The sequence below is a fragment of the Bdellovibrionales bacterium genome, assembly GCA_019750295.1.
In the GTDB taxonomy this organism is placed as follows: Bacteria; Bdellovibrionota; Bdellovibrionia; order Bdellovibrionales; family JAGQZY01; genus JAIEOS01.
In genome coordinates this window covers 56,225-151,509 of record JAIEOS010000002.1, presented here as the reverse complement: position 1 = coordinate 151,509, position 95,285 = coordinate 56,225, and the positions used below count along the sequence as shown (strand labels likewise).

The window sequence follows — 95,285 nt, the reverse complement described above, 5'->3', positions numbered from 1 at the left end:
GTGGACTGCGAAATCTTCACCGACGTTGATGGCGTATACACCGCCGATCCTCGCGTGGTTCCTACGGCTCAAAAAATTCAAAGTTTAACCTATGACGAAATGATGGAGATGGCCGCTCTCGGCTCAAAAGTTCTTCACTTTCGCTGCGTCGAAATCGGCGCTAAATACAAAGTTCCCATTCACGTGAGATCCACCTTTACGCAAACGGAAGGGACTTGGATCAAAGAGGAGAATACTACTATGGAAGCCCCCGTCGTATCCGCAATCACCCACGATGCTAAAATTGTTGTGCTCAGTGCTGAACCTGTTCCCGAAGGAGTGGCTTTCCTCGCCGACCTTTTTAAAAAGTTAGCGGATAAAGACATCGTCATCGATATTATTTCGCAATCAAAGGGCGCTGTCGGCCAACGTATTGCTTTCTCAGTCCCCGACGAAGATTTAACCAATGCCAAAGCGGTGCTCGAAGACGTGGCCACTCGCGAAGCCACTCTCAAAGTGGTGCAAGATGCGGCCAAAGTCTCTATCGTTGGTGTAGGGATGCTCTCTCACCCCGGCGTCGCCGCGCGCTTTTTTGATGTTTTTAAAAAGCACAACGTCGATATTCAAATGGTGACCACCTCGGACATTAAAATGAGTGCCGTGGTCGCAAGAACTCGCCTTGAGGACGCGGTAAAAGGTCTTCATACGGAGTTCGGTCTCGATAAATGATGACCTCCTCTTATTTTTATAAAGAAAATTCTCTCTGCGCGCGAAAAGCCGACGGAACTGCTGTTGAACTCCATTCTCTGACGGAGGGACGTGATCACGGCTTTTATATTTACTCTCTCGATTCCATCCAGAACAAAATCAATGCGCTCAAATCTAGCCTGGGTCCTCTCAAAAATAAAATTCATTATGCGCTCAAGGCCAATTCGCACCCGAAGATCCTTGATCTCTTCAAAAAAAATGGAATCGGAGCCGACGTGGTCTCCGGCGGGGAAATGAACTGGGCGTTGAAGCACGGCTTTGCGCCGTCCGATATTATTTTTTCGGGTGTAGGTAAGAGTAAAACCGAAATTCGCCAGGCCATCGAGCAGGACATTTATCAGATCAACGTTGAGAGCTTGTCGGAAGTTTCTCGCATTGGCGAAATCGCCACTGAGCTTCAAAAGAAAGTGCGCCTAGGCATCCGTTTGAATCCCAACATCAAAGTCGACACACACCCGTATATAACCACGGGCTTTCGCGAAAATAAATTCGGGATTCCTGAGGAGCAAATTAAAAAAGCTCTGCAGATCATTAAAAAAAATCAACCGTGGCTCGAGCTTCAAGGGATAAGTGCTCACATCGGGTCGCAAATTCGCGAAATCTCCCCGATGATGGATTCGGCAAAATCTTTACTGACCACTTACGAATCCCTGGTTCGCCAAGGGGTTCCCTTAAAAAATTTAGACATTGGCGGCGGCGTCGGTATCAATTATTTGAGTGAAGATGAAAGCGACGAATTGGCGTTTCTAAAAACTTATGGGGAAGGCCTTCAGAGTTTACTCAGTCAATTTCCGGGACAGCTTTTGACCGAACCCGGTCGAATTCTTGTGGGACGTTCAGGCATTCTCTGCACTCGCGTGGAATATATTAAAGATAATGGTTTTAAAAACTTTATCGTCGTTAATTCGGGAATGAATCACATCATGCGGCCGTCTCTTTATAAAGCTCACCATCGTATTCTTCCGTTGAAGCCTCAGCTGAAGGGGGCGATGAAAAACTTTGATGTGGTGGGACCGATCTGCGAATCTTCGGATGTCTTAGGAGCCGATCGAGCCATGGCCACTCCCAAAGAGGGCGATTGGCTCGCCTTGATGGACGCCGGGGCCTATGGCATGAGTATGGCGTCCACGTACAATCACCATGCACTCCCTGAAGAAGTTATCATTTAGCCTTATTTTGTAGCGGCATCCCGTCGAAATCCCTTATATTGCCAACCCGGGGGCCAAAAGGGGTTTTGTGGGTCGATCGCTATCATTTGTCTTTCTCGTTTTTTCTTTTAATTTCGCCATGGCATTACCGCCATCTCAAGTGATTTCGTTAACTTGTGACCAACGGATCACTCAATCGATAACCTACGATGGATTTTTAAAACTCCTTTTTGACGGCGATACGACACACGTCCCCGAGCACTTTGAATACTGGCTCGAACAAACGGTCGATGCTAATAAAGATAAATCCATCTCTCCCGACGAAGCCAATCACGTGGTTTGCGAAATGAGTCAGGCCACTCAAAAATATCTCAACGCAACTCCTAGCACTCAAGTGGTCGGAGACGATGGAGATTTGCAACTCACCGCCTACGAGGCTAACGACAAAGAAGTCTCTCTCACCGAATTTCAGATCTACTTTGGGGCCAAAAGCACTGAGTATGTGCTGGCTGCTCTCTCTCCCTATTTAAACTTTGATCTGTTGAAAAATCTCGAGGCCGTTTTAAATTCTGGAATCTTCACCGTGTCTCAAAAAAATAAAAACGAACACATCGACATACTTTCGGTGGATTCGGACAATGAAACACGCCTGCTTAAGCTCTTGGCCCTGGCCTACTCCGTTTCCGAACTCAGCGAAAAAACCACGGACAAAATTCGAAGCACGATCATTCCGAGTTTAGTCCAACTCTTCGTTGAACAAAAAAACTGGCCGTGGCTTGTCGCGATCGGTACCACGTCGGTCACTTTTGCGATCAATACGGCTCAGGGCTCATCCTTAGGACCCGAAGGTGCAAAAAACTATTACATTCTTGAAGGCACTACGATATCAATTTCGCTCGTCGGAAAGCCTATCTCGTGGGGTCAGCCTTCGAATCAGTCGCGACACATTTTAAGAGATCCATCACTCTATGCGCCGACTCCAGCGCCCTTCCTTAAAAAGTTAGAAGCTCTTCTTGAGCGTGTGGCTCAGGATTTAAAGCAGAGTCAGTATTTTGTTAAAAATAAAATTGATATGACATCCCCGGAGACTCTCAAGGCTTTGAGTCAGACACTCGTGAACACTGTCCTCGATTATAACCTCGCATCGACACCCATATCTGTACAGGTCGCAAGCGATATACAGTTGTCCGGAGTTACAGCTCACTTTAGTCCCAAAGATCGCGTCATTACTTTTGATTACAATGATTTTAAATCGGTAAAAGCGATCACTACCGACGCCGAGTTTCAACGTTATTTTATCGCCGTTCTCGCTCAGGAGATCATCCACGGTCTCCAGCACGACACCCCCGCCGCCTATGACGAAAATATTCGCTATTACAATAGCGGTCCTGTGGCTTACCAGCTGATGGGAAAAGTGGGTGGGCGTTGGTACAAAGATCAGCCCCTTGAAAAAGAGGCTCACCAGTTGGCGGCAAAATTCGTCGAAGCTTTAAATATTCGCTAATCTAAAAATCGCGCGCGCTCTTCAGCACTGGGCACGCGGCAGGTTTGTTTTTTACCAAACAGATGATATCGGTGACGAGCGATCCATTTGTAAATAAAATCCAGAATGAATTCCGGCAGAATATAAAATCCCAAAAATAGTTTCCATGGCCCACCGAGATGAACGAGCACTCTTCGAACAGCGGCAGAACGAACGTAGCAGCGTCCTTGATCGTAGAGAACAACACTTTCTAAATTGGACCGGTGAGCTTCCGGGAGATACTCCTGGGCCGTCTTTCCTTGCAATGAAGCGAACATCAGCTTCCCTTGAGAATCGTATCGAACCAAAACGTCGACAACACCGTTGCAGAGATTGCAAACACCGTCAAAAAATAAAATGGGCTTGTGTGAATTCATCCCTAGTAGGATAGACGAGTTGAGGGCCGAGGTCTAAAGGAATTTCGCCGGCTATGATCCACAGACGGAGTACTATAAAACGAGCTTTCGCCACTGGTACTTTGAGTGGAAGGCATATAATCCGAGGAATAGGAGCTTTCGTAGGTGTTCGCGGCCGGAGCCGGACTTCCCAGATGAAATCGAAGACCTAGAAAAAAGCCATGGCTGGTGTAGCTGGAGTCGGAGGCGAATCCGGTATCGGCTCGGGGAATCTCTGTGTCCGTTCGACGGTAATACAGCCGAAGCGCCGAGTGAGACAGCTCAAGCTCATAACCGAGCTCAACATGAGGAGAATAAAACGAATACCTTTCGGAATTATTGAGAACGCCGCTGATACGGATCTCTGGCCGATTATATGTGTACAGAACTCCCAGGAAAAACCGATGAATGCGCATCTCTACGCCTGCACCCACGGTGAAGAGACGAGTTTGCTCTTGGGCGAGCGAGTTGTTCGCGTCGTTCTTCATCTCGGAGTACTCACCCAAAGCGCGAATTCCAAAACGAAACTTTTCCCGCTGAACCAAAGAGTAATGTGCACCAAGTTGGCCAGAAAAACCGTTGGAGAACGCCTTAGAACCATCGAAATTTTCGATTTCGAGCATATTGTACCCCGCCGCAAGATCTAAATCCCAGGCTTGAGCCGGGAGTGCGGAAAGTAAAATCAGACTCAGGAAGATTAAAAATTTCACTGGGTCTCCTGCAGGAGAATCATGTCACTAATAGAGTTCGTGTAGAGATCAAAGATGAACGGAATTCCATTGACGTAAGTCCCATCCGTGAGGATACGAACGATATTATTAGTTCCCTCTGAAGCCACGAGAATACTTCCATCCGGCATCTCGAGGAGGGCTTGAGGATTATTGATCAGAGCGATGTTATTAAAGATGGTTACGGGTGCACCCACACCGTTTCCGTTAAAACGATAGATTCGATCATCTCCCGTTGTGGCCACGTAAAGGAACCCATCGGAATGCGCAAGAACTGCGACGGGATCCACGTTTCCAAAAGTCGTGTTCGCCACAACACAAGTTGTGGCCGCCGGATTTGTCACATTGAAGATCACTAAATCATCAGTGCCCGTATCGACCACGGCCAGGTTGCCTTGCTGAGTAAAGGCCATGCCCCGAGGAGTCGTGAGACCACAGCCGGGAACCGTTGCCGTGATTCGGGGCGCTCCAATTCTTCGTCCATCATCGGTAAAAGATTCGATGGTGGCTGTTTCGATGACGAAGTTTCCGTGAGTGGGATGTCGGCGCATCTGAAAAATGTTTCCATTAATATTGGAGTCGGCGATAGTTTGCACAGGCCCATCCACCACATTTACGCGCTGGATGATATCGCTCGTACCCCCATCAATAGCTACAAAGAGATTGAGCGGATCAATCGCCGCCATTCCTCTCGGTGTGAGCACACTGGAGGAATAGTCTTCAAGAACTCGCAAAAAGTTCCCCTGCAGATCGTACATGACCAGCGCAGTACTTCCCGCTTGATTGCTCGCGATCACAAGCTTAGGAGTTTGGACATCGAGAATCCCATAATAAAACTGGCTGTCGTCTTTGGAGCACGACAACGTCACTGCGACGATCGACAGCTGAACCAACAGCTGACCAAAACGTTTAAGAAATATGGAAAATCTAAGTAAATTCACAATATAATATCGGTTTGTTAAGCGAAATTAACGCTAGACCGATGACCAGATTTCCCTCTGATCCGATGAGGAATTCAGCTCTCATCGAGAATCTTCTCTGACGATGGGCGGGCCTAAACAGCCGAAGTTACCACCCCTGAGATTGCATCACGTATTCTAAGACCTTCAGAGTGATCAGAACAACCACACCCACACTCGCTGCCAATAGTCCGAGAATAAAGACTAAAGTCGCAAACACCATCCACTTGGAGGAACGATTCACACCGCGGGGATTGTTCATATACTTCTCAACCAGCGCAACGTTTCGTGTATTCGACTTCCAAAAAATATCAAAGAAGTTTCCAAAGATAGGAACGATATCAACGACGTTATCGATGAGAACATTGATCCCCATTCGCAGAATCACAGCGGGGGGAGCTCCGACCATCGCCGCGCGAGCCATAATGTAGGAGGAGAGAATGTTGCTGACAAGATCTCCTAAGCCAGGAATAAAGCCAATGATCCCGTCCCAACCGATTCGAAATCCTCCCGGCAGACGATATTTTGTATCAAGAAATTCAGAAAGTTTTTTGAGATCCGTTATACCCTGAGCCATAGTTGCATCCTCCGCGGTTGTCACATCTCTGAATATATGTTCAAAATAAAAATCCACAAGGAGGCCTTGGTGAAATTGTTGTTATTTATTCCGTTGACAGGTTTTTTTCTCGTCGCTTGCCAAAGTGCTGTGAACAAAGTCGCTCGCAATGCGAAATACTCGGCATGGGAAGTGGTCGGCGTGGAAAAAAGGGACTTGTTTAAACGCGAAGTCGCAAACGCTAAAGAAGATCAAGAAGAAACGGGCGAAGCGTTTAAGGACGCTCTCACCAAACTTAAAGAAGTCTATAGTTTCGACGGTGGCAATTTAGAAAAGAGCTACAACTCTCTCAACTCCTCTTATCGAAGCACCGAGGCTCGAGTGAACGACGTGAAAGGCAGCATCCAAAAGATGGAAACCGTGGCCGGTGATCTTTTTGAAGAATGGTCCAAAGAGATTTCACAGATCAGCACTGCCGATCTTCGCACGAAAAGTAAAGCCTCTCTCGATGAAACCAAAGCCAAGTATCAGGAACTCCATAAAAGTCTAAAGACGTCGGAGGCGAAAATGAAACCTGTCCTTACGAAGTTTAAGGACCAGGTGCTCTACCTCAAACACAACCTCAACGCGAAAGCCGTGGGCTCTCTCAAGAAAGAATCTGTTCGCATCGAAAAAGACATTCAAGCGCTAATGGTCGACATGAACAGATCCATCGCCAACGCCGACCAAGTGATTCGTGAGCTGTAATAATTAGAACCCCGACCCTAGGTCGGGCCCACTGTTATTCATCAGCCGTCTGCGAGCTCATTTTGAGTTGAGCATCTTCTCGATTTTGTCGAGACGAGCTTTGATCTCAGCGTTTTCACGCTTTTGTTTCGCTGCATCGGCCTCTGATTTGTCGGCGCGGGCTTTAAGCAGCGCGTTTTCAGCTTTAACCAAGGTAATCTCCCTTGAGTCCCTCTCAAAAACTTTGGAAAGCTCTGTAATACGTGTGTTTATCTCTTTAAAGGCTTGGATGACAGGAGCAACGAGAGCGGCGTAATCGACCTTCTTGTAGCCCGAGTTTGGATCATCAATGACGGCCGTCGGGAACACCTTCTCAACATCTTGAGCAACCACACCAATTGCATGATCACCTGGACTTTGAGATTTTTCATTCCAATCAAACTCAACTCCTCGTAGAGATAAGATTTTTTGTAATGGATTTTCAATCTCTTGTACGTTTGTTTTGAGACGAATATCAGAAGAACAGTTCGTTCCACCAGAACCATTTCCAAGCGTACAATCTATTGAACCTTGCACTCGAAGATTACCAACGACGTGGAGTTTCTGAGAGGGATCAGTAGTTCCGACACCAACATTGCCTGCAAAAAAGCTTGGGGCTGAACTATCCGTAGAATAAAGGGACCACTTGTTTGTGCCCATGACATTACCGATATGAACTCCGTATGCATCGACATTTCCAGCCCCAGACACGTAAAAAAAACGTCCTGCAGCGATATTTGTTGTGGTTCCTCCTGAGTGCTCTACAGCTCCAACAAGAGCTGATGTGATGGATGTAGTCCCGCTGCCACTTGCCTTTTTTGAATGAAAAACTCCACCCGCATTGAATGGGTCACCGCCGCTTTCTAACTGAAGTAAGCCGTATACTCCGGAAAAAATTTGCGGAGTGGCGCCTGTAGAAGTTGCAAAACCTCGAATCGCGAAAGCACCTCCGGCTGAAGGTCCGGAGTAATTCAGTGTACTTGAAATGAGAGGGAATTTGTCTGTTGTACTTCGCTCTAGTTCGAGAGAACCATTGGCCGCGTTCCATCTAAAGTCAGGTGAACTTCCAAAGGTGCTTGCGTTCTGGCGAAACTGAATTTCATTTGCTGAGCCCGCAGGGGCTCCACCAGAAACTGTCTGCCATGTGTTGTCTCCTCTCAGAAATGTCGTCGCACTTGGAGTTCCTGACTGGCCCAATCTCCCGACAGGTATTGTTCCGCTTGATAGATTTGAGGCGTTTAAATTGGTAAGACCCGCCCCGTTCCCAGAAAATGAAGTCGCATTGACGGCTCCGTTAACTTCCAGCGGCACAGATGGATTTGTTGTTCCGATCCCTATTTTTCCGTCAGATTTAATAATCATCTTCGGTACACCACCTGAGGTAAAACCAATCTCATCGCTCGCAGGGTTGTACAAACCTGTGTCTGTATCCGCACTAAACGTCATTGAAGGTGTCCCCATAGCACCGGCACCCACAGAAACGGTGGCCGTAGGCGAAGTCCAGGACAAAACTCCGGAGCCATTCGTTGTAAGAACCTGTCCACTGGAGCCATCCGCCGAGGGAAGGTCATAGACCTTATTTGATGTGATCGAAGACGGGGCTCGCAAAGCGACGAAATTACTGTTCGAAGTATTATAGAACTGAACTTCTTTGCCACTCTTCACGGCAAAGTGTCCGCTATTGTCCGCATGAATAAAATCCGCCAACTCTTTCCCCTGGAGCGTTTGCGCCACCGTGGCCATCGCCGCGGGCGACATTGAGAACAAAGGACTTAACGCCGTTCCATTCACGCTCACACGAATTTTGCGATCCTGATTTCCCGAGGCCGAAAACGGATTAAACCCCGAAGCACAACCCGTGGATCCCGCCGCGCGAATTTCTCCCACACTTTGAAATATTCTTTCCCACGGTAGATTCCCATCAACGCTCGTGTTTCTCACTCCGATAGAATCGTCAGGGCCTATTTTGATCGAAAAGCTTCCATCACTTCCCAAAACTAAATTGTCGTAATCGGATTCAAATAAAATACAATTCCCTGAAGGATCCACGATTTGAACTTTAACATCGGGGTTGGGGGTGATCGGGGCATTCGTGTTTGGGTCTAGCAAAACGCCATCGAAGTTGATATGCTGAGCGAATTTTTGCGTGGCTCCAGCCGCACTTACAAAAAACGAAACTAAAAAAAACAAAGAATATTTTCTCATAGAGTCTCCAATGACTATCGGACTGAACCTTTTAATAAATAATTTGCGCCATCAGTGGCTTCGATGGCCGGAAGGGGCTGGCCAACTCGCGCCTCCAGTTTATAACCGATCGCACTACTCGTCTGTTGGGACGTAGATACATAGAATCCGCTGGAGTTCGCTTCGGAGGGAGCAGTACCAAGTGCACAAGCAACGGGGAGATTATATTGCTTCACCACATGCTGAGTGATTCCAGGGAATTCGATTTCGATGGGAATCACTTCTGTAGCGTTGACTAAGTTCACCGAATTGACGACGCCGATGCGATAAATCGAATACAAAAGCGAGGAGGGCAAAGGAGCAGAAATTCTGGGACAAGGGCCCGAGTCTCTGACAGGCTTAAGGTAAACGAACAGTTCAATTTTGCGGTTGTTACCCACAGGAACTTCTAGCTCGATCGGATCCCCGTCTTTGACAAATCCTGCAATAATTCCAGAGGAGGGGCTACAGCTATTTGTAAACATTGGAATATCACTAGCGGTAACGCTCACCCCGTAACACACGTCCCGCCCCGAGGGCATTGCTTTCCCCAAAACAGTGGGAACTTGAATCACGAGTTTTGAAGACGTTTTCGAGGCGCGCTGACACCCCAAAAACAAGAAAGCAACACTGATGCAAAGAACAAACGGCTTAAAAATAAATCCATCCTAGAATTTAGTATTTGCCCCAGTGTAGCACGTGCGGATGGGATGTCTAAAGACATCTTAACCCTAAGGGCCAAGGTCATATCCGTTGGATTTCCGCTATCAATGAGCTATTGTCACAGCCCTAAAGTAGGGGGAATCTTGAAACTGATCATAGTACAAAGTCTTATATTTATTGCCACCATCATCGCTCAGGCCGAACCGGCTCAGCTCAAAGTCCCGAAGATGGACCTGGATTTTTGGAATGGAGATATCCAGTACGGAAATAATTGCTATAATTATGCGACCAATCGAGTGACCAACAGTTTCGCACAACCAGGTGAAGCCAGCGACGAAATGTACACCGATCTTCAGTGCGAAGATGTTTATGCGGCCGCAGAAAAAGACTTAGGCTTAATTCCTACAGAGTTTTTCGAATTCAATAAAAAAGAGGACGACACGCTCATTGCATTGGTCGTCTCTCCTAACTACGACTTTCATTGGTACCGTCGCGATGCCGACAATATGTGGTCTCATAAAAACGGTTCGACTCCCGCCACAAATTTAGATGAGAGTTACGAGCTGATTTCCGATCCAGAGACAGCGGATCGCGGCTCTTACACCGACTTCTGTGGTTACTTTCGCGTGAAAAACTACCCTACAAATAAAGACGAGCAAAATGCAGGACAAGTGAGAATCGGCGATATGAAAAAACTCCCAGCAATACCCGAGCAGTACGAGGTCATTATCTCCATGTACTCTGGACGAAGAAACCCGAGCTTTCCACTCGCAGACCTTTTGAAAGATCAAGAGCTCGCAAAAAGCCTTAAATCCCTGTCGAAGGTCGTATCATCGCGGATGAAATCGGGTCAGCGCAGTACGCGAGCCCCTCGCTTGGGTGAAATGAGTTTACAGATCGTCGACCGCGAAGGGCTCCTCTTTAAAAAGAACGCTCGAGTGAATGTGAACGAATGGTTGTCCGACAAAGACCAGCTCCTGCAAAAGGAGATCTTGCAGCAACTTCAGAAGCGCAATTCTGTTAAAAACTAAGTCTGACTGAAGACGGGCCCAACACATTCGATTGGGCCTCGTCGATTTATTTTGTGTCCGCAGTGACAGTTTTCGCGATCTCATAGGCCTTTATGACGCCAGGGCGACGGGCCATGGATTCAAACCAACGCTTGAGATGAGGCATTTGATTTAAGTCTTGTCCTTGCATCTGATGGGGAACAATCCAAGGATAAATAGCGATATCCGCAATCGAAAATTCACCCGCGGCCACCCACTTGCGATGCTCTAAGTGATGGTTCAGAACACTGTACAATCTATGAGTTTCCTTCACGTAGCGATCGATGGCGTAGGGAACCTTCTCCGGTGCATATTGAGTGAAATGATGATTCTGTCCGAGCATGGGGCCCAAGCCCGCCATTTGCCAAAATAGCCATTGCGACACTTCGGACTTTCCGCGCGCCGACTCCGGAATAAACTTTTTGTATTTTTCGGCGAGGTACCAAAGAATAGCACCCGATTCGAACACCGCAAGATTCCCTTGCTGATCCACGGGAGCGGTGTCGACGATCGCAGGAATTCGACCGTTGGGATTCACCCCCAGAAAATCCGATTTTTTTTGCTCGCCTTTTCCAATGTTGACGGGATGGAGTTTGTATTCCAGTCCTGCCTCTTCGAGAAATATGGTGATCTTATGCCCATTGGGCGTAGTCCAATAGTGAAGATGAATCATGTGACGTCCTTTCCAGGGAGTTCAGGCTTGGAATAAAATTTTGTTTTAAAGAGCCAGAGTTTAAAAGCTTGAAAGTGAATTCGGAGGACCACTAATGGAGTCATCCACCCGTAGTTCCACAGTAGAGTCGATAACGACACCTCAGCCAAAGGTTTAAGCGCACCTTCGACTCCCGTCGCCAGCCGCAACTCGTGATTGGGGGCATGATAGTTGATGACGACGGAAATGCGATCGTCCTGGACATCAAATTTAAATCTATAGTATCCCTCCACAGGAAAAAAGGGAGAGACATGAAACACCTTTTCGGTTTGTAACCAGTCCTCGGACGTGAAAGGCTCTTTGGGCTGAATCCAATAAAAGTGTCGTTCGTTAAACGTATTATGCACTTCCACGAGCACCGCTTCGATAACACCGCCGCGCCGACAAAACCAAAAGCTCACCGGATTAAACGCATAACCAAACATTTTAGGTAATGTGTGAAGCCAAACTTCTTCAGCAATATAATTACATTTTTCTTTAAGGAATTTTTTAATCTGCTGATCCAAAGATCCTTTCTCTCCCTCTAAATAATTCTCGGCCGACAGCGAAAGACAGCTCCAAAAACTCTGCTTGAGGATTTGAAGAAGACGCTCTTCATCCGCGCAATTCAAATAGACAAAAAAAGTGGGATAGCGAAAGCTGTTTTTATTGGAGACTTTGCGGCTATGGTAGACCTGTCCTTCGCCGATGTAAATCATGCCACTTTCCATGGCGTGGAAACCCCGAGAAGTTTTGCGACATTGACCGCGCTGAGCAAACCATCCTCGTGGAATCCATAGCGCTGCCACGCCCCCGCGAAATAAACTCCACCTTTGCCTTGCAAAAGTGGGAGATCGACTTGAGCTCTTAAGGCCGGGTGATCAAACTGCGGGTGCCAGTACTCATATTCTCCTAGAATCTTTTGCAGCGATTGCCGAGGATTTAAACTGACAAAGTAGTTTTTATCGGTCGCTAACGGTTGCAGTTTATTTAAATAATAGTTGAGTGAAACTTTATGAGAAAGATCGGGCGACCCTAAAACATTCCAAGAGGACCAGCACAGTTTACGCTGAGGCATGCAAGATTCATCGGCGTGCAGCAAAGCTTTGTTGGGCGTGTATTGAACACTGGATAACGTTTGATGTTCAAAATCGGAATCGGGCTTTAGAATTCTGGCGGTGATCGGTGCGTGGGTCGCCAAGATCACCTTATCAAATTCCAACGTTTCGCCCTGAGTTTTAACAAAGACTTTTCCGTCTCTGCGTTCGACTCCCACAATGGGAGTGTTAAGATGAATGTTTGGAATGGAGGACTTGGCCTTTTCGATATATTGAATACTGCCATTTTTAACAGTGCGCCAAACCGGACGGTTATTCACTTGGAGCAGCTTATGATTAATAAAAAATGTTAAAAATGTGGCCGCAGGAAAATCGAGCATCTTATTTTCGGGAGTGGACCAAATGGCCGCTCCCATGGGGAGTAGATAGTGGCGTGTAAAAAACTGCGCATACTTCCTGATCTTTAAAAGTTCGCCGAGAGTCCAGGAGTGCTTGCGGGCCTGCTTTAAATTCTCTTCGGCCTTACGTCCGAAACGAATCACATCGAAAAGCATGCGGTAAAAAGAAGGCTTCACTAAGTTAGAACGTTGAGCAAAGACCGTATTTAAATTTTCACCCGCCCATTCCATTTCGCCACCTCGAGCTTGAACAGAAAGCGACATGCTGGAGTCGACAGTTTCTACATTGAGGTGCTTAAAAAATGCTGTGAGATGCGGATAGGTGAGTTCGTTGTAAACTAAGAATCCCGTATCGACCGGAATCTTTTTTTGATCTTCGTTTATGGTGACGGTGTGGGCGTGGCCGCCCAAACGTTTTTCGGATTCGAAGAGATGAACTTCATATTTTTGTGAGAGGAGCCAAGCAGATCCGATTCCACTGATTCCAGCTCCAACAACTGCGACCTTCATAAACCTCCCAAAACCTGAATATTAAAACATGATTTCGAGAGAAGGGACAGACAGGATTTTATTTAGTAAGTTTTTATCTTGAGATCGCCGGAGCCCGCTTTCATGGAGACCGCAAAGGACGCCTCCGGTGTCTCTCCTAGAGAATTTGTGACCTGTCCGCTGCCCGCTTGAAAGTTGGTTTTTAATTTCGTGCCTTTTGGGAACATTAAATTTGCGCTTCCACTGCCTGTCTTAAGATCAAGGGCGCCGACCAATGGTTTTTTTGCGAATGTGAGATCGATTCCGCCACTGCCCGTTTTGAGCTCACCACCACCAGCGAGACCTTTAATATCGATACGACCGCTTCCTGATTTTCCATCGATTTCACGAAACAGCCCATCGGCCACAATGGATCCACTCCCGATTTTAAAATCCAACTCACCTTCAATCCCATGAATTATTAATTTTCCAGAGCCGATGGCGAGATCTAAATCCACCGCCTTGGGAACTTTCACTGCAATATCCACTTCGCAATCTTGAACTGAAAAGAAACTGGAAGTTTTTTTATCCACTTTGATCGAAAGCTGTTCTCCATGACGATCTATGGAGATGCTGCACTTGTCGGGATATTTATTGTTGGACGTTGTGACCTGAGCCTTTGCACTTTCGGTCGCAGTGACGGTGATTTTACCAGAGGTATTGGCCACAGAGACTTCTAATAATCCCTTAGAATCAAATTCCCTCACCGACTCATTGGATGTGGATTCGACGGCATAGGCAGAAAAAAAGACCCATGGAAGAACAAGAAGTAGTAGTGGCTTCATAGGAAGTCCCCCTTTGCTGAGGCTATTAACCTCAGCACCGAGAGTTCGATCAAGCAAATGCCACCATAATGCCCAGCAAAATTAGCGACTAAAAATATAGCCCACAGTAGAGCCTAAGCCACAGACAAATGTACCCCAGCCCCAGTCGGCAAATAGAAGCTGAATGGGATATTGTTTAAGAGTGGCGTAATTTGTGAAATCGTACACTCCGTAGGTTAAGCATCCTAAAAAGGCGCCATACGTCAGGGCGCCCTTCCAACTTGAAACCTGCGGCTCAACGAAAAGAGCTAAGCCCAAGCCAAGAAGAAGATAAACAACCACGGCCGCCCAGTAAACCACCTGAACTTTTCCATTCACGATATTTCCCACCTCAGAAAGATTCTGCGTGTAAATATCGGATGCCACTGACCCAAGCCAGATAAAGTCCGCCGCAACAATCACTGCAATACTAATAAAAAAATATTTAATATTCATAACGTTTCTCCTGTTTGTCCCCATCCGGCTCGACGAAGAGCTTAACATTTTTCAAATACGTTACAAGATTTTGTTTTCTCGGAGAGAATAACTTAGGAGATCATTATGAAAGCATTCTATACCATCCCAAATAAGAGATTCGCGACCTGGGCTCTTTTCGCAATTCTGACCTCGCCTCTCATTCTTTTTACAAACTGCTCTTCGGGGGACTCCACGTCAAATCGTGATCAGGCCGCCCTATCTGCCCAAGTGTTTTCGGACAACATTTCTTCATTTGAGATCAAGGTGGTTTATGAAAACGGTGCCACTCCGTATACAGGAACACTGGATCTCTCTTTCAATGACACCTGGGACATTGCCTTAGAAAGTTTTAAAGCCTTATTTCAAAATCATGCTGGACGCGTAATTGCTACTCCGACTCTCACATCCCAAATGAATCTCATTGCGGATCAAGGAAAAACAAATTGGACCACCGGCGAACTCGTAGCCCTGGGCGAAACCTACGCAGCTCCATTAGTTCAATCGGGAACAGCTACCATCACAGTCATTTTTCTCAACGGCTATCACAATGGAAGCACGACAGTGTTGGGCGTGCATCCAACGGGGTATCCTTTTGCATTTATATTTAAAGATGTTGTGACATCTGTGGGTGGAACAAATACCCAACAAAGATATGTTGAACAGGCCACCGTCGTCCACGAAGTGGGCCATGCCATCGGTTTAGTCAATAGTGGTTTACCTATGGTAGCGAACCACGAGGACACCTTACATCCGCATCACTCCACCAATAATCAATGCGTTATGTACTGGGCCGTAGAATCCTCATCGAGTGTCCTGAGTTCTCTTTCGTCTCTGATTGGCAGTTCCCAATTGAATCTCTTCGGCACGGAAGCCCTAACCGATGGAAGGGCCTACCACCCTTAATTAGAAATGGTGCACCCAAATTGACGACCTACGAACCGCGTGCATCGACTATGCAATTTAAACCAACGCCTTAAAATCGACTGTAATCGTCAATGTGACCACACCGTAGTTTTATGTGTATTACTGTAACAAACTGCGTACAACGGTTTTGTTACAGTTTATAACTGTTTTAAAGCGCACTACTAACAGTCAAACGTCATACCATGTATAAAATGATGCAATGTGGTATTGTTTTGCGAGTTTTGTTGCGAAGTCACTACTAGAAAATCATTTAGGTTTAGGACCAAAATGCTTTCTAAATATCTCGTTCATTTCATCTGCTGTTTTTGCACTTACAGCCTCTTGGATAAAACGTTCAATTTTTTCAATGTGTTCTTTTAGAATCGGCCCTGCCACAGGATCAAAAATACCGCCACTCACAAACTCTTTAATAAGTTTATCATGTATTTGCTGCATCTCTTGAAGAGTTTTTATTACTTTAGTTAGTTCGCTCACTGATCCTCCTTCTAATCACAGGCTCTTTTGCTATATGGCTTATTGAGTCGCTCCACAGAACAGAAAATCACCTAACAGAGATGGTAGACAATCACACAAGCAAATCAAGAATTTTTAATTTAAGCTCACGTGCTAACGACACTAATGTGGAAAGTTTAAGGTTGTAAGCTTTTGCCAACTCAATGTCAGAAAGTGTTGTGATAGCAATGCCTGATCTTTCAGCTAGTGCCTGCTGACTTAACTTACTTTGGATTCGCCCTTCTCGAACGTTTTGAGCAATTTTGCCCATCAATTTGCCCAAGTCTTTATCGTCGATTTTTTTTCGTCGAGTTCGCGTATTGTTTTCACTCATTACACGATTGTATAAAAATGAGTAAATTTCATCACTTAGTGTAAACACATATGTGTATTCACTAAAGTTTTAACTGTAATGACCGATTAGTGGTTAATTGAAACTCAATCATTGTATCAAAACAATACGGTCAATTGATACGAAATAGTTGGCATTTTGAAGGAGGCAACAATGAAATTTCCAAAACTAACACAGGCATTTGTGCTTTTAATGCTTACCGCAGGATGCTCAGGCGGAAGCAGCTCTTCCCTCTCAAATGTTCACTCAATTGTGCCTGGAATTACTGATCTGGACAACTCAACTCCGACCATTGATAAAGCCTCATTTTATGAAGTTATGTACAGCAGTAGCGCAACTAACAAAGTAACTGTTGGAGACAACAATTTGGGTTCTTACGTTAATCCCGCCGGACAAAGCTTTATTGTAGAAAGTAAAAGAAGAATTGAAATTAATGGCACTGATGGTGAGATCATTTTAAAGGGCGCTTATAATCTACAAGAAAACATGACGATAAATTTAGAGATGGTCTGGGACAGTACAAATCGTGTGCAGATTCGGCTGACCCGAGAAGCTACTGACTATGTTTTACGATATACCTTAACTCGTAATGGTGTGGATATAAGAGGGACCGATATTCTTGCTAACACGATTGACTCTGCCAACAATTTAAACGGACAAGAAATCGAGTTAAAATTTAAACGTGAAACTATAGCCACAGTACCATACCTCAATCTTTACTTCACAACAGCATTTGTCACAGACAGTTTGGGAATGGATTTGCTGGATGGAGGCAATGCTCCTCAGTTACAGCTGCTACAGCAAAATCCTTATTTAAAAATTTCGGTTTCAAACACCAGCACAACCAATAACAGTTTTATCATAAACAGCGTAACTTCCACTTTTGCGAATATTGCAAAATAGGAGATACAGATCATGAAAAAAATCAGTCCCTTAGTTTTATTAATATTTCTGACCGGATGTAGTGGCTCTAGTAGTGGAGGCGGCGTCTCGTCTACCGTCGAATTTAAAAGCGCGAATATCTTCTCCACGGACAAAGCATTATTGCACGCGCAGCAAGGCTTTAATAGCTCGGCTATTAGCTCACTTGAAAATATACAAGACAATTTAATGCGCATCAAAGCGGATGGATCACTTGAATCAGTAGAATTTACTTATGACGAAATTGCAGTGGGCGGTACAGCGACAGAAGTGACTGCAAAAATTAAAGTGTCTAAAACCAAACAATTGAATGAAAGATATTTAATTCTTGCATTCGATGACTCAAGACTCCTCAATAAGCTCGCAGTTTTAGACAGACAAACTGGAAACGTTTATGGAATTGAAAATTATGTTTTCGATGACATACAAATTCAGGACAATAATTTGTTCGCTCTCAAATCGACAGGAGAATTAGTTCGGGTTGATTTGACTGATCTAAGCGTTTATAATCTGACATCTTTAGTTGAAACTACCGTCAATACAAGCCGACCAGTGGTACTTAAATCACAACTTAGCCGAATCTTTTCGCCCCTCAGTTGGTTAAGTGGTGTGAATCAAGGCACCATGGAAGATCCTTACGGAAAACCAAGTTTTTTGCTGGGAAATGGCTATGTGCTCGCCATAATAGAAGTATTCGGAGGCGGTCAAAGGATTGTTCGTATTCAAGAGGGAGCTGGCACTTATGAATGCGGAAGTGAAGATTTATTTTATAATGTAGGTGGCGGTTACACAGCAGGACTTATACGCGGAACCAATGGCTCCCATTATCAACTACGAATCGTAAGCAGTGCGAACGCTGGCTTACCCGGTATTGATAACTACGAACAACTTATTTTGATGGACGCAGTAGCTGGCGGAGACTGTGTTGCGCCAAACTCACCATCGACTGTAGTTCAAGAACTTACCGATGGAACATTTCCCTCAGGCTCAAAGAAGAGTCACTTTCCTTATAACGACTATATTGTCGTAAACACGAACTACCAGTTGACGACTGTCGAGCGATATATCCTTGCACCAACAGGATTTATAAAGACAGAGGACAACGTTGGCGCAGTTAGAATGACATGGACAAGTTTAGACTTGAGCGATGTCCCCAAGGCTTCAGAAAGAACTTATACATATTTTAGTGAACTGGCAGGCACATCATTTATTGAAGGTAATAATCTGTATTACCTGAGAAACAACACAATTAAGCATCATGTTCTGGCCAATGGTACTAGCCCAACAATTTTTCATACTCTCCCTGAAAGTATAATCAATTTTACAGTTGTTGATGGCGTTGTTTATTACTCAACTGCGGACTCAACATACAAAGTGACAGGCCCTGGACAGCCACGAGAATACGTTGGACCTCACCTTAAAAACGCTGTTGTATTTTAAATTGATCGAAATTTACAAAAAATGCATCAGCAATTCCTATTGGTCCTGCATTGTCGCAAAATGATTCGTTTAAGCAAAAGCCCGCTAGAAATTGTTTATAAGCAAGCAAATTGATTAAGTTTACTAAAAATATGCCGATCCATTGCTAATGACGTCTTTTAAAAATACTCTTTTTATATTGCTCCAAATAGGGACTCTCATTTTTCTTATTTCGTGTAAAAAAGAAGAGGAAACTCAACCAGAACCAACCCCATCTTACAATCCAGTTGGGACTTGGGAGTTTAATCGAATCGTTTGTAATGGCTCTCAACTTACATTAAATAATTTTAGTGAAAAGTTTTTTATTTCACCGAGCAAATTTAAGTCTTTAAGCACTGGGTCTGGCTGCACAGTCGAGCAAAGAGATTCTAATTGGAGAGTGGATGCTAATAATTTGCGTGTAGGCGATGGATCGTACGCTTGCACTCGGTCTCCTTGCGAGTTCAATTACTCAGTTGCAACAACAGGTGGTCCAGTTGCTATTGATACCATATTTTGCCCTAGTGAACTCGGTTCACCGCCTACGCTAAGCTCAGATTTACGCTCGGCGACCCTTTTGTCAGATACAGAACTTAGCCAATCCATGGAAACAACTTCGGGAAGCGCTACCTGTACTGCCTATTATAGAAAAACCTCAAGTGCCTACGATGTCCCTTCGCCAACTAACGAAACAACATGGCTCAAATTTGAAGGTGGCGCCAATGAGTACATTACCATTGGTCGCGACAGGAACTACACCTCTTCGTCAGGAACTTATACATCAAATGTGGGAATGAATAACGATGTCACCATTAACTTTACACATATCACTTCGTCTGTGACATTTCAGTTGATCTTTAAAGCGCCCTCAAACGCAGTGCTATCGCCTGGCACATATTTAAATGCTACTCGTTATCCATTCCAAGCAATCAGTGAACCTGGAATGGCGATAACCAGTTTTGGCAGAAGTTGCAACACTGTAAATGGTCAGTTCGAGGTACTAGAGGTTACCTATAAAATGAATGGTCAAATAGAATCTCTAGCTGTTGACTTTCAGCAGTATTGTAGCACAAATCCGGCTTTGCTTTCTGGATCTATAAGAATTAATTCTTCAGTGCCCTAATTAAGAAAGCAAAAACTTAATTTTTTCAAAAAAACTCATTTTTCCTTTTGAGCTTAATGGTGATAGCAAAATAAACTTACCGTCCACAATAAAGTCAATTTTCATTTTCGTCTCTAACCCTTGTCTGTTCTTTAACGAGACCACATCTTTAACTTTTAATTTTTTAAAATTGTCATGTAAAGCTGAAATTATTACCGATGTCTTGGATTCAATTTTTGTTGACGGCAATCCAATCGTCACAGAGTCATCTGAGTTTATTTTTATCACTTCAAATTCAGTGAAAATTTCAGAATTTTGAATTGTCACCCTATCTCCCTCCCTCAGAATATTCTGAGAAAGCGGATCAGTCCACAACACATCTGTTTTGGCAAACATCTGTCCCCCCTTATGCTTTGGGTTCAATTATTTCTTTTTTAAATCATCTTCATAAGATTGAATAAAGTTATCTAAGGAAGTCGCAACCATATCTGTCACTGTGAAGCCATGCTTTTCTGCAATTTGCTCGAGTTTTTTAATAAGCTGTTCTGGCAAACGCAGTGAAATCATTTTTTTATCACCACTACAGTATTTTCTTTTGGGCATATTGTACGTTACTTTCATATCACCATGATAAGTGATTGATTTTACTATGTCAATACAACGTATTGACATAGTATGACACATTGTGTATAATATATAGTATATGAGTGATACTAGTAAAACCAAAGCCGTAGCCTATGTTCGCGTATCAACACTTTTAAATCAAAATCCTCAAAATCAACTCACCTCAATTCGTGAATTCACAAAACAGCGAGGTCTCAATTTAATTAATGAATACGTTGACCAAGGTATTTCTGGATTGAGGGAAAAGAGACCCGCCTTAGATCAGCTCATAAATGATGCTAAAATGGGAAAGTTTAAAATTTTGGTTGTTGTTGGAATCGACAGAATCGGACGCTCGACAAAGCACCTACTCAACTTAATAGACGAGCTGAACCATTATGGCGTTTCTATAATTTCAATCAGAGAACAACTGGACTTCTCTACACCTACAGGCCAAATGGCTCTCACAATGCTTTCGGCGGTGGCCACTCTTGAGCGACAACTGATTGCAGAAAGAATTAAATCAGCTCTTGCTGCTAAAAAAATTACCGCCTCAAATCTTGGCACCGACTGGCGATGTGGCAGACCTAAAAAGATCAATGATGAACTAATCAATATGGTAACTGATCTCCATACCAAAGGGTTATCAATAAGACGCATCGCTAAACAAATCGGTATTTCACACATGACCGTATATCGAATACTCAAACGGTAACTCAACCACACCGACACCGATTGTAACTCAACCATGACCAAATTTGAGCGTTATAACGGTTAAAATCACTCATGATTTGAACCTTTATAAATTGTAACAAAAACAAATGGTTTTGTTACAAGTGTTGCGAACTCAGATATAGGGATCAACCCTAACCGTTAACCAACTTTTTTCTTTTTTAGCTCCTGAAGCTGCTCTTTTCATGTCACGCAACCAGTACCGTAACCAATCGCTATATTTCTTAGCCAAGGCCTCTCCGAAAACTACTCTTCCGTGATCAAATCGAAGCTTTGATAAATATCTTCTATGATCTCTGTCAAAGTTTCGATTTTTATTTAGCAGCCTACGTGCATTATGAAAACCTCCCGTCAATATGTATTCCTGCAGTTCTTTGAATTTATGCACATGTTTACGATACTTTTTGTCAATCCATATTGGGTTGTAAAACTGTAGCCGCTTCAAATACCCACTTTTATAAATCCTATTGAGATCATAAATACTTTTTACTCCTGCCGACTTTAAGGACGCCTTTCTCACTTGAATCTCAAGCTTTAGGTATCCCTGCTTTGCAGCTTCACCAGTTGGCTTACCACTTTCTGCGTATGCACTCACGCGAACCGCACTTCCATCGGAACTGAATCCTGTCATATGGCCATCTTTAAAGTCTCTGCGACTGTTGTTATAAACCGAAGTACCGTTCTTCCACTTGAGGTGAGTGGTGTAATGCAGCAACTGGGGCGACACAACATCTTCCTTCAACAAGTAAGCAATATCTAATCTGGCCACACAGTGATTCGACTCGTCTACATGACCCATAACTGAGCGCAAAAAACTCTCAAATTCTACAAATGACGTCATCATTTTAGGATTGAATTGAATTTTAAAGGCCCATGGCGAATCATAATGACAATCCTTACCAATAATAAATCTAAGGCCTCCGGCGTCTTGATACAGACGAGCCTTTTTATATCCGTTACAAATCACTTTATTTTTCACAAGAATACAGTTGTTATCTAAAAAGGCCATATCTAGGGAGTTTGTATGTACGGAAAAATAGTCAAGAAAACACCCGCAATCCACGAACGAGCTTTTATAAAACTGCTCAAAGTTGGGTATTTGACGCAAAATCATTGATGATATAGTGGTTGAACACCTGTTTTTAGGTATGCGCATAATGTAAATCCTTTTGCTGCTTTTTTATGGTTTTTTTCGCTCTGATACGAAGTCTCGTTATGTGCATTGGTAATTCTTGAGATTTTTCAAGAGTGAAAGCCAACCTCTCTAAAGCCTCTTTTGTATATTTTTGGATCTCAAAATCGTTTTTTTTAAGTAATAAACTGCGCAATTCTATGCTTGTTTTCTCCAACGACGAAATGCATCTCATAACATCAGCACTAAGACTTTTCACTTTTGCGTTATAATTGAACTCTCGTGCATCAGGATCTTCAGATTCTCCAAGCATGTTTCTCACCTGTCGAAGCTTTTCCCTCAATGGCTTTGTGTTCTCGATCGACACCTCTTCAAATGAACGCTCACGGTTGATTCGCTTTATAAGCTTGTTTTTCTGACGATATTTAAACGAAGAGGAAAACTGCATAATTTTGATGTATGAATCTGCTGGCATGTCTGTTGTTAGTTTTGGACCCTTCCTTTTTGAAAACTCAAATAATTGGATGGACTCCTGAATCCACCGCTCCTTCTGTTCATAGGTCTCACTTGCTGACAACCAGTAACGTTTTACTGTTTTTTTAAATTCTGGCATCCCCAGTATCTCTTTTAGTTTTTTCGCAGCACGACCAAACTCAATTCGCGCACCAAGCTTTTGAATTAGTAACCATTTGTTACCTCGCTCTAGCCAATAAGCAGCATTTGCGGCAGCTGCATCATTTATTTTTAGCCCCAACTGTTGACCGAGGGCACCCGCGGATACAGTCGTAAAAGTATTTCCTGTCATTATTAAACCTCCTTTTGTAGCTGCACCTGTTGCAATTACACAGACACTTTACAAAAGTGGTTTTTGAATAAATTTATATGAATGAGGCCAAGCTATCTTAAAAAGGATTTTTCAAGCCTCAGTTTATATTTAAATCTCTGTATTGAGTCGATGCCAAATCGGAAAATTTCACTAAATTTAGCGTAAAAAAAAGCGCTTACTTTACACTTTTGAAATTTCGCATCTTTGTTAATTCGATTTTTATCGGCGAGTTTTTAAAAAGATTAATCTCCCTAATCTGTAAAAATCAGGATGGATAATAACAAACAAGGACCCTCAAAAGATATTTGCGCTCTTAAACCTGCGCCAGAAGCTAATGCAAAATTGCGAACCTATAAGCTCTCTGGTGGGCAAACTGTAACCATCGACATTAATCAGTTTAATGAACTAATCGACGTTTTTAAAACGCTCCGTAAGTGGCGTGACAACTGTAACAAAACATAAAAGTTCAATGTTTTTGATACTTTGACTGATTTTTAAACATTATTTAAAATGAATTAAAAGGGATTTATGACCAACCAAAACAATACCTACAGATCTTATACGAATGACAATGCAGTTTGCATCCCGCGCGTTAGCTCCAAAAAACAGCAAACAACCGAATCTCCGGCTTCGCAGAAAGAGGCGATGAAATCTTACTGTGATACTGAGGGACTCAAGATTTTGCGATTTTTTGAGATCACTGAGTCTGCTAAAGATGCCGACAATCGAAAGCAATACACAGAAGCCATTCAATGGGCCCTCAAAAACAAAGCCCACCATATTGTATTTTGCTTCCCAAATCGTGAAGGAAGAAATTTAACAGATATTGAGAATAATGAAAAATTGATCCGAAATGGAGATATCGTTATTCATTACGCCCAAAGTCGAAAGGTTATCCATCGAGATAGTCCTTCATCAGACTTCCTCATGCGAGACGTTGAAGCTGTGCTCGCAAAAAACTTTAGTCGTGAGCTTAGTGATAGAGTAAACTTTGGAATGCTGGCCAAGGCTGAACGCGGCTGGTTCCCATCGAACTCAGTGCCTCTAGGATATATAACCTGGCGCCCAAAAGATGTGTATGGGCGTGACACTCGATATCCAGCAGTCGTAATCAAAGACCCCGACGAAAAAAGCATCCTTCAAGTTAATAGAGAGTTCCAGCTACGCGCAGAGGGGTACAGCTTTGACGGAATTGTTGAAAAAATTATTGAAGAAGGCTTTATAGATCCAAAAAACATACGTGGCTACTCCAAGGGGGTTGTTGAGAATCGACTTAAAAATCCCTTCTATCGGGGTAAATTTAGATGGGATGGAAAGCTTTATGACGGCAAACACGAACTTATAATACCACGACCGCTGCTTCGATCTGTGGATGCAACCCTTGGCAAAAGAGGCAAACTATCGAAACGTGGTAAGGGTGTTTTTTCTGGAGGCTGGCTCCGCTGCGCACACGCAGAATGCGGCTGCCAAATCCTATATGACCCAAAAACCAAACCCTCTGGGCGAACTTACAATTATTATAGGTGTACAAACTCTCGGCGAGTTCATAAGTCGATGAACGGCATGACCATTACTGAGGAAAGCATTTGGCAACAATTTGAATCGGTTCCCGAAGCCATCAACCTCACTGATGAAATGGCAAAAGATATTGCTGCCGCACTCAACAGCGCACACAAGAACTCAAGAACTTCTATTCATGCTGAGATGGAAAAGTATCGTGCGGCCATTAAAAGTTTGGACACGAGAGAGGATCAAGTGAGTGACCTTCTTATTAAAAATATATTTGATGAGACCGCTTACAAAAAAGAACGTCAACGCATCCGAGACGAACGCGATCAGTACACGCACTTACTTGAAAAAGCACAACAATCAATCAACGACACATTTATGGAGACCGCACAAACCATACTCGAACTCGCTATTGATGCGAAACAACTATGGAAAATGCAAAATGAGTATGAACGACTCGACTTCTTAAAAAGAGTCTGCTCGAACCCTGTTTTGAATTTGACAACTATTCAATATGACTTGAAAAAACCGTACTCGATACTCTCTGAAATGCGTGAAAAAAAGGATTGGTGCACCCGTCAGGAGTCGAACCTGAAACCGTTGGAATCGAAATCCAATACTCTATCCAATTGAGCTACGGGTGCACGAAGTCTTTTTCTATATCAGGCGGTCACAAGCGACAAGGTTATGTTCTCTTTTTTGGTTTTTTATCGCTCATTGGCACAACGAAATCCTCGGTCAAAGGGAAGTAGAAATCGGCGGCCTCTTTGATTTCCGGGGATGTTGTTTCTGGCCATGACCAAATTTCGACGCGACATCCGCGGGATTTGAGATACCACACCAAAGGAAGGAAATCTTTGTCTCCCCCAAGGATGATCACCACGTCTAATTTTTCGGCCATGGTGACGGCATCGATAACAATAAAGGAATCGGCATTCTTAGCGGGACGTTTAATTTCCCCGCCCAAGGACGACCAAAAATTTTGGAAGTCGTTCGAAATTTCCTTATATTCGGGCTTATAATAAAGGATCCGCGTGATTTCACGATCCCCCACCTTTTCGATGATTTTACGGTAATCCGTGCGGCCCTCGTGATGCTTAAGGCCGGAGAGTTCTATATTTTCCGCATCAATAAAAATGCCCACTTTTTGGAAGAGGAGCTGTTTTAATCGATCTGCGGTGTGTTTTTCCTGTCGCATGATGCCATCCTTGTCTGCATGTAAAGTTGAAAATGACTTTCATTTTAATTGACTAACCAAAGCCATTTCAAGTAATTCTCTGGGCATGTCATTAAAACTTCCCGTCAATCGAGATCAGCAAATTTTCCCGCGCAACGAGGACTACAACGAGATTCCCAGTAAGAAGATCATTCGCGATATCGGACTTAAAGTCACTCTTCAACGTCTTGCGATCTTAGAGACCGTGCGTAATGGCCCTGCCCATTTTACAGCACAGGAAGTTTTCGAAGATGTCGTGACCCGATATCCCGACATCGGCTTCGCCACGGTTTATCGCTTTCTAAAAAAGCTCTCCGAGCATCAATATATTTCTGAATTTCGCATCGGTGGAATGCCGGCTCGTTACGAATGGCAAACAAAAAACCATCACGATCACATGTCGTGCACTCAATGCGGAAAAATCATCGAATTCGAAAATGATAAGATCGAAAGTCTTCAGGAAAGTATTGCGCTTCAGTACGGTTTTAAACTGACGAGCCATATCTTGGAACTCTACGGTATCTGCTCCGAATGCATAAAAAAGACTCAGTAAACTCCTTTTTGCCCAGTTGGATTTTGTCCATCGAGAGACGCAAAAAACTCTATCCTGAAAAATTCAATGGAGAACAATGCCTCCGCGTGATCCATGACGAGGGAACGCCATTGCGTGCGGATCTTCTAGGAGAGGTTTTGCAACTGGGCTGGTGGAGCGATTCCACAGACGGAATCCCCACCGAAAACGAAATTCAAACTTTGTTAGAATGCACCGGCGCCCGCCATTATGCTCTGACTTTTCACTCCAAAAATACCAGCGAGAAAAAGAAGTTTCCAAGCTCGCTCCCAGCAGAATCGTGGATCGCTCACGAGAATAATATTCGTTATTTGTTTTATCGGGACCAAGGGATATCTCCAGGACTATTTTTAGATCAACGCAGCCAAAGGCAGTGGATTCAAGAAAACGCGAAAGATAAAAAAGCTCTCAATCTGTTTTGCTACACGGCGGGCTTTAGTCTCAACGCTGCTCAAGGGGGAGCGAGCGAAGTGGTTTCTGTGGATCTCAGTCCTAAATACATTGAGTGGAGTAAAAAGAATTTTGAGCTCAATCATTTTGTTATTTCACGAGATCGTTTTCGGTTTTACGACATGGACAGTTTCGACTATTTAAGATGGGCCATTAAGAAAAACGAAGCTTATGACTTGATCGTTTGCGACCCTCCCTCGTTTAGTCGCAACAAAAATAAAATTTTTAAGATCGAGTCGGATTACGCAGAGCTGATTTCCCTGATGGCAAAATGTTTAAAACCCAACGGAGTTATTTTGTTTTCCACCAACTACGAGACTTGGACGTGGAAAAAGTGGCTCGAGAAAATTCAGGACGTTGCAAAACCGTTTTCTCTCACCGTAACGCCGAACTATAACACTCAGCTGGACTTCGAGAGCGACCCTCGACAATCCATCATGAAAGCTTTTCAAATCACTGACTCAACTGTAGACAATCGCGTCATTTCTCGTTAGAACGAGGTAAATTTTTCACGAGGAATAATTTGCAGATAATTCGTTTAGTTACAGCTCTCTTACTCTTTGCACTGTCCACCGGCTGTACAACTCCCATGGTCGCGAAAAAGCCCTCCTGCGCGGAAATCAACTGGTTCGAGCGCGGCCGCCAAGACGGCATGCAAGGCCAACCTTCTAACAATTGGACAATGACAGCTCGAGATTGTGCAAAGATGTCGGGCCTTGAAATTCAGCAATACACGGATGGATGGAATCACGGCTTATCTCTTTTTTGTACAGAAAATCACGGGTTTCTCGCCGCAAAAGCCGGTCAGCCTTACAGCAAAACTTGTCCCGAGAAGTACGAGGACGAATTTCTTAAAGGTTACCAGCGAGGCCTCCGCGTGTTTCTTGTAGAAAAAGAAACGACACAAATCACCTCTCGCATCGAAAACATTCAGCAAGAGCTCAAAAAAGAAAATATAACTGCGACGCAAAAGGTGGAGATCGAAAAAGAAATGAACGAGCTCGATCAGCGTCGTCAGGGCAATTTAAAAACTCTCGAACGCATCAACAACTCTTTTGCACGCTAATACCCTCTAAAGCACCCCAGCAGGCGGTTGTATTTCCTCGCACTTTGAGTCTAATATGACCCCATGAAGAGCGCTATAGTCACCATTGGAACAGAAATCACAGACGGTCAAATCGTTAACCGAAACTCCTCTTGGCTTTCAAAAAAGCTGGAAGCGCTCAATCTTAACTCCGTCCTCCATCTCTCTGTCCCCGACGAGCGAGAGCTGATGATCATGGCTCTCACCAAAGCCATGGAGCATGCCGATTTCATTTTCGTCAGCGGAGGATTAGGGCCCACCAGCGACGACTTCACCAGAGATATTATCGCAGAGGTTGCCGGTAAACCCTTGGTCCTCGACCAACCCGCGTGGGTGAATATAGAAACGAAAATTAAAAGTCGAGGCTTAGAAGTGAAAGAAGGCCACCGACGCCAGGCCATGATCCCAGAGGGCGCTCAAGTGTTAGAAAACAATTTTGGAGTGGCTCCAGCGTTCACACTCTCTATTGGGACGAAGCGCTTCTGGACACTCCCCGGTCCTCCTCGGGAGATTGAAGCCGTTTGGAATGATCACATCCACCCCGAACTCTTAAAGTTAGCCCCACAACGGACCAGACATCTTACGACGTGGTTGATGTTGTGCGCGGCAGAATCGGATATCGCACATATGACCGAGGAATTCTTTAAGGCCTATGCCTTTCACAAGGATTTTGGATACCGTTTATCTGCGCCCTATGTTGAAGTTAAATTGTGGACGTCCGAACTCACTGACGAAATCCGCAGCGCGTTTCTCAAATACGAAGAGCTCACGAGTAAATATTTTGTCGGCCATTCCCAAAAAGAAATATATCAGCGAACGTTTGAAAAATTCGATCAGTTTAAAAAAATAGAAATTTGGGACGCGGTCACCCAGGGCCTCGCCACACAAAAATTAATAGATTTATCTCAAGACCAAGCTCTCAAACTCGATAAATTTGTGATTCACACCCAGTTTAACGGTCAGCTCCAGATCCCAGAGAAAACATCCAGCGGAACGCTGATGATTTCTTTGGTGAGCAAAGATTCCTCAAATTACGAAATTATCTACACGACGGATAAGGGGAGCACCGTAAAATCCATTACGATTCCCCATCGCCGGACGACGTCCTATATCAAATCTTTTGTGCTCGAAAGAGGATTGCTCGACGCTAACTCAATCGCGTGAAGCACTGATTGAAAGTCGCTGAGAGTTTCTGCATTTCTGATGCCAATAATTATATCATGACCCTCATGAACTACAGTCACTTGATCATTGGCGCGCGCGAAGCTTTGAGTGTACTGGCTCGCATCCGGATACATTAGAATATAATAGTGGCGCACCGGAGAATTGATCTTCCCGGCAAAATGCTTTTGCACATGATAGTACAAATCCAAAGCCACGCTCTCAAAGGAATTGTTAAAATAAATCCGAAATGGATCGAAGAAAATCGCGGTGTTAAACAGGTGACTGTAATATGAAGATTGAGTAAGTAAAAATTCTTGCATTGTTCTCCCCAGCTCTAACGTGATCACAGTCAAAAAAAGAAAGCAATAGCAAATTTTCGTAGGGTCTAGGTGATTTTTTTAAATGGTTTTTAGAGGCACGCCACGTTTCCAAACGGTTTTTATTGGAGTGGGTGAAAGATCATAAAAGAATTGATCCCAGCTTCTTTCCGAAACAAAAAAGTCAGCTTGTTTGTTTTCTGTCAGGGATCCTAAACGATCCTGCTGAGACAATGCGTGGGCCGCCCCTACCGTCATCGCGGTAAAAACTTCGGGCAATGACATTTGCATCATGGTCCGCGCCAGTAATCCCACAAACTGGAGATTCTGTGTGGGCGAAGTTCCTGGGTTGAAATCACTAGCTAGAGCAATTCGACAATTGTGTTCTAACATTTTCCGCGCCGGTGGATACGGGCAATGAGTATAAAAATCTGCCGCCGGTAAAAGCACGCAGGTGGTTTCCGACTGACTCAGCTTTTTAATCTGCGCTTCCTCCACACGAATTAAATGATCGGCCGAAACGGCATCGACGGCGACCGCGATCTCCGCCCCACCACTCAAGCTCAGTTGATCGGCATGAACGGTGATTTTAAATCCTAAATCCTTAGCAAAGTGAAGGTAGTCTTCTGCGAGTTCTTTCGAAAAATATCCCTTTTCCACAAAGATATCTACTCGCTCCGCCAGTTTTTTACTTTTGATTTCACTCAATTGATTTTTGACATGGCTGATATAAGATTTAGCATCCTTATATTCGGGAGGAATGGAATGCGCTCCTAAATAGGTCGGAACAATTTCAACGGAATGCTTGGTGCTCTTAAGAATTTTGAGTAAACGTATTTCCGAAGAAGGACTCAAACCATACCCGCTTTTAATTTCGACGGTGGTGACCCCTTGCTTAATAAAGTAGTCTAAACGAGAGATTAAACTTCGTTTGAGGTCCGCATCTGATGCACCTCGGGTCTGCTTCACCGTAAACGCGATACCACCGCCCTGATGAGCAATCTCCTGGTAAGTGACGCCGCGATTTCGCATTTCGAATTCGTGAGCGCGATTGCCATGAAAAATCGTATGGGTGTGGCAATCAATAAAACCAGGAAAGAGATTTCCAGATACGCTAATCTCTTTTGCTTTTCTAAACTCCCGAGGCAACTTTTTTTTATTCCCAACCCATTTAATGATTCCATCCTGAATCAATAGCGCAGACTTCTTGATCACTGAAAGAGCGGTCTCTCCCATTGCACCTCGACCCTGCCGTTCCGCAGCTGCCTGTAAGGTGACGATTTCGTCGCTTCCTGAGATTAAAATTGGAGGTCTTGATGGAGCCTTTTTCATTGCCGTCTCATAATAAAACACATTTGAATTCAACTTGGCCTTTAAGGTCAATTCAATTGTGCATCAATACCCTCTTAGCTATACTGAATCTGAGGGGAATTCTAAAAAATCCACGAACTCAGACGTATGAAATATTCACGTAAGCTCGCGCATGCTGCCGCATTTTTAATACTTTGCCCGGTATTCATATCGGCAACGTATGTTTCCTGTGGCGAACTCAAATCTTTAAATAATGAATTGAAAGGCATGGCGAGCCGAGTCTCTTCTTCACCTAAAAATATTTGTGACAACGCCTACAGACCGACAGTGGCTCGATTCTCTAAAGCCTCACAAAAAGCAGCGCCCATCGAATCCCCGTTTGCGAACAACAAAGTTCAGCTCGAAGCGATACCAATGAGCACCAAGGCTTCGGATCCCGAACTCAATGGAGAAACACTTTCAGTCTTAGTAGATCGATCCTGTGCGAAAACGAATGCAGGGGTGCTCACGCAGAAGATACTGCTGCAAAATGATCTAGACCTTCACGATCATCCCGTCCGCGCCATGAAGTACGTGGTGAACGAGAGCCTGACTCTCTCACAACTGCGAGCTCAGGCGGATCTCGATGAATGTATCGTCGGAGTTTCGTCTCCGGGTGTGATCTCGACTTCGAGCCTAGATCTCCCTGCCACGAATGATGCCTCTCGCGCAAAACAGACACAATTGAGTTTGATGAATTATGATCACGCCTACCAATACTTGTCCAAAACATCCACTGCCAACGTAAAAATCGCTTTTGCAGACACCGGAGTGGACTGCAACCACCAGGATATCGTCGCGAATTTAGAGGTCGGTTGTGGATACAATGTGCTCTCTCCGGGGACTGAACCCTACGACAACGATGGACACGGAAGCCACACGGCGGGCACCGCGGCCGCGACCTCCAACAACGCATTGGGTATTATTGGAACTGCTGGTTTTAACTCCAAAGTTTACGCCATCAAAGTCATCGATATCAATTCTGGGTCCGAGTTAAGCCTCACCACCGGGATTCAGCAAGCCATCAGTGTCGGCGTCGATGTCTTAAATATAAGTATTGAATCTCAGGCTCGTCTCCCCTCCGTGGAGAGCGCCGTGATCTCGGCCGTCAATGCAGGAATCGTCGTCGTCATGGCGGCCGGAAATCATGGAAGTAACTTGGGCGTTGACGTTGAGGTCTCACCAGCCCTTGTCGGAGCCCAAATCAATGGGGCCATCACCGTCGGATCGATCGACGATGTCAGTGCCTCCAACGACATCATTAAAATTTCTAACTTTTCCAATTATGGATCCAACGTAGAGATCGCCGCCGTGGGATCCCTCGACTCATCAAAGCTGGGCCAAATCAGCGGGATTTATTCCCTATCGCGCTCCGGACTCTATCAGAGACTTGCCGGAACCTCACAGGCCGCACCTGTGATCGCTGGCGCCGCCGCTCTCTTGATTCAATTCTTTAAACAACATAACGTCAGCTACAATCCCGGAACTATCGAAGACATCATCAAGGCCTCCACGGACTCTACTAACATCAATATCTCTGGCGGACGCGTGATCAACTTCTCCAAACTGGTTCGAAACGCCTACTCGTATGCCGGCGTGCCTCTTTGTGATCAGTAGTCGTTTTAATTTTGTTTCTAAATTCGTGGGTGATCAAAGATTTGACAGTCCAAAATTTTTTACACTTAAACCCGACTTTTATTCGGCAATGACTATGAAAATCTTTTCTGTGCGACGAAGCGCTTTGCCTCACTTGATAAATCGCGATATGCAAAAGCCACATGCGCATTCGTTATCATCTCCTCTTTCTCTCACTCATTTTCGCTGGCTGCGTGAAGTCGGCCAACTCCAGCTCGCCCGGCTGTTCACTTTCGCAACCCTTAGAGCCGCTGAATCTGACAGCCAGCCTCATCCCAGAGGCGACCGATGTGGATTTTGATCAAAAGGCGTTAATTTAACTGATGACCTATTCGCAAAACGACAGCACTTGCTTCGTCAAACTTCAGGACAATGTGACTCTCGAAAAGATTCCGCGCGCTCAAACATCGACCAATAATGAGTTTTCGCGCCTCTCTGTCGCGACGGCTGATCGACAAAATTATTGGAATCAAAAGGAACGTGGGGGTCCACTGATGGGACTCACCATCTTTTCCTTTGTCGAGACCGATCGTGCTCAAGAGTTAAAGCACACCGCCATTCTTGTGACGGACACCGTTCGTCCCTGGCATTTGTGGCATGAGTTTTCTCATCATCTGGTGGGTAAATCTCGACTGAGCCAGCCTCACCGCCGATTCACCGCTCCGACCCCTAAACAACTGGGGGAGGCTCGGGAAAACTTAGAGCGAGTGTCTCGACAAGTCCTCGCTTCGTCGGATTCAACCCGAATGGAGGAGTTCTCGGGGCAAATTAAAGCTTACGTCGATCTGGTTTTTCGCGATTTGGATTTTAATTATGTGCATGAAATCGTGATCGAACTGACATTAACGGAACTGGCTCTTCAGCTGCCTAAAGACAGAATTACAAATGTCGATTTTTTAGAGTCGAGTCACATGACCGAAACGAACCTCAATCTTTATCTTCAAAAGTGGCATAAAACTAAGGAAGAACTTCTTTCGACGTTAAGACCTCACTTCAGCCAACCCGAAATCCGATCGACTTGGCTCAGCTCTGCTCAGAGAGTGGAAACCTACGGACGCCAACTCGAACAGTATGTTCGACGCCAGCATCACATCGTCTACGGACAGCTTTAGACTTGAGTCACTCGGCTCACACCGAGAATGCCTTTAATTTTCTGTAAATTTTGAATGGCGATGTTGAGCTGGTGAGTGTCTTTGACGGCCACATCAAATAAACAGACGGCACGTCCGTCTTTAGTCACTCGAACTTGAGCGTTGTGGATGTTCATCCCTAAAGAGGCGAAAGCTTCACTCATCGATTTAAGAAGTCCCGGAGTGTCTCCACTAATCACCCGAACACGCGCGATCCGTTCCACACCATCCGGCGCCGACTTCACAGTCCATTCCACTTCCACCTCACGATTCGAATCGAAGGTGAAGACTTTTTGGCAGTCCGACTTATGAATCGTAATTCCACGACCGAGTGTAATAAATCCTCGGATCGGATCTCCGGGGATGGGATTGCAACACTTTCCAAAACGAACGAGGACGTCATCTAGTCCATCCACCGTGATGAGAGATCGACTTTTCTTTTTGTCTTTTTTAACAGCGGATTTATAAATCTTTTGAAAAAAGCCCTCTTTGTCTTCTTCAACGACAACATCTTTCTTGCGGAGATCTAACGCTTCGAGAATCTGCTTAGGGAGCAGCTTTCCGTAACCCACTCGAACAAAGAGATCATCGAGATCATTGGCGCCTGTTCGCTTAAGGCTCTCGATATTCTGAACCATTTCGGGCTTTAACGTTTTTAATAAATTATAGCCGTGCTTTCTAAATTCTTTTTCGAGGAGTTCTTCACCCAACTGTCTCGACTTTACGCGCTCTTCATTTTGGATATAGGCGCGAATTCTCGATTTCGCTTTTGAAGTTTTACAAAATTTGAGCCAGTCTTTGGAGGGTCCACGGAGCTTAGACGTTGTGACTTCCACCGTGTCCCCGTTGCGCAGAACCGCCTTCAACGGAACCTGCTTTCCGTTGATCCGCGCGCCCACGCAATGAATTCCCACGTCAGTATGAACGGCAAATGCAAAATCCACCGCCGTGGCGCCTTCGGGAAGTTCTTTCACCTCTCCCTTGGGAGTAAAAACATAAATCTGAGTTTCAAAAAGATCGGTCTTGATGTTTTCTAAAAATTCCCCAGAATCCGTAGAGACTTGATGCTGGTTTACTAAATCTTGAAGCCACCCCATCTGCTGAAGCGTCCCCGGATTGACCTTACCGCCTTCTTTGTAGCTCCAGTGAGCGGCAATCCCGCGCTCCGCAATCAAATGCATTTCTTCGGTACGAATCTGAATCTCGATGCGTTCCCCACCAGGTCCAATCACCGAAGTGTGTAAACTCTGATATTGGTTCACTTTAGGCATGGCGATGTAATCTTTAAATCGACCCGGGATCGGCTTCCACATCGAATGAATATGGCCAAGGACTTCGTAACACTGAGGCATACTCTCGACCACGACACGAAAAGCGAGCACGTCGTAAACATGTTCGTAGTCGACCCCATCCATCGTCATCTTTTTAAAGATTGAATACAGATGCTTCGATCGACCTTGCACGCGGAAGTTCGCTTTCATGCGCTTAGAAAGATCATCAATCAAGTTTTGCTTGACGTCTTCGATGTACTTCTCGCGCTCTTTCTTCTTTTTAGAAACTTTTTGAGCCAAAGAATAATACATCTCAGGATTGGTGTAACGAAACGCTAGATCCTCAAGTTCGATTTTTATGGAGTTGATCCCCAGTCGACTCGCCAACGGAGCATAGATGTCTAAGGTCTCTAGGCCAATGCGCGTTTGCTTTTCGAACGGCATGTGATTGAGTGTGCGCATGTTGTGAAGACGATCGGCAAGTTTAACAAGAATCACACGCATGTCTTTTCCCATGGCGACGATCATCTTTCGAATATTCTCGCCCTGCTTTTCGTGGGTGTCTCTAAAAGACATTTGAGAGATCTTCGTGACGCCATCGACAAGCTGGCGGACGGTCGGACCAAATTCTTTTTCGATCTGATCTAGGGTGACACCCGTATCCTCAACGGTGTCATGTAAAAGTCCTGTGGCAATGGTGGCCAGATCCAATTTGAGGTCCGCCAAAATTTCTGCGACACCAATCGGATGGAAGATATAGGCCTCGCCGCTTCGACGAAACTGACCACTGTGGGCCTCGCGCGAGAAGATAAAAGCTTTTTTAATGAATTCGATATCGGCGTTAGGAAAGTAAGATAAAATCTTATTTTTGAGGTTATCAATTTCGGAGAGATCGATGGTTGGACCGTTCATAGGTAAACTTCGATTTTAGAGAGAGCCAGGCCCACCGTCAAACAAAGGTGTGATCTACACACCTTTGACGTGTGTCTTTGTTTAGGAATCGAGCTTCTTCTTATTAAGATCGGCTTCGATATCTTGAGAAAATACGCTGGGATCCACGTCATATCGAACTAGACCTTCAGCAACTTCGCGCAAAGCCGTGACAACATACTTGTTCTCTTTGCGGCTAACGACAGGTTCGCTACCTTTAAGAATTTGCTTCGCTCTTTTCGATACAAGCAACACCAAAGCGAAACGATTATTTAATCTTTCCAGGCAATCTTCAACGGTGACTCGAGCCATAATTCAATTCCTCCGACGCATCAAACTAGCGCAAATGCCCTCTAAAGTGGACTAAAAACTTTAAAATACCCTGTTTTTTAAGGTCTTAGCCCTCAATGAGCTTGAGAATGATCTGCTTGAATTCGGCGTAAGAGGCCTCAAAGTTGTCATTGATGACCTGATAATCGAACTTTCCGGCGTGGTTCATCTCGATCTGAACGTTCTGGAGTCGAGTTTCCAGGTCGGCGGGAGGCTTCTTATCTCGGCCTAATATTCGCTTTTTAAGCTCCTCCACAGAAGGGGGAAGGATAAAAATAGAGGCCGAAACTTTAGGGTATTTGCTTTTAAAGGTCTCCGCCCCTTTGACGTCCACATCCATGATGACAACCCGGCCCGCGGCCATGCCCTCTTCGATCTGATGAAGCGGGGTGCCATAAAAGTTGTCATGGACGGGGGCCCACTCGACGAAAAAGCCCTCGCGGACCAGCTCGTGGAAGCGCTCCCTCGTCACGAAGTGGTAGGGATTGCCTTCGCTCTCCCCGGAGCGCATTTCGCGAGTGGTATAGGTGACCGTATCGAGAAGAACCGGAACCTCTCGCAATATGCGATCGAGAAAGCTGGATTTACCAGCCCCACTGGGCGCCGAAATGATGATCATCTTCGTTTTCTTCATTCTAAATTCTGTATCTGCTCTCGCAATTGTTCGATGGTGTTTTTTGCCGAAACCACAAGTTCCGTAATTTTTGCTGAGGAGCACTTAGAGCCCATGGTGTTCACTTCACGCAAAAGCTCTTGCGCATAAAAATCGAGTTTTTTTCCGATACTTTCTTTTTTTTCCTGAAGAAGTTTTTTGACGTGAATGATGTGCTCTTGAAGTCGCACTAACTCTTCTTCAATATCTGTGCGCTCAATCAGAATGGCTACTTCTTGCATCAATCGCCCCGAATCTAAAGTGATCCCCTTAGAGCTTAACACTGTCTGCAATCGGCTCTCGAGATTTTCTTTAGCACTCGCCGTAAACTCTCCGCGCATGCTTTGCATTTTTTGAGAGAGCTCCGAGAGGGTGTCAACGTAGTGCAAGCATTGTTTAATAAGTTGCTTCCCTTCGCGCAAACGTTCTTCCGCGCAAAGTTCGACCGCTTTTTTAAATTCCTTAAAAAAGGCCTTTTTTTCTTGAGGCGAGATGGCGTTGTTTTCTTTCACTTGAACAAAACTCGGAATCGAAAGCACATCTTGCACGGTGATGGGTGCATCCACTTTAAGTTGCTTAAGAGCGGCACGCATCTGCTTCATCCAGTCCTCGGCCACACTCATTTGGAAAAAAATTTCCAGACTATCTTGGGAGTGAGTTTCCGCACGCTGAATGTAAATGTCGCAACTGCCACGACGAAAGAACTCTTTAGTGATTTTTACGATTTCGTTTTCGATGGATAAATATTTTTTAGGAAGATGCGGTTTTACGTCGAGATAACGACTGTTCACGGTCTTAATCGTGATATCAATCTGGACACCACCGATTTTCACTTGAGTGTGACCGAAACCTGTCATGCTATACATTTTAGTATATTGGTATTAAGGCAAAACAGAGTCAAGGCAAGAGCCAGGTTTTAGCAATGGACAACGCCTTCGCCTCTTCCCCGAGCGTAAACCACTGGATGTCTGGATCGCGCTTAAACCAGGTCATCTGTTTTTTAATGAGCTGCATGGTCGAGATGGTGATTTTTTCAACAAGTTCGTCTCTGGAGATACGTCCTGCTAAATGCTCCATGACTTCAAAATATCCAATACTTTGCATGGGAGCCCAGTCCGTGAACCCTTCTTGAATTAGACTTTGAACCTCTTCGATAAATCCTTGCCGAATCATCCCTTCAATTCGTTTCACGACCCGCGGGCGCAGGACTTCTTTATCCGCACGCAATCCGATTTTAAAAGTTTTGAAATCCTTAAGTGGGCTTTCAAGGTCCTCTGAAACTTGCGGCGCTGGATTTTGCTTACGGACCTCACGCACCTCTAAAGCTCTTTGAATGCGGTAGTGATCATTAAAATGAATTTTATCTCCGTGAGTTTCCACCACTAGTCGATGAGCGGCCTCCCATCCTTGATCAGAGATGAACTTCTCCACGGTGCTTTTGATTTCCGGGGAGGCCTCCGAAACCGGCACCATCCCCTTCAAAATCGCTTGAAGATAAAAACCGCTCCCCCCGCAAAGAATCCACTGCAATTGCTGAGGATGGGACTCAAAGAGTTCTCTCACCGCTCGCAAGTAATGGGCCGCCGTATATGTGATGCCTTTTTCAACGAAGCCATACAAAAAGTGAGGAACTTGCGCTTGATCTTGAACCGTGGGCGCCGAAGAACCGATCTCAAGGCCTTTATAGATTTGAATACTGTCGGCGTTGACAATCGGAGACACTGTCTCCTGGGCGATCTGCAAAGCTAAACTGGATTTTCCAGAGGCCGTAGGACCCAACACAAGCACGATCTTTTTCATTAAAGTTTTCTTCCGAAATTTTTTTCGATACTTCCGTAACTCATCTCCACATAAACGTTACGTCCATGAGGACAATAGCTCGAAAGCGCGAAGTCATCCATTTGCTCAAGTAAAGACACCATCTGCTCGCGGGACATCGGCTGACCGGCGCGTACGGCAGTATGGCAGGCCATCGTGGCAAACAGATCACCCACTTGCGCTTGAAACGAGAAGCTCCCGCCCTTCAAACGTAAATCCTCGGCCATTTTGAGTAAACTTTTACTGATGGCTTTTTCCGTAATAAAATTTAAGGCCGCCGTGACCAAAAGGGTTTGGGGGCCGCCCTGTTCAATCTCTAATCCTAAATCTGAGAAATCATTTTTAAGAGCCATAATAAGCTCCAACTGATCGGGCTCCATTTCGATGGATAAGGGTAAAAGATAATTCTGAATTTCGAACTGCTTATTTTTCCACTGCTCCATGAGCTTTTCGAAAAGCACACGCTCGTGAGCCGCGTGCTGATCCACCATGTATAAGGCTTGCGAACCTTCGGCCAAAATATAGGTGAGATGAGCTTGCCCCAATACTTGCAGACGAGACCAAAAACTTTCCCGCGTTTCCACCGGAGTCGATTCGCTCCAGCTTCCCATGGTCGAAGGCGTCTCACTCAAACTCATCGCTCCCACCGGCGCTGTCTCGCGCGCCTGAGCTAGGGCTCGAAGATCAGAAATCTTCGGAAACTCGGACTGTTCCGTGGGAATGTGTCGCTTGGCATACTGGACTCGCTCAAACTCTTGAGAGGCGAAGGACGTGTTCATAGGTTCAGGACCGATTTCTAACCGAAAGGACTCGCTGTTGGCTTGCCTCTCGGCCACTCCCATCTTTTCGATCCAAGGAGCGGTCTCCAAGGATGCACACAAGGTGCTTTGAACAATTTTAAAAATAAAGGAGTTGTCCTTAAACTTCACTTGCGACTTCGTCGGATGAATATTCACATCGACATCTTCCGGCGGCACCTGCACCTTGATCAATGCGTAAGGGTACTCCCCGTGCATGAGAAGATTCCGATAGGCTTCCATCACCGCGGCCATCATTGTGCGATCCTGCACCCAGCGATTCTGCACAAAACACCAAAGATTTTTATTCACCTTGGCCGTGGTATTGGGACTGGAATAAACAACTTCAACTTTGTAACCTTGGTAGTCATTGGACGTCGTGAAGAGATCGTTAGAATCAAAAATATCTTGGGCGCGTTTTAAAAGCGAGTCGGTCTTTTTATAAAAAAACACGACTTCATTCTTCACCCGCAACTTAAAGTCGACCTGCGGATAGGATAAAGCTTGCGCCTTCACTACGTTTTTTATTTGGACCACTTCGGCCGAATCGGACTTTAAAAATTTGAGACGGGCCGGAACGTTGGCAAACAGCTCATCAATCTCGATAGTTGTGCCTTCGTCCCCACCGCTGATCATGGCCTCGCTCGAAGTTCCAAAATTATTGATGTAGCTATAGGCGGTGCTTTCGCCACGACGGCGAGAGGTGATCTTTAAGCGGCTGACGGAAGCGATACTGGCCAAGGCCTCACCGCGAAAACCATAGGTTGAGAGCTTCCACAAATCATCGAGCTCCGAAATTTTACTGGTCGCATGCCGAGCGCAAACTAAAGGAAGATCGCCCTTATAGATCCCTTTCCCGTTATCAATAATCTTAACTTTTTTACCACCCTGATCCACTTCCACTTCGACTTTGGTGGCACCGGCATCAAGACTGTTTTCGATCAACTCCTTCACGAGATGCGAAGGCCTTTCCACCACTTCTCCGGCGGCAATCTGATCGATCACTTGAGGGTCTAAGATCTTGATTTCCATTCCCCCGTTATAGGTGATCCGCGTCTTAAAAGGTACGCCGTTCAAGTCCCAGACGCAAAAAGTCGTAAAGCACCAATTGCTTTACGACTTTTTGCGTCTGGGACTTGAACGACGAACCCTTACCGACGTCCCTTTTCCTTTTCCTAATAGCGGGCGTCAAAACGGCGGCCCTTGTCTTGGGAGGAGGCCTTGCGCGGAGGGGGAAGTTTGGGCTGAGGCTTTAACAGAAACGACGGGTCCACTTTGCGATTGTCGAGAAAGGCCTGCACGAGATCCGCCGCTTGTGCTGGGCTTCGTTTATAAACGATCGGGTCGAAGCCGCAGTTTTTACATTTCACGGACTGGCGCCAGCGATATCGGATGACAAACTCGGCCCACAATGACCCAACGATAAAAATAGTCAGGCTTGCGGGATGGAACTCACGCCACACCAAGAAAGAGACAATCCCCGAGAGGAGCGCAAAACCCCCGACCTCGAGCCACGAGATATGCTTTTGCGTGTAGACCTTATGGGGCAACCGACAAAACCCACAATACACTTCTTTTCTCTTCGCCATACTCGACTCTACCTCTAGACAGTCTCATGCCATTTTCGATGGGAATCGCCCACCAAGGTTGTTAACATAAGAGCATGAAATCTATATTTATCAGTGTACTTCTTTTTTCGTCGTTTTCATCGCTTGCTGCTGAGAAACAGTACGAAAGTTATGAACAAATCGTAAACCGTCTCTCCCGGGAGCGCAGCGACCAGCTCAGGACTCAGGTTTCCACGACTCTCCCCCAGGAGCACTTTCACGTGATGTTAGGTGGGGTGAACAACAGCAGCAGCTACCGACTGAACAACCTAGGAACTGTGAATAGCCAGGGGTTAATGTTAGGTCTAGCCGTACCCTTGATCGCCCAACAGCTCTACGTAGAGGGTCTTGCTAAATTCTTTAAGAATCAAAACGTTTCGCAAAATGAAGTCTCTCTCCATCAGTTTGAGGCTCGTATCGCTCACAAAGAACCCATGAACTTTGCCCTGCTCAACTTGGGCGCGGGCCTTTCCACTCGCTTCCTCGATGCACAAGACTCTAATGGCAACCGCGTCCAGTACAACACTCCCAACTTTATGTTTTTGATCGGACTTGAGCGACGAATCACCTCAAGCATGAGTATTGCCGGCGATGTTTCCTACCACCGTTCATTACGGGATCAAGAGGATGGCAAAAACGTGATCGACCTTGCGGTCCGTCTTAATTACCATCTATAATCTGACCAAAGGGGGAGCTCCATGTTTGAAATCTCAAAAGAGAGCCTCCGCAAAGACATTAACTTCCTTAAAGACTATCTTCCGAAATACTTCTCCCACCCGATTCAAGAGATAAAAACCGCACCACAGATCGATATTGAGATCATGGTGATCACTCTCTTCGCTCTGAATCTGATCGTGGGAATTCTCAGATCGTTTTACAGTCTAAGTTGGTTAGGATTTCTCGCCAACGTGATTATCACCCCTATCTTTGGGTGCGTGATGCTCTTACTCGTCAGTCTTTTTACCTATTATGTGCTTCAGTTCTGGCTGCAGAAGGTTTTTCCTTTTTTGCATATTGTGAGCATCTTCTTTTTTGCCTATCTCCCGGGCTCTTTATTCTTCATCGCATCCATTTACTACCCGCCGCTATTTATCTTCGGCCTGATTTTAAGCTGTGTGCTACTGACGATTGGGCTTACGGAGAATTTAAAAATAGAAAAGAAAATGGTACTCACGGCGGTGAGCGTTTCCTTTTTCCTCTGTTTTTTATTCTGGATTTATAATTTTATTTTTCTTCAATCCGGAGAGCTACGTCCAAAGAGTTTAGACGAGCTCGAAAGTGAGATTCAGGAATCTCTTAACGACTAATGACGTCCGCGACCCGCCCGCCCAGCGGCGAACTGTTCCCAAACATGAGCTTGGAGAAATCCAAAATATCCAACGAAGTCCCATTGGCCCTGGCGCAAAACTAACCAACGACAGGTCAAATGATGGTTCCCTCGACGAATAAAATCACGGCATTGGAACGCGTGCTGGATCCCCATATGATCAATGGCATTGAACTGGATCGTCGCGGAATCTAAAAATACGAATGTCCCTGGAGTGGATGTCATCACTGAACCTTGCCAGTTCTGAAACGTGGCGCGGTTACCGCTAATAAAAAGATTTCCAACGATAGATCCCACTTGTCCGTGAGTGGTGAGATTAAAAACTCCACGGCCGGGCTGAGACGGTCTAAACTGATTCTTGTCCATGAAAAATCCAGCGCCACTGTTGGAGCCACGAATCGCGTAGGTCACCGCGAACCATTCCCCTTGCACGGTATTGAGCTCGACGAGAGGGAACTCGCTTTGACCGTTAAATGCGAGGGTATGGCACTCGAAAGTGTGGGGATCCAATTGAGGATTACAACCATGACTTGAAAACCCAGGAGCCCCACCAAAAGCGGCGCCGAGTGGGCTGGGAGATAGGCGAGGAGGTCCAAACTGCGCGTGAGAAGTTGCGGTTAAACCAAAAATTAAGGCCAATGAAAGAATCATTTTCGTCATTCAATACTCCGTTAAGAGCCTTTTACTCAGCGCATTATATTTGGTAAAGGGAAAGCCACACTCGTGTAAAAACTTCAACCTAGGGAGTCGGATTTTTTCGTCCATCTTGGACCAGGACGAGTTCTTTTTTATTATTGATCAGCCAAACATCGACGTGTTTCTCATCCTGAAGGGGCATCACCAAAAGTATCTCAAAGTGATCGGGGCCTGCCGTGCAACCGTTTTTGCAGTGCTGTTGATAGTCTCCGAGCCGCGATGACTTGACCTTTTCACTGACCGAGTAGAATGACGGTGGCTCGTTGGGAACTTCACTAGGTACGGTAAAGCCCGCAAAGGTGTCGGAGTCCATAAATCGGGGATCTTCTTCGTCGATCTCAAATTCGGATTCGGGATCGGCCCAATAGGCTTTAACAAATCCCGCCTTATAAACGATTTCTTTTTCTGCCGGCATCCAGCCCGCCATCTTCAGGTCCGTTGTATATCGTCCAAACTCGGAGTGATAAGCCTTTTGCGCCGTGTACATTGAACTCAATGTCATTTTAGCTAAAGTTCGGGCGCGTTTCACGTCTTCGGGCTCTGGTTCTTCTGTTTTAACAATGCCGACGGGGCTTGAGGCCGAGGGGCTCTCGACAACTTTCGGTTTAAGTCCTAGGGGTTGTCCTTGAGTTTCGGGAACCACTTGTTCCTCGACAGTTAAGGCTTGCTCCGAAATCGGCTCTTCGCTTTTCCGCTGTAGGAAATAAATGATCATGAGAACTAAAATAATCCCAACAATGATTAAATTCTGTCGGCGCTTTAAGAACATTGGGAACATAGCCCGTTCAGAACCATCGATTGAGTTTCGAGTTTAAAGCCCTCTTCTTTTTTAAGAAACTTAGCGAGAGCCTCGGTATGTTTGGACTCTCCACCCACCTCTTGAACTTGGCGGCAGGAGTTACAAATGAGAATAAAATGATTGTCGTGTTTGCAGGCCTGATGAAGACAGTAGACATATTTATTACTGTCCACCGTATGCACGACTCCCAATTCCTTAAACTTTTCGAGTATACGATAGACAGTGACGCGATCGACGTCTCCCGACTTCGATCGTTTTGTGAGGAGTGCGAAAATTTCCGAAGGCGTCATCGCCGTCTCTTTTTCCGCGAGAAGTTCTAAAATTTTAATGCGAGACTGGGTGAGCTTAAGTCCACCCTCCTTCATTTTTTTTAGAATTTCGGGATCTAGTCCCCGTGGAGACTGCGATTTATCGGCCATTACGTCGACACTCCGGTGCTTCCAAACCCACCAAATCCGCGTTGCGTGTCCGAAAGTTCTGTCACCAACTCCAATTCCGCTTGAAGCACTGGCGCTAATACCATCTGCGCCACACGATCCTGATCTTGAATCACAAATGGCTCTTGGCCGAGATTGATGAGAATAATTTTTACTTCGCCTCGATAATCCGCGTCGACGGTGCCCGGCGTATTAAGGACCGTTACACCTTTTTTTGCCGCTAATCCACTACGGGGACGCACCTGAATTTCGAAACCTGCAGGAATCTCAAAACTAAGACCCGTAGGCACCATGCACGAGGCACCAGGAGCTAAAGTCATAGGTGCTGCCACTTGTGCTCGAACATCAAAACCACTGGCCAAGACGCTTTCGTACTTAGGAAGTTCACCTTTAAAGTGCTCCCAGGTTCTTACTTTTAAACCGATTTTTTTCATAACCCCTCCAACCATTTTTTAGTCTTCGACTTATCTAAGTCGCCCATCATGTACAAATTCATGTTCTCTGGATTGACCCAGTCTTTTATATATTTCTCTACCGATGTCGTTGTCACCTTATCCATCTCTTGGATCACAGATTCCACCGAACGATATTTACCGAAAACCATTTCGTTAATCGCCAGCGAATGCATCCGACTGTCGATGTCTTCCGCGGCAATCAAAAGCTGTCCGCGAACTTGCTTTTTATAAAACTCAACTTCAGACGATGAAATTTTATTTTTTTTGAGGTGTTCCAGATCCTTGTAAATCGCCTCGATCACTTTGCGATAGAGTTTCTTGTCTGTCGCCGCATAAATCATAAGGGCGCCACAATCGCCGAAGGTGTTGAGCATACTAAATATAGAATAAGCCCAGCCTTTATCCTCGCGCACCGTCTGATAAAGACGAGAGGTCATTCCACCACCTAAGCACGCATTAAAGACAAAGGCATCAAAGCGCTCCTCGGCCGAATACGGGAGCGTTGGCAACCCCATAACCACATGAGTCTGTTCGCTCTCGCGGGTCGAAAACTTCTTCCAAGTTGACCACTTTGGAGTTTGACGCTGTTCCGGGCGATGTTGTCGCTGAAGATGAGATAAATATTTTTCAACGAGCTGGACGACATTTTTATGATCAATGGCTCCGGCCACACTCACGATCAGATTCTCCGGGAGATAAGCTTCCGCATACCAGTTCATAACATCTTTACGCGTGATTTTATCAAGAATCTTTGGCTGACCTAGGATCGGCCAACCGAGCGAATTGTCTTTGTAGGCCTCGATAAAATAGGATTCGAAGACCGAATCTTCAATATCGTCTTTCGACATCAGTATCTCTTGGACGACCACATTTTTTTCTTTTTCAAAATCTTCTTTAGAGAACTGGGCTTCGCAAAAAAGTTGCGAGAGAATATCTATACTGAGCTCAAGATCTTCTTTGAGCGTAGTTGTGTGGAAACAGGTGTGCTCTTTAGAGGTGAAGGCATTGATCTCACCGCCGACCGCTTCGATCTTTTTGGCAATCTCTAAAGAATTAAGCTTTTGGGTCCCTTTAAAAACAAGGTGCTCTATCAAATGAGACACGCCCATTAATTTGTGAGGCTCATCGCGAGTGCCGCGATCTAACCAAAAACCAACGACCACACATCGTGTGGCCGGGTGGGCTTCCGTAAGAACACGGATGCCATTATCTAGAACTGTTTTATTAAAGACCGGCTTGTTCATTTGCGGTGGCTCCTCACTGAGCGCCGCCGCTTAAGCTTCGCCCTCTTTGAGGATCGCTTTGCGAGACAGTTTTACGCGACCGGAACGATCGACTTCCAACACTTTTACATCCACTTTGTCGCCTTCTTTTAAGAAGTCGGTGACATTGCGAACGCGATCATGAGCGATCTCTGAGATATGGAGTAAACCTTGAGTTCCCGGAAGAATTTCAACGAAAGCTCCGAACTCGACAACCTTCATCACTTTTCCTGGATAAACTCGGCCCACTTCGGCTTCCGCACAAATAGATTCGATGATCTCAATCGCACGTTTTGCTTTCGCAGGATCTGTCGAAGCAATATGGATCTTTCCATCATCTTCGATATCAATCTTAACGCCAGTCTCTTCGATGATGCTCTTGATCACTTTACCACCAGCACCGATCACTTCTCTCACCTTGTCGGGCTTGATCTGGATCGTTTGAATCACTGGAGCAAATGGAGAGAGTTGGCCCTTCGGAGATGAAATCACCGCATCCATCTTGTCAAGAATGTGGAGACGACCGATATGAGCTTGTTTAAGAGCTTTCTCCATAATGTCGAAGCTGATGCTGTCAATTTTGATATCCATTTGAACCGCAGTCACACCTTCACGAGTGCCGGCGACTTTAAAGTCCATATCTCCAAGATGATCTTCATCACCTAAGATGTCCGTCAAAACGGCGGTTTTACTGCCTTCGGCAATAAGACCCATCGCAATCCCGGCTACAGGCGCCTTAATAGGAACACCGGCATCCAACATGGCTAAGGTTGAAGAGCAAACGGTTCCCATAGAGCTTGAACCGTTGGATTCAAGAACTTCGCTCACGATACGAAGAGTGTAAGGGAACTTTGTATGGTCAGGAAGCATCGGCTTAAGAGCACGCTCCGCAAGATTTCCGTGGCCAATCTCACGACGGCTTTGTCCACCCATACGACCCACTTCACCCACAGAGTACGGAGGGAAATTGTAATGGAGGAGGAAGCGCTTTTTGTAGGTCGCTTTTAATCCGTCGATGGTTTGCTCATCATCGCCCGTTCCGAGAGTCACAGTTCCAAGAACTTGGGTTTCTCCACGAGTGAAAAGACCAGAACCGTGCACACGAGGAAGTAAACCAATCTCGCAAGCAATCGGACGGACTGTCGTTAAATCACGACCGTCGATACGAACGCCTTTATCAAGAATGTTGGCGCGAGAGATCTTGTACTTAAGATCTTCGATAATGATACCCAACTCTTTTTTGCGAAGATCGAGAATATCTTTAGGGAAGTTTTGCTGAGTGATCAGCTCTTCCATCGCTTGCTTTTTGATTTGAGTGTATTTTGCGTAACGCTCGTTTTTGGTGCGCGTCTCTAAAGCATCTGTGATTTTAGCCGTTAACGCTTTTTCGGCGAGAGCACGGAATTCCCCGTCTACAACAAATGGTTTAAATTCGCGTTTAGGAGTACTTCCAGATTTCGTGCGAAGTTCATCTTGCATATCAAAAAGGGGCTTCATTTGAGCGTGACCAAACTTGATCGCCTCTAAGAAATCCGCTTCCGAAATCAAACGCGCTTCACCTTCCACCATCAAGATCCCGTTGCGTGTTCCCGCAACGACCACATCCATGTCCGAAGCTTCGAGTTGCTCAGGAGTGGGGTTGATGATGAATTTACCGTTCTCGCGAGCGATCTGAATCGCTGCGGTAGGACCGTTGAACGGAATGTTACTGATGTGAAGGGCTGCCGAGGCTCCTAAATTGGCGAGCATTTCCACCGGATACTGACCGTCATAACTCATGACTGTCGCGACCACTTGCGTTTCGTATCGATAGCCTTCAGGGAAGGACGGGCGAATCGGGCGATCGATTAAACGTGCAGTGAGTGTCGCATCGTTAGTGGGTTTAGCTTCGCGCTTAAAGAAGCCGCCTGGAAATTTTCCAGAGGCATAAAATTTTTCAACGTACTCCACCGTCAGCGGAAAGAAATCCATAGTGGATTCATTGGGCGAGGAAACGGCCGTGACCAGCACGACGTTGTTTCCGCAAGTCACGAGAACGGATCCATCGGCCTGTTTCGCCATGCGACCGGTTTCGATCGTGATCTGCTGCCCCGCTAGGGTTGTGGTTACTGTTTGTTTCATCTACTAACTCCTGTGATGATTCTCTAGTTAACTGAAGCGAACGAAAGTAAAAAATTACTTACGAATTTCCAAGTCAGCGATGAGAGAGAGATATTTTTTGTTGTCGGTGCGTTTAAGATAATCCAAAAGACGACGGCGACGATTGACCATCTTTACGAGGCCCACAGTTCCGTGGTTATCTTTAGGGTGTTTTTTGAAATGTTCCGAAAGAGTTTTAATTTGGAACGTGAGAAGAGCGACCTGAACTTCAGAGCTGCCCGTATCTAAATCTGCACGTTGGAACTTTTTAATGATTTGCTCGTTTTGAGCTTTGCTTAATGCCATATGACCTCCTAGATCAACAAACCTCATGTAACGTCATGGCTGGTCGCTACCGAAGTATTAAGCCGCATAAACTAGTCATGCTCTCGAAAGGCGTCAACTGAAAGTGTCTTAAATGGTTCAAATTCTGTGGTTTTCCTTTGTCTTTAATTTTAAGTGGAATGGGTCTCAAGGGCGAAAGTCTCCGTCCTTGGATCGTTTCGCGCCCCTCCTTGGGCGCGATCGCCCTTGAGACCCATTCCACTTAAAATTAAAGACAAAGGAAAATCTTCGATTTTACGGGGTTATCGAACTTAAGTTATTGGAAACACTAGTTATTTTATACGGACGTTTTTAGGGTGTGACGACGCGAGTGCGGGTTATTATCGCTTGGGGTTAGTAGTCGTTGAAGACTCTTTGGATGGTGAAGGAATGGGGGGTGGGGCTGAGGATCGCCAGGAGGCGTTTGTTGCGGGCACTCTTGACCCGAACGCCTGGGCTTCCGGTGAATTCGATCTCTAGCATTCGTTTGAGGCTGTAAGGGATCTGGCCGTTTCGAATGAGTTTTTCTTCTTTCCCTTCAACCTGGATTTGCGGCCACTGCGGGAGACTGTCCTCAAGCGGAATCCAGGAGGTCGTTTCGGTCAGAATTTTTCCCTCAGCATTACGAAGGGTTACGGCTTTTTCGAGGGAGTAGGGTTCGGATTCGGTCCGTCGAAGAGTTTCCACGGATGCAAACGTACCTAGAGCTTCGCCGAATTTTTCCACCCACGTGCGAATAAAACTTCCTTTAGAGCAACGGACCGCCACTTTAACTAGAGGCCATTGAACGTCGATCAACTTGGCTTCGTAAAACGTCATCGCTTTTGTCGGTGGAGTCACAGCTTGTCCAGATCGAGCGAGGTCGTATAGCTTTTCTCCATTTTGTTTCACCGCGGAGAAGATAGGCACAGCCCATTGAAAAGTTCCGACGAGACTGGCAATCGTCGTGATGAGTTTTTCTGTTTCGATGGGAGCGACCTCTTGAGAGGCTTCGATCTCACCGTCTTTATCGCCCGTGTTGGTCTTTACACCTATCTTGGCCTGAACCACGTAAGCTTTATCCCCATTAAGGATGTAATTCGAAAGCTTAGTCGCTTCGCCCATCAGCACCACCATGAGTCCGGTGGCGAGAGGATCTAGCGTCCCCGCGTGGCCCACCGATTTTTGCTGAGTCATACGGCGCACCGTCGCGACCACGTCGTGGCTGGTGATTTTCGAAGGTTTATCGATAAGAAGTAATCCGTTAAGCATGGGTCAGAAACTCTTGGTTTTTAATTTTTAATTTTTTCGAAAAGTTCGTCGAGTTTCTTGGCTGAACCCACGGCATCGTCATTCAAAAACGTTAATCGCGGGCAAAATTTCATGTGAAGTTGTGACGAAATCTCTCGTTGAATAGAAACGGCGTGCTCTTGAACCACTTCCACTTCTTCCTTGGTCATTTTATCCTGACCAATACGACTGATAAACACTTTGGCGCTCCGAAGATCGCCAGAGACAATAATGTTTCCTACGCTCAACATTTGGCTCGAAAAATGGCGCACGAGATATGTTCCAATAATCTCGCGCAAGCCTTTTTCTACTCGCTGAACTCGTCGACTTTCAGTCACAAAACTCCTCTTTACAGCTCACGCGTAATGGATTCTTGTGTGAATGCCTCGATTTCGTCTCCAACCTTGAGATCGTTAAAGTTTTCAATACCGATACCGCACTCAAAGCCCGTTTGAACTTCTTTGGCATCATCCTTAAATCGCTTCAAGCTGCTCAACTTGCCCGTGTACACCACTTTTCCATTGCGGAGTAAGCGAAGTGTACTTTGACGAGTGATCATGCCATCCGTCACATAACAGCCGGCAATCATGCCGACTTTAGGCACGGTGAAGGTTTCACGCACTTGCGCGCGACCCAAAACTTTTTCGCGAATTTCGGGAGCCAGTAAGCCTCCGAGAGCTTTCTTCATATCGTCGACCAATTCGTAAACGATAGAATAAGTTTTAATATCCACACCTAACCGCTTCGCGGCCGCCTGCGCCCCCGTATCAGGACGAACGTTGAAACCAACGATCATCCCTTTTGTTGTACTGGCGAGAAGCACATCAGATTCACTGATCGCACCCACAGCGGCGTGAATCAGCTTCAGTTTCACTTCGGAAGTTGCAATCTTATCAAATAAACCTTTGATAGCTTCTTGCGAACCCGCAACGTCGGTTTTTAAAATCACCGGAAGCTCTTTAAGATCACCGGTTTTAATTTTAGAGAACAGATCGTCCAAAGTCGGCGGTTTGGCTTCGGCAGACTTAGTGATCTCGTCTTTGCGAACCTGAGCCACTTCTTGAGCGCTCTTTTCGTCTTTAGTGACGTTAAAGCGATCACCAGCTCCCGGACTTCCAGGTAAGCCGATGATTTCGACAGGGAAACTCGGCCCAGCCTCTTTAAGAACCTTTCCCGTATCGTCATGAATCGTGCGCACTTTCGTCACGATCGTTCCGACCACCAGGTACTGACCGACTTTTAATGTTCCGTCCTGCACCAGAAGCGTCGCCACGTTTCCGCGACCCTTCTCCACTCGGCTTTCGATCACAACGCCCGTCGCTGAACGCTCTGGATTTCCGGTGAGCTCTTCCATTTCGGCCAAAAGACTCACTTGCTCGAGGAGTTCAGAAACACCTTCCCCTTTGATCGCAGAGACAGGAACAAATTGCGTTGTTCCGCCCCACTCTTCCGGAAGTAATTCATATTCAGACAGTTGTTGCTTTACGCGATCTGGATTGGCCTGAGGCTTATCCATTTTATTCATCGCCACTATGATCGGAACACCGGCGGCTTTGGCGTGACTGATGGCTTCGATCGTCTGAGGCATCACACCATCATCCGCCGCGACCACAAGGATCACGATGTCGGTGATGTTGGCTCCCCGCGCTCGCATGGCCGTAAAAGCTTCGTGGCCCGGAGTATCGATAAAAGTGATCTCGCCGAGGGACGTCTTCACCCGGTAAGCACCAATGTGCTGAGTGATTCCACCGGCCTCTCCCGCAGCCACTCGCGCTTTGCGAATAGAGTCGAGAAGAGTGGTTTTTCCGTGATCGACGTGACCCATGACTGTCACAACCGGAGAACGATGAACTTGTTTTGATTCATCCACACCGAAACTTGCCGACTCTAGGAGTTCGGTATCGGTCTTTTTCACGTTGAGTGCCTCGTACTTAAATTCCGGAGCGATCAATGAGACCGTATCGAAATCCAAAACCGTGTTGATATTGGCGACAACACCATTACTCATCAAACTTTTTATAATAACTGGAGCTTTTAAATTCATTGCCTGAGCGAGCTCGGTCACACTAATGCTGCCAAAAACTCGCACCACGCGCTTGTGCGCCGCTGGCATCGTAATTTGTGTTTTACGATTGTAGCCTTCCGAAATTTTCTTCTTCTTCGGTTGGAAAACAATCTCGCGCTTCATGAAATCTGCAGAAACGAAGGTCGGAGGAGCTGTCTCTTTTTCCTTCTCCTTAGGACCGCCAATGGGACCAGGTCCCGCGGCAGGAGCGATAGGGCCACCGCGTTTTTTCCCGTGGCGTTTATCGAAATCATCTCCAACCACAGGAATATCAATCGGTGCCGAAGCTACAAAGCCTGTGCGAAGATTTCGGTTCGCCGTGGGTTTTGCCTGACGAGCTTGTGGAAGTTGACTGACGCGATTGAGATCCATTTTCCCGACGATATTTCGGCGAGCCGAGCGAACACCACTCACCGGGCCGTCTTGAGTCATTGGAATTTCACGTTTACGATTGGAGGGAATTGCCGTTTTGGCCTCTTCCGCAGCTGCTACGGGCGCTGCCGTTGCGGGAACCACATCGGGCTCAACCGCTGGGGAGATCGCCGCCGGAGTTGCTTCCGGCGCCTGTTCCTCGACTGGAGACGCGCTGACCGCTTCTGTGGATTCCGCTGCAGTTTCTAAAACTTCTGGAGTGTCCTCAGGGAGCGCCTGCGGTGTCTCTTCCGGAGTGATCTCTTCCTCAGCAACAGCATCCACCTTTTTACGTCGAATCACCGTTTTACTGACATCAGGAGCGGCGACGGACTTGGCGGCGGCAGTTTTTGTTGCCGCAGCTTTCGTTGCGGTTTTCGTCACCGACTTTGTCGATTTGGTCGCCACTTTTTTAGGGGCGTCCTCAGCGTCAGCAGAATCCCCTGTCGCTTTTTTAACGACTTTTTTTGTTACTTTCTTTTTAGCTGCCGCAGCTTTTGGAGACTCTTCCTCAAGCTTAGCACGAATTTGCTGGATCATTTCGTCCGAGAGGTCGGCCATGTGACTCTTCACCGGCAAGCCCCATTTGCGGATCTTATCCATCAATGTGAGGGTCTCTACACCCATTTCTTTTGCAAATTCAAAAACCTTCTGCGTCGTCAAATTGAACTCCCTTAAGATTGAGTTTCTGGTTTAGCTTCTTCGTTACCAGAATCCTCACCTTTATTCGCTGCTGCTGCGGCCGCATCGGCGGCTTCGGCTTCATCAGCTTCTTGTACTTTAAGCTGAGCGAAGGCTTGTTTAAGCTTCTGCTCGGCTTGAGATTTCGCATCACCTTTAATTTCTGTTGATTCCATCACTGGAGCCTTAGGAATTTCGATGCCTTCGTCTTGATATTTTTTAATCAATTTTTTCGCTTCGTCGATCAGCGCCTGCGCTCTCTCTTCTTTGTCGTAACCCGCAATAGCCATGACCTCTTTCACATCCGCTTCAGCAATAGACTGGAACGAGCCAAAACCGCTTTGGAAAATGTTTTGAGCCATAGTGTCTGTCATGCCTGGAATCAACATAAGGTTAAAGATAGACTCCGCCGTACGCGCTGATGCATTCGTCTCAGAAAGAATATCGATCTTCCAAGTGGTTAACTTCGAAGCCAAACGAACGTTCTGACCTTTCTTACCAATGGCCAAACTCAACTGAGTATCTGGAACGACGATTTCCATCTCTTTGCTCGATTCATCGAGAAACACGCGCGAGATTTCGGCCGGAGCCAAAGCATTGCACGCGAAACGAGTGATATCTTCGTCCCACTCGATAATATCGATTTTTTCGCCCTTAAGCTCTTGCACGACGTTTTGTACGCGAGAACCCTTCATACCTACGCAAGCTCCCACGGGATCCACCGCAGAATCTTTGCTGGTGACAGCGATCTTCGCACGAGCCCCGGGCTCACGAGCCGCCGCCATGACTTGCACGATACCGTCGTAAATTTCAGGGACTTCGGCTTCGAACAATTTAATTAAATAATCACTACAAGCACGAGACATAATGATCTGCGGGCCTTTCGTCGTCTGGCGAACATCTAATAAGTGACCCTGAATACGATCACCAGGCTTAAAGACTTCCCCTGGGATTTGCTCGCGAGGAGGCATCAACGCTTCGGTTTTGCCCAAATCGACAACCACATGACCTCTCTCTACACGGCGAACGATTCCTGAAGCTACCTCACCTTTACGATTCTCGAATTCGTTAAAGATGATGTCGCGTTCCGCGTCCCGAACTTTCTGCATAATGATCTGTTTAGCAGTTTGGGCAGCAATACGGCCAAGGTCGCCAGTCTCAAGTTTAATACCGATATGATCCGCCAATTGAGCTTCGGGATCGAGCTTTCGAGCTTCCTCGATAGTGATTTCAATCTCTTCATCCTCGAAATCTTCGGGCATGACCACTTCGTTGAACTGGAAAAGCTCTACTTCGCCGGTCTCTTCATTATAAGATGCTTCAATATCTCTGTAAGTTCCATACATCTTACGTGCAGCAACTAACATCCCTTGCACCACTGCATCGATGACGATCTTTTTATCGATACCTTTGTCTTTACCGAGCTGCTCGATCATTCTGTTAAGATCGGAAAACATACCTTCTGCCATTGGCTACTCCTTGGTCATTGTCGCGCGTTTGCGCGCAATCGTATTATTACCAAAATCAAAAACCACATGGGCTTTTGAAACATTTTGGAAAGGAACGATGACGTTCGTATTTTCAAAATCAATACTCAATTTTTCGTCGCTCAAAGATTTGAGAACTCCCGTGATCTTTTTGCGACTTCCGTGCTTCTGATCCACGTTGCTGATATCCGCCAGAGGCTTATTCAGCTGCACGTAGATGTTTTCGCCGACACTCTCTTGAAAGTGCCACATTTTTACCAAGACGCGCTCTACACCCGGGCTGGAGACTTCGAGATGGTAAGCTCCTTCAATCGGGTCTTCGCTATCTAACTTTTCGCTAAATGCTTTCGAAAAATCAGAGCAATCTTTGAGCGACACTTTATTCACGTCGCCGCTGGATTCAATGCTCACATCCTCTTCTTCAATCACTTCCGTCTCAGCTGCTGTATCGATGGCACGCGGTTGCGTGCGATCAATAAAGATCCGCAGGATCTTCCCGTTTCCACTTCCAACCATTTCCAGATGATACACGCGCAGACCGAGAGGAGTGGCCACGGATTCGGCCAAGGACGTTACCTTTTCTAAGTTCAAATGCATAAGGCTATACGGTCCTATAATTTAAGGACAGAGCTTCAACAACTCCGCCTTCAGTAAAAAAAAAGCCCCACTAGGGGCTAAACGAATGACTCAGTAGTAACAAATGCGGGGGGAAAATGCAACCCTTCCGTCGATATTTCTTAACGATGCTTCCTAAAAAAGGTAAATAAAATCGCAGGAGTACTGTCATGATAGTAGTTCGGGCGCTGACCGTTTTCGACAAAGCCCAGTTTTCGGTAAATATTTTGGGCAATCAGATTGTCAGCTCGGCACTCGAGCCAGATGCGGTCATATGGACACCGATGAATGAATTCCTCTAACAATTCCGTCATTTGGCCCTGCCCCTGATAGGCCGGACTGGTCCCTAAAAATAAGACCTCGCACAGATCCGGGCCCATTTCCTGAAAAACTACACAGGAAGTCATTGGCTGACCACCCGCGCCCAAAAAGACAAAATTATAAGTGCGCAGTGTTTCGGTCAAAGTGGCCTCAGACCAACTTTTAAGGCTCAGATCACTAAAATTTAAGCCCTCCACCCAGGCTTCCACATGTTTTAGGGCCTGAGCGTCTTTAAATATCATCATTGCACCTGAACGCCGGAAAAATACTCTACTGAATGTGTACGGGTGAGGGCCCGCATCCACTCCGAAAACCTTTCACGCGCCTTGATACTTTTGAGGCCTTTACGAATCTGCTCCCGTGATTCTTCTAAAGGTCGATGGCCGAGTTGGGACTTGTTCTGAGCATAGTAGTTTTCGACCTCTTTATCGGTAATAGAGATCAGATCCGTTGGCATCTTTAGGCCCATGAGCTTTTTTGCCGACTGATGGCGCTCCATTGCCATATTTAAATCCCGTTCGCTCACCGAAAGCGAAGTCCACAGCTTATCCTTGGCATACTTCTTAGAAAATGTGGCGGCAGCGTCTTTGATTTCGGTTTCGGACACTGTCTGATTGAGGGTGGTTTTAGATTCTGAATAAATGAGCGATTCCCAAACGAGAGTCTTGAGGGGCTCCTTCTTGTCGACGTAATCATTAAAAAGCGGCTCTGACTCATTGATAAATTGATGAATCTGAAGATCACGAGTGGTCAAAACCTCTACACCCACTTTGGCCAAAGCCGCCATAAGCACCGGGGCGTTTTTATTGATCTTTGACTGAGCAAAACTCGATGGTCCCACAAGCGTCGAAAAAATCGTGGGAAGAATGAAAGTGAGCACAACCATGTGTTCATTAAGCTTCATCACCTATTGTAGGACTAAAAAAAAAGCCCAGTCAATCCTGACTGGGCCCAAGCTAAAGAGGACACCTTATAACACACTTAAAATCTAAACTTAGAAAGAGAACTTCGCATTAACACCGAACTGCTGATAACCCACTTCTTCGAGTTTTTCGCGGTTCTGAGCTGTTGCATACGGACCGTAGAACAATGGAGAAACTTGATTGTTGTCTTGGTCTTCGCGATCGTTCCAAATGTTTCTCATGACACGATATTCTACGCCGAGTGAGAAGTTTTGAGTCAATTTGAAGTCGACACCCAAGCTTACACCTGCATCTACTGCAGACGATGATGTTGTTCCCTGGCTGAAAGCACGAGTCTCGTTGTAATCTCTGTAAGAGTAACCAAGCAACGCACCGACGTTAGGCACGATTCGTCCAACCATAAAGTTGTATCTCACCGCACCGTTCAAGCTGTATTGGTCAACTTCTTTCTGTCCAGGCAATCCGTTGAATGTATAAACGTCGTAGTCATCCATCGTAAAGTTCGCGTAGTTCAATCCCATTTCCACAGCTACGCCTGAGGAGAAAACTGTTCCCGCAGCGATACCAAAAGTAGTCGCTTCATCCACGTTCACTGCCGAAGGATGAGTCATCCAACCGACAGTAGGAGATAGATAAGACTTAGAGTCTGCGATGTAAGAGTAGTCCGATTTGACTTCATTTTTGTACTCTTCTTTATAAACAGGAGCTGGAGCATAAGGAACTACCGGAGTTGGCTTTTCGATGATGACGACTTCTTTTTCTGGCTTATAGTTATTTTCGTAGTTGTTATCATAGTGATTATCGTATTTCTTTTTATCTAAACGATTTCCAAAAAGACGATCGCTACGATCTTTTTCGTCTTCGATACGAGACCATTCGATCTTTTCGATCATTTTTGTCTCTGTTCCCATCTCTAAATCTTTACGAGCGCGACGGATTTCGTTAGCGCGTTCGATATAGTCGTGGCTCAGGTCGGATTGAGCTTTAGAGTCTGAGTAGGCTGCAGAATCAACAATCGCATCCGTATCTGTCTGCGCGTGGGATTTTTGGGCTTGTTTGTTGGAATTTGCATTCTCGTTGTAGATATTGATCTGTGGGCTGTTGGCCGTATCGATCGCCTCGTTCGTGCCATGAGGTCTGCGGGCCATTTGCGGATCACGAATATCCGATGCAGATTCAACATCATTGTAGATGTTATTGATTTCAACCGATTCATAATCATATTGATTTTGATTGGCATAAGATACTGATGCCATTAACACCAATACTGTAGCTAAAAACTTATTTGTCATAAATGTCTCCTTCTTTGCTTACTAACTTTTTTCGTCAGCTTTGCCTGTCCTATTAGCAACGGTCATACCAAGTTCCGGCCAGTGCATCTAAACTCACAAGATCGTTAGTCAATATTCGTTCAGTTCCAGAGCGGAACTGAACTCAGAGACAAATAAAGGCACTTTGACTATTCTGTTTTCTATCTAGTGATTTGACATACCTGAAAATAATACTTGATCGCCATAAGAGGATAATTTAGGTTCCATTAGTCCTTTAGATACAGCATGGCTCGGTGGTGGAATTGGTAGACGCGCTGGACTCAAAATCCAGTACCTTCACGGGTGTGCGAGTTCGATTCTCGCCCGAGCCACCATGCGATTCGGCGGCTGAGCAGCCGGTCGGGACTCAGGACACTTTTCTCATCTTTTCAACCAGTTGGCATCTCTCTAAGATTTCATAAACCTTACTCTCGGTGAATGGCTTGAGAAGATAACCGTCGATGAGCTTGTTGAGCTCATTGTCCTTATCCTCAAAATTGATATTGATTCCACCCGTGATAAATATAAACTTTGGCTGCTTTAATTGTTCATTTTCTCGGAGCTTTTTGAGTAAACTCGGGCCATCCAATTGGGGCATCTTCATGTCCGAAATGATGAGATCAAAATTATCGGGATGCTTCATGTATAAGTCTAAAGCTTCCTTGCCGTTCTCGACCGCAGTGACCCGCATTCCCATCGATTCTAAAAGATCACCTAATAGCTCACGAATACCTTCGTCATCATCTGCAAGTATAACATTCGCTTTATACTGAACTCCCCCATTCGCCTCAGCTGGGCTGGGTGTTTGGACCTGAGTTTGAATTTGTGACGCCAAAAGAGCAGGCAGTTCCAGGGTGAACTTAGACCCCTCATGCACTTTACTTTCTACGCGAATTCCACCGTTCATTTCTTTGATAAAGCTATGAACCAAAGATAAGCCGATGCCGGTTCCTTTGTTCACTTCTTTAGTGGTGAAAAACGGATCAAATATTTTTTCCTTTAACGATTCAGGGAAACCACACCCGTTATCATCGACCTCTATAATCAATTTATCGACTTCATTTCTTATGTTTATATTAATAATCCTTAAATCTTTATCTTGCGTGGCATCTTTCGCGTTAGAGACTAGATTCATTATGATCTGCTGAAACTTACCCCTATTGCCATGAATGAGATATTGCCCCCTCACCGAATTGTTAAATTTAAGATGTATCCCATCTTTCTCATAGATCTCATTCAGCATATTGAAAGATTCTTCAATAGCGTCAATCGGAGAAAAGTCTGAAACCTCGGTCGCATCAGACCGTGAAAATGTTCTCAGACCTTGAACTATTCGTGCAATTCTGTTGGTCGCGACATCTATCTTCCCAAGATATGCTTGAACTTCGCTTTGATTGACACTTCCCTTTTCCATTTTCTTCTCAAGAACCGATAGATAACCTTTAACTATGGAGAGCGGATTATTGATTTCATGCCCTACGCCTGCGGCAAGCTCACCAATGGAGGCGAGTTTTGCGTGGTGCGCGGCGAATTGTTTCTGGTACAACAACTCTTTTTCCTGGGCGATCTTTTGAGTAATATCCTCGACGATAGACCAAACACCCGCTTTACCGTCAAAATCTTTAATTATAAATCCGTTCAGCTCCACAGGCACCAAATCACCCTTTTTGTTTTTGTATTCCTTTCGGTACGGTCCATAACGACCATTGGCCCTCAAAGATTCAAGGTGGGTATTTTCGTCGTCTATATACTTTGTTGGAGTCAGATCCCAACGTGATAGTTTCTTGAGCTCATCCGCGGTGTATCCGGTGATCTCTTCGTATTTTTTATTCACATCCAGTATATTGCCGTTGATGTCACAGAAGGCGAATCCGAACGGACTATTTTGATAGAGAAGCGAAAGTTTCTGCTTCGCCTTTTCAAGTTCGCTCACATCAAAATGAGTCCCGGTGAATCGAATCGGTCGGCCGTCCTGATCCCAATCTGAGAACCTTCCGCGATCTAAAATGTAAACCCAGTGACCATTTTTGTGCCTCATTCGATGCACGTTCTCATAAAACTCGGTCTTACCATCCATATATGCTTTAATGTCTGCGTAACACTTTTCTAAATCATCAGGATGAACTCTCGATTCCCAAGTGGTGAGTTCCATATCAATTTCGTTAATGTCGAGCCCGAGCATTTGCGCCCATCTTTCATCAAATTTCACCGAGTTATCGGCGAGGTACCAGTCCCAGATTCCAAGTCCCGCGCCTTCAAGCGCGAGATCAAGATACTCTTTTGAGGATTTGAGCTCAATTTCTTTTAACTTCTTATGGGTGATGTCTTGAAGTGTCCCGAGAATTCTTTGAACTTTGCCTTCTTTATCTCTTTTAGCAAAACCTTTGGAGTGAACCCACCTCTTATTACCTTTGGCAGTGATGAATTCAAAGTCGGACTCAAATGGCACTCCGTTTTCAATACAATTTTTGATGTCACCTAGAATTCTCGTCCTATCGACGTCAGAGTAAAAGCTCATCGCATCTTTGACATCAAATGCGGCGCCAATTTCAACTTCGTGGATTCTAAAGACTTCATCTGTCCATTTTGTTTTGAATGTTTTAACATTTAATTCCCATCCGCCAATCTGTGCATTTTTCTGGACTTCTTTAAGCAAGAATTCATTATTTTGTTTTTCATAGAGGAGCTTTCTCGCCTCGAAGATAGTAATGATCTGTTGAGATAAACTTTTAAGAATTAACTTTTGCTTTTCATCAAGGACTTTCGAATCAGAATCTATGACACATAAAGTACCAATTCTTTGGCCCTCGGTAGATATAAGAGGAGCTCCCGCATAAAAACGAGCGTGGGGTTCCCCTAAAAACAGCGGATTATCACAAAACCTTTCATCGAGTGCCGAATCTTCAACGATAAAAATTTCATCACTCATTATGGCGTGGCCGCAGTAGGAAATGTCCCTTGGAGTTTCATTCGTAGTAAGCCCATACTTTGATTTAAACCACTGTCTATGAGTATCGATCAAACTGATTAAAGAAATTCTGCAATCACAGATTTGCGCCGCAATTTTTGTAATCTCGTCAAGCTCTTGCTCCTGGAGAGTATCGAGAATTTGATATTCATTAAGTTTATCTATTCTTTTTTGCTCATCACTAGGAATTGGTGCCTTAAGCATACTCATTTCTCCATTAACATTCCTGATTACTTATGCTTATCGTCACTGGAGGATAAAACCTGAGTGTATAGTCTCTGATATCACCAAAGTTTTTGATCTCCGTATTTCGAATCTGAGGAATTTTTAAGATGAGATCAATGAAATGGTTTTTTGTTAAAGTAGCTTAAGATTTAAAAACTAAGACCCCAAGGCTCACACCATCGCGCCTTGGAGTTTTCGTTGAAATCAATGTCATCGACAGGGCCTATAACATCGTCTCAACGATGAGAAGCACAATCCCGATGATAGATCCTCCGGCAATCACCCCTGCCGCGATCGATTCTTTGTTTTCGACAAAGCGGTGGTAAGCGGCCGTACGCTGATCCTTGGGTTTACTCTCAAGGTACCAAGCAATCAACGATCCCACAAAAAACATGAGTGTGTTCGTGAATGGAAGAACGAAGGCGATCCCGAACCCAGTGGGTGAAATCGGGAACTTCCCTTTTGTTTTTTTAATGAGAATCTCGAAAAGAATTCCTAACGCCGCACCAATGAGAACAGCGATTTGAGATGTGGGATGAAGAGCGGATAGACCCTTCGATAAAACATCGGCAACCGCTTTCCAAACTGTGGCCCCTGGCATCGGAAATTTATCGGTTCCGAAAACCGTAATATCTCCATGGAAGAGCATATAGAAGACTGGAATAGACAACAGACCCCCAGCAAAGATCCCGATGATATGCCCGATGGCTTGTTGGCGTGGTTTTCCACCGAGCATGTATGTGGGCTTAATATCCATCAACAAATTGCTCGCACTCAGAGAAACTTCTGAAGTGATTCCTGCCGTGATCAAACTCGTGTTCATCTGTCCTGGGGCCATCACACTATAACAAACCTGTGTCATCTTGGCGAGTGCGCTTCCCGGAGTAATCGCGGTTAATCCGGTAGATTTAACAGCCATAATACTAAAAACAAAAACCAACGGAACCGCAACGACTCCCAGCCAGTATTCGATTCCAAAAAATTCGTGCGCCATGATGGCAATAATCACTGTCAAGATAGGGACACCGATCAAAGAAACCTTGAGCGGCAATTCAATATCGGCAAGGATGTCGGCTTCCTTCTTCGTTTTCTTTTTGGAAAACTTCAAAAGCTCGAAAATACTACTTAATGTATTCCCCGAGGTGAGAAACGAATAGAGCGCTGCAGAAGTCATCATCGCGGCACCACCCCAAAGGGCCCAAATCGAAATATTCTTAAATCCAGTGCCGGTGATAATCCCTTTTTCCATCATGATTGGGGCCAAGATCACATAATTGATCAATGCGCCTAACATCATCGAAGACGTTGTTTTTAAGGACATGAGCGCGCCGGTTCCCATCAGGATGATTGAAGTTTCAAAACGGATGGTGAGATCTTTGAGAGGAACTCCATTGATGGTCGGCACAAATAAATACTTATAAACAAGCTCGTCCCAGTATTCAGGAATGGCAAGGAATGGAACTTTAAGTTTCGCAAGAACCCCTCCACTTCTTAAAAACTCGATCAGCGCCGCAATACCTGCGCCCATTCCTAAGAGCTTCGCTTTATAAAGGCCTTCCTTCGCATCGGAGGAATGCAAGTTGTCGAGCACAATCCCGGCCGCATACCCCTCCGGAAATGGCAGCTGCTCATCATTAATATACCGCTTTTTAAGAGGGAAAGCGAAAAGAGCACCAAGAATGGCTAAAACCACAATCCAACAATAGACCTGCCACATGGGAGGAATATGACCTGTCGCCATCATATATCCCGAGAGAGACGCCATCAATGGAGATGTCATATAGCCGGCGCTGGTTGCGATGGATTGCATCGTATTGTTTTCGAGAATCGTCATTTCGGTCGAAAGTTGAAACCGAGAAAGAAACTTAAACATGGCAAACGAAACAATGACCGATGTGATCCCCACGCCGAGAGTCCATCCTGTCTGTATACCAATATATAAATTCGTGAGTGATAAAACCGATCCGAGCAGCGCGCCTGTGAGAGCAGACCTCCAGGTCAACTGGCGCATGTCCCCCTTGTAGACATTCTTTAGCCACCACTCGTCTTTCTGTTTCAGGGTCCAAGTTCTGATCTGTTCTTCGGTCAGTTGTTTAATCGCCATGATGATCCCTCTTTATTTCGATTTGCAAGATTCTGAAATTTGAGCGGAGATTTTTAGTCCCACTTCGCTCCATGTTTTAGAGATGCCATCTTTTCCTTTGTGGAGGTCGTAGCATTTTTTATTGATGCTCTCTAGGGATTTGGACATCATAAAATTGAGTAAATCGATGGTTCCTGTGGCCGTCACTTCGCTTTTTGTGGCTGCCAGTTTAAAGCTTTCCGCTCGAGAAACGCCATTCATATTCAAAAGTACGGATGCCGTTTTCTTTTTAGAATCGTATCCTTCGACGTAGCCTCTGATGTAAGGGCTTGCCATAGTTTTAAAGAAAAAATCGCGAAGGCTCTGATCGCGAATTTCAACGCCGGAATCGACAGACGCCGCATTAATGAAGAAGGAACTGCTGGCGATCAGCTCATCGATCGAGGAGGCTTGGGACGGCTGGTTAATCGTCACTTCACGAAAAGTTCCGGGCACGCCGGTCTTCTCGGTAAATTTATAACCCGTCCACTCAATTTTGGTGTTAACGAGACTGTAGGTGCACGCCGCAATTGACGTTGATACGTTCAAAATTAAACCGACGGCGACAGCTGTCGGTATTAGAAAAATCAGCTTCATTATAACCCCTCTTCTTTAAGCCCTTGAACTTAGTCAAGGGCCTGAGGGGAATCAAGATTTTAAGAGGACTTCATGAGCTTTTTGGTCCAGCCGGAGACGGTGGAGGTCTGCGCTGCGGCCATTTCGTTAAACGCCACACCATAAGCTTTGCGTTCTTCAGACCACACCACTTTACCCATCACTTGAAGCTTCTCTTTGCCGTCAGGACTCATGATATTCATTTCGATAATGCCGCCGTGCTCAAGGAGGGCTTCCGTATTAATACGCACACCACCCATCGAGATCGAACTGACAGAACCAACGAGTTCTTTTTCACCCACACTGATGCGAACTTCGGACTCAATCTTATAACGTTGATGCGATCGACGATTTTCCATTTCGCTGCGACGTCTTTTCAGTGCCATAGCAACGACGAAAGGAGTAAGGACCATGAGCATCAGCAGAGCCCGACTCAATAAATCGCCCGCAGTTTCGTTTCCGTTGACGTTTTTAACGAGACCGCAACCACCGCCGCCCGAATCACCACCCGAAGCAATGCCTCGAGCCGCTGCGTAAGATGCATAATCTGGCTGATAAGAATCAACGGTGGCTGTTTTCATAAATTGAACGGCATTGAGCACGTTCACACGCGCACCTGAACTCACCTTGTCTTGAATATTACCCACGCCCACATTGGAGTTTGCCTGAAGAATTTCTGCGGCCTGATAACCGTTAATTGGCGAACCATACTCCCGCTCCATCAACGCCAAAATTCCTGCCACCAGAGGAGTGGCCATACTTGTTCCAGAGGCATAACCATAGGTATCGTTGGGTAAAGTGCTTAAAATACTTTGACCAGGGCTCGCAATTCTTACAGAGCTCTTCCCGTAATTCGAAAAGCTAGCCAATCGATCATCGTCTCGAGTGGCCGCAATAGAAATTAAATTGGGAACGTAGTAATTCGATGGATAGGTCGGTGCCGCGTCGTTGTTGGTCGCCGCATTGCCGGCTGCGGCCGCGAAGGTCACTTTAGAATTATAACTATCGATCACCGCATTGAGAAGCGCTTGGCTATATCCGCCACCACCCCAAGATGCGTTGATCACGGTCGCTCCGTTATCAATCGCATAATAAATAGCCTCAATGGCATCGGAGGTGGCACCGCTCCCCTGACTGTCCAAAAATTTAAGTGGCATGATTTTAATTTTTGCAGCGGTTAATGACGAGGCAAAAATATTCTGAGTGGCGCCGAGAATAATTCCTGAAACATGAGTCCCGTGGTTCTCATCATCCATCGGATTGTTGTTATTCGCGACAAAGTTCCAACCGCGAATATCGTCGATGTAACCGTTTCCGTCATCATCGATTCCATTACTTGCGATTTCCGCATTATTTCGCCAAATGGCATTGGTTGTGACAAAAACATCGTGCGTGTAATCCACTCCTGTATCGATCACAGCGACGATAGGAGTCAGAGGACTTGTGGATCGAAGAACGGCCCACGCCTCATCGACCTGAATGTTCGCGTCGCTCTGATAGTATCCCGAGGACATCATCGACAATCCTGACTTTGACGAAACACCCGATGGACCCACCATCTGTTGAACTTCTTCTTTGGTTAATGGGGATCCTTCAAGGCCTGTGCTTTGCTTGACGAGAATATAATTGGGTTCCGCATACTCCACATTGGGATCATTTTTCATGTTCTGCAGAAGAGCTTCAAAATTTTGTCCGGGCTTGGCAGTAAAATGATTTAAATTCAAAACGCCCCACGACTTTTTAAGATTCACCCCAAGAGATGTGGACTTGCTGGCAAATCCCGCTTTTCCTTGAGCTGAGTCTTTAAACTTAACGATCATCTCCCCCGCAACATAGTCCTGCGCAAATGATGTCGATCCTACGAGAATAAACAGAACCCCAAATAAAGACGAGCGACGCACTCAAGTCTCCTGTTGAATAGAATTAAAAATAGTAATCCCTACTTTCATCCTATCGGACCTAAGTAGGAAAAAATTAAGGGTTTTACAGACTTTTGTGACGATTCTCACGGTGAGAACGGTCGATCGACCGTCTCACATTGAAACAAGTTTTAGTTTAAACCTAATAGCTTGTCGTTGATTTGAACTGAAGACTCTTCGCGGAGTTGAGCCATCCAAGAATTATACATTTCCATGGCCTCTTGACGTGCCATTAATTTTTTAAAGAAATCGGCTCCCGCCATTTGTGGAGCTGCGCTGTTTGATTTTGATCCATCCACGGGCTTGTATCTAAAAACGTAAACGAAGCCATCTTTTTCAACCACGTCCTTAGACACCGGGTGTTTTTCTGAAAGTTTGGAAGCTGCCGCTAACAGACTATCGCTTTCCAACAAAGAGCCACCGATCTTAGGGATCGCCATATCATTTAACGTAAACGCCCCTGTGTCTTCCCAAGTTCCGCCCCGCTTCGTGACCAGTTCCATAACTTCGGCGTCCGACGCCTTGGCCACTTCGTCGCGGAAGGTATTTACGCCATTGGCCAGCTTTTCGTCTTTGGCTTTTTGCATCGCCATTTTAATCTTCGCTTCGTCAAATGGCACCTGACGCGCTGGCTTTTTATCGTTCACTTTGATGATGTGGTAGCCGTAAGATGTCTTTACGGGTTCTGAAACTTTTCCGGGAGCTAATGTGAATGCCGTTTCTTCGAACTCTTTCACCATGCGGCCCCGAGTGAAAAATCCGAGATCTCCCCCATTGGCTTTAGAACCAGGGTCATCGCTATATTTCTTGGCCAAATCTCCAAAGTTTTCACCTTGGATTTCTGCGGCGACCTGCTTAATTTTAGCTAATGCCTTATCTTCTGGCATTTGCGGTGAGGTTTTAATCAAAATATGTTGAGCCTTCACTTGCTCGGCCTCGTTGTAAACCGTGGCTTTCAGTTTTTCGTACTCTTTTTTAAGTTCAGCTTCATGTTTTTTGGCGTATTCGGCCACTTCGGCGTCGCTGACTTCCGCATTCTGCACAAACTTCGCCGAAGGCCAACGAGCATAACTCAAATTCAATGTCGTTTTTCCAATGGCCTCATCATGGGCCTCTAACCAATCGTCTTCGTGAGTGGCTTGTTGATAGAACGTGTTCATTTTTTGAACAATTAAATCATCCGCGATATTCTGCTCAAAGAAAGACTCAGCCATTCCTTGTCCACGAAGAAGCTCTTTGTATCGGATCAGTGAAAACTTACCGTCTTCCTGAAACTGAGGCACTTGCATGAGGAAGTCAGCAATTTCTGCGGGAGCCACCGTGATCGACTGACGTTTTGCTAAGTTGAGGACCATGGCCCGCTGAACTAAGAGATCGATGGTCTCTTTTTGTAACCGCGCACGCTCCTCGGAAGTGAGCTTTTTATTTTTTTGCTGCTCTTGCTGTCTTTCAAAAACACGATTGAAGTCGTTGAGACCAATTGATTCTCCATCCACCTGCGCCACCACGCTAGGGTTGCCCAAAAAGCTTACATCGGGGGAATACCCGGTGAAGACAAACATCAAACAAATGAATGCAAACAGCGCGAAACCAAAATAGTTGATCCAGCGTTTTTTTCTCGTCTTATACATGGATTCGAACACAAACCCTCCTCATCCGAACAGGTCATAGAGTCTTAGATGCACCTGTTTTTTTCAAGTAGAAAGTTCCTTGAGAACAAGCGAAATATGGCCTAGGCTTTTGAGATGATGTTTTTCAAACTCGGTTTTAAGAATGTGTTCTTCACTGCGGTCTTCCTTATTTTTGCTGGAGCAATTTATACATTGCAGCAAGCTTCTCGCAACTCGTCGCTACCCATCGCCCCCAACGGCCTGTCGCAACACATTCAAACCTACTACTCTCGATTTACCCATTCAGTGGCTCAAACGACCAGTCAGTTCCTCTCCCTTCTCGAACTTAAAAAAAGCTACGAGAAGCTGGAGCAAGAGAACAAACAACTCATGACAAGTTTGCAGATTCAAAAACAAATTGAGGACGAAAATCTGCGCCTTAAGAAATTGCTCAACTACAAGGAGCAAACTCCAAACTACCAGTTTATCGTCGCTAAAATCACCGCTAAAGATTTATTTACGGATCACTACTCTCTTTTCGTCAATAAAGGGGCGAAAGATGGCGTCGAAAAACTCTCCGGCGTGGTTTCTCCAGAGGGCGTTGTGGGATATATCATCGATGTTCAAGAAAACTCCGCCCGACTCCTTTTGGTGAACGATCGACTTTCGAGTGTAGATGCAATTATTCAGCGCACTCGAGCCCGGGGCATCGTGACCGGGTACTCCAACAAGGAATGCCAACTCAAGTATATCGATCGCCCTCAAGAGATTGCCGAAGGGGATCAAGTGGTCACCGCTAGTGACCAGACCATATTCCCAGCTGGTTTCCCGGTGGGCATAATTCATCACATCAAAATCAACCCAACAGGTGTGGGCCACTTGGCGCTCCTTAAACCCATCGTCGACTTCAAAAAGCTTGAAGAAGTGATGATCATCAAGCCGGTAAAAAAATAATGCCCGTAAACAAGATTCTTTTTAAAAACGTTCTCAGCGGTGTGATCTTTGTTTTCCTCACATTCCTGACGATCAATCTGCAGACGACGGTTTGGTTCGAATTGTTTGGATATTTCCCCACACCGAATTTATGGCTCCCCCTGATGATCTATTTACTGATGTATCGCCCTTTTCCTTTAAATCTCATGTGGGTCCTTTTCTTTTTCTTTATCTTGTGCACGGAAACGACGGCGATGCCTTTCTATCTCCTTTTAAGTTTGAGCAGCCTTTCGAGCTTAGTGCTGTTCACTCAAAAGCGCTTTTCTCTTTTGACGATGTCCGACTTTATTCTACTGACCACATCGAGCCTGATTTGCTTCCCGTTGATCTATTACTTCTTTTCCTTGCTTCACCGATCAGCGACGCCGCTCAATATTTTTGATCACCTTTCGACTTTTTTTATCACTTTGCCGTTGATTCCGCCCTTCCTGTTAGTTTTGCAAAAGATTGATAGCTGCTTAAAAACGACAGAACCTCATTACGAGAGATTTAGTACCGAATTATGAAGTTAAACATCCACTACGAAGATGCCGCATTAAAATCCCTTCAGAAGAGAGCTAAAATCTTCTATTTTATTTTGGGTTTTTTATTTCTGCTACTCATGTTGCGGCTGTTTTATCTGCAAATTATTCAAGGGTCAGCGCTGTATACGTTTTCAGAGAAAAACTTGCTCAAAGAAATTCGTGTTCAGGCTCCACGGGGCATTGTCTACGACCGCAACAATCAAATCCTTGCGGAAAACCTTCCGAACTTTGCCCTCACCGTGTCTCCCCAATACATCAAGAAGCTCGACTTCATCGCTGAGGCCTTAGCACCAGTGCTCAAAGAGAAAAAAGAAAATATTCTGGCAACTATTAAAAAAGGGATTCGCGCCAACGGTCCCTACAATCCAGTGATCGTCAAAAACTTTTTATCTCGTGATGAAATTCAAAAAATTGAATTGCTCAAGATTGAATACCAAGGTCTTGATATCGAAGAATTGATCTTTCGCTCCTATCCTCACAACGACATGTTGGCCCACGCCCTAGGAAACGTGGGTGAGATTTCGGAAACAGAATATCAAAAGATGTCTCAGGCCATCGAACGGAATCTTAAAAAAGGCGATATTATCGGAAAGAGCGGCCTCGAAGAAAAATACGACAGCACTTTGCGTGGGCAACCCGGAACCTCTTTTGTTAAAGTTGATGCTCGTGGACGCGAAGCCATCGATGAGAGCTTAAAATTTTTAGGTCATATTGAAGATTTAAACCCGGTGTCCGGGGTCAATATGGTGACAACACTTGATTTTGATCTTCAGAAAGCCGCTTACGAGGCCTTCCAGAAGCACGAACAGACCGGAGCCTTAGTGGCCATTAGTAAGACCGGTGAGGTTCTGGCTCTCGTCAATAATCCGGGATTTAACCCCAACAATTTTTCCAAAGGCTTATCCATGGAAGAGTGGTCGAGCTTGGTCAATAATCCCACAAAACCCCTTCGCAATCGGGCCATACAAGATCACTACTCACCAGGATCTACATTTAAACCTTTTGTGGCCCTCGCTGCTTTGCAAACCAAAGCCCTGACGGAAAACACCCTTGTAAATGCTCCCCCATTTATCATGTTTGGTGGTCGCGCCTATCACGATCATACAAAAACCGGTCAAGGAAATATTAACGTCATTCAAGCCATTGAAATGTCGAGTAACGTTTTCTTTTACAAACAAGGATTAAAACTGGGAGTGGATAAGGTCGCTCTGTACACGAAGGCCTTGGGGCTCGGAGCTAAAACCAATATCGATTTGAATCGCGAAGCCACGGGTCTTATCCCCACATCCCAGTGGAAAAAAGAAAAGTACGGTGAACCGTGGCAAGAGGGAGAAAACTTAAGTATCGCCGTCGGCCAAGGTTATGTCCTCCTCACTCCCCTGCAATTGGCATCGGGATATATGAGTATCGCCAATAACGGAATGGTTTATAAACCCTATTTGGTGAAGGAAATTTTTGATCCGATCAAAAAAACATCGCAGACATTTGAGCCCACGTTGGTGAGAAATGTCAATGATCCCAAAGAACCGTTTTATATTTCTGAAGCCGCGTTTACGACGGTGAAAAAAGGTCTTCACGCCGTGGCCAACGGAAAACGCGGAACCGCCGCTTGGGCCAAAGTTCCGGGATTTACCTTGGCGGGAAAAACAGGAACCGTTCAAGTTCGAGGATATACATCGGATCAAGTTTACGGGAATTGCTTGGCACGCCCGCGCAAGCAACGTCACCACGGCTGGTATGTCGCCTTCGGCCCTTACGAGGATCCGGAGATCACCGTGGCGGTGTTGACGGAGCATTCTTGCTCCTCTAAAGCCGCAGTTCCCATCGTCAGAGATTTTTACAATGCTTACGCCCTGAAGTATCATCCCAGTGCGGTCGCCGCCGCCGAAGAGAAGAAGAACGTTAAGAAGTAACGGAAACGGAAGTTTAAAATGTCACGTAGTTTTGCAGTTTCAATGAGCAATAAAAACTTTTTCCAAAAGTTAAATCTTTACCTAATTTTTTCTCTGTTGTGCTTAAACGCCATCGGATTATTGAATCTCTATAGCGCAAGTTCGAACATTTCTCGTCACCTGCAGGACGTTTTTAGCTCGCAAATCATGTGGCTCTGTATCGGCTGGGTTGTATTTATTGTTATAACCCTTTTCGATTATCGTTTCTTCGTGAAGCTGTCGTATTTGTTTTACGGACTCAATCTATTAGCTCTCCTCTATGTGATGTTCTTTGGGAAAGTCTCCCTCGGAGCTCAACGCTGGATTGATCTGGGTCCGATCCACTATCAGCCGTCGGAGACGATGAAGCTTGCAATTATATTAATGATGGCGGCCGTCTTATCGAATTATCCCGCGCAAAAACGTTTTGGCTTTATCGATCTCATTAAACCTTTAACCATCATTCTTATCCCGTTTCTCATCACCGCAGAGCAACCCGATCTCGGAACAGCACTGATGCTCTTGATGATCGGTGGATCCATGCTTCTCGCCATGCGTATCCGGGCCACTGTTATTATTTCCGCCATTGTTTTCGCGATGATCGCCGTCCCGGTGGCTTGGAATTTTGGATTAAAGCAGTACCAGAAAAATCGCGTCCTTACGTTTCTAAATCCCACCAAAGATCCTCGCGGTACCGGTTACAATAGCATTCAGGCGAAGATTGCCGTCGGAAGCGGCCAAGTCTTCGGCAAAGGATTTCGAAACGGCTCTCAGAGCCAACTCGAATTCTTGCCGGAAAAGCACACCGATTTTATTTTTTGCGTACTGAGCGAAGAGCATGGATTTTTAGGGAGCCTCGCCACACTGGGCTTTTATTCCATCTTGCTCATTTCTATTCTACAGTCGTCGTTCCTAGCCAAAGACATGCAAGGATCTTTTGTTTGCATCGGCGTCTTTGCCTATATCCTTTGGCACGTCTTCGTGAATGTCGGCATGGTCACGGGACTCCTGCCCATTGTGGGAGTGCCTCTGCCACTGATCTCGTATGGGGGATCGAGCAATCTGTCGCTCATGGTGGGAATGGGATGGGCGTCGAGTGTGTATTTCCGGAAAGACATGTTTTGACCGACTTTTCTGCTGGGTTTGGTTTTTGGATTTGGGATTTTGATTTTTGCAAAAGTCTTCTTTTGGCGAAAGTCTCCGTCCGTGGATCTTTTCGCGCCCCTCCATGGGCGCGATCGCCAACGAAGACTTTTGCAAAAATCAAAATCCCAAATCCAAAAACCAAAGCATCGAACTATCTACGGATCCATTCGGTTTAAATTCGGTGATCTCTCGGTAGTTGAGATTTTAATTCGCCGCTCAACTTCTAGAGTTATCTGACACTTTTTTGTTTTGATTTCTAATCACACTTTGAACTGAGTCAGCTTTTCTAGATGAGATTCGCACTTAGCTAAACTCACTTTTTTCTTTTTTTATTATTCCGCGATCTCTGAAAATCGTGATCGAGAGACTGACCATGAGGCGCGGGGCTTCTTAACGAAATTTTCTCTGGAGCTTTGGGTCATTAAGGCTGGAGGGCTATGATCTTCTGCTGATGAGATTTTTTTGAGTTTGATTCGGAAAACTCATTCTTTAGGCGGTCGCGCCCATGGAGGGGCGCGAAACGATCCAAGGATGGAGACTTCCGCCGTGAGAATGAGTTTTCCGAATCAAACTCAAAAAAATCTCATCAGCAGAAGCCACAGAAACACTACACGTGCTTGTTGATCATTCCCGTGATGTTTTCTTTAGGATGGTTGCCGACGATTTGGTCTACAGCTTGACCGTCTTTGAAGAGGATCAAGGTGGGGACGCCGCGGACGCCGAATTGCGCAGGAGTTTCCTGGTTGGCGTCGATATCGACCTTCATGATCTTGATTTTGCCTTCGTACTCTTTAGCAACTTCTTCGAGTTTAGGAGCTAATGCACGGCAAGGAGCACACCATTCTGCCCAAAAGTCGACGAGGACCGGGACGCTAGACCCTAAAACATCTGTTTTAAAGTTGGTATCTGTTGAACTGGAAATATTAGCCATGGAATCCTCCTCAAAAATTAAGACCCTATTTAAGCCAAGTCAGGGCGGGTTGACAATAAATTTGATGCTATAAACGCTCTTGTCAATGTCCCAGACCTAAGTCGTTCATCATTTCGGCCAAATTGAGGAAACTGGCCTCTAAATCCCATCGAATCATCTCAAATTGTTTTGTCCTTTCGCCGATATAGAGTCGATGGCTTCTAAAGTTAAAATCCTCCTTGTTGAGGACGACAAAAAATTTGCAGAGTCTTTGGTCAAATTATTTGCCCAAGAGGGCTACGAGTGTCACTGGGCGGACAAGCCGCAAGCTGCACTTTCTTTGATCAAACTTCACAATTTTGATGCTGCTCTTATAGATTGTCTCTTGCCTCAAATGAACGGGGTGGATTTGGCCGTTAAGATCAAAGATGCGACCCCAATGCCCATCGCTATTTATCTAATGAGTGGAGTTTACAAAGATCGCAATTTCTCGATCAACGCGATTAAAAAAACTCAGGCTAAATCCTTCTTTATTAAACCTTTTGAAATCTCTACTTTTATTCAAGAGATCAATGGGGAATTTGCATCCAAGAAAATCGAGTCGCAACAAGAGGCCGCAACGACCGTCAAATCGTTTATTAGCTTAGAGAATCTAACTCAGAACTCGATCATCAAAACGCTCATGGAGCAAAAAGACATCGCCGGCATCGAGCTCAGTATGGTGATGAACCTTTTGATTTTTTACAAATATAAAGGCGTCCTCAATATTAAATCCACCGACGGTGAATTTAACTTAGGATTTAATGAGGGGCAATTGAGTCTCCAAGATTCGGAAATTTCGCCCGCGCAAGTGCGCGCCAACTTGATCCACGAGAAAGCTATTGCCGATGAAGATCTTTCCGAAATTCCTGACAGGGATTTTACCGAGAGTTACCTCATAAAGAATAACTACATAAGCCCTCATATTTTTAAACACGTCAAGCAGTCTGTGGCGATTCGCAAACTCAACACTCTCATGGATTCCGCCAAAGTCACTTTAGATCTTTCGAACAGTCCAATGGAAGGTCACTTTTCCCTATCTGCCCACGAAACTGATGAGTTCCTCTACAAATGGTCGACCACTTCTGACATCCGACCCATTAAAGAGTACTACAAAGATTTTATGTTCTACGCTTTTCGAAAATTAAATACGCAGCAAAACAAAACGTTTCAACTGCCCATTATCGCCGCCCATAAGGCGGTCATAAATTGTTTTCTCGAGGGAAAGACCTTCCAAGAAATCTTGATGAACAACCTGTGCTCCGAGGAGCTGCTCTTAAGAATAATGCATATCTTGTTTATCAATCGCGAATTTGCGATTAATCTTAAGACCAAACAGAATACGAAAGCTCATACCGAAAAACTAAAATCTCTCCAAGCCTCAATGGCGCGCCAAAACTATTTCGCACGCCTCGGTTTGCCAGAAAATGCCAATGATTCGGACGTGAAAAAAGCCTTCCTCAATTTGTCTCAAAACTTTCACCCCGATAAATTGCAAAATGAGCCTGACGAAATTCGACAGAACTCTCAAGTGATCTACGAATTGATTCAAGAAGCTTACCGCGGTCTAAAGTCTCTCGACGACCGAGAGGCCTACTCGGTGGTCCTTGCGCAACAAAAACTTGCCAACGTGTCTAAAGCGGATTCTCTGCTCGATCAGGTGATTGTGAGCCTAATGAAGAGCGACTACATCACAGCTGAAACTCAACTGAACGAGGTGGAAGGCCTCGACTCGCAATCCAACAAATTTAAAATGGTCCAGATCTGGCTTCTTGCAAAGAATCGTAAACAACCCACCATGACATTGAATCGAATTTTGCAAACCATCAGTAACGATGAAAAAGAATCAGCCCTGTATTACTATGTGCGTGGTCTGATCCATACCGCCAATTTCGAAACCGATAAGGCGGCCATCGCTTTTAAAAACTGTCTGACCAAAGACAACAATTTTTTACCGGCACGACGGGATCTCGGCGCACTGAATATCGATGACAAGAAGGCTTCGAAAAGCTTTCTCAAAGCCGATATTAAAGATGTCGTAGGATTATTTTTTAAAAAGCGTTCGTAGAAATTCTTTTTTTTGATCGAGCAAATTTGTCGTATTCTTATCGCCCGCATCGAGATCGCTTCTTTTTTTAAGCTCTTTGGACGAAAAAACCATATCTTTGGCCTCGACGTTTTCCAAAATGGATTTATAGCGTGCTTCACGATCACTCGTCGCTGCCATCGGCGCTTTGCCTTTGGCCTCCGACGATTTGTACAGGGAGCGATAGTTCTTTATGATTTCCTCTGAGGACAATCCTGTCAGTTCGCAGATCCCCTCCAGCATTTTTTCGGGCTGAATAGGACTCTCCATCACCCGATCAATGATGGTTTTGGTGGCATCTTCGAGCTTTTTATAACGCTCTGGCGCACCCACCCACATAAACTTCGGCACCCCCCGGGTCGTTTTGAGTTTCACCAAATCCTCCAACTTTTGATTGTTACCAAAGTGGGAAAGAACAACGACGTCAGGAAAATTATTATGGAGCTTCGCTGTAATGTCGGCCCCGTATTGGCGAGACAGAACATTAAAGCCCGTCTTGGTGAGTATGGTTTTAGCAAACTCAAACTCTATGGAATTGTCGAGAACGAGTAAGATAGTCTTCACAAGTCCTATTCTCGATAAGTTCTGGTTTGAAAGCAAAAGACTTTGGCAAATTTGACGCAGAACAGTTCCGATGTTAGGTTGAATTTGGACCAAAGATGCGTAAACCCACCGTTTTTCTTTATATTTTAGGCCAGATCCTTCCGACCTTTATGATCGGGATTATGATCTTTATTTTTATTCTTTTGATGTTCCAATTCTTAAAGCTCACCGAATTCATTCTGGTTTACGATGTGAGCCTCAAACATATCTCTCAACTGATCATCAACCTCTCCTTTAGTTTTTTACCGATCATTCTTCCTATGAGTTTGTTATTTGCAGTTCTCCTCACCTACTCGCGCTTGAGCGCGGATTCGGAAATGGTGGCTTTTCGGGCTTTAGGGTATACTCCTCGCTACCTCACTCTCCCCTCTTTGTTTTTTTCGATCATCATCTGCATCGTTTCGGGCCAAACACTATTTAATCTCGGTCCTATTGCTCGATCGAACTTTGACAGTTTACTCAGTGCCATCGGCAATCAGAAGATCATCAGTGGGGTCAGCCCGGGAACTTTTTCCGAAAACTTTTTTGATCTCGTGGTTTACACGAATGAAATCGATAAAAAAACCAATACGCTTAAAGATATGTTTATTTTTGACAGCCGCAACCCAAAAGCTCCCGTGGCCATTGTCGCTAAAGAAGGAGTCGTGGCGGCCAATAATGATATTCTTACCCAAAGCGCCAGCCTTACACTCAGAAGCGGCGATATCTTTCAGATGAGCAAAGAGGGCAGTACAAAGGTGAACTTTAGTACCTACGCATTGAATATCAACTCACCTGTGAATCGCAACGATGACTCCGCCGACGCCGACACTTTCACCATGCAACAAGTCCGAAGAAAGCTGCGCGAGCCGGGGCTCAATGAGGAATTCCAACGCAAACTGAGCTCAGAATTTCACCGCCGTTGGGCGATTGCCATCTCTTGCTTGATCTTTGGAGTTCTTGGAGCCTGCTTAGGATCCCAAACGAATCGCCGATCGGCCGCCTCCAGCGGCTTCGTGGTCAGTGTAATTTGTATTGTGGCCTACTGGGTGATGTACGTTATCGGAACTAATCTTTCGGTGAAAGGAATCGCACCGGCCTACATCGCGCTTTGGATTCCCAATTTGGTCTTCACCCTATTTACCGTGTATTTTTGGAATAGACCCCAGTCCGCCTAAACATTCGCTAGTGGATCAAACGCACCAGATCTTCGCCGTTTAAAATTAAATGGGCTCCTTCGCGCAAGAGCGCGAGATTCCCCGACGAACGCATATTCCCCGGAAAATCAGGAATCGTCGCCACCTCTTTGTTCTGCTCGATGGCGTACTGGGCTGTGATCATTGTTCCGCTTTTTAAAGAGGCCTGAACAATCAAAACTCCCCGACTCACTCCGGAGATGAGTCGATTTCTTTGAACAAAATGGGATCGATGCATATCTTGGTAGGGGAAATACTCACTGAGCATTCCTACTGTCTTATGATTTCGATAGCTCGCCATTTCCTTAGGATAGGGAACACCCAACCCTGACGGCATAAAGATGATATGAGGATAATTGTATTTTTCGGCGATATGGGTGGATTTTTGATCGACTCCGCGGGCTCCGCCGGAAATCAGACATCCTTCGACCTTTTCACAGAAAAAACCTAAGTGCTCATCCATCCATTCTAAATGGCGAAACTCAGCGTCGCGCGCACCGACTACGGCTAATTTTTTCGAATATTTTAACCCCGCGAGACTCCCTGTGGCGTTAAGGAACACCGGCGGAGTTGCGATGTGCATTAAGCCCTCGGGATAGTCACCATGGCCAGGATAAAGAATTTGAAACTGGCTGGCCTCCTGGAAGATGAGAGACAATTGTTTTTGTTGTTCACGGAGATCCACGTCCTCAAGAAGTTCTCCGTGCTCCCTCAAAGAGCGCCAAATCTCAGGCTCACTGTGACCAAGGAGTTCTAAAAAGCGTTGGTGATCGAGTTTTAACCACTGACAAAGACAGGAGAGTTTTTCGGGCGTCATGCCCGAGGGGTATTGCAAAGCGATTCATTCCCTCAAAACGTATAAACGAGACACCCCACAAAGATTTGACGGGCTTACATTCCGGAGATCGTATCTTCGGATGTGATTTCGGCGGAGGCATAAACTACAACCGCGGCGGCATAGGACCCGGACACCGTTGCGACTTTCAATAAACCTGAAGATTGAAAAGCCTTAAAATCGGGATCTAAATAGTTCTTAACTCTTAACAGCTCTCCCACATTAAAGCTCCCACTGGTCGCCTTTAAAAGAACGATATCTTCTCGGCCCCACAGAATTCTTTCGTTCGCGGAAAGTACAGTGAAAGCGGTGTTACCCACACTTCCGCCCCCATCAATCTTTACGGTTTGAACCTGGTAACCTGAGATCAATGATGCTTTTTGAATTTCGCCAAATTGGCTCGTCACCAGAGCTTCGTAATACTTTCCATCCTCGGTTTGTCCGGTGATCCGAGCGGTTCCGAGTAATTTCACTTCGTACCCATGATCCACCCTTGAGTCTTGGTGAGCTATGATAGAAAAAGAATCTCCGACGCTCATTGAGTCAGTCGCTTTAATAATCACTTTACCATACTGCCCCGAAATCTTTCGGGCCACTCCCACCGAAACTATAGTTCCGAAAACTTTTGGCGGTTCAGATAGAATATCGGAAGTTAATGTGATCACCGTATTGATTTCACGCACCGGGCGCGGAACCACTGTCACTTCTCTTTTAGGAGGTTTGACCTCGCGCAGGTCGACACTATTGGCAAATATTTGAGGAATGGGCTGACTTTTCCGTTGGGCCGGAGTGACTTCGATGGAACTCTCTTCGGCCACTTCTTCGAGACCGTCCTCGTCTTCACCTTCGCCGCCATCTTCTTCAACAGAGGTGAGCCCTTCGCCTTTTTTTATGTTGATCGTGGGAGGACGACTGGGTCCTCCAACGGTAAAATGAATTTGGTCGCCAACAAAAATAAGATGAGGATTGGTGATGCGACTATTCACTGACCACAGCTTGGACCAAAAAAATCCATCACCAAAATAAATTTTACTGATCGACCACAAAGTATCTTTAGGTTTTACGATGTGGGTTTGCTGCTCCACACCCTCCATCATTTTAAACCACTCACCATCGGCGACCGGTCGCGAATAACTGGATTCATAAATTTTGTGGAGACGATCTTCTAAAGATTTGTTTCTTTGTTCATCCACTTCAGCGTGAACTGCCAAAGAACCGAAAAAAGACATCAACAATAGGATCTCAAAAACGGGATTGCAATAGAAAATGTGTTTCATAGTTTTCATTTTTCACGTGCTTTGATTAAGAGCAAATTCCATTCTAGGGTAAAGTGCGTCCTATGCCATTAAAAATGGCAAAAACCCCAACCAAGACCGAGCTTATTGCATTAAAACCATTCAATTTTTTTCGTGAACTAGACTTATCCACATCTAATGTGGAATTTCAGCTTTTGAATCAGATTAAAGCCTTGATACAACTGTGTTTAAGCGATTTGCCTAGTTCTTATTCATATGTAAAATATTGAAATTACAAATATATTTTCAATTGAGCCCTCAAAGTAGGGTGGCTTTTTTAAGTTCTTAAATCGAGCTTCGGACAAGCCTATTAATGCTGTGCTCAATTTGGATTTGAGCGGCAAATTTATATTGCATTGATGGCATGTTCCTCGTTTGTTTTGCCCTCGTCACTTTACGCATTTGTTGGACTTTAGAATTCTCTTTAACAGAATTGTTAAAATTCCTACATCCACTTCACCAATTTTGTTTAGATCGGATCACGCAAAATCAGTTACCGTCGTTCTATAATGGTTTGATTTGCGGGCATTCTCTTCCCCGCACGGATAGGACCGTGCAAATCTTCCTCGATACCGGCCTCTACCATTTATTGATCGTATCCGGCTCTCATTTAATCTTTATCGCAGGAATCCTTGCGAGGTTGAATTTAAAGTCTCGGAGGTGGCATTGGATTGGGCTTCTCACCTACGCCTGTATGTGCCTTTTAAGCCCTCCCATATCGCGATCATTTCTGCAGCTCACGCTCTCGGAACTTAGCGCACGAAGGAATCTTTTTTGGACTCAGGAGCAAGTGGTGTTTTATACGGGAATCGCCTGTTTGTTGTTGTTTCCAGATTGGTTCTTTTCATTTTCATTTGTGCTGAGTTGGACAGCATCGCTCACTCTTTGTTTTACGCGCCGACTGTTCGTCCAGCATTGTCTCATCTTTTGCTTTATGTGGCCGCTTCTAAGAAATACGTCTCCATGGTCGATCCTCTCCAATTTTTTGATCTCACCTCTCTTCTCTCTCGGTCTCTTCCCCGCATCGGTGCTGACGTTTTTAATTCCGGGGTTGAACAGTATCACCGAGCCTCTGTGGCAGTGCTTCTTGTTTTTACTTGATCTGGGGCCCCGGCTGTCGAACTCGGCCTCCATCTCCCCTCCTACGATCACCGCGATGTGGACCTACATCGCTGCACTTCATATTCTATTACAACTACTCCCGCTCTGGAAAGAAACTCCTGAGAAGCGGCTGAACGAGCTGGGGAAATTGCCATGAGAATTTTTCTGATGGCGCTTCTTCTTCCCCATTCGATTTCACCTGACTTTTTTGAACGGATCGTCATCTGGAACGTGGGCCAAGGACAAATGATCACGCGGGTCTCCCGTAAGTCATGCCAGCATATTGATGCCGGAGGCGACCGCGCCTTCCCGTTCGCTGGAGTGCAAAGACTCTGCAAAAATAAACGGAATGAATTGTTCCTCACCCACTACGACTGGGATCATATGGGCTACGCTAAAAAACTAAAGACCGCCACCGACCATCTCTGCCTCGCCGAAAATATTCCCAATCTACCTCTCAAAAAAACAAAGCTTCTTAAAACACTGTCTCCTTGCCCAAAAGGTAACAGTTCCCTTTTGGGAGACCAACGAGATACGAAAAGGGAACTGTTACCTCTCTTCACACCGGAGATATTTGAGGAGAATCAGAGTCGCGCTTATGTATTAGATGAAATTTTTCTGACCACTGGAGACTCGCCCCAGGCGCTGGAGAAAAAAATCTCAGCTCGACTCCCAAAAACAAAAGTGAAATATCTTATCCTGGGACATCACGGAAGCCGGACCAGTAGTGGCTTCGAACTTCTTCATGCGCTCCCTCAACTTCCCCAGGCTTTTGTCAGCGCCCGGAAAAAACGCTACGGGCACCCGCACTCACAAACTCAAGATCGGTTGCGAAAGCATGGCACTCCCCTCGTCTCAACAGAGGAGTTCGGAAACATTCATTTAATGCTTCGTTAAATTAGATTTTGATCGTGGTCTCTTCGGAATCTTTTTTAATAAAGGCCACCCGAACGTGGCGATTGGAGATAAACCATATTTCATCGCGATCATTGCTCAAAATAAGAAAAGCTTCGGATGTTTCGGACGGATTAAAAATGCCCATGACTCGGTAAGCCCGGTCTAATGAAAAACCGGACTCCAGTGGTTTAGGACGAGGAGCTCCCTCTGACTCTTGTACTCGGACGTAAATACCGGCCTCTAAGTGAATCACTGGTGAGCTCTCTTCTCGAATTAAAGTAAGCTTGTTAAAGATTTGTAGTTCATACCCAAATCGCGAGCGACGGGTTCGTACACCACGTGTCCTTTGTAGCAATTGACGCCTTTAACAAGGTTCGGCGACTTTTGAAGCGCGTCTTCTAGACCCATTTGCGCGATCATAGACCCGTACTTAAAAGTGGCGTTGTTCAATGCGTAGGTTGAAGTTCTTGCGACCACACCTGGCATATTCGGTACGCAGTAGTGGATCACTCCATCCACTTCGAATGTAGGATTCACGTGGCTCGTCGGCTTACACGTTTCGATACATCCCCCTTGATCAACTGCAACGTCGACCACCACGCTGCCCGGAGACATTTTGGAGATCATCTGACGAGTCACAAGATGCGGAGCTTTTCGTCCTGGAATCAAAACAGCTCCAACCACAAGATCGGATGCAATCACAGAGTCTTCGATATTCTTAACATTCGAATAAAGTGTAGTAATGCGGCCCTGGAAGACATCATCCAAATAAGCTAAACGAGCATGGTTCACATCGAGGATCGTCACCTCGGCGCCGAGACCCACCGCCATTTTTGCAGCGTTGATACCGACAACACCACCGCCGATCACAGTCACTTTACCGCGATTGACGCCCGTGACTCCGCCGAGAAGGATTCCTTTTCCGCCTTTATCTTTTTGAAGATAAAAAGCGCCCACTTGAGTGGCCATGCGACCTGCCACTTCGCTCATCGGAGTTAACAAAGGAAGAGTGCCGTTGTTGTCTTCGATCGTCTCGTAGGCGACCGCTTTCACTTTGCGCTCACAAAGAACTTTTGTCAGCTCGGGCTCGGCCGCGAGATGAAGATAGGTGTAAAGAATTTGGTTTTCCTTCATCAAATTATATTCGGGAGGAAGGGGCTCCTTCACTTTGATGATCATTTCTGCTTTTTGATAAATCTCTTCGGCCGTGTTGAGAATTTTTGCGCCGGCACGAATGTAATCTTCGTTAGAGATCATCGATCCCACACCCGCGTCTTTTTGAACAAACAGTTGATGGCCTTCGGCCACCAGTTGTTTAACGCCGGCTTCGGTTAAGCCCACGCGGTTTTCACTGATTTTAATTTCCTTAGGTACTCCAATAATCATAACCCCTCCCGGGTGTAAAAATACACTATGATGGCTCTTTCGGGAGAGAAATTAGAGGAGGAGTGACCCTCCGTCAACCCCGAAAAGGAATCTGAAACGGTAGCGTTTGTGGAGTCTCCCGCCCGAGATCAATGAGTCGGTAAGAGTCCTTGGATTCCAAAATTTTAAGGGCGAGTTGGTTCATGAGATCGTGGCCGGCCTTATAAAGCACCAAGTGCCCCATTAGTGGGCGCCCCAAGGTCATCAAATCACCTAAAGCGTCGAGAATTTTATGGCGAACGAATTCATTATCAAAGCGCAGACCATCGGTGTTGAGGATCGCCTCATCATCGAGCACTATGGCGTTATCCAAACTGCCCCCCAGTGCTAATCCCCGTTGGCGTAAAGATTCTACATCTTTTAAAAACCCAAACGTCCGCGCTTTTGAAATATCTTTAGAAAAGGTGGCCTGGTTGACGTCGATGTCCATGGTCTGCAGGCCGATCGCCCGGTGAGGAAAATCGATCGTGCACGTCACTCGGAGTCCGTTATAAGGGAGCACGTAAGCATGCTTCTCTTCGCTACCGACGTAAATGGGTTTTTGGACAAAGATGTACTTGCGCGGCTCATCCTGTTCCACCACTCCCACTTTTTCGAGCTCCTCGTAAAAGTAATGAGCACTTCCGTCACAAATAGGGATCTCGGGGCCCGTCAGTTCAATGTACAAATTGTCGATTCGAAGTGCTGTAAGAGAGGACAAACAGTGCTCCACCGTGGACACCGCGAAAAATTGATTTCCTAATGTCGTGGCGTAGGCCGTCGCTTTGACGTGCTTCGCCAGTACGGGCACCGAGGGGCAATTGGGTAAATCCCGACGAACAAAAAATATTCCCGTGTTGGGAGGTGCGGGACAAAAGGAAATTTCAGAGGGCGCTCCAGTGTGAAGGCCAATCCCTTTAACGGTTACTTTTTTTCTTAAAGTCTGCTGTAAGAACAATTTATATCTCCGGCGCGCAATGGGATTTTGCAAGATCCGTCGTCATGCGACCGCGCGGAGTTTTTTGCAATAAACCTTCTTGAATTAAAAACGGCTCGTACACTTCTTCCAAAGTGCCTTTGTCTTCGGCCAAAGCGGCGGACAAAGTCTCTAAGCCCACGGGGCCGCCGTTAAATTTATAGAGTATCACGGAAAGAATTTTTCGATCCATTTCGTCAAGACCCATGCTGTCCACTTCCATGCGGTTGAGAGCTTTTTGGGCCAACTCCTGAGTGATTTTTCCGTAGTTTTCCACCTCGGCAAAATCTCGCACTCGACGAAGCAATCGATTGGCAATCCGAGGAGTTCCGCGACTGCGACTGGCAATTTCGTAACTCCCCTCCTCTGTCAAATCGACATTAATCAATTTTGCCGAACGACCGAGAATCAATTGAAGTTGAGATTTGTCGTAGAAACTTAAACGCTCGGCAATACCAAAACGATCGCGAAACGGAGCGTTTAGCAATCCCGAACGCGTGGTGGCTCCGATCAGCGTAAACGGCGCCAGTTTAAACTTCATCGAACGAGCTCCCAAGCCCTCGCCGGTGATGATATCCACATAAAAATCTTCCATGGCACTGTAGAGATATTCTTCAACGGTGCGATGCAAACGATGAATTTCATCGATAAACAAAATGGAGAAAGGCTGGAGGCTCGTGAGGATGGCGGCAAGATCGCCTTTTTTATCAAGGGCCGGACCGCTGGTGGTTTTTAATTCCACGCCCATTTCCGTCGCAATCAAATGCGCCAAAGTTGTTTTCCCCAACCCGGGAGGTCCACTCAAAAGGACGTGATCTAAAGGCTCGGAGCGCTTTTTGGCCGCTTGAATATAAATTCGCAATTTTTCGACGATGTTCTTTTGACCTGGAAATTCATCAAACTGATGGGGACGAAGGGTGTTTTCCCAATAGCGGTCCCCATCTTCTCGATGCGGATCGGTCAATTCGTCGCGAAATTCGTTTTCGATCATCGATGACCTCCCAACGTCGAAAGAGCTTTGCGAAGTTTATCTTCGAACGTCATATCGCCGCCTAAGTCTTTGAGCACATTTTGAACGTCGGCACTGCGGAAACCTAAATTGATCAATGCCGAATGAACATCCTCGTGAGCTTGCGCTTGCGGAGATTTGGACTCATCGAGAACAAGCTGGCCTTTCAGAGTCAGAATCATTTGCTCGGCAATTTTTTTACCCACTTTCGGGAAAGCGGTTAAGGTTTTGATGTCTTTGGATTCGATCGCATCGATGATTTTATCCAGCGAAGCCCCAGAGAGAATCGTCACCGCCATCTTAGGCCCGATGCCGTTCACTTTAAGCAGGCTTTCGAAAAGTTTTTTCTCCACCTTGGAAGAAAAACCGTAAAGCTGTAAGGCATCTTCGCGCACATGGGTGTAAACCCAAAGCGCCATGCTGCCATCTTTTTTGGTGTCCATCAAAGTGTTCGCCGAACACGTGAGTTCGTAGCCGACGCCGTTCACATCGATAATGACATTGTTGGCTTCGATAAATTTAACGGCTCCTGAGACATATCCAATCATAATTCCACTCCCGACCCTCTGAGTTTTCGGAGAACATCCATTTGCCCGGCGTGATGAAACGCTAAAGCGAGCCCATCAGAGGCATCGGTGTTCGTTATTTCGGCCCGTGCGGTGTTGCGAATATTTAACTGTGAATAGAGCAACATTTGCACCTGCTCTTTCGATGCACTCCCCGAGCCGGTAATCCCCAGCTTCACTGAGCGTGGCGAGTACTCCACAATCTCGGCCCCGAGCTTTTGCCCTTCGAAAATACAGATCCCTCTTATATGACCCAATTTAAACGCACTGTCTACATTGCGTCCTAAAAAGATCTTTTCGATGACAAGGATGTCGGGCTTAATTTTGGCGACCATGTCCGAGACCATTTGCGCCATGATCGATAAGCGCGGAACGAAATCCGCTTTTTGCTTGATGCGAAGAAAGCCGTGATCCACGTAGGAGATTTTACTTCCCGTTTTCTCGATCGCCCCGTAACCCAAAACCTGCGTGCCTGGGTCAATTCCCAAAATTATCATAGGCCTCCAGGGGTCTACCTTACCAGTGTTTTTCGGGGGAAAACAAGGATTTGGGATTGAGGGATCGCGCAACTCATGTCATTCTGACTCTAATGCTTTCCGAAAAAGTCATCGAAGAATACCAGTTGATCTTAATGCGCGAGCCCGCAGCGAAAGTTTTTGCGCCGCTGGCCGAATCCTATCGCAAAATGGGACTTTTACAGCAGGCGCTGGAGATTTGCGAAAAAGGGGTGAAGTACAACCCGGAATACCCCTCAGGCTTGGTGGCTCTCGGTAAAATTCTTTTTGAATTGAAGCGCTATGACGAGGCCTCGCAAACCTTTAAAAAGGCCATTACGCTCAAGCCGGATAACATTCTCGCTCACAAATTAAACGCCCTCAGCCTGATCAAACTGAACCAATACGCCGAGGCCCTCAAGAGTTATAAATATGTCCTTTTCTTAAGCCCTGAGGATGAAGCTGCTCAAAAATTTATCAGCACCTGGGAGTATCTCGAAGCTCAAAATTACAGCGAAAAGTCCTTCCCTCCCTCGGAAGACTCATCGTTGATCGCCCATAGTCAGCCGGAAAGCGTGGCCGCGTTTATCGAAGCTTTAATCGTGCGTAATGAGATTGAGAAGGCCGAAAAATACACCAAGATGGCTCTACAGAAATGGCCCGATTCCGACGTGCTCCAACATCAACTCAATGTGATCAACGAGTTTCAATCCGATGAGGCCAAAGATAACCTCAATCTCCAAATGGACGTGCTCCAGATCAAAAAAAGGCTGCTTTCGCGACTATTACGACGCATTGAATTGGCACGCCAGAGTTGACCAACTCCCCTCTCTCAAGACAAATAGAGAATTCAATATATTCAAGGAAGTATCATGTACAGTACGTCTGATTTTAAAAAAGGCCTTAAAATTTTACTCGATGGGCAACCTTACTCCATCGTTGATTTCCAGCACGTGAAGCCAGGAAAAGGGAATCAATTCACGCGTACTAAATTAAAAAACATGATTACGGGAACCAACCTCGAAAAAACTTATAAATCCGGCGAAAAATTTGAAGTTCCTGATGTGATGACCAAAGATTGCACATATCTTTACAAAGAAGAGGCCGGCTACGTGTTTATGGAAAAAGAAAATTTCGAGCAACACGTGATGCATGAAGATGCTGTTGGCGATACTAAAAATTATCTGACGGAAAACTTAGAAGTTACGATTTTATTTTTCAACGGTCGCGCCATCGGTGTCGATGCGCCAAACTCTGTTTATCTTCATGTGATTCAAACAGACCCTGGATTTAAAGGGAACACCGTAACGGGAACCTTTAAGCCCGCCACTCTCGAAACAGGGTACGTGGTGCAAGTGCCGCTTCATGTGGCTGAAGGTGACCGCCTTAAGATCGATACTCGCACCGGTGAATATATCGAACGAGCGAACATTAAATAAGTTGTCATCTTGAGGGAAATCCCTCGACTTTCTTCTAGCGAATCAAAATAGAAACCAACTTGGACTGGCTGTTCGGCCAGTTTTCTCCGGCACTTAGTCGTAAAAATTTAGACTTTGCACGGTCGAGCTAGGACGTTCGAACAGAGGCTTTTTTTGCCTATCTAAGTTATGAATTTTGCTAGAGAAAGGTTGTGATCTCGGCGAGAAATCTCCCCAATTTTATGACGCTAGCCGATAATATACTATAGAGAAACAACTCGATCAGCGTCTAGGAACAACTGTGGCTCCCAATTTGGTCATCATTCAACTGCTTCACTCGCCGGCGAACCCCGCTGAATTTTTACGCCTGTGTTGGGACAACATTTCTCGGAAACAGAAAAAAGAAATTTTTTATTTTTTGTACAATGCCAAACAGTACAAAACATTTCTCACTGTCCTTCGGTTAGAAATGAACTCCGAAGATCCAATGATTCCCTGGACTCAACTTTTTACAATCCTGATTCGGGTGAACCTCCTCAATGAAGATGAGCTTGCAGCATTTCTCAGTTCGGGAGTATCGACTCAGGAATTTGCCAAGTTTCGCGTCAACCATTCCCGACTCTCGCAACTCTGGGATGAAACGAAACAGACTGTGCTTTTGAATTTTGATCAAAAGAGAGACGAGTTGCTCAAATCTTTGGAATTTGCAAAACAACAAGGACTCAAAGAGCCGCGACTGAAGATCCTCAACGAGTTGATCAGAAATTATCCCAACGACGAGCAAGTCTTAAAAATTCTAAGTCAGGAAAAAGAGTTTCAAGCCCGCCAGGTGATTGCTCGCGCCACGTCCAAAAAAGAAATGGCCAACGATATTCGCCTGACTGCATCCCCGCAACATATTGACGATGAACTTCGCGCCCGACTCCTCAAGCAGGCTCTGGAAAAAGTAAAAAAGAACCCTCAAATGGCCGTCGATCTCACGGTTATGTTTTACCACATGGATTTTTATGACGAAGCTTTCCAAATTATCGAGGCCGACAGAACTGGAGATGTTCGACTCATCTGGTACGAAATCATCATCAGCATCGAAGCCGAAAAATTTGTCCGCGCGATGAGCGCCATCAACCGCCTTAAAGGGGTACGACTTGAGGAAGCCGACTCCTCTTTTTCTATGATGTACTACCATGCGCTCGTTTTGCACGGCATGGGTCACAAGGCCGAGGCTCTCCAAGTTTTGAGAAACATTGTAAAGATTCGCCCGCAATTTAAATCGGCAGTGACTCTTTTAAGCGATTGGGAGAACGAGAAGTGAAGAAAAAAATCTTCTCCGCTCTTTTTCTCGCGCTTTGTATTGGGTTGCTGGTGGCCGCTCTCTCCTCATGGCATTTCGAAAAGTTGGACACCATTGTACGTCTAGAGATTGAAAAGTATGCGAAAGAGAATCTTCCAGTAAATATTCAAATCGAATCCACGAGCGTACAACTTTTACCGGTTTCGCTGGCCGTTCAGAACATCGTCATTGATCCCAAAAAAGAAATGGCATCAAAAATTAAACCTATCAAAATCGAATCCATTCGGCTCCAACCGAATCTTTTTCATCTTTTGTGGGGTCGCTTTACAATCAAAAAGCTCGCGATTCACAACACGGCCGTGATCGCCAACATCCCCAATGAGACCCAAGGCGAATCGGTGATTGATTTAGATAAAATACTCAATTCCATACCCATCCAGCAGCTGGATCTTTCAGAAACAGATCTGGATCTTACATTTAAGGTGCCCTCTGGCACCTACAAAGTATTTGCGGTTAAGCTCAACGCCAAAGTTGTTAACGATATTCGTAGCATTATGTGTAAACTTAAAACCGAAAGCCTCACCGTCACTTCCAATAAGGAAGGTGTGACTGAAAAAGCGGCTTTCGAGACCCAGTTCTTCCTTACAAACAAAAATCTCGTGCTTTCGGATTTTAAATTCCAAGAAAAAAATTCCTTTATTCTGGCATCGGGCTCTACTCAGCATGATCTCAAAAAGAAAAAAATTGTTTCTTCGAATATCAATGTCCGCTTACAAACCAATATTCGAAAAATCGAATCGCTACTTAAGGTATTTTTAAAAAACGAAGATCTTTCGGCTGTTGCTATGATTGATGGTCAGTTGCGAGGAGACACCCTACTCACGAGCGCCGGTGTCAACCAGTTCAACCTGCAGTCCGATATCAGTTTGGTGAACTTTTCCATTGAGAACTTCCATATCGGCGAAATTCAAGCCGAGGGAATTTTTAATTCCCAAAAAAATACGGTCATCGCCAATAGAGTAAGAATGAATTCGCCCGGCGTGAAGGCCTTGATCTCCGACTTTAAAATGAACTTAGACGAACTCTCGTTTCAAGACGTGAAGGTCGACCTTCAGCAGTTCGAACTGCATGACTACCTCAAATATGCCATCCGTCAGGATATCCCAGCGTATGCCCATGCCACAGGCTCGGTGGTTTGCGCGGGTACTTTTAAGAGTTTTAACATCAAATGTCCCGGCTCTCTCAAAGCTCATGATGCGAAAGTCAACTCCAGCGGCAAAAACCAAATTATAGCTGTCGATAGCATTAGCGGTGATGGCACAGTCAGTGTCGACGCCAACCAAGTCAATTACACGGTGGCACTTAAGACGCCCACGTCCCAAGGACGAAGCTCTGGAACTATCAATTACAAGACCGGATTTAACATCGATTTCGAAACTCCCCAGCTGAGTTTGGATGAGATTAAAAAAATATCGGCTCTCGAGCTGGGCGGAGTCGCCGCGATCAAAGGATCAACTCAAGGGAATTCCAAATCGGCCGTTTTTGAAATGCAAATCGATGCAAAAAATGGATCCTTGGATGGCTATAAATTGGGCGATTTATCCACCAAACTGAATTTCAAAACGGGAGTTCTTTACTTCAATAAAATGCAGGGAACGCTGTCGAGCTCCAGATACCTCGGAAATTTGGAAGTCGATCTCAATAAGGAATGGCTATCCGGTAAGATTCAAGTGCCATTCGTCGATCTGGCGGTAGCTCAGGAATCCATTCGCAAACAGCTCGATATTCCTTTTCCGGTGACGGGAACGGGATCCGCGATTGTGAACCTGGATAGTCCTTTGGACGCGAAGAAACTTTCATTTAAAGTAAAGTCGCGCATCTACAATGCGGTGGTGGATCAGCAACACGTCGATACCATCGATGTCGATCTTCAATCCAGCCTCGGGCAAATTGAATTTAAACAGCTCGTTGCCGAGGAAAAAAAGTCGAGAGTCATCTTTACCGGTAAATTGGATCTTACGGAGCGAGTGTATGGGATTGATTTCAAGTCGGACACCATCTACCTCGATGATATTGATTACACTCAAGCTTTAACCTCTTCCACGAAGGGCGTCTTCGCGGTGGATGGCAAAATCCGTGGCCCTCTAAGTAAACCAGAATTAGATGTTAAATTCTCTTCAGATTTATTTCAAATCTCTGGACAAAGGCTGTCTCCATTGCAAGGTGGTCTGATCGCTAATCCCCAAAAGATCACTCTCGATATTAAAGGTCCAGAAAACCTATCTCTAAAGTATCGCGATTTCTCAAATGCAAGTGATGTTCAAATTGAAGGGCAAATCGAGAAAATCAATCTCGCCCCCTTTCTTACGAACCTCATGAAGTTAGAAACCTTGGAAGACTACGAAATTTTCACCACTTCAAAATTCAATCTCAAATTGAATAAAAAAGATCGCTCCATGATCAGTGGGTATATTTTTATCCCCGAGATTCGTATGGTCTTTCAGAAGAACGAAATGAGAAACGAAAAAGAAATGACGTTTTTCTTATCCAACAGCAGATTTAACTTCTCGCCATTTGTCATTTCCGGGGAGTCCGGCTCTCTTACGATGAGGTCGAGCAACAGCGATAAGCCCTTTGATATGCAGATCACCGGCTCGATCGCCCTCTCCTATTTACAGATCTTTGCACCCTTTTTAGAGACTCTGGAGGGACGCATTTCGTTAAATCTCAAAGTGCAGAGTGACTTTAAAAAGGTCACTTTTATGGGGTCCGCTTTCATTGATGACGGCTTTGTTAAACTTCCGCAAATTCCTCACGCTGTTGAGAGTCTTGATGTGGACATTCTATTTAATCAAGATCAGTTGATTATTAATTCGATGAAGGGTCGATTCGCGTCCGGGCAGCTCTACGGAGACGGAAAAATTTTAATCAAAGGGCCCAAGGACATCCCGACCTTTTTAAATCTCCATCTCGAATCGGTCGATCTCAATATCCCTAACGGAGTCCGAACGAAAGGGAACGCCAATCTTCAACTCAGCGGTCAGTGGCTTCCTCTGACCTTAGCGGGAACTTACGACATCTACGATGGACTTATTTCCAAAGAATTGACCGGAGGAGATTCGAGCTCTTCAAATCCTCATGAGATTTTCCTCCCACCTGACCTGAGAGACACTTTAAGTTCGCCGATTCGCTTAGATCTTACCATTACGCCTCTCGTACCACTTAAAATTAAAAATACGATGATTGATGGAAAGATCGAGGGACAAATAAAAGTCGTTGGTGATCCTTCGTCCCCCGTCCTCGCTGGAACAATTTCCTTGGTTCGAAACAGCCAGATCAAATTCCAAGATGTGACTTTTAAGGCCGTAGACTCGTCTTTTGCATTCAAAGGACAGGAACCGCCCGATCCAGAAATTTATCTTCTCGCAGACACTCGCTATAAAAATCATGATATCGAAATGTTAATTCAGGGAACCGCGAGTCGACCTAAATTTAAGCTAAGTAGCTCACCCTCTCTCTCAGAGCCAGAGATTATCTCTTTGCTCACATTGGGAACAACTCCCCAAGAACAAGAAGCTCAAGCTCAACAGCTGGCGAACTCAACGCAAGCTCAGCAACGAAGATCCTCCGTCGAATTCAGATCAGATCTTTTTTCGAAAATCCCTTTGAGCAAAGAGTTTAAAGAACGTTTTGGCGTGGATGTCAAATTCTCACCGACCTTTGATTCGGAAAGCAACGTCGCCGCCCCCAAAGTGTCTGTCGGTTACCAAGTTTCGGAAAAGGTGACCGCCACCGGAAGTGTGCAGGGCGGGACAGAAAGCCGCGCTGAAGCCAACGTTCGTTACGACCTCAATCGTAATTTTGGAGCTCGCTTTAGCGTACAAACCGAAAACTACGAAGAAAATAATCAATTGCGCGGAAACATCGAGACACCTCCAGAAATCTTAGGGATTGGTCTTGATTACCGAAAGGAGTTTAAGTGATTCGCTTGATACTCCTTCTCGTTCAATTGATGTATGCGACCACAACCTGGGCGGAGTCCCCTGAGTATTCATTTACTCCGGATTCTCTCAGTCAAATTAAATCCTTTTACCGAACGACAAAAACGAAATTTAACTTAAGCGAACTGGATTACATCGTAAAAGAAGCCACCCGAACTGGTAAGTACGATTCGGTGCGAATGATTCTTATCAACCCTAAAACCGTCGTTTTTGAGGCTCACGAGGAAGTCAACGCCTCCCATTTAGAGGTTGCGGGGAATCAAGCTGTCACTTCACAAGACGTGCTCAAAATTCTTCAAAGTGGCAACAGCCGCAATGATTACGTCGAACTTCAGGGAAACGTCAAAAAACTTGAGGAGAAGTACCAATCGATCGGTCTAAGTAATGTTAAAATTGAAATTAAGGAAACACTCAAAAATGGATCTCCCCACTATATCGTTTTGGTCAATGAAGGCTCGGCAAGCACCCTAGAGGAGATCATTGTGCTTTCAAAGAATAAATATCTCAATTCCTACATCAAACTGAGCTTGAAGAGCTATATTGGACAGAAGATCAACGGAGAACTACTCAAAACCATCGAAAACAGTATCAATTCGGCCCTTATCGAGAATCGCATTCTCGAAGCCCGCATCAATCGGATCGCTCCGATCTATAGCGAAGACCGAAAATTAGTGAAATTATCTATTACTCTGGAATCCACCACGTCTTATGAATTTGTCTTTTATGGAAATAAGTATTTTTCTGCGAGCAACCTCTTGGCGTATTTAGAGGTTGAGAAAAATTATCTGAATTATATTAAAAACCAAAAACTTTTGACCAAAAACATAGAATCGCTTTACAAGCAGTTTGGATTCCCTACGGCCGTCGTCGTCTCTCAATCTCGACAAATCGAAAAACTCAACAAACACGTGATTAGCTTTACGGTCAAAGAGGGAATCCAGTACCGCATTAAGGATCTTCGAGTGAGCGGAAAGATTTCACGCTCTCCTCGCTACTATGAGGATCTTTTACGAGGAGCTTTTGCTGAGCTCAAAAATCCTAATCTCTATGTGGACGAAAATATTCAAAAAGCCACAGATTTACTCATCACTGAACTCCGGGATGAAGGCTACTTACGAGCCAATAAGATTCTTATTGATCAAAAGATGAGCGACAACGGCACCGTCGACATCTCGGTGCAGATCAACGAGGGCTTATTGACTCAGATTCGCAGCATTCAGTTTAATGGACTTAAGAGTTTCACCTCGAATCAACTTTACGAAGTGATTGATCTAAAACCGAACACGCCACTTAATCTTAAAAAGATTTTAAACAGCTACAACGCCCTCAAGCAGTTTTATCAAAAGAATGGATTCCTCGATTTCGAGATCACCACCCCCAAAGAAAAGCTGGTGAGTTATTTGACGGATTACGAGTTTGCCGATCTCAAGTATGATATCAAAGAAGGTCCAAAGATCCGCGTGAAAGACATTCAGGTGCGCGGAAATAGTAAAACCAAAGAGAAAGTCATATTGCGAGAACTCGATATTACAGAAGGTGATGTTCTGACCTCTGATCTCGTGACCGATTCCGCCATATTCCTCGAAAGAACTCAATTGTTTTCGCGAGCTCAGATTAACATGAGCGACGTCAATACCGATATCGCAGATCGAACCGTTTTCGTGGATGTACAAGAAAAAAATCCCGGCCTGGTCAACTCGGGACTCGGTCTCTCCAACGAACGGGGAATTACTTATAGAGGTTACCTTGGTGTTTCCTATAAAAATTTAGGCGGGAAAGGCCGAGGGATTTCGGGCCGCGGAGACGTTAAATACTCTCAGGCTAAAAATATTCGATATCCCGAAAATAAGGTCGTATTGGGTTATTACGAACCGTACATGTTTGCGAATCGCCTCCGTGGCCGTGTCTCGTTCATCCACGAGGAAGAGGTGTTCGACATTACCGACGACGATGAGGTTCGTATCCGAGAGATCAATGAATTAAGTCTCCTCGTTGAAAAACAATACACTCGACAACTGAAATTCACTTGGAACATCTTTCGTTTCTCAAATCAGAGAACCTTCGATAAAGATGATCGTGGAGATCGCAAAACGATCAACATCGGAAGCGTGGGACCCTCCATCGAATGGGATCGACGGGATGATCTCTTTTCGCCAAAGTCGGGGACCTATTCCCTCGCCGAACTCGAGTACGCTGATCCCGCTTTGGGAAGCACCAATGATGAATCCAACTTTATTCAGTTCTTTCGAGCAACAGCGGGTCACTCTATTTACACCCCAATCACTAAAAATAAGCGGTTTGTTTTTGTAAACACACTGCGCGGGGGTTACGTCGAGAACCTCAGTAATAAGGACCAATCCGGCGTTCCCGCCGCGAAGGCCTTCTTTCTTGGAGGTCGCCCTTCGATTCGAGGTTATGATCTCAGAACCAACGAGCGTGTTCCAAGCCTTAAGGAAGTCTGTGGCGGCTGCCTATTAGAAAATTTTAAGATTTCGTCGGAATCGACCTTTTTCCTCTTAAGGTCGGAAATGCGATTCCCACTCTATGGAAGTGTGGGTGGACTGGTCTTTTATGATGGTGGTGCTGTTTATATTAAGAATTTAGAGATCGAAGATCATTACCGAGATGCTCTAGGGTTTGGAGTTCGTCTAGAAACTCCTATCGGTGCTTTTAGCGCGGAGCTTGGCTTTAAGCTCGATCGAAAGCGCTCGTCGCCAATCTATGACAACGAGACGCCCTTCACCCTTCACGTTTCCATGGGAACTTTCTAGTTCCGGATGATTTTAGCTTAGTGCTTGTGGTTATGGCCGTTTCCGCCACCGATCTCCTCGAAATGCTCAAAAGCCTCTTCCACCTCTTCGAGATTTTCAGCCGTCGGTGCCTGAAGGGTATCGCAGGAGAGATTATCATAATGATTTCCGTCGAGGACGGCCACTTGAAATCTGACAGGCGTGGTTCCTGAACCCCAAAGAATAGCTTGCTTGGTCGGAGCTCCAGAAGATTTATCCTCGAAGTAGAGGCTCTCTTTGCCAGAGATGGTTTTGTAATTCATAGTTAATGGACCGACCGCTACATTTTTGTTGTCGTGAGGAATTAACAAAATGCCACGGACAGACGCTTGTTTAGCGTTTGTACCATAAGTCACTTCAATAAAACATTTTTGAGTCTGCTGTAACGTTATCTTTTGCTGCCCCACAAAATAACTGGGTTGAGCAAAGGCGACTGCAGTCCACGAGCTGGCCATTATCGCACACAGAATTTTTGTTGAAAACTTCATAGAGACTCCTTTATTGAGATAACTCTTTTTTTAATACACTACAGTCAACGACCGCAGTGTATTTGTTTTTTATTAATCCATTCTTATTTATAATCAATAGGGTGGGCGTTTGTTTGAAATCATTTCGCTCGGCCAAATTTTTATCGCCCATCACGGCTGCACCACGGTGCCCGTATCTTCTCAATTCCTTCTGCAACGTCTCTTTAGTTCCCCAATAACCAACCGCCACCACCGGAGCAGTGATCGGCAAA

General features: G+C 45.4%; 92 protein-coding genes, 2 tRNA genes and 1 pseudogene (1 of these 95 cut by a window edge). 35 read left to right on the top strand and 60 right to left on the bottom strand.

Annotation, left to right across the window (positions count from 1 at the left end; translation table 11 throughout):
• From K2Q26_00785 to K2Q26_00775, 3 genes are all read left to right on the top strand, one after another.
• A partial coding sequence (locus tag K2Q26_00785; protein ID MBY0314026.1) for an aspartate kinase occupies window positions 1-708 on the top strand: 708 nt, incomplete at its 5' end.
• Window positions 705-1,916 carry a diaminopimelate decarboxylase gene (lysA, locus tag K2Q26_00780; GenBank protein MBY0314025.1) on the top strand — a complete coding sequence of 404 codons (1,212 nt, stop codon included), beginning with the start codon at window positions 705-707 and terminating at the stop codon, window positions 1,914-1,916. The genes K2Q26_00785 and lysA, both read left to right, overlap by 4 nt.
• A gap of 67 nt (window positions 1,917-1,983) precedes the next feature.
• The gene (locus K2Q26_00775) at window positions 1,984-3,399 is read left to right on the top strand and encodes a hypothetical protein (protein MBY0314024.1); all 1,416 of its coding nucleotides are present in this window, start codon (window positions 1,984-1,986) and stop codon (window positions 3,397-3,399) included.
• On the opposite strand, the gene K2Q26_00770 is transcribed toward K2Q26_00775, so the two are convergent.
• The 4 genes from K2Q26_00770 to K2Q26_00755 form a co-directional block, all read right to left on the bottom strand.
• Window positions 3,396-3,794 carry a DCC1-like thiol-disulfide oxidoreductase family protein gene (locus K2Q26_00770; GenBank protein MBY0314023.1) on the bottom strand — a complete coding sequence of 133 codons (399 nt, stop codon included), beginning with the start codon at window positions 3,792-3,794 and terminating at the stop codon, window positions 3,396-3,398. The two genes, K2Q26_00775 and K2Q26_00770, sit on opposite strands and share 4 nt — an antisense overlap.
• Window positions 3,795-3,796: 2 nt before the next feature.
• On the bottom strand, window positions 3,797-4,522 hold the full coding sequence (locus K2Q26_00765) for a porin family protein (protein MBY0314022.1): 726 nt from the start codon (window positions 4,520-4,522) through the stop codon (window positions 3,797-3,799).
• A complete protein-coding gene (locus K2Q26_00760; GenBank protein ID MBY0314021.1) occupies window positions 4,519-5,481 on the bottom strand; it encodes a hypothetical protein in 963 nt (320 codons plus the stop codon). The genes K2Q26_00765 and K2Q26_00760 overlap by 4 nt, the downstream gene beginning before the upstream one ends.
• 127 nt (window positions 5,482-5,608) lie before the next feature.
• Window positions 5,609-6,076: a DUF4112 domain-containing protein gene (locus K2Q26_00755; protein ID MBY0314020.1), complete on the bottom strand. Its 468-nt coding sequence runs from the start codon at window positions 6,074-6,076 to the stop codon at window positions 5,609-5,611.
• Between the two features lie 69 nt (window positions 6,077-6,145).
• Here K2Q26_00755 and K2Q26_00750 point away from each other — a divergent pair, with 69 nt between their 5' ends.
• Complete coding sequence (locus tag K2Q26_00750) at window positions 6,146-6,802, top strand: DUF2959 domain-containing protein (protein MBY0314019.1); 657 nt, start codon at window positions 6,146-6,148, stop codon at window positions 6,800-6,802.
• 57 nt (window positions 6,803-6,859) lie between these two features.
• Here K2Q26_00750 and K2Q26_00745 read toward each other — a convergent pair whose 3' ends face one another.
• Window positions 6,860-9,025 carry a tail fiber domain-containing protein gene (locus K2Q26_00745; GenBank protein MBY0314018.1) on the bottom strand — a complete coding sequence of 722 codons (2,166 nt, stop codon included), beginning with the start codon at window positions 9,023-9,025 and terminating at the stop codon, window positions 6,860-6,862.
• Window positions 9,026-9,039: 14 nt separating this feature from the next.
• Window positions 9,040-9,585 carry a hypothetical protein gene (locus tag K2Q26_00740; GenBank protein ID MBY0314017.1) on the bottom strand — a complete coding sequence of 182 codons (546 nt, stop codon included), beginning with the start codon at window positions 9,583-9,585 and terminating at the stop codon, window positions 9,040-9,042.
• A gap of 264 nt (window positions 9,586-9,849) precedes the next feature.
• Here K2Q26_00740 and K2Q26_00735 point away from each other — a divergent pair, with 264 nt between their 5' ends.
• On the top strand, window positions 9,850-10,737 hold the full coding sequence (locus K2Q26_00735; protein MBY0314016.1) for a hypothetical protein: 888 nt from the start codon (window positions 9,850-9,852) through the stop codon (window positions 10,735-10,737).
• A 46-nt stretch (window positions 10,738-10,783) separates the two neighbouring features.
• Here K2Q26_00735 and K2Q26_00730 read toward each other — a convergent pair whose 3' ends face one another.
• The 5 genes from K2Q26_00730 to K2Q26_00710 all read right to left on the bottom strand — a co-directional run bounded on the left by K2Q26_00730 (window position 10,784) and on the right by K2Q26_00710 (window position 14,689).
• Window positions 10,784-11,428 carry a glutathione S-transferase N-terminal domain-containing protein gene (locus K2Q26_00730; GenBank protein ID MBY0314015.1) on the bottom strand — a complete coding sequence of 215 codons (645 nt, stop codon included), beginning with the start codon at window positions 11,426-11,428 and terminating at the stop codon, window positions 10,784-10,786.
• Entirely contained in the window at window positions 11,425-12,165 is a 741-nt protein-coding gene (locus K2Q26_00725) for a DUF1365 domain-containing protein (protein MBY0314014.1), read from the bottom strand. The genes K2Q26_00730 and K2Q26_00725 overlap by 4 nt, the downstream gene beginning before the upstream one ends.
• Window positions 12,162-13,412 carry an FAD-dependent oxidoreductase gene (locus tag K2Q26_00720; protein ID MBY0314013.1) on the bottom strand — a complete coding sequence of 417 codons (1,251 nt, stop codon included), beginning with the start codon at window positions 13,410-13,412 and terminating at the stop codon, window positions 12,162-12,164. Before K2Q26_00720 ends, K2Q26_00725 begins: the two co-directional genes overlap by 4 nt.
• A 62-nt stretch (window positions 13,413-13,474) precedes the next feature.
• Window positions 13,475-14,215, bottom strand: coding sequence for a DUF4097 domain-containing protein (locus tag K2Q26_00715; GenBank protein MBY0314012.1), 741 nt, complete (start codon window positions 14,213-14,215; stop codon window positions 13,475-13,477).
• An 81-nt stretch (window positions 14,216-14,296) separates the two neighbouring features.
• Window positions 14,297-14,689 (bottom strand): DUF2177 family protein, encoded by a 393-nt coding sequence (locus tag K2Q26_00710; GenBank protein ID MBY0314011.1) that lies wholly within the window; start codon window positions 14,687-14,689, stop codon window positions 14,297-14,299.
• Between the two features lie 105 nt (window positions 14,690-14,794).
• On the opposite strand from K2Q26_00710, the gene K2Q26_00705 reads away from it, so the two are divergent.
• Window positions 14,795-15,613, top strand: coding sequence for a hypothetical protein (locus K2Q26_00705; GenBank protein MBY0314010.1), 819 nt, complete (start codon window positions 14,795-14,797; stop codon window positions 15,611-15,613).
• A 267-nt stretch (window positions 15,614-15,880) separates the two neighbouring features.
• Here K2Q26_00705 and K2Q26_00700 read toward each other — a convergent pair whose 3' ends face one another.
• Window positions 15,881-16,108 (bottom strand): hypothetical protein, encoded by a 228-nt coding sequence (locus K2Q26_00700; protein MBY0314009.1) that lies wholly within the window; start codon window positions 16,106-16,108, stop codon window positions 15,881-15,883.
• A 91-nt stretch (window positions 16,109-16,199) separates the two neighbouring features.
• Complete coding sequence (locus tag K2Q26_00695) at window positions 16,200-16,460, bottom strand: helix-turn-helix transcriptional regulator (protein ID MBY0314008.1); 261 nt, start codon at window positions 16,458-16,460, stop codon at window positions 16,200-16,202.
• Between the two features lie 171 nt (window positions 16,461-16,631).
• Here K2Q26_00695 and K2Q26_00690 point away from each other — a divergent pair, with 171 nt between their 5' ends.
• The 3 genes from K2Q26_00690 (at window position 16,632) to K2Q26_00680 (ending at window position 19,980) form a co-directional block, all read left to right on the top strand.
• Window positions 16,632-17,381, top strand: a complete 750-nt coding sequence (locus tag K2Q26_00690; GenBank protein ID MBY0314007.1) for a hypothetical protein — start codon at window positions 16,632-16,634, stop codon at window positions 17,379-17,381.
• A 12-nt stretch (window positions 17,382-17,393) separates the two neighbouring features.
• Window positions 17,394-18,839: a hypothetical protein gene (locus K2Q26_00685; GenBank protein MBY0314006.1), complete on the top strand. Its 1,446-nt coding sequence runs from the start codon at window positions 17,394-17,396 to the stop codon at window positions 18,837-18,839.
• Between the two features lie 148 nt (window positions 18,840-18,987).
• Window positions 18,988-19,980: a hypothetical protein gene (locus K2Q26_00680; protein ID MBY0314005.1), complete on the top strand. Its 993-nt coding sequence runs from the start codon at window positions 18,988-18,990 to the stop codon at window positions 19,978-19,980.
• Here the strand turns inward: K2Q26_00680 and K2Q26_00675 are convergent, their stop codons facing one another.
• Both K2Q26_00675 and K2Q26_00670 read right to left on the bottom strand, forming a co-directional pair.
• A complete protein-coding gene (locus K2Q26_00675) occupies window positions 19,981-20,355 on the bottom strand; it encodes a hypothetical protein (GenBank protein MBY0314004.1) in 375 nt (124 codons plus the stop codon).
• A 27-nt stretch (window positions 20,356-20,382) separates the two neighbouring features.
• A complete protein-coding gene (locus tag K2Q26_00670) occupies window positions 20,383-20,580 on the bottom strand; it encodes a ribbon-helix-helix domain-containing protein (GenBank protein ID MBY0314003.1) in 198 nt (65 codons plus the stop codon).
• An 82-nt stretch (window positions 20,581-20,662) separates the two neighbouring features.
• On the opposite strand from K2Q26_00670, the gene K2Q26_00665 reads away from it, so the two are divergent.
• Complete coding sequence (locus K2Q26_00665; GenBank protein MBY0314002.1) at window positions 20,663-21,277, top strand: recombinase family protein; 615 nt, start codon at window positions 20,663-20,665, stop codon at window positions 21,275-21,277.
• Between the two features lie 132 nt (window positions 21,278-21,409).
• Here K2Q26_00665 and K2Q26_00660 read toward each other — a convergent pair whose 3' ends face one another.
• Entirely contained in the window at window positions 21,410-22,450 is a 1,041-nt protein-coding gene (locus K2Q26_00660; GenBank protein ID MBY0314001.1) for a hypothetical protein, read from the bottom strand.
• On the bottom strand, window positions 22,437-23,231 hold the full coding sequence (locus K2Q26_00655; GenBank protein MBY0314000.1) for a hypothetical protein: 795 nt from the start codon (window positions 23,229-23,231) through the stop codon (window positions 22,437-22,439). Before K2Q26_00655 ends, K2Q26_00660 begins: the two co-directional genes overlap by 14 nt.
• Before the next feature lie 291 nt (window positions 23,232-23,522).
• Here K2Q26_00655 and K2Q26_00650 point away from each other — a divergent pair, with 291 nt between their 5' ends.
• Window positions 23,523-23,714, top strand: coding sequence for a hypothetical protein (locus K2Q26_00650; protein MBY0313999.1), 192 nt, complete (start codon window positions 23,523-23,525; stop codon window positions 23,712-23,714).
• 66 nt (window positions 23,715-23,780) lie between these two features.
• Window positions 23,781-24,272 (top strand): annotated as a pseudogene (locus tag K2Q26_00645) (recombinase family protein).
• A gap of 1,056 nt (window positions 24,273-25,328) precedes the next feature.
• Here K2Q26_00645 and K2Q26_00640 read toward each other — a convergent pair.
• Both K2Q26_00640 and K2Q26_00635 read right to left on the bottom strand, forming a co-directional pair.
• A tRNA-Arg gene (locus K2Q26_00640) sits at window positions 25,329-25,405 on the bottom strand.
• Between the two features lie 41 nt (window positions 25,406-25,446).
• Window positions 25,447-25,959 (bottom strand): NYN domain-containing protein, encoded by a 513-nt coding sequence (locus K2Q26_00635; GenBank protein ID MBY0313998.1) that lies wholly within the window; start codon window positions 25,957-25,959, stop codon window positions 25,447-25,449.
• A gap of 85 nt (window positions 25,960-26,044) precedes the next feature.
• Between K2Q26_00635 and K2Q26_00630 the strand changes: the two genes are divergently transcribed.
• From K2Q26_00630 to K2Q26_00615, 4 genes are all read left to right on the top strand, one after another.
• Entirely contained in the window at window positions 26,045-26,530 is a 486-nt protein-coding gene (locus K2Q26_00630) for a transcriptional repressor (protein ID MBY0313997.1), read from the top strand.
• A gap of 23 nt (window positions 26,531-26,553) precedes the next feature.
• Window positions 26,554-27,492: a class I SAM-dependent methyltransferase gene (locus K2Q26_00625; GenBank protein MBY0313996.1), complete on the top strand. Its 939-nt coding sequence runs from the start codon at window positions 26,554-26,556 to the stop codon at window positions 27,490-27,492.
• Between the two features lie 29 nt (window positions 27,493-27,521).
• Window positions 27,522-28,064 (top strand): DUF2799 domain-containing protein, encoded by a 543-nt coding sequence (locus K2Q26_00620; GenBank protein MBY0313995.1) that lies wholly within the window; start codon window positions 27,522-27,524, stop codon window positions 28,062-28,064.
• A gap of 63 nt (window positions 28,065-28,127) precedes the next feature.
• Window positions 28,128-29,246, top strand: a complete 1,119-nt coding sequence (locus tag K2Q26_00615; GenBank protein ID MBY0313994.1) for a competence/damage-inducible protein A — start codon at window positions 28,128-28,130, stop codon at window positions 29,244-29,246.
• Here the strand turns inward: K2Q26_00615 and K2Q26_00610 are convergent.
• Window positions 29,189-29,566, bottom strand: coding sequence for a hypothetical protein (locus K2Q26_00610; GenBank protein ID MBY0313993.1), 378 nt, complete (start codon window positions 29,564-29,566; stop codon window positions 29,189-29,191). The genes K2Q26_00615 and K2Q26_00610 overlap by 58 nt on opposite strands.
• Window positions 29,567-29,644: 78 nt before the next feature.
• Window positions 29,645-30,895: an imidazolonepropionase gene (gene hutI, locus K2Q26_00605; protein MBY0313992.1), complete on the bottom strand. Its 1,251-nt coding sequence runs from the start codon at window positions 30,893-30,895 to the stop codon at window positions 29,645-29,647.
• A gap of 126 nt (window positions 30,896-31,021) precedes the next feature.
• Here hutI and K2Q26_00600 point away from each other — a divergent pair, with 126 nt between their 5' ends.
• From K2Q26_00600 to K2Q26_00590, 3 genes are all read left to right on the top strand, one after another.
• On the top strand, window positions 31,022-32,530 hold the full coding sequence (locus tag K2Q26_00600) for a S8 family serine peptidase (protein ID MBY0313991.1): 1,509 nt from the start codon (window positions 31,022-31,024) through the stop codon (window positions 32,528-32,530).
• 161 nt (window positions 32,531-32,691) lie between these two features.
• Complete coding sequence (locus tag K2Q26_00595; protein MBY0313990.1) at window positions 32,692-32,868, top strand: hypothetical protein; 177 nt, start codon at window positions 32,692-32,694, stop codon at window positions 32,866-32,868.
• Between the two features lie 3 nt (window positions 32,869-32,871).
• Window positions 32,872-33,660 (top strand): hypothetical protein, encoded by a 789-nt coding sequence (locus K2Q26_00590; protein MBY0313989.1) that lies wholly within the window; start codon window positions 32,872-32,874, stop codon window positions 33,658-33,660.
• On the opposite strand, the gene K2Q26_00585 is transcribed toward K2Q26_00590, so the two are convergent.
• The 7 genes from K2Q26_00585 to K2Q26_00555 form a co-directional block, all read right to left on the bottom strand.
• Window positions 33,657-35,861: a bifunctional (p)ppGpp synthetase/guanosine-3',5'-bis(diphosphate) 3'-pyrophosphohydrolase gene (locus tag K2Q26_00585; protein ID MBY0313988.1), complete on the bottom strand. Its 2,205-nt coding sequence runs from the start codon at window positions 35,859-35,861 to the stop codon at window positions 33,657-33,659. The two genes, K2Q26_00590 and K2Q26_00585, sit on opposite strands and share 4 nt — an antisense overlap.
• 81 nt (window positions 35,862-35,942) lie before the next feature.
• Complete coding sequence (gene rpoZ, locus K2Q26_00580; protein MBY0313987.1) at window positions 35,943-36,191, bottom strand: DNA-directed RNA polymerase subunit omega; 249 nt, start codon at window positions 36,189-36,191, stop codon at window positions 35,943-35,945.
• 85 nt (window positions 36,192-36,276) lie between these two features.
• Entirely contained in the window at window positions 36,277-36,843 is a 567-nt protein-coding gene (gene gmk / locus K2Q26_00575; protein ID MBY0313986.1) for a guanylate kinase, read from the bottom strand.
• On the bottom strand, window positions 36,840-37,727 hold the full coding sequence (locus K2Q26_00570; GenBank protein MBY0313985.1) for a YicC family protein: 888 nt from the start codon (window positions 37,725-37,727) through the stop codon (window positions 36,840-36,842). Before K2Q26_00570 ends, gmk begins: the two co-directional genes overlap by 4 nt.
• 31 nt (window positions 37,728-37,758) lie before the next feature.
• Complete coding sequence (miaA, locus tag K2Q26_00565; GenBank protein MBY0313984.1) at window positions 37,759-38,661, bottom strand: tRNA (adenosine(37)-N6)-dimethylallyltransferase MiaA; 903 nt, start codon at window positions 38,659-38,661, stop codon at window positions 37,759-37,761.
• Window positions 38,661-40,508 (bottom strand): DNA mismatch repair endonuclease MutL, encoded by a 1,848-nt coding sequence (gene mutL, locus K2Q26_00560; GenBank protein ID MBY0313983.1) that lies wholly within the window; start codon window positions 40,506-40,508, stop codon window positions 38,661-38,663. Before mutL ends, miaA begins: the two co-directional genes overlap by 1 nt.
• A gap of 143 nt (window positions 40,509-40,651) precedes the next feature.
• Entirely contained in the window at window positions 40,652-41,065 is a 414-nt protein-coding gene (locus tag K2Q26_00555; protein ID MBY0313982.1) for a hypothetical protein, read from the bottom strand.
• Between the two features lie 74 nt (window positions 41,066-41,139).
• Between K2Q26_00555 and K2Q26_00550 the strand changes: the two genes are divergently transcribed.
• Together K2Q26_00550 and K2Q26_00545 are read left to right on the top strand one after the other, a co-directional pair.
• Window positions 41,140-41,760, top strand: a complete 621-nt coding sequence (locus K2Q26_00550; protein MBY0313981.1) for a hypothetical protein — start codon at window positions 41,140-41,142, stop codon at window positions 41,758-41,760.
• Window positions 41,761-41,781: 21 nt separating this feature from the next.
• Window positions 41,782-42,390 (top strand): hypothetical protein, encoded by a 609-nt coding sequence (locus K2Q26_00545; protein ID MBY0313980.1) that lies wholly within the window; start codon window positions 41,782-41,784, stop codon window positions 42,388-42,390.
• On the opposite strand, the gene K2Q26_00540 is transcribed toward K2Q26_00545, so the two are convergent.
• The 15 genes from K2Q26_00540 to K2Q26_00470 all read right to left on the bottom strand — a co-directional run bounded on the left by K2Q26_00540 (window position 42,387) and on the right by K2Q26_00470 (window position 57,586).
• On the bottom strand, window positions 42,387-43,070 hold the full coding sequence (locus K2Q26_00540; protein MBY0313979.1) for a hypothetical protein: 684 nt from the start codon (window positions 43,068-43,070) through the stop codon (window positions 42,387-42,389). The two genes, K2Q26_00545 and K2Q26_00540, sit on opposite strands and share 4 nt — an antisense overlap.
• 79 nt (window positions 43,071-43,149) lie before the next feature.
• Window positions 43,150-43,884, bottom strand: coding sequence for a hypothetical protein (locus K2Q26_00535; GenBank protein ID MBY0313978.1), 735 nt, complete (start codon window positions 43,882-43,884; stop codon window positions 43,150-43,152).
• Entirely contained in the window at window positions 43,866-44,324 is a 459-nt protein-coding gene (locus K2Q26_00530) for a transcriptional repressor (protein ID MBY0313977.1), read from the bottom strand. The genes K2Q26_00535 and K2Q26_00530 overlap by 19 nt, the downstream gene beginning before the upstream one ends.
• Window positions 44,324-44,776, bottom strand: a complete 453-nt coding sequence (gene dut / locus K2Q26_00525) for a dUTP diphosphatase (protein ID MBY0313976.1) — start codon at window positions 44,774-44,776, stop codon at window positions 44,324-44,326. The genes K2Q26_00530 and dut overlap by 1 nt, the downstream gene beginning before the upstream one ends.
• Window positions 44,773-46,041 carry an insulinase family protein gene (locus tag K2Q26_00520; protein MBY0313975.1) on the bottom strand — a complete coding sequence of 423 codons (1,269 nt, stop codon included), beginning with the start codon at window positions 46,039-46,041 and terminating at the stop codon, window positions 44,773-44,775. The genes dut and K2Q26_00520 overlap by 4 nt, the downstream gene beginning before the upstream one ends.
• Window positions 46,042-46,071: 30 nt before the next feature.
• Window positions 46,072-48,180 (bottom strand): polyribonucleotide nucleotidyltransferase, encoded by a 2,109-nt coding sequence (gene pnp / locus K2Q26_00515; GenBank protein MBY0313974.1) that lies wholly within the window; start codon window positions 48,178-48,180, stop codon window positions 46,072-46,074.
• Between the two features lie 54 nt (window positions 48,181-48,234).
• A complete protein-coding gene (rpsO, locus tag K2Q26_00510) occupies window positions 48,235-48,504 on the bottom strand; it encodes a 30S ribosomal protein S15 (GenBank protein ID MBY0313973.1) in 270 nt (89 codons plus the stop codon).
• Window positions 48,505-48,876: 372 nt separating this feature from the next.
• Window positions 48,877-49,773 (bottom strand): tRNA pseudouridine(55) synthase TruB, encoded by an 897-nt coding sequence (gene truB, locus K2Q26_00505; protein MBY0313972.1) that lies wholly within the window; start codon window positions 49,771-49,773, stop codon window positions 48,877-48,879.
• A gap of 20 nt (window positions 49,774-49,793) precedes the next feature.
• On the bottom strand, window positions 49,794-50,129 hold the full coding sequence (rbfA, locus tag K2Q26_00500; GenBank protein ID MBY0313971.1) for a 30S ribosome-binding factor RbfA: 336 nt from the start codon (window positions 50,127-50,129) through the stop codon (window positions 49,794-49,796).
• A gap of 11 nt (window positions 50,130-50,140) precedes the next feature.
• Window positions 50,141-52,930 carry a translation initiation factor IF-2 gene (infB, locus tag K2Q26_00495; GenBank protein ID MBY0313970.1) on the bottom strand — a complete coding sequence of 930 codons (2,790 nt, stop codon included), beginning with the start codon at window positions 52,928-52,930 and terminating at the stop codon, window positions 50,141-50,143.
• 11 nt (window positions 52,931-52,941) lie between these two features.
• Complete coding sequence (nusA, locus tag K2Q26_00490; GenBank protein ID MBY0313969.1) at window positions 52,942-54,417, bottom strand: transcription termination factor NusA; 1,476 nt, start codon at window positions 54,415-54,417, stop codon at window positions 52,942-52,944.
• 3 nt (window positions 54,418-54,420) lie between these two features.
• Window positions 54,421-55,032, bottom strand: a complete 612-nt coding sequence (locus tag K2Q26_00485; protein MBY0313968.1) for a ribosome maturation factor RimP — start codon at window positions 55,030-55,032, stop codon at window positions 54,421-54,423.
• A gap of 140 nt (window positions 55,033-55,172) precedes the next feature.
• Window positions 55,173-55,616 carry a GNAT family N-acetyltransferase gene (locus K2Q26_00480; protein MBY0313967.1) on the bottom strand — a complete coding sequence of 148 codons (444 nt, stop codon included), beginning with the start codon at window positions 55,614-55,616 and terminating at the stop codon, window positions 55,173-55,175.
• Complete coding sequence (locus K2Q26_00475; GenBank protein ID MBY0313966.1) at window positions 55,613-56,275, bottom strand: hypothetical protein; 663 nt, start codon at window positions 56,273-56,275, stop codon at window positions 55,613-55,615. Before K2Q26_00475 ends, K2Q26_00480 begins: the two co-directional genes overlap by 4 nt.
• 90 nt (window positions 56,276-56,365) lie before the next feature.
• On the bottom strand, window positions 56,366-57,586 hold the full coding sequence (locus K2Q26_00470; GenBank protein ID MBY0313965.1) for a porin family protein: 1,221 nt from the start codon (window positions 57,584-57,586) through the stop codon (window positions 56,366-56,368).
• A 266-nt stretch (window positions 57,587-57,852) separates the two neighbouring features.
• On the opposite strand from K2Q26_00470, the gene K2Q26_00465 reads away from it, so the two are divergent.
• Window positions 57,853-57,939 (top strand) — tRNA-Leu (locus K2Q26_00465).
• 32 nt (window positions 57,940-57,971) lie between these two features.
• On the opposite strand, the gene K2Q26_00460 is transcribed toward K2Q26_00465, so the two are convergent.
• The 5 genes from K2Q26_00460 to K2Q26_00440 all read right to left on the bottom strand — a co-directional run bounded on the left by K2Q26_00460 (window position 57,972) and on the right by K2Q26_00440 (window position 67,096).
• Window positions 57,972-60,776, bottom strand: coding sequence for a PAS domain S-box protein (locus tag K2Q26_00460; protein MBY0313964.1), 2,805 nt, complete (start codon window positions 60,774-60,776; stop codon window positions 57,972-57,974).
• A gap of 244 nt (window positions 60,777-61,020) precedes the next feature.
• Window positions 61,021-62,901, bottom strand: a complete 1,881-nt coding sequence (locus K2Q26_00455) for an OPT/YSL family transporter (protein ID MBY0313963.1) — start codon at window positions 62,899-62,901, stop codon at window positions 61,021-61,023.
• A gap of 12 nt (window positions 62,902-62,913) precedes the next feature.
• Entirely contained in the window at window positions 62,914-63,516 is a 603-nt protein-coding gene (locus K2Q26_00450) for a YceI family protein (protein MBY0313962.1), read from the bottom strand.
• Window positions 63,517-63,575: 59 nt separating this feature from the next.
• Window positions 63,576-65,435: a S8 family serine peptidase gene (locus K2Q26_00445; GenBank protein MBY0313961.1), complete on the bottom strand. Its 1,860-nt coding sequence runs from the start codon at window positions 65,433-65,435 to the stop codon at window positions 63,576-63,578.
• A gap of 149 nt (window positions 65,436-65,584) precedes the next feature.
• Window positions 65,585-67,096, bottom strand: a complete 1,512-nt coding sequence (locus tag K2Q26_00440; protein MBY0313960.1) for a peptidylprolyl isomerase — start codon at window positions 67,094-67,096, stop codon at window positions 65,585-65,587.
• A gap of 102 nt (window positions 67,097-67,198) precedes the next feature.
• Between K2Q26_00440 and mreC the strand changes: the two genes are divergently transcribed.
• From mreC to rodA, 4 genes are read left to right on the top strand one after another with little or no spacing between them, the layout of a single operon-like run.
• Window positions 67,199-68,017: a rod shape-determining protein MreC gene (gene mreC / locus K2Q26_00435; protein MBY0313959.1), complete on the top strand. Its 819-nt coding sequence runs from the start codon at window positions 67,199-67,201 to the stop codon at window positions 68,015-68,017.
• Window positions 68,017-68,562, top strand: coding sequence for a hypothetical protein (locus K2Q26_00430; protein MBY0313958.1), 546 nt, complete (start codon window positions 68,017-68,019; stop codon window positions 68,560-68,562). Before mreC ends, K2Q26_00430 begins: the two co-directional genes overlap by 1 nt.
• On the top strand, window positions 68,559-70,493 hold the full coding sequence (mrdA, locus tag K2Q26_00425; GenBank protein ID MBY0313957.1) for a penicillin-binding protein 2: 1,935 nt from the start codon (window positions 68,559-68,561) through the stop codon (window positions 70,491-70,493). Before K2Q26_00430 ends, mrdA begins: the two co-directional genes overlap by 4 nt.
• Before the next feature lie 42 nt (window positions 70,494-70,535).
• A complete protein-coding gene (gene rodA / locus K2Q26_00420; protein MBY0313956.1) occupies window positions 70,536-71,636 on the top strand; it encodes a rod shape-determining protein RodA in 1,101 nt (366 codons plus the stop codon).
• 628 nt (window positions 71,637-72,264) lie between these two features.
• On the opposite strand, the gene trxA is transcribed toward rodA, so the two are convergent.
• Entirely contained in the window at window positions 72,265-72,588 is a 324-nt protein-coding gene (gene trxA / locus K2Q26_00415) for a thioredoxin (GenBank protein MBY0313955.1), read from the bottom strand.
• Window positions 72,589-72,781: 193 nt separating this feature from the next.
• Here trxA and K2Q26_00410 point away from each other — a divergent pair, with 193 nt between their 5' ends.
• Window positions 72,782-74,674, top strand: coding sequence for a response regulator (locus K2Q26_00410; protein ID MBY0313954.1), 1,893 nt, complete (start codon window positions 72,782-72,784; stop codon window positions 74,672-74,674).
• Here the strand turns inward: K2Q26_00410 and K2Q26_00405 are convergent.
• A complete protein-coding gene (locus tag K2Q26_00405; GenBank protein MBY0313953.1) occupies window positions 74,651-75,256 on the bottom strand; it encodes a hypothetical protein in 606 nt (201 codons plus the stop codon). The genes K2Q26_00410 and K2Q26_00405 overlap by 24 nt on opposite strands.
• Window positions 75,257-75,351: 95 nt before the next feature.
• Here K2Q26_00405 and K2Q26_00400 point away from each other — a divergent pair, with 95 nt between their 5' ends.
• Entirely contained in the window at window positions 75,352-76,452 is a 1,101-nt protein-coding gene (locus K2Q26_00400; protein MBY0313952.1) for an LptF/LptG family permease, read from the top strand.
• A gap of 7 nt (window positions 76,453-76,459) precedes the next feature.
• Here K2Q26_00400 and K2Q26_00395 read toward each other — a convergent pair whose 3' ends face one another.
• Together K2Q26_00395 and K2Q26_00390 are read right to left on the bottom strand one after the other, a co-directional pair.
• Window positions 76,460-77,287: a DNA-protecting protein DprA gene (locus K2Q26_00395; protein MBY0313951.1), complete on the bottom strand. Its 828-nt coding sequence runs from the start codon at window positions 77,285-77,287 to the stop codon at window positions 76,460-76,462.
• A gap of 74 nt (window positions 77,288-77,361) precedes the next feature.
• Window positions 77,362-78,582, bottom strand: a complete 1,221-nt coding sequence (locus K2Q26_00390; protein MBY0313950.1) for a LysM peptidoglycan-binding domain-containing protein — start codon at window positions 78,580-78,582, stop codon at window positions 77,362-77,364.
• Between the two features lie 571 nt (window positions 78,583-79,153).
• On the opposite strand from K2Q26_00390, the gene K2Q26_00385 reads away from it, so the two are divergent.
• Together K2Q26_00385 and K2Q26_00380 are read left to right on the top strand one after the other, a co-directional pair.
• Window positions 79,154-79,858, top strand: a complete 705-nt coding sequence (locus tag K2Q26_00385; GenBank protein MBY0313949.1) for a ComEC/Rec2 family competence protein — start codon at window positions 79,154-79,156, stop codon at window positions 79,856-79,858.
• Window positions 79,855-80,598 (top strand): hypothetical protein, encoded by a 744-nt coding sequence (locus K2Q26_00380; GenBank protein MBY0313948.1) that lies wholly within the window; start codon window positions 79,855-79,857, stop codon window positions 80,596-80,598. Before K2Q26_00385 ends, K2Q26_00380 begins: the two co-directional genes overlap by 4 nt.
• A gap of 1 nt (window position 80,599) precedes the next feature.
• Here K2Q26_00380 and K2Q26_00375 read toward each other — a convergent pair whose 3' ends face one another.
• The 6 genes from K2Q26_00375 to ruvC all read right to left on the bottom strand — a co-directional run bounded on the left by K2Q26_00375 (window position 80,600) and on the right by ruvC (window position 85,050).
• On the bottom strand, window positions 80,600-80,851 hold the full coding sequence (locus K2Q26_00375; GenBank protein MBY0313947.1) for a hypothetical protein: 252 nt from the start codon (window positions 80,849-80,851) through the stop codon (window positions 80,600-80,602).
• 20 nt (window positions 80,852-80,871) lie between these two features.
• Entirely contained in the window at window positions 80,872-81,984 is a 1,113-nt protein-coding gene (gene ald / locus K2Q26_00370; GenBank protein ID MBY0313946.1) for an alanine dehydrogenase, read from the bottom strand.
• A gap of 73 nt (window positions 81,985-82,057) precedes the next feature.
• Window positions 82,058-82,960, bottom strand: a complete 903-nt coding sequence (gene lpxC / locus K2Q26_00365; GenBank protein MBY0313945.1) for a UDP-3-O-acyl-N-acetylglucosamine deacetylase — start codon at window positions 82,958-82,960, stop codon at window positions 82,058-82,060.
• Window position 82,961: 1 nt separating this feature from the next.
• A complete protein-coding gene (gene ruvB, locus K2Q26_00360) occupies window positions 82,962-83,969 on the bottom strand; it encodes a Holliday junction branch migration DNA helicase RuvB (protein MBY0313944.1) in 1,008 nt (335 codons plus the stop codon).
• Entirely contained in the window at window positions 83,966-84,535 is a 570-nt protein-coding gene (ruvA, locus tag K2Q26_00355) for a Holliday junction branch migration protein RuvA (protein ID MBY0313943.1), read from the bottom strand. The genes ruvB and ruvA overlap by 4 nt, the downstream gene beginning before the upstream one ends.
• Complete coding sequence (ruvC, locus tag K2Q26_00350; GenBank protein ID MBY0313942.1) at window positions 84,532-85,050, bottom strand: crossover junction endodeoxyribonuclease RuvC; 519 nt, start codon at window positions 85,048-85,050, stop codon at window positions 84,532-84,534. Before ruvC ends, ruvA begins: the two co-directional genes overlap by 4 nt.
• 56 nt (window positions 85,051-85,106) lie before the next feature.
• On the opposite strand from ruvC, the gene K2Q26_00345 reads away from it, so the two are divergent.
• The 5 genes from K2Q26_00345 to K2Q26_00325 all read left to right on the top strand — a co-directional run bounded on the left by K2Q26_00345 (window position 85,107) and on the right by K2Q26_00325 (window position 94,528).
• The gene (locus tag K2Q26_00345) at window positions 85,107-85,865 is read left to right on the top strand and encodes a tetratricopeptide repeat protein (GenBank protein MBY0313941.1); all 759 of its coding nucleotides are present in this window, start codon (window positions 85,107-85,109) and stop codon (window positions 85,863-85,865) included.
• Between the two features lie 54 nt (window positions 85,866-85,919).
• A complete protein-coding gene (gene efp, locus K2Q26_00340; protein MBY0313940.1) occupies window positions 85,920-86,486 on the top strand; it encodes an elongation factor P in 567 nt (188 codons plus the stop codon).
• A gap of 280 nt (window positions 86,487-86,766) precedes the next feature.
• Window positions 86,767-87,777: a hypothetical protein gene (locus K2Q26_00335; protein MBY0313939.1), complete on the top strand. Its 1,011-nt coding sequence runs from the start codon at window positions 86,767-86,769 to the stop codon at window positions 87,775-87,777.
• Complete coding sequence (locus tag K2Q26_00330; protein MBY0313938.1) at window positions 87,774-91,739, top strand: translocation/assembly module TamB; 3,966 nt, start codon at window positions 87,774-87,776, stop codon at window positions 91,737-91,739. Before K2Q26_00335 ends, K2Q26_00330 begins: the two co-directional genes overlap by 4 nt.
• Window positions 91,736-94,528, top strand: coding sequence for a BamA/TamA family outer membrane protein (locus tag K2Q26_00325; protein ID MBY0313937.1), 2,793 nt, complete (start codon window positions 91,736-91,738; stop codon window positions 94,526-94,528). Before K2Q26_00330 ends, K2Q26_00325 begins: the two co-directional genes overlap by 4 nt.
• A 17-nt stretch (window positions 94,529-94,545) precedes the next feature.
• On the opposite strand, the gene K2Q26_00320 is transcribed toward K2Q26_00325, so the two are convergent.
• Together K2Q26_00320 and K2Q26_00315 are read right to left on the bottom strand one after the other, a co-directional pair.
• Window positions 94,546-95,034, bottom strand: coding sequence for a hypothetical protein (locus tag K2Q26_00320; protein MBY0313936.1), 489 nt, complete (start codon window positions 95,032-95,034; stop codon window positions 94,546-94,548).
• Between the two features lie 10 nt (window positions 95,035-95,044).
• On the bottom strand, window positions 95,045-95,285 hold the 3' portion of the coding sequence (locus tag K2Q26_00315) for a hypothetical protein (protein MBY0313935.1). The gene runs 62 nt beyond the window's last position; 241 of the gene's 303 nt are visible here — the last part of the coding sequence; the start codon falls outside the window, past its right edge — the gene reads right to left on this strand; the stop codon is at window positions 95,045-95,047.

What these genes read in the sequence shown, in the direction of transcription:
- lysA (MBY0314025.1), top strand. Translation starts at nt 705, where the DNA reads ATGATGACCTCCTCTTATTTTTATAAAGAAAATTCTCTCTGCGCGCGA.
- K2Q26_00770 (MBY0314023.1), bottom strand. Translation starts at nt 3,794, where the DNA reads ATGAATTCACACAAGCCCATTTTATTTTTTGACGGTGTTTGCAATCTC.
- K2Q26_00755 (MBY0314020.1), bottom strand. Translation starts at nt 6,076, where the DNA reads ATGGCTCAGGGTATAACGGATCTCAAAAAACTTTCTGAATTTCTTGAT.
- K2Q26_00745 (MBY0314018.1), bottom strand. Translation starts at nt 9,025, where the DNA reads ATGAGAAAATATTCTTTGTTTTTTTTAGTTTCGTTTTTTGTAAGTGCG.
- K2Q26_00740 (MBY0314017.1), bottom strand. Translation starts at nt 9,585, where the DNA reads ATGCCCTCGGGGCGGGACGTGTGTTACGGGGTGAGCGTTACCGCTAGT.
- K2Q26_00730 (MBY0314015.1), bottom strand. Translation starts at nt 11,428, where the DNA reads ATGATTCATCTTCACTATTGGACTACGCCCAATGGGCATAAGATCACC.
- K2Q26_00725 (MBY0314014.1), bottom strand. Translation starts at nt 12,165, where the DNA reads ATGATTTACATCGGCGAAGGACAGGTCTACCATAGCCGCAAAGTCTCC.
- K2Q26_00720 (MBY0314013.1), bottom strand. Translation starts at nt 13,412, where the DNA reads ATGAAGGTCGCAGTTGTTGGAGCTGGAATCAGTGGAATCGGATCTGCT.
- K2Q26_00715 (MBY0314012.1), bottom strand. Translation starts at nt 14,215, where the DNA reads ATGAAGCCACTACTACTTCTTGTTCTTCCATGGGTCTTTTTTTCTGCC.
- K2Q26_00710 (MBY0314011.1), bottom strand. Translation starts at nt 14,689, where the DNA reads ATGAATATTAAATATTTTTTTATTAGTATTGCAGTGATTGTTGCGGCG.
- K2Q26_00705 (MBY0314010.1), top strand. Translation starts at nt 14,795, where the DNA reads ATGAAAGCATTCTATACCATCCCAAATAAGAGATTCGCGACCTGGGCT.
- K2Q26_00695 (MBY0314008.1), bottom strand. Translation starts at nt 16,460, where the DNA reads ATGAGTGAAAACAATACGCGAACTCGACGAAAAAAAATCGACGATAAA.
- K2Q26_00690 (MBY0314007.1), top strand. Translation starts at nt 16,632, where the DNA reads ATGAAATTTCCAAAACTAACACAGGCATTTGTGCTTTTAATGCTTACC.
- K2Q26_00685 (MBY0314006.1), top strand. Translation starts at nt 17,394, where the DNA reads ATGAAAAAAATCAGTCCCTTAGTTTTATTAATATTTCTGACCGGATGT.
- K2Q26_00680 (MBY0314005.1), top strand. Translation starts at nt 18,988, where the DNA reads ATGACGTCTTTTAAAAATACTCTTTTTATATTGCTCCAAATAGGGACT.
- K2Q26_00675 (MBY0314004.1), bottom strand. Translation starts at nt 20,355, where the DNA reads ATGTTTGCCAAAACAGATGTGTTGTGGACTGATCCGCTTTCTCAGAAT.
- K2Q26_00670 (MBY0314003.1), bottom strand. Translation starts at nt 20,580, where the DNA reads ATGAAAGTAACGTACAATATGCCCAAAAGAAAATACTGTAGTGGTGAT.
- K2Q26_00665 (MBY0314002.1), top strand. Translation starts at nt 20,663, where the DNA reads ATGAGTGATACTAGTAAAACCAAAGCCGTAGCCTATGTTCGCGTATCA.
- K2Q26_00660 (MBY0314001.1), bottom strand. Translation starts at nt 22,450, where the DNA reads ATGCGCATACCTAAAAACAGGTGTTCAACCACTATATCATCAATGATT.
- K2Q26_00655 (MBY0314000.1), bottom strand. Translation starts at nt 23,231, where the DNA reads ATGACAGGAAATACTTTTACGACTGTATCCGCGGGTGCCCTCGGTCAA.
- K2Q26_00650 (MBY0313999.1), top strand. Translation starts at nt 23,523, where the DNA reads ATGGATAATAACAAACAAGGACCCTCAAAAGATATTTGCGCTCTTAAA.
- K2Q26_00635 (MBY0313998.1), bottom strand. Translation starts at nt 25,959, where the DNA reads ATGCGACAGGAAAAACACACCGCAGATCGATTAAAACAGCTCCTCTTC.
- K2Q26_00630 (MBY0313997.1), top strand. Translation starts at nt 26,045, where the DNA reads ATGTCATTAAAACTTCCCGTCAATCGAGATCAGCAAATTTTCCCGCGC.
- K2Q26_00615 (MBY0313994.1), top strand. Translation starts at nt 28,128, where the DNA reads ATGAAGAGCGCTATAGTCACCATTGGAACAGAAATCACAGACGGTCAA.
- K2Q26_00610 (MBY0313993.1), bottom strand. Translation starts at nt 29,566, where the DNA reads ATGCAAGAATTTTTACTTACTCAATCTTCATATTACAGTCACCTGTTT.
- hutI (MBY0313992.1), bottom strand. Translation starts at nt 30,895, where the DNA reads ATGAAAAAGGCTCCATCAAGACCTCCAATTTTAATCTCAGGAAGCGAC.
- K2Q26_00600 (MBY0313991.1), top strand. Translation starts at nt 31,022, where the DNA reads ATGAAATATTCACGTAAGCTCGCGCATGCTGCCGCATTTTTAATACTT.
- K2Q26_00595 (MBY0313990.1), top strand. Translation starts at nt 32,692, where the DNA reads ATGCGCATTCGTTATCATCTCCTCTTTCTCTCACTCATTTTCGCTGGC.
- K2Q26_00590 (MBY0313989.1), top strand. Translation starts at nt 32,872, where the DNA reads ATGACCTATTCGCAAAACGACAGCACTTGCTTCGTCAAACTTCAGGAC.
- K2Q26_00585 (MBY0313988.1), bottom strand. Translation starts at nt 35,861, where the DNA reads ATGAACGGTCCAACCATCGATCTCTCCGAAATTGATAACCTCAAAAAT.
- rpoZ (MBY0313987.1), bottom strand. Translation starts at nt 36,191, where the DNA reads ATGGCTCGAGTCACCGTTGAAGATTGCCTGGAAAGATTAAATAATCGT.
- gmk (MBY0313986.1), bottom strand. Translation starts at nt 36,843, where the DNA reads ATGAAGAAAACGAAGATGATCATCATTTCGGCGCCCAGTGGGGCTGGT.
- K2Q26_00570 (MBY0313985.1), bottom strand. Translation starts at nt 37,727, where the DNA reads ATGTATAGCATGACAGGTTTCGGTCACACTCAAGTGAAAATCGGTGGT.
- miaA (MBY0313984.1), bottom strand. Translation starts at nt 38,661, where the DNA reads ATGAAAAAGATCGTGCTTGTGTTGGGTCCTACGGCCTCTGGAAAATCC.
- mutL (MBY0313983.1), bottom strand. Translation starts at nt 40,508, where the DNA reads ATGGAAATCAAGATCTTAGACCCTCAAGTGATCGATCAGATTGCCGCC.
- K2Q26_00555 (MBY0313982.1), bottom strand. Translation starts at nt 41,065, where the DNA reads ATGGCGAAGAGAAAAGAAGTGTATTGTGGGTTTTGTCGGTTGCCCCAT.
- K2Q26_00550 (MBY0313981.1), top strand. Translation starts at nt 41,140, where the DNA reads ATGAAATCTATATTTATCAGTGTACTTCTTTTTTCGTCGTTTTCATCG.
- K2Q26_00545 (MBY0313980.1), top strand. Translation starts at nt 41,782, where the DNA reads ATGTTTGAAATCTCAAAAGAGAGCCTCCGCAAAGACATTAACTTCCTT.
- K2Q26_00540 (MBY0313979.1), bottom strand. Translation starts at nt 43,070, where the DNA reads ATGACGAAAATGATTCTTTCATTGGCCTTAATTTTTGGTTTAACCGCA.
- K2Q26_00535 (MBY0313978.1), bottom strand. Translation starts at nt 43,884, where the DNA reads ATGTTCCCAATGTTCTTAAAGCGCCGACAGAATTTAATCATTGTTGGG.
- K2Q26_00530 (MBY0313977.1), bottom strand. Translation starts at nt 44,324, where the DNA reads ATGGCCGATAAATCGCAGTCTCCACGGGGACTAGATCCCGAAATTCTA.
- dut (MBY0313976.1), bottom strand. Translation starts at nt 44,776, where the DNA reads ATGAAAAAAATCGGTTTAAAAGTAAGAACCTGGGAGCACTTTAAAGGT.
- K2Q26_00520 (MBY0313975.1), bottom strand. Translation starts at nt 46,041, where the DNA reads ATGAACAAGCCGGTCTTTAATAAAACAGTTCTAGATAATGGCATCCGT.
- pnp (MBY0313974.1), bottom strand. Translation starts at nt 48,180, where the DNA reads ATGAAACAAACAGTAACCACAACCCTAGCGGGGCAGCAGATCACGATC.
- rpsO (MBY0313973.1), bottom strand. Translation starts at nt 48,504, where the DNA reads ATGGCATTAAGCAAAGCTCAAAACGAGCAAATCATTAAAAAGTTCCAA.
- truB (MBY0313972.1), bottom strand. Translation starts at nt 49,773, where the DNA reads ATGCTTAACGGATTACTTCTTATCGATAAACCTTCGAAAATCACCAGC.
- nusA (MBY0313969.1), bottom strand. Translation starts at nt 54,417, where the DNA reads ATGGCAGAAGGTATGTTTTCCGATCTTAACAGAATGATCGAGCAGCTC.
- K2Q26_00485 (MBY0313968.1), bottom strand. Translation starts at nt 55,032, where the DNA reads ATGCATTTGAACTTAGAAAAGGTAACGTCCTTGGCCGAATCCGTGGCC.
- K2Q26_00480 (MBY0313967.1), bottom strand. Translation starts at nt 55,616, where the DNA reads ATGATGATATTTAAAGACGCTCAGGCCCTAAAACATGTGGAAGCCTGG.
- K2Q26_00475 (MBY0313966.1), bottom strand. Translation starts at nt 56,275, where the DNA reads ATGAAGCTTAATGAACACATGGTTGTGCTCACTTTCATTCTTCCCACG.
- K2Q26_00470 (MBY0313965.1), bottom strand. Translation starts at nt 57,586, where the DNA reads ATGACAAATAAGTTTTTAGCTACAGTATTGGTGTTAATGGCATCAGTA.
- K2Q26_00460 (MBY0313964.1), bottom strand. Translation starts at nt 60,776, where the DNA reads ATGCTTAAGGCACCAATTCCTAGTGATGAGCAAAAAAGAATAGATAAA.
- K2Q26_00455 (MBY0313963.1), bottom strand. Translation starts at nt 62,901, where the DNA reads ATGGCGATTAAACAACTGACCGAAGAACAGATCAGAACTTGGACCCTG.
- K2Q26_00450 (MBY0313962.1), bottom strand. Translation starts at nt 63,516, where the DNA reads ATGAAGCTGATTTTTCTAATACCGACAGCTGTCGCCGTCGGTTTAATT.
- mreC (MBY0313959.1), top strand. Translation starts at nt 67,199, where the DNA reads ATGATGTTTTTCAAACTCGGTTTTAAGAATGTGTTCTTCACTGCGGTC.
- K2Q26_00430 (MBY0313958.1), top strand. Translation starts at nt 68,017, where the DNA reads ATGCCCGTAAACAAGATTCTTTTTAAAAACGTTCTCAGCGGTGTGATC.
- mrdA (MBY0313957.1), top strand. Translation starts at nt 68,559, where the DNA reads ATGAAGTTAAACATCCACTACGAAGATGCCGCATTAAAATCCCTTCAG.
- rodA (MBY0313956.1), top strand. Translation starts at nt 70,536, where the DNA reads ATGAGCAATAAAAACTTTTTCCAAAAGTTAAATCTTTACCTAATTTTT.
- trxA (MBY0313955.1), bottom strand. Translation starts at nt 72,588, where the DNA reads ATGGCTAATATTTCCAGTTCAACAGATACCAACTTTAAAACAGATGTT.
- K2Q26_00410 (MBY0313954.1), top strand. Translation starts at nt 72,782, where the DNA reads ATGGCTTCTAAAGTTAAAATCCTCCTTGTTGAGGACGACAAAAAATTT.
- K2Q26_00400 (MBY0313952.1), top strand. Translation starts at nt 75,352, where the DNA reads ATGCGTAAACCCACCGTTTTTCTTTATATTTTAGGCCAGATCCTTCCG.
- K2Q26_00395 (MBY0313951.1), bottom strand. Translation starts at nt 77,287, where the DNA reads ATGACGCCCGAAAAACTCTCCTGTCTTTGTCAGTGGTTAAAACTCGAT.
- K2Q26_00390 (MBY0313950.1), bottom strand. Translation starts at nt 78,582, where the DNA reads ATGAAACACATTTTCTATTGCAATCCCGTTTTTGAGATCCTATTGTTG.
- K2Q26_00380 (MBY0313948.1), top strand. Translation starts at nt 79,855, where the DNA reads ATGAGAATTTTTCTGATGGCGCTTCTTCTTCCCCATTCGATTTCACCT.
- ald (MBY0313946.1), bottom strand. Translation starts at nt 81,984, where the DNA reads ATGATTATTGGAGTACCTAAGGAAATTAAAATCAGTGAAAACCGCGTG.
- ruvB (MBY0313944.1), bottom strand. Translation starts at nt 83,969, where the DNA reads ATGATCGAAAACGAATTTCGCGACGAATTGACCGATCCGCATCGAGAA.
- ruvA (MBY0313943.1), bottom strand. Translation starts at nt 84,535, where the DNA reads ATGATTGGATATGTCTCAGGAGCCGTTAAATTTATCGAAGCCAACAAT.
- ruvC (MBY0313942.1), bottom strand. Translation starts at nt 85,050, where the DNA reads ATGATAATTTTGGGAATTGACCCAGGCACGCAGGTTTTGGGTTACGGG.
- efp (MBY0313940.1), top strand. Translation starts at nt 85,920, where the DNA reads ATGTACAGTACGTCTGATTTTAAAAAAGGCCTTAAAATTTTACTCGAT.
- K2Q26_00320 (MBY0313936.1), bottom strand. Translation starts at nt 95,034, where the DNA reads ATGAAGTTTTCAACAAAAATTCTGTGTGCGATAATGGCCAGCTCGTGG.